Source organism: Phycicoccus sp. Soil802, from assembly GCF_001429605.1.
Lineage (GTDB): Bacteria > Actinomycetota > Actinomycetes > Actinomycetales > Dermatophilaceae > Pedococcus.
Window position 1 is genome coordinate 338,968 of record NZ_LMSS01000007.1, and the last position, 115,343, is coordinate 454,310.

Genomic DNA, 115,343 nt, shown 5'->3' on the forward strand with positions numbered 1-115,343 from the left:
GCAACGGCGTCGATACCGAACGATTCCCGGACGACCCTTCGAGCCCACGCCTCGTCGACGCGTGGCGCGGGAAGGGTGACGGCGTCGAAGTCCATCCCGGTCGTCATCTCACTGCCCCCGCCCGCTCGTTCCTTGGTTGCTGCTGGGTGATGCGGTCAGGTCCATGCAGCACCGACCAATGCCTCGTGGGTGATCGCACCCTCCGCCACCGTCAGGATGATCGGAGCGTCGACCAGCTCGTCCGGCGGCGCAAGCAGCGGGTCCACCGCGAACGCGGTCAGGTCCGCGCGCTTGCCGACCTCGAGGGTGCCCGCGACGTCGTCCTCGCCGACCGACCACGCCGCGTGCACGGTGTAGCCCTCGAGCGCCATCCGGGCAGTGATCGCCTGCTCCGGCCCGATCGGCGCACGGTCCGGGGCGCCGCCGCGCCGGCGCAGCTGCGCGGCGGCCAGGATGCCTCGAGGGTCGAAGTCCGCGATCGGCCAGTCCGAGCCGAGCGCGACGCGCACGCCCGCGTCTCGCAGGTCGCGGATCCGCCAGCCGCGGCTCGTCCGCGCCGGGCCCAGCCGCGTCGACCAGTTGTCGCTGTGATCTGGTGCGGTGTACTCCGTGCAGTGCGTGGGCTGCATGCTGGCGGTGATCGGCAGCCTCGCGAACACCTCGACCAGGTCGTCCGGGATGGTCTCGACGTGCTCGATCCGGTGCCGCACCCGGCCACCGGCTCGAGCCACCGCCTGGAGCGCATGCCGGACGCCCTGGTCACCGATCGCGTGCGTGGTGGTCGGCACGTCGTGGGCGTCGAACCAGCCGATGGCGCGGGAGAATTCCGCCGGATCGGGCCAGTACGGCGACGTCGACTCGCCCAGCGTGTCGGGCTCGGCGAGCCACGCCGTGCCGTTGTCCACGGTGCCGTCGATGAACAGCTTCGCGCCGCGCACGTACCAGCGACGACCGCCCGTGCCTTGCAGTTGCGCGACCCTCGCCCAGTCCGCTTCGTGCGTGCCTGGCTGCACCCAAGGGGAGCATCGCAACCGGACCGGCAGCTCGCCCTCGGCCTCGATCAGCCCGTAGACCGCAGGCGCCTCGGGCGCGTGCTCGAGCGCGTGGGCCGCGGTGATCCCGAGCGCAGCCATTCCCGACAGCGCCTCGTGGGCGCGTGCGGCGATCTCCTCGACGGATGCCTCGGGCGCCGCGGTGTCCACCAGGGCGATCGCGGCCGCCTCGAGCAGCAGCCCGGTCGGCCGCCCGTGGGCGTCGCACACGACCTCCGACCGCTGGTCGAAGGCGCGCGGGCCGTCGACGCCGGCGACCCGCAGCGCCTCGGTGGAGGCGAGCGCCGAGTGGCCGTCGAAGAGCCTGATCAGCGCCGGCCGTCTGCCGACCACGTCGTCGATGTCCGCTGCGGTCAGCCTCCTTCCGTGCACCACGTTCGGGTCCAGGCCCCAACCGAGCACCCAGGTGCCGGGCTCGAGGGTGGCGGCATGGTCGGTCAGCGCGCGGCGGACGCCGTCGAGGTCGAGGCCGAGCAACGCGACGCCGCGCGTGAGCTTGGCTCCCAGCACGGGGTGGACGTGCGCGTCGATGAGACCGGGCGTGACCGTCGCCCCGCCCAGGTCGACGACCCGGGTCGCCGCTCCCCGCCACGCGGTGACGTCCTCACGACTGCCGAGGGCGGCGATCCGGCCGTCGCGGATCGCCACAGCGGTCACGCCCAGTTCTGCGCCGGCCATGGTTCTGATCCGGTCGGCGGTGACGATGAGGTCGATCATTCCGGCAGCTCCACGCCGGCGTCGTCGCGGGCGAGCAGAGCGATTGTGTCGGGTCGGATGCTTCGCAGCACGAGGCCGCCGACGACACCGAGCAGGAGCACGGCTGGGACAACCGCGAGCAGCACGTCGTTGGTCGCCTTGGGCGCGCCGGTGAGCACGTCGAGGTGCTTGACCACCATGTAGATGACCCACGCCATCAGCCCAACCGCGACCACCGAGCTGGAGATGAGGAACATCCGTCGCGGCATGTCCCGACGGCGCAGGAAGAACGCGACCGCCGCGGCTGCCGCGAGCGCCTGCAACACGATGATGCCGATGACGCCGGGAGTGTTGACCTTGATGAGCAGGTCCTGGAACGGGTCGAGTCCCGCCAGCCCGAAGACGAGCACAACGGTGAGCGCCAGCAGGCTCTGCACCGCACCCGCGAACGCCGGGCTTCCAGCACGGTTGGTGCGGGCGAACAGGCGCGGCAGCGCACCGCTCTGCGCCATCCCGAAGGTGTAGCGGTTGATCGCGTTGTGGAAGGCGAGCTGCGAGGCGTAGACGCTGGTCACGATGAGGGCGTACATCGCGTGCTCGGCCCAGCCGCCGACGTACTGATGGATGGTGGCGAAGAACAGCGCCGGCCCCTGCTCGCCGGCCCGGGCCTGGACGTCGGCCTGTCCGATCGCCTGCACCACCGTCCAGGCGATGAAGCAGTAGAACAGCGCCATGAACCCGACCGCGGCGTACGTCGCCCGCGGGATCGTGCGGGCGGGGTCACGCGCCTCCGCACGGTACAACGCCGTCGACTCGAACCCCATGAACGCGGCGAAGCAGATCCCGAGGACCGCGAGCACCCCGCTGGTGAAGATGTTGTGGGGGTCGAACGAGGCGACCCCGAGTCCGTTCGCGCCACCCTGAACGACGATGGCGATGCCCATGATCGCCAGGATCGCCGACTCCAGGGTGATCAGCACCACGAGCACCTTTGCGCCGACATCGATCCCGAGCGCTCCGAGGATGAACACGGCCACCACAGCGATCGCCGAGATCACCCACCACGGAGCGGTCACGCCGAAGAGGTCGTCGAGCGCCGCGCGAGTCTGGATCCCGAGGAGACCGTAGACCCCGATCTGGAGGAAGTTGTAGGACACGATGGCCAGCACCGCGGCGGCGAAACCGGCAGTGCCGCCGAACGCGTGCCCGATGTAGACGAAGAAGCCGCCGGTTCGTCTGATCTCTGCCGCCATCGCGGTGAACCCGATCGCGAAGATCGCCAGCACCGCACCGGCCAGCAGATAGGCACCGGGCACGCCGACGCCGCCGATGGCCAGTGCCACCGGGGCGACGCCGGCCATGACTGTGAGGGGGGCGGCCGCAGAGATGACGGTCGCCATCACGCCGACGGTGCCGATGGAGTCCGGGCGGAGCTCCGTCGAGCCCGACCTGGGCGAAGATGGTGCCGAGACCGAGGAGGTGGAGCTGGCAGGGAGTGCAGACATGGCGACCTCGATGCTGTAAACGAATGATGTTCGTTTAGAGTGATGGCGACCTGTCTCACATGTCAAGGGATCCGTCGAGAATCTGTCTGGCTAGAGAGGAAACCGTGGGTAGGCCCCGTACGCCGTTGTTGTCCAAGGACGCCATCGCGATGGCAGCGCTCCGTCTGGTCGATGGCACGGGCGAGTTCACCATCGCCCAGGTCGCCGACGCCCTCAGAGTGCGACCCTCGTCGCTCTACAACCACGTCTCCAGCAAGGGCGAGATCGTCGAGGCGATGCGCTCCTTGGTGTTCCGCGAGGGCGGCGTGTCCCGCGAGGGCGGCCTCGCGGCCGGCGACTCCGGCCCGTGGGAGCAGACGGTGCGCGCGATGCTCCGCCGGTACCGCGAGTGTTTCGCCCGGCACCAGCGCCTCATTCCGCTGGTGACCGCGTACACCGTGTCGTCTCCGGAAGTCATGGGCATGTACGACGAGCTCGCCGAGACCCTGAGGGCCGCGGACGTGCCGGACGGGCAGCTGCTGGACGTGATCACGATGTGTGACAGCGTTGTCTTCGGCGCTGCCCTCGACCTCGCAGCGCCCGATGAGGTCTGGGCGGTGGACCAGGCCCGCAGCCCCGCGTTGATCGCGGCGATCCAGCAGGCCGGCTCCGGACGGCAACGATCTGATCGGGCCTTCGATCTCGCCCTGGACATCCTCATCGCGGGCATCGCCCGCTTGGCCGACGGGGGCCAGCCCTAATCGTGGCCCAGCGTTCGAAAGTCAAGTCCTATGACCCAGAATGCAGCCGCGCGGTCCAAACAAGCGCCGCGTTTCCGCAGGTCAGCAGGCTGAAGATGAGGCCGTGAATCTTCCTGCGTCGGCTACCCCTGCCGGATAATGACAGAGCACCTCTAGCCGGCGTTTCCGCTGGTCAGGGGCCCTCTGCTGCACTGGGCGACAGGTGAAGGATTCGAACCTTCGAAGCTTTCGCGATGGATTTCCAGACCGAGGGATGCCACCGCACTGCGGCGGACCCGGACCGGGCCATGCCTCCACGGTGAACGCCGAAGTCTCGTTCTGACCCGGCACACCGGTTATGGGCTGGACCTCACCGGTCGGAACCCGCCCTCCTCAAGCACGGTGCGGGACGCAACAACGACACATCGGCCCTTTGCCTTGGAACATGGCCGCTCATGCCTGAATGTCTACGGCCGCATCCGCGATCTTGTCGCGAATGGCGTCCGAGACATTGCGGGTGTCATCGGTCCCACCGATGTCGCGGGTCCGGGGACCGTCCCGCAGCACCGTGTCGATAGCCCGGTTGATGCCGCTGGCTGCGGTTGTCTCGCCGAGGAAGTCGAGCATGAGCGCGCCGGTGGCGATCTGCCCCACTGGATTGGCGATGCCGCGTCCGGCGATGTCCGGTGCTGAACCGTGCACTGGTTCGAACATGGAGGGATATCGCCGCTCTGGGTTGAGGTTTCCGCTGGCTGCGAGCCCGATCGATCCCACGCACGCGGCCGCCAGATCCGACAGGATGTCGCCGAAGAGGTTGGACGCGACCACGACATCGAACTGCTGAGGGCGCGTCACCATCGCAGCGGCGAACGCATCGATCAGCAGGCTCCGTAGTTCCACCCCGGGTTGCTCGGCCACGGTCTGGGCCACGACCTCGTCCCAGAACGGCATCGAGTGGATGATCCCGTTGGACTTCGTGGCCGAGGTCAGCTGCCCGCGCCGCGTCGCGGCCAGCTCGGCTGCATAGCGTGCTACCCGCGTCGTTCCCTGCCTGGTGAAGATCGCCTCCTGCACGGCGAGCTCTGCGTCGGTGCCGCGCCCGAACCGGCCACCCACTTCCGAGTACTCGCCCTCCACGTTCTCCCGGACGATCACCATGTCGGTGCCCTCGGGGTTGGCGAGCGGGCTGGACACGCCCGGCACATGCCGCACCGGTCGAAGGTTGACGCACTGCTGGAAACCGCGGCGAATCGGAATCAGCAGCCCCCACAGGGTGACGTGGTCGGGAATGTCCGGTGCCCCGACTGCCCCGAAGAACACGGCATCGTGCTGCGCCAGTTGGTCGAGGCCGTCGGAGGGCATCATCGTCCCGTGCTCGCGGTAGTACTCGGAGCCCCAGGGATAGGGAGTCCAGTCGACCGTGAACCCGTGACGTACGCCGGCGGCGTCGATGACCTCGGTGGCCAGTGGGACCACCTCGGTCCCGATCCCGTCGCCGGCGATGACGGCGATCGAGTGTCGCCTGGTGCTGGTGTCGTTGCTCATGACCACCCCATGGCGATGCCGATGTACTTCAGCTCGAGGAACTCGTCGATGCCGACGCTGCCACCCTCGCGGCCCAGCCCGGACTCCTTGACCCCGCCGAAGGGCGCGGCCGGGTTGGACACAACGCCCTGGTTGAGCCCGACCATGCCGGACTCCATCGCCTCGCCGACCCGCAACGCACGTCGCAGGTCGTTGGTGTAGACGTAGGCAACCAATCCGTACGGGGTGTCGTTGGCGACTGCCACGACCTCTGCCTCGGTGCTGAACGGGGTGAGCGGGGCCACCGGGCCGAAGATCTCCTCGCTCGCCATCCGCGCCTGCGGCGACACCCCGGTGAGCACGGTCGGTGCGTAGAAGTACCCGGCACGCTCACCCGCACCACCACCCGTCAGGACGGTCGCACCACGGTCCACCGCGTCAGCCACAAGCTCGGCGACCTTTCTCTGGGCCGCATCGTCGATCAGCGGTCCGACCGTGACACCCTCCTCAGTCCCGCGCCCGACCTTGAGGGCGGCCATCTTCTCGGAGAGCCGAGCACCGAACTCTTCGATCACGGACTCGTGGACGTAGATGCGGTTCGCGGCCGTGCATGCCTCCCCCATGTTGCGCATCTTGGCGGCCATGGCACCGGCCACCGCCTCGTCGAGGTCGGCGTCCTCGAACACGATGAACGGAGCGTTTCCGCCCAGCTCCATGGATGTGCGCAGGACCTTGTCGGCGCACTGCTCCAGCAGGATCTTGCCGACCTTGGTGGAGCCGGTGAAGGACAGCTTGCGCGCCAGACCCGAACGGATCAGCGGCTCCACCACCTCGTTCGCTCGCATGCAGGTCACGATGTTCACGACCCCGTCGGGCAGTCCAGCCTCGGCGAGGATGGCGCCGAGGGCCAGCATCGACAAGGGTGTCTGGGGCGCAGGCTTGATGACGCTGGTGCAGCCCGCGGCGATCGCCGGCCCGATCTTGCGCGTTCCCATCGCCATCGGGAAGTTCCACGGGGTGATCAGCAGACAGGGGCCGACCGGTTGCCTGGTCACCAGGAACCGCGCATCCCCGGCCGGCGATGTTTGGTAGCCGCCGTCGATCCGTAGTGCCTCACCGGCGAAGTGCCGAAGGAACTCCGCGGCATACGCGATCTCCCCCCTGGCTTCGGCCACCGGTTTGCCCATCTCCAGGGTCATCAGCAGCGCCAGGTCGTCGATCCGCTCGTGCAGCAGGTCGAAAGCCCGGTTCAGGATGTCTGCCCGTTCACGCGGGCTGGTCCGGGCGAACGACGACTGCGCAGCCACGGCGGCATCCAGTGCGCGGCGACCGTCCGCGGGGGTTGCGTCAGCGACGGCACACAACGGCTCGCCGGTCGAGGGGTCGATCACGTCGAAGGTCGCGCCATCCTCGGAGTCGACCCAGCGCCCGTCAATGAGCAGCTGCTTGGGGACTGCCTTGATGAGGCGCGACTCACGCTCGGTCAGCGCTGAGGTGGCCGGTGCTGCGGCGTGTGTGCTCATGAGAACCTCTCCAGGATCCAGGTGATGTGGGGCTGTTTCCGACTTTCGATGCCGCGCTGGCGAGGCGAGCCCCTTGGCGCTGTCCGTCGGTCGGGGAAGGGGCGCGGTGGTCGCGCCGGCTGTCAACGTGGCCCGTCGTAGGACGCCAGCGCACCGTCGATCGCGTCGACGATCTGCGCCACGTCATCGTCGGTGCAGACGAACGGCGGACAGATCTGGAGCGTGTTGTCGTGGATGGTCCTGATCAGGACGCCAGACTCCGCACAGGCGTCGATGATCGGGTCGGCGTCCACCTCGGCGCGGAGCTGGACACCGGCCATGAAGCCGGCGCCCGCACGCACGTCGACGACCAGCTCGCTGTTGCGCAGTGGCTTCACCATCAGCTCCAGGACAGCCTCCAGCCGGCCGGCCTCCTCGACGAGGGACTCCTCGGCCAGCACCTCGAGGTTCGCCATGGCGACGACACAGGCAGTGGCGTGCCCGGAGTAGGTGAGTCCATGGCGGAAGATGGGCGCGTCCGGCCCGGCAAAGAAGCGGTCCGCCACACGGGGGGCGACCAGGACACCTCCCAGCGGCGCGTAGCCCGAAGTGATGCCCTTCGCCACCGTCACGATGTCCGGCACGATGCCCCAGCGCTGGGAGGCGAACATGTGCCCCGTCCGGCCGAAGCCCGTGATGACCTCGTCGGCGATGAACAGGATGTCGTGCTGCCGGCACAATGCCTCGAGCCCCTCGAGGTAGCCCTCGGCAGGCCCGATCACTCCCCCCGTGCCGATGACCGGCTCGGCGATGATGGCTGCGATGTTCTCGGGCCCCAGCTCCAGGACCGAGCGGCCGACGTCCTGGAGGTCGTTCGTGGAGATCCGGGCGGTCTCGGGCACCAGGGAGTCGGCTCCGTAACCCTCCCGGTTGTAGCTGAGACCAGCGACGCTGGTCCCGAAGGCGTGCAGCCCGTGGTAGGCATTGTGGCGGCTAAGGATGAGCTTCTTGCCCGGCCGGCCTTCCAGCTGCCAGTGCCGCCGCGCCAGCTTGCAGGCGAGGTCGACCGAGTCAGAGCCGCCACTGGTGAGCATCACCTTGGCACCCGCCATCGGCGCCTCGGCCGCGAGCCAGTCCGCCAACTGAAGAGCGGGTTCGTTCACTGTCCGTCCGAAGGTGTGATAGGTCTCCAGCTTCGTCATCTGGTCGTATGCCGCGCGAGCGAGCCGTTCGCGGCCGTGCCCGATGTTGGCGTGCCAGAGACTCGAGGTCGCGTCGATGAGACGGTCACCGGTCGACGTCTCCAGCCAGACTCCCTTGCCGCCAGTGATGACCAGCCTCCGCTTCCGCGCTGTGGGCATGTGAGCCTGCGGGTTCCAGTACGCATCGCCGGGGGTGATTTCTCGTACGCCGATCATGAAGTAACTGTAGTACAGTTGAACTGAACTGCACAAGCCCACGATTTCGCTTATGATGGCCCCATGTCAGCACTGGATGGCCTTGTGATTCACCGACAGACCGCCGCCCAGCAGGTGGCCAATGGCCTGGCCTCCCGGATCCTCAGCGGCGCGTTCGCCGCCGGGGCACCACTGCGGGAGAGCGCAATCGCTGCAGAGCTCGGCGTCGCTCGGAACACCGTGCGCGAAGCCGTCCGGATCCTCGAGCTGAGCGGGCTCGTACGTCACGAGGTCAACCGCGGCGCGGTGGTGATCTCGCCCACCCCGGAAAGGGTGGAGGCGCTGTACGCCGCCCGCGAGCGACTCGAGACCGCGGCGGCGGCGCGCCCCGCGAGCCCGGACCACATCGCCAAGCTCAGGAGCGCCTACCAGCGACTGGAACAGGCGGCGTCAACGCATGAACCAGCGCAGATCGTCGAAGTGGACCTGGAGTTCCACTCCGCCATCGTCGGAATGCTCGACAGCAGCAGGCTAGACATCTTCTACACAGAGCTCATGGTCGAGCTGCGGTTCTACCTGATGGTGCTGTCGGTCGAAGATCGCGAGTTCGAGCGTCCCCAAGACTTGCTGGTCGAGCACAAGGACATCCTCGACGCCATCGAGTCCGGCGACAGCGGTAAGGCGGTGGAAGCGGTTCGCTCGCACATCGTCCGCAATGCGGCACGTGTGGCGCAGATTGTCGCCGCGCGGGGGGACGGCTCCGGAGACTCTGGGGCTGCCGCACGCTGATCGGCGTCCTCATGGCGCGCCGAGCCTCAGACGAGGCGCTCGGGCCGGACGAATTCGAGACCCTCGACCCCTGCGGGGCGGCCCAGCGCCTCGGAGGCGGCGATCGACCCGAATGCCGAGGCCATCTTGAATCCAGCACCGGAGAAGCCCGTTGCCAGATAGATCCGGTCGCTGCCCGGGACAAAACCCACGAGGGGCGTGGCATCACTCGTGTACAGATCCGGGTACGCATCGGAGCGCACGATGCAGGGAATCAGCCCAGGCAGGAACTGCGCAACCGTCTCCTCGGACTCAGCGATCTCCGCTGCGGTGAGCGCACGATCGACACTGTTTGCGTTGGGTGCCGGCTGCCCCCGGCCATCCAGCGTCGCCTTGACGCTCGCTCCATCGAGGGTGGGCGCCCCATAGAGGGAGCGTTGACCGGTGATCCGGATGAAGATTGGAAACCTTTCCGGCTCGAACTCCTTGGGGTCGCGCGCCGCGAACCAAGAGAGGTAGATCCGCCAGGTCTGCACTTGACCCTGCAGCGAAGATGGGAGCAGGTCGCGCGACCACGCGCCGGAGGACACGATGACCCGCTCGAACACCCAGGTGTCGGCGTCCGTGCTGATCCGGACGCCGCCCGGCACCTCGCGGATCTCGCGGATCGGCGTACCGGTCACCACGCTGGCCCCGTTGTTCTTCGCCGCGTCGATCGCTGACAGGACAGCGCGATCCGTGCGCAAGAAGCCTCCCTCGGGATCCAAGATCCCGCATTCGCCCGCAGCGAGGCGGTGTTGCGGATAGCGACGCTCCATCTCGGCGTGGTCGAGGATCTCGTGCGGCGCACCCGTCCGCTTGATCGACTCGAGCAGTGCGGGGATGTAGCTGCCGTCGATCTCCCCGATCGAGAGGCCACCGCACTGGGTCAGGATGGTCTGACCGGACTGCTGCTCGAGCTCCCGCCACAGATGCTGGGCGACCCGGAGCACCGGGTAGTAGCTCCCCTCCCCGCGATAGGTCATCCGAAACAGCCGGGTGTCGCCGCCGACGGCGCTACGCGGGTGGGCGGGAGACGCGGCTTCCAAACCGACGACGGATCGCGACGTCTGGGACGCCTGCCAGAGCGCCATGCTGCCGATGCTGCCGAGGCCGATGACGGCCAGCTGTCCGTCCGACATCTACACCAACACCTTCTCCAGGAACTTCTGGGTACGGGGCTCCTTGGGGTTGCAGATGACGTTCTTGGATGGTCCTTGTTCGACAACGAGGCCGCCGTCCATGAACATCACCGTGTCGGCGACCTCCTTGGCGAAGCCCATCTCGTGGGTGGCCACCATCATGGTCATGCCGCGTTCGGCGAGGTCCTTCATCACGGCGAGGACCTCCCCGACACGTTCGGGGTCCAGGGCGCTGGTCGGCTCGTCGAACAGCATCACCTGCGGGTCCATCGCCAACGCGCGGGCGATGGCCACGCGTTGCTGCTGACCTCCAGACATCTGCCAGGGGTAGTGCTCGCCGTGGCCCTCGAGCCCGACGCTGGCCAGCAGCGAGTCGGCCCGCTGCGACGCCTCGCGTTTCGGCGTCCCCTTCACCAGCACCGGCCCCGACATGACGTTCTCGCGGGCGGTCATGTTGGGGAAGAGGTTGAACTGCTGGAACACCATCCCGATCCGAGTGCGTTGGGCGGCAAGCTCCTTGCGGGGCAGCGCCTGGTAGGCGTTGTCGGTCTCGCGGAAGCCGAGGTCCTCGCCGTTGACGCGCAGGACCCCGCGGTCGACCTCCTCCAACCCGTTGACGCACCGCAGCAGGGTCGACTTGCCCGACCCGCTCGGGCCGATCAGGCAGACGATCTCACCGCACTTGACGTCCAGGTCGATCCGGTCCAGGACCACCCGGTCGCCGAAGGACTTGCGCAGGCCGCGCGCGTACACGGTGCCCACGCCGCCGGTCACGCCGCCGGTCACGCTGTTGGCCGGGTTGTTGGTCACGTCGTTGCTCACGTCGGTCATCTGGCTTCACCACCCACGGTTGCGTCCAGCGGGAGCTGGGGCTGTGCGGCGCCGGTGGCGACGCGGGACTTGGAGCGGGAGTACTTCTTCTCGATCAGGGACTGGGGGTAGCTCAGGGCGAGGGTCATGAGCAGGTACCACAGGCAGGCCACGATCAGCAGCGGGATGGTCTGGTAGGTGCGCGCATAGATCAGCTGGACGCTCTGCAGCAGCTCAGCCACCCCGAGGACGCTGACCAGCGACGTCTCCTTGAACATGCCGATCACCTGGTTGCCGACGGCGGGGATCACGGTCGGCATCGACTGCGGGATGATGATCCGCCACAGCTTCGTCCGACCGCTCATGCCGAGGGAGTCCGCGGCCTCGAGCTGCCCCTTGTCCACCGAGGCGAACCCGCCGCGGATGATCTCGGCCAAGTAAGCCGCCACGTTCATCGACAGCCCGACGATGGCCGCCGTGGTGGCACTCATCAACGCGTTCACGTCCACCGCCTGAGAGACATCGGTGAACGGGATCCCGATCCTGATGTTCGGGTAGAGCGCGGCGATGTTGAACCAGAAGATCAGCTGGACCAGCACCGGGGTGCCACGGAAGAACGTGATGTAGCCCGACGCGAGCAACATCAGGGGCCGCACCTTCGAGACCCGCAGGATCGCGATGAACATGGCCAGGATGGTGCCGAAGAACATCGTCAACGCGGTCAGCACCAGCGTCAGGACCAGGCCCTTGAGCACCGTGGGGGCGGTGAAGTACTGCGCCACCACGCCCCACTGGTAGTTCTCGTTCGTCGCCAGCGTGTGTGCCACGCCGATGACGATGAGCAGACACAGCGCCCACGCGGCGTACTCCAGGAGTCCTCGTTGGTGCACCCGCGGCTTCTCGGTGGTCTTCACCCGTCTCATCTCCTCGGTCGGGGCCCGCTGTCCAAGACTGATGCCCGACGCCACGGCGCTACTTCAACAGTTCCGACGTCGGGATGGCGCCACCGCCGAGGCCCCACTTGTCCAGTGTGGCCTTGTACGCCGGCCCGTCCATCAGCGACTGCATCGCGGCATGCAGCGCCGGCGCGAGCGGGGAGTTCTTCGCCACCCCGAGGGCCACGATGTCGTTCCCTTGCTTCTTCTTGTACTGCTGCGGGAACAGCTCGAACGCCTGCGGCTGCTGCTTGGCCGCCCACCCCAGCTGGGAGGTGTCGGAGAAGACCCCGTCTATCCGCTTCGAGGCGAGCTGGGTCAACGCTCCCTGCACGTTCGGCAGGACCACGGCGTCGACGGGATCCGCGCCGTTGCCCTGACACGCCTTGGAGATCTCGGGGACGTAGGTCTCCTGCTGCGTGCTACCGGTCATCACCGCGATCTTCCTGCCGCACAGGGACTGGTCGGTCAGGTCCAGGTCCAGCGGGTTGCCCTTCGCCACGATGAGGGACGACCCGGCGGACCAGTAGGTGACCATGTCCAGCACCTTGAGCCGCTCCGGCGTCGGAGTCATGTTGGTGGCGGTGAAGTCGTAGCGCTGAGCCGCGATCCCCGGGATCACTCCATCCCAGGCCACGTTCTTGACCTCGACCTTCAGCCCGAGCGTCTGGCCTAGCAGGTGAGCGATGTCGACGTTGTACCCGATCGGCGTCTTGTTGTCCTCGGCGAGGAACGAGGTGGGTGGGTAGTGCAGGTCCGCGGCCATCGTGATCGTCCCGCCCTTTCGCAGGTCCGCCGGCAGCAGCTTGACCGCCTCCGGGTCCGCCTTCACGTTCGGCAGCGAGTCGGCGGAGGCGTCGGCGGCGCTGGGGCCGCCGTTGGCCGCGGCGCCACCCCCTCCGCACGCACTGATCGTCAGCAGGAGTGCAGCCCCCGAAGCCAGGGCGGCGAACTTCGTTCCAACTCTCATGGTCTTTCCCTTCCAGCGATGGACTCTTGCCAGCCATCGAAGCATGTCTTCAGCCGATTGTCGACAATCTGCTAACAAAACTTTGACTTTTCGTTCGGGGACGCTTCAGGGACATGGGGCCACACGGCCCCTGCCAACGTCTCGAGTCCAGCGCAAGAGTCCGTTCAGGGACGCCCGGGAGACCTCAGACTGTGGCCCTGCCATCGCCCTCCGGCCGGCTCACTCTGGTCGCCGAGCGTTCGCGGAAACCCGGGGAGAGGGCGCAAGGTGGCTCGCCGCCACCGTCAGGTGCTCGGCGATGGCCTTGACCGTCGCCTCCTGCTCCCCACTGGCGAGCGCCTCGATCAGGGTCTCGTGATCATCGATGACCTCTTCGCCCGAGGGAATCGCGATCTCCAGCCTGTTGATGCACGCCAAGGTCTGTGCAGACAGGATGGAGTAGGCGTGGACGAGGCGCGAGTTGCCTGCCGAGGCCACCAACGTGGTGTGGAACTCCAGGTCAGCCGCCGAGATCTGACGGTGATCGCCTCGTTTCACCGCCGCCCTAAGGCCATCCAGCCTGGCGCGAAGGGCATCGATCGCCCGGGCGCGGCCTCCGGGACCGCTGTCGATGATGCGAACAGCCGCGTGGCTCTCGATGGCACACCTGGCGTCGTAGATCTCCCAGATGTCCGATGCCGAGAAGGTGACCACCGTGACGCCCTTGTTCCGCGTCGCAACCAGAAGTCGCTGCTGGACGAGCTGCTGCAACGCCTCGCGGACAGGGGCCCGCGACACGCCCAGCTGTTCTGCGATCCGCGCTTCGCCCAGCTGCTCGCCGGGCAACAGCGACCCCTCGATGATCATCTGCCGCAGCTCATCGCTGATGCGATCGGACGTCGACCGTCGTTCGAGCGCTTTCAACCTGTCCAAGCCAGACACAGCCACCGTCAGATCCCCTCACTCAAGCCCGGCGCCGGCCATGGAGCGGCAGGCACTCGGACCGCCTGCTCATCTTCACCACACACATGTAACTTGTCAACAAGTCGTTGCCGACGGTCGACAATCTGCATTCAATGGGCTACTTTTCTCCTGGCGACCGACGTCACGGACGCAGACCGCACTCACCTCACTCAGATGGGACAGAACATGGAGAACACCATCCGCCGCCCGCAGTACGTCTCATTCGACTGCCTCGGGACGCTCATCTACTTCGAGATCACCAGCACGACCCGTCGTCTGCTCGGCGACCGCCTCACCGAGCCTCAGGTCCAGGCCTTCCTCCGCCAGTTCAGCAAGTACCGCTACGACCAAGTGTGCGGTGAGTTCTACGCGTATGAGCAGGTACTCCACGACGCCTACGCACGGACGTGCGTCAAATGGGGTCTGGAGGTCAACGAGGACGCCGGCAAGCAGCTGGCCGCCGCCGTGCTCAGCTGGGGACCCCACGACGACGTGCCCGCGCCGCTGAAGAAGCTCGGCGACAACTTCCCGCTCGTGATCCTCTCCAACGCCGACACCAGCTACCTGGACGCATTGGTGCCGAAGCTGGGAGCGGACTTCCATGCGGTGTACACCGCGGAGCAAGCCGGCTTCTACAAGCCGCGCTACCAGGCGTTCGAGTACATGCTCGACCAGCTCAACGCCAAGCCCGAGGACGTCCTGCACGTCTCCTCGCACACCCGGTACGACCTGATGCCCGCGGACGACCTCGGCTTCACCAACAAGGTCTTCCTCGACCGGGGCTACGACCCCGAGAGCCCGGCCTACAACTACACCACCGTGCAGTCCCTCGACGAGCTCAACTCGCTCCTCGGGCTCTGACCGCCTGCGAACCAGGAGAAAAAGGTGAAGCTCACTCCCTATTGGCTCGACACCGCGACGCCATCCAGCGACTATCGCCGGAATCCCGTGCCCGAGCGCGCAGACATCGCCATCGTCGGCGCTGGCTTCACCGGTCTGTCCGCCGCCCTGGAAGCGGCTCAGCACGGCGCGAGTGTCGTCGTCCTCGACCAGCACACGGTGGGATGGGGTGCTTCCGGACGCAACGGCGGGATGGCCACCACCGGCCTCGCTGTGGGCCTCGGCAAGGCGATCAAGCGCTACGGGAGTCAGCGGGCGATCGAGATGTTCGCGGAGTACAACCGCGCCATCGACACCATCGAAGAGCTCGTGAAGGAGCATTCCATCGACTGCGACTTCCAGCGCTCGGGCAAGCTGACCCTGGCCATGAACGCCAAGCAGGTCGGGCAGATGCGCAAGACTCAGCAGACCCTCGCCGAGCTGGCCGACTACTCAGTGACCGTCGTCGACAAGCACGACATCCACAGCGAGATCGGCAGCGACTTCTACGCCGGCGGCATGGTGGATCCCCGGGGGGCAGGAGTGCACGTCGGCAAGTTCGCGCACGGCCTGGCCGAGGCCGCCGCCCGTGCCGGCGTCGCGCTGTGCGAGAACGCCCAGGTGACGCAGCTCGCCGCCCGCCCGGGCGGCGGCCACGCGGTGCACACGACCCGAGGCGTGGTCCACGCCGACCAGGTCCTGATCGCCACCAGTGGCTACACCGGATCGCTGACGCCCTGGCTCAGGCGCCGAACCATCCCCGTCGGAAGCTTCATCGTCGTGACAGAGCCCCTCCCGCTCGAGACGGCGCAACGGATCCTGCCCCGCCACCGGCAGGCCTCCGACAACAAGATGCTCACCTACTACTTCCGCCTCACCCCGGACAACCGGCTGCTCTTCGGAGGTCGGGCCAGGTTCGCTCTCTCGAGCCCCGACTCGGACCTCAAGAGCGCCGAGATCCTCAAGCACGCGATGAGCACGGTCTTTCCCTACCTGTCCTCCGCTCGGATCGACTACACGTGGGGCGGGTTGGTGGACCTAACCATGGACCAGATGGTGCATGCCGGACAGCGCAACGGCATTCACTACTCGCTCGGCTACAGCGGCCACGGTGTCCAGATGGCCACCTACATGGGCAAGCAGATGGCGCTGTCCATGGTGGGCAAGCCGTCCCGGAACCTCTGGGAACACCTGCCGTACCGAGCCGTGCCAGGGCACGTCGGGCCGCCGTGGTTCCTTCCGTTCATCGGCGGATACGCCAAGGTCGTCGACCGATTCAGCTGATGAGGAGTCCAGTCATGCACGCATCAGACCAGCGGGTGCACGCCCACGAGTGCGCCAGCGGCGCACCGCCCGTCAGCGCCCCTGTACCCGATCTGTCGGTGCCTGGAGGAGCGCTCGTCAACGGCAGCTGGCAGCGCCACGACCTCACGTTGCCGGTCACCGACCCCGAGGACGGCCGCGTCATCGGCTACGTCGCGGACTCGACCCCCGCCGACGTCGCCGCCGCGGTGTCGGGGGTCCTGGAGTCGGTCTCCACCGATGACTGGCCGTTGTGGGCCCGCAGCGAGTCCCTCCACAAGGCAGCGCGGCTGCTGCATGAGGAATCAGCCCGGTTCGCGCACCTCATCGCGTCCGAAGGTGTCAAGACGATCGCCGAAGCAGAGCGCGAGGTCGGCCGTGGTGTGGAGACGCTGCGCCTGTCTGCGGAGGCGGGGGCGTTCCTCAAGGGGGAGACCATCCCGTTCGCTGCGAGCAGGCGGGGAGGGAACCGTGTTGGGTGGTTCACCCGCGAGCCCGTCGGTGTGGTAGCCGCCCTCACGTCCTTCAACGACCCCCTCAACCTCGTTGCACACAAGCTCGGACCCGCCCTGATCGCGGGCAACGGTGTTGTGCTGAAGCCCTCTGACCACACTCCCCTCACCGCGCTGGCCTTCGTCGAGCTCCTGCTCTCGGCCGGTGTGCCGTCCAAGCGGATCGCCGTGGTCTGCGGCCGCGCCCAAGCCGGGCAGTCGCTGGTGGCGGACGCGCGCATCGCTCTGGTGTCGTTCACCGGTGGGCCGGCGACAGCCGCCAGGATCACCGCGGCCGCCGGCCCCCGGAAGATGCTGATGGAGCTCGGCGGCAACAACCCGACGATCGTGTGCGCCGACGCGGCGCTCGCCCACGCGGTCGACGCGGTCGTGGACGGCGCGTTCGGCGTGGCGGGTCAGAACTGCCTGTCGGTCCAGCGCGTCTACGTTGACGCCTCGATCTATCACGAGTTCCTCAGCGAGACCATCGCCGCTACCAGCCGGCTCCGGGTCGGCAGCAAGCGCGACGCCGGCACTGACATTGGCCCCTTGGTCAGCGAGGCGGAGGCACAGCGCGTCGAGGAGTGGGTCGGGAAGGCCGTCGGGGACGGAGCGACCGTTCACGCCGGCGGGTCCCGGCGCGGGGCCTTTCACGAGCCGACGATCCTGACCGATGTCCCCGAAGGCGCCCAGGTCCTCACCGACGAGATCTTCGGCCCGGTCGTGACGATCGTCCCCTTCGAGGACATCGCCAGTGCGATCGCGGCCGCCAACAGCAGTGACTACGCCCTCCAAGCAGGGGTTTTCACCCAGTCCATCGAGACCGCGTTCAGTGTCTCGTCACAGCTGCTCGCGGGAGCCGTCATCGTCAACGGCACGAGCGACCTGCGAGTGGACGCCATGCCCTTCGGCGGGTTCAAGAGCTCGGGCATCGGCCGAGAGGGCGTGCAGTTCGCTGTCGAAGCCATGACCGAACCGAAGAACACCATCATCAACCTGGTCTCTTGACTTCTCGGTGGGAGCCGGCCGTCAAGCACGCCGACCGCTGAACGCACTCCACGAGACACGCGACTAGAGGACAAACGTGACCCAGACCCCGCCTTACCAGGTCATCGACCCGGCCACCGCTGAGGTGGTGCAGACGTTCCCGTACGCCACCGACGCTGACATCGCAGCGGCGCTGGGTGCCGCCGCGGCGGCCTTCGAGAGCTGGCGGACGTTCCCTCTAGCGGAGCGGGCGGCAATCGTGAAGCGGGTCGGTGCGCTGTTCACCGAGCGTGCCTCCGAGCTGGGCGCCCTGGTCACCCGTGAGATGGGCAAGCGGCCTTCCTCAGCTCGCGACGAGGCCTCGTACTGCTCCACGATCTTCGACTACTACACCGACCACGGCCCAGCACTCCTTGCCGACCGCCCGCTGCCCGGCCGCGACGGCGCCCGGATCCAGCACCTCCCGATCGGCCCGCTGCTGGGCGTGATGCCGTGGAACTACCCGTACTCCCAGGTTGCGAGGTTCGCCGCCCCGAACCTCCTAGCCGGCAACACCATCGTGGTCAAGCACGCCGAGAACTGCCCCACCTCGGCGCTCGCCATCGCCGACCTGATGAGGGAGGCGGGCGTCCCCGACGGGGTCTACGTCAACCTGTTCGCGACCCACGAGCAAGTCGCCACGATGGTCGCCGACCCGCGTGTGCGGGGCATCTCGCTCACGGGCTCCGAACGCGCGGGCGCCACGGTTGCCGAGGCCGCCGGGCGCCACCTCAAGAAGGTCGTCCTCGAGCTCGGCGGCTCCGACGCCTACATCATCCTCGACACCGATGACGTGGCCACCGCCGCCGAGCAGGCGTGGGCGACCCGGATGGCCAACGTCGGCCAGGCGTGCAACTCCAACAAGCGGATCATCGTGATGGACGACATCTTCGAGGACTTCGTGGCCACCCTGGTCAAGCAGGCCTCGGCGATGACTCCGCGCATGCCGGGCGATGACTCCGACAAGTCGTACTCACCGATGGTGTCCCGCAAGGCCGCCGAGACCCTGCTGGCCCAGGTGCACGATGCGGTAGCCAAAGGTGCCACGCTGCACATCGGAGGCGAGCTCTGCTCCGAGCAGGGTGCCTACTTCGCCCCTGCGGTCCTGACCGGAGTCACGCCCCGGATGCGGGTCTACCACGAGGAGCTCTTCGGGCCGGTCGCCGTTGTCTACGAGGTCAGCAGCGACCACGAGGCGGTCGCCCTCGCCAACGCTGTCGAGTTCGGCCTCGGCGGCGCCGTCTTCAGCACCGACGAGGAGAGAGCAGCCAAGGTCGCCGCGCAGCTCGACGTCGGCATGGCCAGCGTCAACGCCCCCGCCTGCGAGGGACCCGACGTCCCCTTCGGCGGCACCAAACGCTCCGGCTTCGGCCGCGAGCTCGGCCCCATCGGCATCTACGAGTTCGTCAACAAACGCCTCTTCTACGTCCAGCGATGACACCCCTGTCGTCACTGCCCGAGTATCGGTCGACAACCGCAGCCCCCGAAAGGAACCCTCCATGTCCTACGTTCACCAACCCGCCGCCACCGTCACCGGCGCCCTCCAGCCGAAGGGTCAGCGCCCCGGGGCCGACAGCGGTGACCCGCAGATCGCGTCCCTGGCCTTCGACACACCGGACGACGTCCGGGTGGGAATCTGGGAATGCGAACCGGGTGGTTGGCCGATCGTGAACCGAGCCGATACCGAGACGTGCTACATCCTGAGCGGCCGGGCGACGGTCACCGACGCCGACACCGGACACCGCCACGAGATCTCCGCCGGCGACGTCATCGTGCAGCCGCGCGGCTGGTCGGGCCGGTGGGACGTCACCGAGACAATCCGGAAGGTCTACAGCATCGGCGTACCAGCCGCCGCCAACTAACCCGGTGGCGCCGCGGACCGGTCGCCGTCCTCCTCCAACGGGTGATCACCCGCTGGCACTCACGGCGTGGCGCAGGTCCCGGAGTACCTGTACCCCGACAGTGAGCATCGCGACGTCGACATCGTTGCTGTCGGCCAGTCCGGCGTAGGCAGAATGTGTGCGCGCCAAGGCATCTTGTTGTTGGCGCATCCACGCAGCCAGCCCGCCCGCTGCGAGGACCTCCGTGGCGAGCGCCACGGTGAGCGAAGCGAGCTCGTCCCTGAGTGCAGCTTTGCCAGCGCCTTAGGAGCGGCCGTTTGGCTCGCAGCCTCCCCGCCCATTGCGAAGCCTGACAGGAGGCAGCGGAAGGGGTAATGACGAGCTCAGGGCGCACCACCCAGTGCGTAGGGTCGAATAGTCGCAACCACCTGGCATACCCGCGACTGCGAAAGGCCCTCCCCATGCTGCGTCCACAGGACACCGCCACCCGCGAGCGGAAGAACCTCGACGGACTCTGGTCGTTCAAGCTCGACTCCGAGGCTGCCGGACGTGACAACCGTTGGTATGGCGCGCCGCTCACCGAAGCGCGCGACATGGCCGTGCCGGCCAGCTTCAACGACCTCGTCGCCGACGCCTCAGTCCGCGACTACTTCGGCGACATCTGGTACCAGCGCACCATCCGCGTCCCGCGCGGCTGGGATGGCCAGCGGATCGTCCTGCACTTCGAGTCGGCCACGCACCGGGCGACCGTGTGGCTTGACGACCACGAGGTGGTCAGCCACGAGGGCGGCTACACGCCGTTCGAGGCGGACATCACCCATCTCGTTGAGGCTGGCCAGGAGATGCGGATCACCGCACTGGTCAACAACACGCTGACCTTCCAGAGCATCCCACCGGGCGTGATCGAGAAGACCCCGAGCGGGGCCACGCAGCGCTACTGGCACGACTTCTTCAACTACGCCGGTCTGCATCGCTCCGTGTGGCTTTCGGCCACCCCGCAGGCGCGGATCGAAGACCTCACGGTGACCACTACCTTCTCGGGGACCACAGGTTCGATTGGCTGGGCCGCGGACGCGACCGACCAGGACGAACTCGACGTCGCGGTCGTCCTGCGGGATGCAGAGGGCGTCGAGGTGGCTACGGGCAGTGGTGTGTCCGGATCTCTGGAGGTGCAGGACGTGCACCTCTGGGCACCTGGCGACGGCTACCTCTACGACCTCGAGGTCCAGCTGGTCGACGACGCGGGCCAGGTGCTGGACTCGATCCACCAGAACATCGGTATCCGCACCGTCGAGGTACGCGGCACGCAGTTCCTCATTAACGGAAAACCCTTCTACTTCAAGGGATTCGGCATGCATGAAGACCACGCTGTGATCGGCAAAGCCCACAACAACGCCCACGTCATCAACGACTTCGAGCTCCTCAACTGGATCGGTGCGAACTCGCTCCGCACCTCGCACTACCCCTACAGCGAGGACGTCCTGGACTACGCCGACAAGCACGGCATGGTCGTCATCGACGAAACCGCTGCGGTCGGCCTGAACATGGGTCTCGGCGGCGGCATCGTCGGTAGTCAGGGCTACACGACATTCTCCCTCGACACCATCAACGACAGCACCCGCGAGGTGCACGCCCAGGCCATCCGCGAGCTCATTGCTCGCGACAAGAACCACCCCAGCGTGGTGCTGTGGTCGATCGCGAACGAGCCCGAGTCCCATACCGAGGGCGCGGAGACCTACTTCCGACCGCTGTTCGAGGTCACGCGCCAGGCCGACCCGACCAGGCCCGTGGGCTTCGTCAACGTCGGGCTCGCACCCCACGGCACGTGCCGGGTGTCGCAGTTCGCCGACGTGATCATGCTCAACCGCTACTACGGCTGGTACGAAAACACCGGCGACCTCGCCGGCGCCGAGATCGCCTGGACTGCGGAGCTGCAGGGCTGGTCCTCCGAGGGCAAGCCGATCGTCATCACCGAGTACGGCGCCGACACCCTCTCAGGCAACCACTCCCTTACGCCTCAGCCCTGGAGCGAGGAGTACCAGGTCGATTACCTCGACATGAACCACCGTGTATTCGACGCCTGCAACGCCGTGGTCGGTGAGCACGTCTGGAACTTCGCCGACTTCGCGACGACCTCCGGAATAATGCGCGTCGACGGCAACAAGAAGGGCATCTTCACCCGTGACCGCCGCCCCAAGTCCGCCGCCTTCGCGCTGCGCCGCCGTTGGAACAAGGAAGCCTGACCCTGGTTTCCCGACAGGTGCCCCCGGTCGCGTCACCGGCCCGGCACGCGCAACCTGGCCCGCTACAGCCGGTCGGGCTCCGGTCGCGCTCCCTGCACGCCGTGCCGACGACGCCTGCATCCTCCTGCGCACCATGCACCTACCACCAGGCCCTCAACAAAGCTCACCTAGCGGCATCCCTGCCTCCCGCCCATGACGGCCGAGTGTGCTCGAGGTGGTGGCCTCAGCGAGTTCCTGCTGCTGCGAGGTCGCCGAGCTCCTGTTCCTGCTGCAGCTGGAGGGCGATGTCGATGATCATGTCCTCTTGGCCCCCCCACATACCCGGCCTCCCCTACACGCTGGAGGATCTGCTGAGTCGGCACGCCGTAGCGCTCAGAGGCCCGCTCGGCGTGCAGGAGGAACGAGCTGTAGACGCCGGCATACCCCTGGGTGATCGACGCGCGGTCCATCCGCGGGAGCTGCGGGATTAACGGGCGCACCACGTCCTGTGCCGCGGACAGCACCTCGCCGAAATCGACACCCGTGCGGATTCCCATCCGCTCGAAGGTGGCGGCCAGCACCTCGGCCGGCGAGTTGCCTGCGCCCGCGCCGAGGGCTGCGCCTCTCCAGCGGCTCCGACGGGAATCCTGGTGACCCGCAGCTACGCCGTCGCGAACGCGCCCGCCGTCGGTCGGTGGCGAGCTGGTGGGCAAACGCGCTCGCCGTGTCCGACTCCCAGCCCCGAGCCGCCACCCCTCCGCGCCCGTGGACACAATCGCAGTGGTGGGAACTCCATCGCGAATGCCTACCCCCACCCGACGTTTCCGAGCAGGTCACGCGGCGCGTGAGTCCGACTGTCACGGCCATCCGAAGCCAGATTTCCCCGCCCATTCCCGGCGCGCCCAAACAGGCACCGCGCTTCCGCAGGTCAGAAGCCTGGCACTGTGACCGCATATCTTCCTGCGCCACATACCCCTACTGGGTACAGACAGAGGGCGCCGGACTCGCGTTTCCGCAGGTCAGACGCCCTCTTGAGCACTGGGCGGCAGGTGAAGGATTCGAACTTCGAAGCTTTCGCGATGGATATACAGACCGGGGTGTGCCGCCCGCTCACCTGTTGCTTCTCAGCTCCCTAGCGAACTTTGCCGTGAATTCGCACAAACGCTCGACGCCGGTCGGCGACTTTCGGGCACACCCGGACCCTCAGACGCCATGATCGGCTCGTGCGGCACCCTGCCCAGAGTGACGCAGGGCCCCGCTAGTCACGCCGGGAGTCGGACAGGTCTGACAGCGGTCACGGAGGCGCGGCGCACGAGAGGGCACTCCAGTCGGGCGACCTCACCGGTGCCGTTGGGCTGCCAGGAGGCGGACGAGGTGTCGTGGCCGAGCAACGTTTGGATTGCCAGCTTTCCCATCTCGGCATGAGGCAGCCGCATCGTCGTCAGGGGCGGGTCGAGTTCTGAGGCGATGAACTCTTGGTCGTCGAAGCCGATCACTGAGATGTCGTGGGGGACGGAAAGCCCTCGCTGTCGCGCGGCGCGGTAGAAGCCCATCGCGACCTGGTCGTTGAAGCAGAACACCCCGGTGGGACGCACGTCGTCGGGGAGGTCGAGCAGTTCGCCTCCATGCACGCCGCCGCTGACCCTCGGCAGGACACCGAGGCGTAGGCGCGGGTCGGGGCGGATTCCGGCCTCTGCGAGGGCTTGCCGGTAGCCGGCTAGGCGAAGGCTCGAGGCAACAAGACCGGTGTCGTCCCCGAGGTAGGCGATGCGCGTGTGTCCGTGCGCGAGAAGCTCACGGGTCGCGTCGTATGCCGCGGCCGTCTCGGAGGGAATGATCGAGCGAAATGATCCGCTCGTGGCGCGGCAGTTGAGGAAGATCGTCGTCTCGGGAAGTCCCGGGAGGGGTTCGACCTCCTGGTGGAACATGTGTGCGACCACCAGTGAGGACACCTGATGCTGCACCAAGGAGTCGAGTGCGCGTTCCATGTCCGCGTCGTTGGGCGAGCGACCGATGTTCACCGTGATGAGCAGAAATCCGTTGCGCGCGGCCTCGGTCTGCGCAGCCGCCAACATCGCCACAGCGAACGGGGTGGTGGTCACCTCATCGGACAGAAATCCGATCGCCTGGCTGCTTCGTCGTCGCAGCCCCCGGGCCATCTCGTTGGGCCGGTAGCCGAGCTCGGCGGCCGCCTTCTGCACACGCTGTCGGGTCGCTTCAGGAACTCGGACACCCTGTCGCTTTCCATTGAGCACGACCGAAACCGTCGTGATGGAGACGCCGGCACGCAGGGCAACGTCCTTCAAGGTGGGACGAGAGGGCGGCACAGGATTCTCCTCTGCATCGTCCGGAAACTGGGCTCCGGTGGGTATTGACAGTGAAGAAACGTTGTATCACTATTGCGGAAACGTTTCTTCAGTCCGCTCCACAGTACCTCAACCCCCAAGGAGAACCACCGTGAATCGAGACATGCGACGCAGGGTTGTGAGTGCTGGCGCGCTCTTGGCAACCACCGCTCTGATGATGACGGGCTGCGCGAAGGCCACCACCAACGCCAGCGGCGGAGACGGGGGCACCCTGACCCTGTGGACGCACGCGGGTGGCGCCCCCAAGGAGATCGCGCTCCTCAAGACGGCCATCGCGGACTACAACTCGAGCCAGCAGAAGTACAAGGTCGACCTCAAGTCGTTCCCGCAAGAGGCGTACAACGGCGCAGTCACGGCTGCCGCCACGTCGAAGAAGCTCCCGTGCATCCTCGACATCGACGCGCCGAACGTGCCGGCGTGGGCGAAGGCCGGTTTCCTGGCCCCGCTCGACCTGCCGGCGGACCTGGTAGCCAAGAACCTCGACAGCACCAAGGGCATCTACAACGACAAGCTCTACTCGATCGGCTACTTCGAGGCGGCACTGGCGATCTTCGCCCACAAGGACGCCCTGGTTCAGGCTGGCGTGCGCATCCCCACGGTGAAGCAGCCGTGGACCGCCGCCGAGTTCGATGACGCGCTGAAGAAGGTCAAGGCGACCGGGAAGTACAAGACCACGTTCGACCTCGGCACCGGCGACTCGGGCACCGAGTGGTGGACCTACGGCTACTCGCCCTTCCTGCAGAGCTTCGGCGGCGACCTCATCGACCGCTCCGGCTACAAGACCGCGGAGGGCGCGATCAACGGCGACGCGGCCAAGAAGTGGGCCGCGTGGTTCCGGGGTCTGGTGGACCAGGGCTACACCCCTGCCAAGTCCGGGGTCGACGCGTTCGCCGACTTCTCCAACGGCAAGTCGGCGATGGTCTGGACGGGTATCTGGAACTCCACGGGTCTCGACAAGGTCAAGGACGGCGTCGCCCTGCCGCCCCCGGACTTCGGCAAGGGTCCCAAGATCGGCGGCGGTTCCTGGCAGTGGGGCGTGAGCTCCAATTGCGCGAACAAGGCCGCTGCAATGGACTACCTCGCATACTCGCTCCAGCCGAAGTACCTCTCGAAGATCGTGACCGACTCCGGCAACGTCCCGGCAACGGACGAGGCGGCCCAGCTGTCGCCGGGGTGGCAGGAGGGAGGCCCGAAGCGCTTCTTCCTCGAGGAGTCTGCGGCCTTCGCCGAGCTTCGTCCCCCCACGCCGGGCTACCCGTTCCTGACCACGACCTTCGCCAAGGCAGCGCAGGACATCATCGCCGGTGGTGACGCCAACGCGATCCTCGACAAGGCGGCCGCCGACATCGACGCCGACCTCAAGGCGAACGACTACTACGGCAACTGAGCTCGCTGGGGCGGGCGGCAATGACAGCCGCCCGCCCTCATCGAGCCCCTCACTCTGGAGTCCTGATGACCACCACAGTCGCCCCGCGGACCACCACTTCACGCAGTAGGACCCGACCGCCATCCAAGGCGCACACGCGCTCCTGGGTCGGATTCAGCTTCACTGCTCCGGCCATCGTCATGCTGCTCGTGTTCTTCTTCGTGCCGCTGATCCTGTGCTTCCTGCTGGCCTTCACGAACGCTCGGCTCATCTCCGGTGAGCCCACCAGAATCACGGGGCTGGACAACTTCCAACGACTGTTCTCCGATCCGCTGTTCTGGAAGTCATTGCGCAACACGGCCTACTTCGCGGTGGTCGTCGTGCCGATGCAGTCCGCCTTGGCACTGCTGCTCGCGATCCTGGTGAACGGTCAGGGACGGGCGAAGAACTTCTTCCGCACCCTGTACTTCGTGCCCGTGGTGACATCGATCGTCGTCGTGTCGATCCTGTGGCGCTTCATGTACGCGAGCGACGGTCTCATCAACAGCATGCTGCAGCTGGTGACGTTCAACGCGGTGCAGGGCACCGACTGGTTGAGCAACACCTCGACCGCCATGCCGGCGGTCATCCTGATGTCGATCTGGCAGGCCGTCGGATTCCACATGGTGATCTGGCTTGCCGGCCTGCAGACCATCCCCATGGACCTGTACGAGGCGGCCTCCCTCGACGGTGCCGGCCGGTGGGACCAGTTCCGCTTCGTCACCTGGCCGGGCCTCAAAAACACCCGCACGTTCATTCTCGTCACCATCACCATTGCTGCGCTCAGCCTCTTCGCCCAGGTCCAGGTCATGACCAGCGGTGGCCCGCTCGACTCGACCTCGACCGTCGTCTACCAAGCTGTCCGCGCCGGCTACACGCAGCAGGCCACCGGCTACGCATCCGCGATCTCCCTGGTCTTCTTCGCACTGGTGTTGACCGTCTCGCTCATCCAACAGTTCCTCACCCGAGACAAGGACGCCTGATGACCACGCTCACACACAAGGCCGCCTCCCGCCGAGCCTCGAAGCCGCGCCGAAAGATCACCCGAGGCACGGTCGGCCTGAACGTCGCTCGCCTCGTTCTCGGACTGTTCTTCGCATTCCCGATCGTCTTCATGCTGGTGTCCTCGCTGAAGCCGGACGAGCAGATCTTCGGCGATCTCGGCTCCCTCAAGGCGTTCCTCCCCGTCGGACACCTGTCTCTCGACAACTACCGCACGACCTTGGACACCGTCCCGGCCTTGCGGTTCCTGCTCAACTCGATCGTGGTCTCGGGAGTGACCGTCGCCCTCGGGTTGTTCATCAACAGCCTGGCTGCCTTCGGCTTGTCCCGGCTGCAGTGGAAGGGTCGCAAGATCGTGCTCGCCCTGGTGCTCGCAACCCTGGTCGTGCCGTTCGAGACCTTCGCACTGCCCCTGCTTTGGTGGGTCAACCACCTGCCCTGGCTCACGCACGACGGCTTCACCCTGCTGTGGACGGAGGGCTGGCTGGATACCTACCGAGTGCAGATCCTGCCGTTCGTTGCCAACGCGTTCTCGATCTACCTCTTCTACTCCTACTTCCAGAGCATCCCCAAGGAGCTCGACGAGGCAGCCATCGTTGACGGGGCCGGATGGTTCCGCATCTACCGCAGCATCATCATGCCTCTCTCCGGACCCGCTATCGCCTCGGTCTCGATCCTGACGTTCCTCCCCGCCTGGAACTCCTACCTGTGGCCCCTCATGGTGGTGCAGACCGAGGAATTGCGGCCCGTCATGCTCGGTGTCAGCTACTTCTTCCAGCTCAACGTCGAGTGGGGCCCGATGATGGCCTACTCCAGCATGATCACGATCCCCGTCCTCGCGCTCTTCTTGGCCTTCCAGCGAAACTTCATCGGCAGCATTGCCGCGAGCGGCGTGAAGGGATGACCTCGACAGCGCCCCGGGCGACCGAAACCCGGCCGACCGTCCACTTCACCCCACCGGTGGGGTGGATGAACGACCCCCACGGGATCTACTGGCTCGACGGTGTCTACCACCTGTACTTCCAGCACGTGCCGGACGCGGTGGAGTGGCAGACCGGGATCTCCTGGGGCCATGCCACCAGTAAGGATCTCGTCCACTGGCGCCCAGCGGCCCCAGTCCTTGCACCCGGCGAGGGCGACGAGGGCATCTGGTCAGGCAGCGCGGTGATCGATGACGACGGCCGGCCGGTGCTCTTCTACACCTCGGCCGGCGGCGAGGACGTGGACCTCGGAAGGATCCGCTCCGCGCGGTTGTCACAGTCCGGCGATCAGTGGGTCAAGGGTCCAGTCGTGGTTGAGCCTGTGGACACAGCGACGCGCGTGTTTCGGGACCCGACAGTGTTCCGCGACGGCGACCACTGGACCATGGTCGTTGGCAGCGGCCGGTCCGACGGCACCGCGAACGCGGAGGTGTTCTCGTCCTCGGACCTCGCGAGCTGGACACCCGTCGGGATCCTGGCTTCGCGAAGCACCCGTTCACAGCACCCCTGGACGGGCGCTGCCTGGGAGTGCCCGCAAGTGATCATCGGCGACGGTGATGCACCAGACATGCTCGTGGTGTCGATCTGGGACGACCACAAGCCGCACGATGTGGCAGCGGCGACGGGGACCTACGCCGACGGCCGGTTCGTCGCGCGTCACTGGCGCTTGCTCTCAGCCGGCGCTGGCCACTTCGCCGCCTCGGCGTTCACCGACGTCGAGGGACGGTCCTGCCTGATCTTCTGGATACGAGGCATCACCGACCCCGGTCGGTGGGCCGGTGCCTTGAGCCTGCCGTACGTCATCACCGCAGACGGCGACGACGTCCGTCTGGAGCCTCACCCTGCGGTCGCGGCGGCGCGCCTCCCCCCTGACGCCGGCCACGTCGGCGCCGGCCGAGCCATCGACGTGGAATGGCGGCCCCACCAGGAGGACAGGCTGCAACTGGTCACGCCCGAAGGCGAGGTGCAGGCATCGGTCCACGTCGAAGGATGGACTGTTACGGTCGCCGTTCGCGACGCCGCGTCGGTCACGGTCAGCCACCACAGCGAGTGCCTGCGGATCATCGCCGACGCCCAGGTCCTCGAGGTCGTCGCCGACGGCGGCTTGGTCGGGTTGCCCCTTCCGGCATCCAAGACTGGACTACAGCCGCACACTGGCGATCCGAGCCGGGTCGCCTGCTGGCACCTCAGTTGACTTCCCCACGACGCCCGGCATGGAGCAGTCATGCTTGGCCCGAAACGCGGTGTATCTGACTCCGAAACCACCCTTCAAACTCGCTACTGACAACGTTGTCATACCGGAGGTTAGTCATGGCTTTCAGCACTCGTTCAGCTCCGCGCCGGCCGCTCGCCGTCGTCCTGCTGGTCCTCGCGGTCCTTGCCGCGCTCGGGGTGGCGCCCGCGGCGGCGGACACACCGCAACACCGACCCGCCTACCACTTCAGCCCCGCGAAGAACTGGATCAACGACCCCAATGGGCTCGTCTTCTCCAAGGGTGTCTACCACCTCTTCTTCCAGCACAACCCGCTCGGCAACGGCTGGGGCAACATGTCCTGGGGCCACGCGACGAGCACCGACCTCGTCCACTGGGAGGAGCAACCGGTCGCCATCCCGTTCGACGCCAACGAGGGAGTGTTCTCCGGCTCGGTCGTCATCGACAAGACCAACAGCTCCGGCTTCGGCACGGTGACGAACCCCCCACTCGTGGCGATGTACACCAGCGCCTACACGGCCGCCAGCGGCCGCGATGGCATTCAGGCACAGTCGCTGGCGTACTCGACCGACGACGGTCAGACGTGGACCAAGTACTCGGGCAACCCGGTCATCGACATCGGATCGCGCGAGTTCCGCGACCCCAAGGTCTTCTGGTACGAGCCCGCCCAGGAGTGGCGGATGGTGTCGGTGATCGCCAACGAGCACAAGGTCCTCATCTGGCGCTCCGCCAACCTCAAGCAGTGGACGCGCCTGTCCGAGTTCGGCCCTCGCGACGCCATCGGCGGTGCGTGGGAGTGCCCGGACCTCTTCCCCCTGGCGGTCGACGGCGACCCGGAGAACGTCAAGTGGGTCATGATCGTCAGCCTCAACCCGGGCGGGATCGCCGGCGGCTCGGGCACCCAGTACTTCGTCGGTGACTTCGACGGCACGACCTTCACGCCCGACGGGCCGGCGAGCTACCAGCCTCCCACCGGCACGCTCCTGCAGGGGTTCGAGAACGGGTATGCCGGGTGGACCCCGACCGGGACCGCCTTCGGGTCCGAGCCGGCATCCGGTTCCCTGCCGGGCCAGCAGCCCGTCACCGGTTACGTGGGCGAGCACCTGGTCAACAGCTTCATCGACTTCGACGGCGCCCAGGGCGAGCTGACCTCCCCGCAGTTCACGATCAACCAGAGGTACCTCAACTTCCTCATCGGCGGCGGCCACCACGAGGCAGTTGCCGGCGCGACGCAGGGTGACCCTGGCGGCGAGGTCTTCACCGACTTCGAGAACCTCGACCCCGCGACGCACCTGCCCGCCGGTTGGAGTGCGACAGGGGACTTCGTCGGCTACGGCGCGACCAGCTCGGGCCTGCCCTACCACCAGGGTGACAAGGTGCTCGACACGTGCGTCGTGCCCGACAAGTGTGACCTCGCCGTGGGCACCTTCGTGTCGCCCGAGTTCACCGTGACCAAGGGCTACGTCAACCTCCTCATCGCAGGAGGCACGCACCCGGCCGGGACGAGTGGCCCGACCGTCGTCGAGCTCGTCTCGGGTGGACAGGTCGTCGGGTCGGTGACCGGCAACAACTCCGGTGAGATGGACTGGCGCCACATCGACGCCCGGGCAGTGGTGGGCAAGCAGGCCCGGATCGTCGTCCGGGACGACCACAGCGGCGGCGACTGGGGACACCTCATGGTGGACGACATCCGGTTCTCCGACACGGCTGCCGGCCCGCGCGACACCCAGACGACCGTCAACCTCGTCGTCGGCGGCGAGGTCGTGCGGTCGAGCACGGGATCGGACAGCGAGGCCCTCGACTGGGCCGCGTGGGACCTCAATGACCTGCAGGGCAGGACCGCGCAGATCAGGGTGGTCGACCACAGCTCCGGCGGGTGGGGCCACATCCTCGCCGACCAGTTCATGCTCGCGCCGGCACCGGCCAAGAGCGGGACCGATCGTGCCAGCTGGGTCGACTTCGGACGCGACAACTACGCCGGCGTGACCTTCAACGGGCTGCCCGACAACCAGCGCACCACCATCAGCTGGATGAACAACTGGCAGTACGCCGGCGACGTGCCCACCGACCCGTGGCGCGGCCAGATGACGATGCCCCGCAGGCTGTCCCTGGTCACCACCGAGGCAGGACCGCGCCTCCGCCAGACGCCCGTCCCGGGAGTCGATGCAGTCACCGTGAACCGTGACAAGCAGCAGGCCAAGCAGCGTTCGGTCGCGGCCGGTGTGACGCCGACCGGGCTCGCGGCGAGCGTGGCACGGGTCGAGGTCCGGGTCGCCCTGGGCTCGGCGTCCGAGGCGGGCGTCGTGCTGCGACGCAGCGCCGACGGCGCCGTGGGCACCAGGATCGGAGTCCGTCGCGACGGCACTCTGGTCGTCGACCGGACCCGCAGCGGCAACGTCACGTTCAACCCCCTCTTCCCCAGCGTCGAGGAGGCGCCGGTGACGGTGCGCGACGGGGAGGTGACCTTCACGGCATACCTCGACCGCAGCTCGGTCGAGGTGCTGGCCGAGGACGGTCAGATCTCTGTCACCGACCTCATCTACCCGCCGACCGCGGCGACGGGTGTCGCTGCCTACGCGGTGGGCGGGACTGCCAACGCGGTCGACATCAAGGTGACACCCATCCGCCCCTGACCTGGTCGGGGCGGCCAGTGCAGTCCCAGCAGCTGCACTGGCCGCCCCACCCGTCCACGACTCATCGCCAGGCAGGTACTGACGAGGTCCGGTCTCCCCGTCGCCGTGGTTTGAGCGCAAGGAGCGGGCCGCAGCCAGGTAGTCCTGTACTCCGTGGAGCCCTTAGGCCAGTAACCAGATGCGCGGAGAAGTTGACGTTGAACGCGTCTCAATAGAGCTGACAGCCCTGCTGGACGGGCTGCAGGTCCAGTGGCTGTCCTCCCCCGACCTCGTCGACATGCCGTCTCAGTTTCGAGTCAGAGTCGATGAGCTGCTCAGGGAACCGTTGAACATGGCGCTTCCACATCCTGGCTAGGTGCTGACCGTGCGTCTTGGTTCGGTGGGCAATTCGCGCCCCCACGGGTTCGTGCAGGTCACCGGCGCAGGAGTCCGACCATCACGGCCTTCGGTTCCCGGCTTCCCCACCCATTCGCAGGAGCCACGATCGGCCAACGCGTTTGCGCACGTCAGAGCTTTGACGATGGGGCCCGCAAATCTCCCGGCCTCAAATACCCCTAGCGGGTACGGACGGAGGGCGCCGGACTCGCGTTTCCGCAGGTCAGGCGCCCTCCATTGCACTGGGTGGCAGGTGAAGGATTCGAACCTTCGAAGCTTTCGCGAGGGATTTACAGAACGGCGTATGCCGACCGCTCACCTGCGGTTTCCCGGCTTGCCAGCGAAGTTCGCCGCGAATTCGCCACAGACTCTCGACGACACCCGAAGCCGGAGGTCGTCAGTCGGACACCACTAGGCGGACACCCATCGGGATTCAATGCCGATCTTCGGGCACAAATGAGGTACACGTCGTCGCGGGGTGCAGTCGTCCGAACGTTGACGCACCGAGAAGCTCGGTTTCGTCGGCAGCCGCGCCGGCATCGCCACGTTCACCGCAGACCAGGTCGACGAGGCAACCACCTGCCGCGCCCCCGCCATCAGCAACGGAAGGAACAGCCACCATGACCAGCCATCATCGGCGTCCCCGTCCATGCCGGCCCAGATGCACCAAGCCGCTGCCGACCATCTGCTCGCCCTCGGGCGCAACCCTGCGCGCATGGACCCCCTGACCGCCCGCGGGCGCCGCGCCGCCAATCCGGACGCCATGAACGCTCGGCAGGCGCCTGGACGAGCGTTGGGCCCTACCTTCGCTATGACTTGCGTCCGCGACGAAGCGCGGCGGCCGCCTCGTTCCTCCTGTAGCTGAGGACCGCAGCTGCGCGCTCCACCCGCAGCCGTGTCTCCTCGCGGACATGGGGTTCGGCGTTCAACACCCTTGACACTGTTGCAAAGCTCACTCCAGCCATGCGAGCGACGTCCTTGATCGTCGGGGGGCTGGGGGCGTCTCTTCGATCCGCCGTCCCTTGGGCAGTCATCCCCTCAACCTCGCCATCCAACTGGGAGTCCCGGCACTCGGCCGAGGAGTTCGTCATGACTGGCGTCCTTTCATGAATGCCCAAGCGTCCGCCACGATGTCCAGAAGCCCAGCCTCTGGCGACCAGCCGAGCTGCGCTCCGATGCGGCCGTTGGACGCGACCAGCCGGGCGGGATCGCCTTGCCTTCGTGCCGCGGGAAGACTCGGAATGCGATGCCCGGTGACTGAGCGGCACGCTTCGATCACCTCGTTCACCGAGTAACCCGTTCCCGACCCCAGGTTGTAGATGCTGTGCGTCCCTGCCCGGGCCGCGTCGAGGGCGAGGAGATGGGCCGTCCCAAGGTCGACGACGTGCAGGTAGTCGCGCACGGCTGAACCGTCAGGCGTGGGGAAGTCGGTGCCGAACACCGAGACAGTGGCCCTGGAGCCCGTCGCCACGACCAGGACATTGGGGATGAGGTGCGTCTCGACCTTGTGCCGCTCCCCGAGGTCTCCCATGGCGCCGCCGACATTGAAGTAGCGCAACGACACGACCGCCAGGCCGTGGGCCCTCGCCGCTGCCCCCAGCATGAAGTCGACGGCCAGCTTCGACTGTCCGTAAGCGTTGATGGGCACCGCCGGGGTCTGCTCGTCGATCGTAGCGACGTCGGGCTCTCCGTACACGGCTGCAGTCGAGGAGAAGACGAAGCGAGGTACTCCGTGAGCACGAACCGCTTCAATCAGGGCGAGACTCTCGACGACGTTGTTGCGCCAGTAGAGCTCCGGGCGGGCGACGGACTCGGCCACCAAAGACTTCGCTGCGAAGTGCAGGACGCCGTCGTACGACTTCCCAGCGAGGGTGGGGCTCGCCTCCGAGACTCGCGCCCTCACGAACCGGGCGCCTGCGGGGACCGCGTCCTCGTGACCAGTGGACAGGTCGTCCAGAACTGTCACTTCGTGTCCTGCGGCGAGCAACTGCGACGCGACGACGGACCCGATGTAGCCGGCCCCTCCGGTGACCATGAGTCTCATCTGGCCTCACTACTGGTCATCATCGGTCTCGCCCGGCCTGGCCGGAGGGCGCGACCGCGAAGCACTCCGGCGCCGAGAAGCAGCGGCCCGAGAAGGCCGTGGTCACGGCGCCCACGACCGCATCCTCGGTGTCCGCTCGGACCAGCGCCACGACCGAGCCGCCGAAGCCGCCCCCAGACATGGCCGCGTCCACGGCCGTGTCGAGCTCCGTCGTCGAGACCTCAAAGTCGTCCCGCAAGGACGCGTGCGACGCAACGAAGATGTCGCCCATTGCCGTGAAGTCTCTCGCGCTGATGGCCGCGACAGCGGCGCGCACCCTCTGGATCTCGGTGAGGTTGCCCGGTGCGATGCCTTCGATCGGGACCTCGACGATCGACCCACTCTGCATCGAGACGGCCCGCAGAACGTCTACTTCGCCCAGTCTCGCCGCGACCACGGCTCTCTGGCGCAAGGCCACGGGCAGGCGCAGCCCCTTGTTGTAGTCGGTGTGCTCGCCCAGGAGGTTCACACGCCCCGGCGCTGACCAGGCGCCAGTGGGCGGCGCGCCGTACACCTCGGCGAAGAGCTGGGACGCACCGGTGCTCATGGCGTCGTCTCGCGGAGCCGGGCCGCGACCGCCTCGGGCGCGACGTGATTAACCCATCCACCGACGCCTGACTCCGACCCGGCGAGGAACTTCAGCTTCGCGGGCGACCGCCGGACGGACATAATCTGGAGGTGCAGTCTCGACACCTCGCGCCCCTCGCCGACAGGGGCCTGGTGCCATCCGGCGATGTAGGGCAGCCGGACGGACGATCCGTCAGGTGCCACGTAGAAGCGGTCGAGACGCCGGAGCAGGTCCAGGTAGACGGTCGCGAGGTCGTCTCGTTCGTCACCTGTCAGGGCAGGCAGATCCGGCGCATCGCGGCGCGGTGCGAGGTGGACCTCGACCGGCCAGCGTGCCGCGAAGGGGACGTACGCCACCCAGTGGGCCGACTCGGTCACGATGCGCGCCCCCTCGGCCAGTTCCTCGACCAGAAGGTCCGAGCCCAGGAGCCTCCCGGTCCGCTCGTGGTGCGCCTGGGCCTGCCGCAGGATCGTCGCGGTCCGTTGTGGCACATAGGGATACGCGTAGATCTGGCCGTGCGGGTGGTGGAGGGTGACACCGATCTCCTGGCCTCGGTTCTCGAAGCAGAACACGTGCCTGACCTCGTCCAGCGCGGCGAGCTCGAGCGTGCGGTCCGCCCAGGCGTCGATGACCGTTCGCACCCTACGAGGCGGCAGGTCGGCAAAGGTCGAGTCGTGGTCGCTGGTGAAGCACACCACCTCGCAGCGACCCACGGCTGGCCGCTTCAGGCCTCGCGCGCCGTCGGGCGTGGGCACGTCACCGGATAGGTCTGCCGTGCCGGCGTAAGAGGGAAAGCGGTTCTCGAACACCACGACGTCGTATGCCGCGTCGGGCACCTCGGAGGCCACGCTGCCCGTGCCTGTTGGGCACAGTGGGCACTCGTCCTTCGGGGGCAGGAAGGTTCGGTCGCCTCGATGCCCGGCCACGGCGACCCAGTCGTCGACGAGCGCGTCGTACCTGATCTCGCCACCTCCCGCCTTGGGTCCGAGGGGCCGGGCTTCGAGCACCGTCCGGGGAGGGGCTTCGGGGGTGTCGTCGAAGTAGATGATGGAGCGACCATCAGCGAGTTCACGCGCTGTGCGTCTGACCCCGCCCTGGAGCCCAGCTTCGTGGAGTAACGGTGACATCACGCGTCCTTCGCTGGCTGAAAGCATCGTGCGCTCCTCAGTGGTGGGTTGACGGGAATGATTCGAACGTCTCGTGCCCCGACCAGGGGCTCCCCGACTCCGACGGGGCGGACCTCTTCGTAGCGGCTCTGGCTCGTGACACGGACGCGGACCAGAGGCCGAGAAGGGCAAGGAAGAGCACCGTGTGCACCAGGGAGACCGTCGTCGCCACCGGAAGCGAGCGTGACCATGCACCGATCGAATGACTCAGCTCGACCAGCACATCGGAGGCGGCTCTGGTCGGCGGGCCGGGCTCACTGCCCGACGCAGGCACGTCGAAACCTGGGTTCACCGGCCCAGTGAGGACTGCTTGGAGGTTCACCGTCGCGGTCACTGACACGAGGAGGTAGGAGACTGCCCACCTCAGCCCGAGAGCCGCCAGGAGGGCCGCGGAGACGAAGACCGGGAAGAGGTACCTCTCATGCACTCGAGTAGGCAGTGCGAAGAAGGCCATGGCCAGGACGACATGGCCGAGGAGCAGCACCACCCGGCTCTCGCTCACTCCCCGCCACACCAGGATCGGCAACGCCACCGCCAAGGCGGCGACTGCCAACAACCCGGCGCCGATGCTGAAGGCTGAGTGGGTTCCCAGCAGCGGCACCGTGATCGCCAGGGAGTCGGGCGTCCACACAGCCCGGCCCCCAGCGGGACTCTCCACCAGCGGGCGGGGCCCGACGAGTGCCCACCCGTTGTAGGCGTTGGCGGACAGCACGTCGAAGGTCTGCCCGACCGAGCGGTACAGCTCCCAGAGGCCGGTCAGATCGCCCAGCACGGCGATATCTCGGAAGCGACCCCGGCTGAAGTGCTCGAGGTCGAACGGCAGACTTGCCACAAGGAGAACACAAGTAGCCGCGAAGCCACTTCGTAGCAGCGTGACGAAGTCGCGTCGGTCGATGAGGTGGCGGCGCACCAGGACAGGGACCAGGACCCCCAGCACCACGGCCGACTGTGGCTTGACCAGGACTGCGAGCGTGGCGCAGGCCATGGCCCAGCCAGGGCGTCGGTCGGCGAGCAGGACGAGGGCTCCGAGGACCGGCAGCGCGGCGACCGAGTCGACCTGCCCCCACACCGCGGAGTCGAACCAGACCACGGGTGCCACGAGGAACAGCGCGGCGGCCCCCAGGCCGACCCTTGGGCTCCACCACCGACGACCAGAGGTGAAGAGCAGCAGGGCGATCCCGATGTCGGCGCACACGGCTGGTAGCTTGGCGAGGACAAGTGCCACGGCCACCGGGTCTCTGCCGACCATGTCTGCGACGAGGGGGGTGACCAGACCGATGGGCCAGAGCACCAACAGGTAGATGGGTGGGTAGTTGGCCGTCGCTTCGTTCGCGTAGAACGCGCCCGGCCCGAAGCTCGCCATGGCCGCGGACCAGTCAGCGAAGAGCTCCAGGTCCCCGCGGAACCCGCGGCCAGGAAACGCCAAGAACGCAAGGAAGACCCGAAGTGACAGCCCTGCGCCCAGGACTGCCCAGACCTGCTCTGGCTCAGACGGCTTGCGCATGAAGCAGGACCATCTGGTCAACCGCCAGGAGTGGGCTTTGCAGACCCACCTCGCCCAGCAGGGCTCCGCTCAGCTCCACCCCGGTCTCGGCCCAGCCAGGCATGGCGATCCCGCGGTAGGCGCCTTCCGGACCCACGACCGTCACCCGGTAGCGACGCTGCGGATCCAGACCAGGCAGCTGCACGCGGCCGAGGGGCCAGGCAAGGCTGTGCTCCAACAGTGACAACCGGTAGACGGCTCGGTCCTCGTTGGCTGCAACGACGCCCTCGAGGGCGACGGCAGGGTTGCTGACATCGGCGTGGACGACGTCGCCTGAGTGCAGCAGCGGACGCAGTTCCTTGTGGAGCTGGATCCACCGCCGCAGGTCGGACAGCTCGGCGTCCGTGGCGCGGGTCAGGTCCCACTCGATGCCCAGGTGACCCCACAGGGCGGTGCCCGCGCGGAACTGGAGGTCGTGTGTCCTCCCTGTGGTGTGGTCGGCGCCTGAGCCCACATGGGTTCCCATGAGCTCCGGGGGGAGGATCAGGCCCGTCCAGCGCACGATCCTGTGGCGTTCGTGGGCGTCGATGCAGTCGGAGGGCCAGACGCGGTCAGTGACCTCCGCCATGCCGAGGTCGATACGTGCGCCACCGCCAGCGCACGACTCGATCTCCAGCCCTGGGTGCCGCTCCTTGAGCTCCGCCATGAGGCGGTAGACGGCCAAGGTCTGCAGGCGGACAGCGGGCTCGCCGCCCGGTTGGTGGCCGGCGTCGATGAGCGGCCGGTTGTGGTCCCACTTGATGTACGCCACGCCATACTCGGCAATGAGCGAGGACATCTGCGCCAGGACGTGGTCATAGGCACCGGTGTGCGTCAGGTCGAGGACGTGTTGGTGACGAGATGCGATGCCCGGACCGTGGTTGGTGGCGAGGAGCCACTCGGGGTGCTCGCGTGCGAGGTTCGAGTCGAGGTTGACCATCTCCGGCTCGAACCACAGGCCGAAGTCCATGCCGAGCCGGTGCACGTGGTCGACGAGAGGCCGGAGCCCGTCCGGCCAGACCGCCGGGTCGATGACCCAGTCACCCAGTCCTGCTGTGTCGTCGCGGCGTCCGAGAAACCAGCCGTCGTCGAGGACGAAGCGCTCGACGCCGCACTCTGCGGCCCTGTCGGCAAGCTCCAGCAACCGACCGAGGTCGTGGTCGAAGTACACCGCTTCCCAGGTATTGAGCAGGACTGGGCGCGTCGTGCGCGGATGCGAGTGGCGTTGCCGGAGGTGGCGGTGGAACCGGGCAGACAGCTCGTCGAGGCCGTCGCCCCAGGACCCACAGAGCCAGGGCGACACGTACTCCTCGCCGCGACGAAGCGCGACCTCGCCGGGAAGGATGACCTCTCCTCCCCGAAGGAAGCGCCAGTCCGTGATGGAGCGCTCGGCACGGACGGACTGGTTGCCGCTCCACGCGAGGTGGACGCCCCACACCCGCCCGCTCCGGAAGCTGAAGCCCTTCACCCCTGCGCACAGCACGGTCGCCGAGTCGTGGCCCGGTCTGCCGCCCCACGACTCGCGCAGCCACACACCGATGTCGAAGGTGCGTCGCTGGGGGTGTCTCTCATGCGCGTGCCTGCCCGTCAGGTCCAACAGCTCGGACGCCTGGGAAGGGACCGGGAGGGCTGGATCCAGGTGGGTGAGGTCAAAGGGGTCGTCACCGTTGTTGCGCACCGACGCCCTCAGCCGAACCAAACCTGCGGCATCGAGTTCGATCTCTGTGTGAATCTCCAGCTCGCTCGCCTCGTCAGTCCCGACACTCAGGACCCGGACCGCACCCACCGGCCCCTCGGGCCAGTCGATAGTGCCCGCCGAGTCCACACGGTGCTCGACGTGTGAGGGCAGGACCGACCATGCGCGGCCGGAACGGCTGCCGAGGATGCCAGGGCGTCCCAGCCAGCCGGTGGAGTGCTGTGGCAGGACGGACACCGCTTCCTGCGTGCTCACAACGCTGTCCGTGGGTGGCATGGCCCAGGCCGAGAGGACATCAGAGGACGTCAGGTGCGCGGAGTGCGCCCCCGTGGCCGTCTCGGTCTCAGCCAGGGTCGGCCCCCAGTGGAGGACGGAGGGGAATGATGTCGGGTGAAGCCGAAGCAGAAGGCTCGTGCCACCGCCGAACAGGTGGACCACGTCCTCCCGCGCCGCCTCGGCGATGGCGGTGGGCCCTACATGAGCGGCGTCACCGTGGCGTTCGGCTGCGATGTCCATGCTCACCCTCCTCCGGATAGTGGCGTGCCGGTCCGAACTGACCGGGTCGGGCAGGCGTGGGGTGAAGGCCCTCGGTGCACTCGTCTCCACCCCACGCCTGGGTCCCTACTTGAACAGGGCGTTCACCTGTTCGTTCGCCTTCGTCAGTGACGAGACGTCGGACTTGCCCTGAAGCACGGCATCCATCGCGGGCTGCATGATCGCGTTCACGTCGGCCGCGTTGTCGGTGATGGGGAACAAGAACGTCGTCTTCTCGTCCACCTGAATGGTGAACGGGGTGACGTCGACGCCCTTCGCCTTGAAGGCGGCCTTGGCAGCCTCGACACCGGAGTCGATGGCCGGGAAGACGACGCCTTCCTGACCCACGATGTTCTGGCAGTCAGCCGAGGCCAGGAACTTGACCCACTTTCCTGCGCCTTCCTTCTTCTTGGTGCCCGCGAAGATCGAGTCGGCCAAGCCGTTGAACATGCTCGCCCGCTTGCCGCTCGGGCCGACGGGGGTCGGTGCGATGCCCAGCTTGAGGCCCTTGTATGCCGCGTAGCTCCCGATCATCCAGGAGCCGTTCGCGTTGATCGCGGACTTCTTGGCACCGAAGTTGTCGTTCATGCTGGCGCCCACCGTCGCCTTCAACGGGGGCATGTACCCCTTGTCGATCAAGCCCTTCCACCACGCGATGCTCTGCTGGAAGCGGGGGTCGTCGTACTTATACTGCGTGCCCCACGGGTTCTTGTTCGTGTACTGCCATCCTGTCGTGGCGGCGAAGTAGCCCCATTCCGTCTGGCCGTTGCCGGCTCCCGACCCCGGCAGGCCCAGGCCGTAGACGGCGATGTTGTTCTTGTCGAAGCCCGCCTCGTCCCCGTGCTTGCCGTTCTTGTCCACGGTCAGCTTCGCGATGGCCTTCTCGTAGGTCCCTCCGTCAGTGGGGTTCCACGTGAGGTTGGCCATCTCGTCGTCGGAGATCTTGGCCGCTGCCGTCATCTCCTTGTTGTAGAAGAGGGCCACGGTGTCCCAGTCCTTGGGGAGGCCGTAGCGCTTGCCGTCCTGGCCGACCCACAGGTCCGCGAGGCCCGGCGCGTAGATCGAGGTGTCGACCTTGCCCACGGCGTCATCCAACGACATGAGCACCTTGTTCTTAGCGAACTCCGGATACTTGGAGAGGTGGTCCGTGAAGACGTCCGGAGCGGTACCTGACTGGAACCCCGTCGTCAGCGTGGACCAGTAGTCGTCCCAGCCTCTCTGGGTGATCTTCACCTTCCACGCGGGGTTTGCCGCGGTGAAGGCGTCCGCGCACTTCTGGTAGGCGGGTTGCTGGTTGGAGTCCCACAGCCAGTAGTCGATCGTCCCACCAGCACTGCCGCCTCCCCCACCGGCGTCGTCGCCTGCGCAGGCAGACAGCGTCAGTCCGAGGGGGATGGTGACGGCCAGCGCCATAGCGCGCACTGTCTTGCTCTTCATGGTCTTTCCTTTCGACGAGCTGCCGTCCACGCAGGGACCCAGACTCTGGTTGGATTACTTGATTCCGCTGAAGCCGATCGAGTTGACGATCCGGCGGCCGAAGATGCCGTAGATGATGAGAATGGGGACGGCCGCGACGAGAGTCGCCGCCATGAGCCCTGCCCAGTCCGGCGTGCCCTGAGGGGTCTGGCTGCGGAAGACACCGAGGGCCACCGTGAGGACACGAGAGCTCTCCGTCTGTCCGATCAGCAGTGGCCAGAAATAGTCGTTCCAGGACGCGATGAACTGCAGGATCCCGAGGGTGACCACAGGCGCCGTCGACATCGGCAGGATGATCCTGCGGAAAGTCAGGAAGTGCGACGCCCCGTCGAGACGGGCCGCCTCGTCGATCTCCTTCGGGATGCCCAGGAAGAACTGGCGCAGGAAGTAGACGGCGAACGGCGTCATGAAGAACGACGGCAGGATGATCCCCGGAAGGGTGTTGAGCAGACCCAGCGACTTGATCGTGAGGAAGTTGGGCAGGGCGGTGAAGATCGGCGGCACCAACAGGGCTGTCAAGAAGAGGGCGAACATCTTGTCCCTCCCGCGCCACTCGAGACGGCTAAACGCGTACGCCGCCATCGCGCTGAAGAAGACCTGGCCCGCTGTCGCAACCGTCGACACGATGAACGAGTTGCGCAGGTAGAGCCAGAAGTTGATCGAGGCGCCGGACCCTCCTTCGGCCTGGGCCTCGGCCACCGTCCCGAACCCGAGAACGCGTTTGAAGGCTCCCCAGGTGAAGTCGGCCGGCAGGAACGACCCAGAGTTGGCCGCCAGCGACCTGCCGTTGGACAGACCGGTCCGTATCATCCAGAAGAACGGGAAGACCGTGAGCAGGATGAAGGCCCACAGCACGATCCAGGCCACGACACGACCCGCCGACAGGGGCTTGCGGGGTTTGGTCTCGGCGACCGCACGCTTCGAGTCGCGGCGCCGCTTGACAGTGATGGTCGTCATGATCGTCTCCTCAGGCCAGGTCCGACTCGCCGCCGCGCAGCCACTTATTCTGGGCATACGCGACCACGGCCAAGATGATGAACAAGATGACGGAAAGCGCTGCGGCGTAACCGAAGTCGCTTCGTCCGAAGGCTCGCTCGACGATGTAGACCTGGATCACCCTCGTCGCGTTGATCGGGCCGCCCTTGGTGGTGACCGCAACGGTGTCGAACACCTGGAACGAACCCGTGACCGTGATGATCAGGACCAGGACAAGGACGGGTCGCAGCAGGGGCAGCGTGATCTTCCGGAAGGTCTGGACCTCGGTGGCGCCATCAACCGCGGCAGCCTCGTAGACCGTCGTGGGAATCGTCTGCAGGCCGGCAAAGATCAACAGTGCCGTGTAGCCCATGTGGCGCCAGACATTGACGAAGGCGATGGTAGGGATCGCCCAGTTCTCACTGCCGAAGAAGGCGACCGGATCGATGCCGACCCACCCGAGCATCGTGTTCACGATGCCGATCTGGTAGTCCAGCATCCAGAACCACACCAGCGCCACGATGACGTTGGCCACGAGGAACGGCAGCAGGATGGAGCCACGGATGATCCCCGACTTGGTGAGGCGATGCATGAGCACCGCAAGTCCCAGGGCGATCGTGGTCTGGAATCCGATGTTGAGGACGACGTACCACAGCGTCACCTTCATGGAGTTCCAGAACAGGGCGTCATCGGCGATGGCCGCGAAGTTGTCGAGACCGACGAACTGCGGGGCGCCGAAGAGGCTGTACTCGGTGAAGCTGAGGTAGATGCCTCGGAGCGTGGGGTAGAGGAAGAAGACGGCGAATCCAAGCGCGGCCGGCGCGATGAACAGCCAGGCCGTAAAGGTGTCACTTCTACTCTGCTTGCCCAGCGCGATGCGAGGGACTCGGCGCCCTGTCCGCGGCGGAACCGGCGCAATGGTGGTTGCCATGCACTTACCTCCTTGTGAGTGCTGCGACCTCGTGGGCGCCGGGGCATCGGACATCGCGTCCGTGCGGCGACCATGAGCTGCCCAATCGATGAGGGCGATCGACGAGCAACGTGCGCCTCGGTGGGCGACGGCTCGTGCGGTGGAGTCACCCGGGGCGGCATGGCGCCGTCGTGCGGGGGACGAATCCGAGAACGACCCGGAAATGATGTCTGCGCGTTAGCGATGTGAGGGTGGGATCGCTTGAACGAAACACTTATCGCGGTTGAACGAAACACCGATTTGGTTGAACGAAACAGTGGACCCACTTTCGTGGTCGGTCAAGAGAATCGTGTTACAGTTTTATAACGGCAGCGGTTTTACAGCATCTGCGAGGCAGCCCTCTCCTCGCCGGTATGCTCCAGCACGGCGGGAGTCCGCTCCGGCGGTGGCTACTCTGAGAGGACAATCGTGTTTGAGTCCGCGTTACCCGCGGAGAGGGTCCGCATCGTCGATGTGGCCCATCACGCTGGCGTGTCGCGACAGACGGTGTCCAACGTCATCAACCTTCGCGGCGGATTCACCGATGAGACGCGCGAACGGGTCGAGTCCGCCATCGAGGAGCTCGGCTTCCAGCCCAACCGGTACGCGCAAAGCCTGCGGTCGCGCCGGACCATGTTGTTGGGCTTTGACATGTCCGGCGAGCAGCTCGACGTCACCAACCCGTTCACGATCTCGTTCCTGCGGGCCGTCGTGCACGGCGCTGCGGCACGCCAGTACCGTGTCGTCGTGTTTGCCCACGAAGGCTTGGGCGCCAAGGACTTTCGCACGAGTGTGCAGTCCGGGGCCGTCGATGGTTTCATCCTCTCGGACTCGACGCCTGACGACCCCAGACCACGCATTCTGCGAGAGGCGCGAGTTCCATTCGTGGTGTTCGGGCGGGGCGCATCGGACCAGGCCTATCCCTGGGTGGACATCGACAACCGGGCGGCGATGATCCCCGTCGTCGAACACCTCGTCGCAGCGGGACACAGGACCTTCGGTTACGTCAGCTACCCCTTCGACAAGTACTGGAACCTCGAACGATTCGAAGGGGCGAGGGATGCCCTCCGTGCCCACGGGCTCGACATCGCCGACGACGCAGTCATCACTGGCGAGCCGCCAACCGTGACGAAGCAGCTCCAGGCGCTGCTGAACCGCAACGACCGTCCCGCCGCGATCGTGACGTCCAGCGACGCCATGGCTCTGGCGGTCGTGAACGTCGCTACGTCGAACGGCATCCGCGTGGGGGTCGACCTTGCGGTCACAGGTTTCGACGCCGGTCCGCTTCGGACAATGGTCGAACCCCCTCTGACGAGCGTGAGCATCCCTGTCAAGGACATCGCCGCTACCCTCGTCAGTCATTTGCTGATCCAGGTTGGCGGAGTGCACATTGCTGACGAAGGACACCTTGTGCCAACGGAGTTGGTGCTGGGCGGCAGCGCCTAGATGTAGCCGGTCATCGGGCTGGCGTCAGCCGGCCGCGCTGGATTCTTGAGTCGCTCCGCGGCGCCCTTCCGGCCCCGCCTCGACGTCTTGTCATTCCCATCCGCGTCCAAGGAGCCATCGTCGGCGTTCTTGCCGTCTCCGGGCTGTCTGACGGCGAGGGCCACCAACTAGCCGTCGGCGCCCTGCGATGGCGCTTGGAGTCGTTGGCCGCGACGCGAGGAACCGACCGGGAGGGGATCCCCGATGACCCTGAGGCTCCCCGAACCGGAGGGCTCAACTCGCGGGCGCGTCCCCGAAGTCCGGGATCGCGAGGCGGGCTCCGCCCAGCCGGGATGACTCATGAGCCACGATCCCGGGCAGTGTGTATCGGGCCGCCACCCATGCGTTCACCGGCGGCAAGCTCCCCGCGTTGACGGCGCTGACGAAGTCGTCGACGAGGAAGTGGTGGCTGCCCTCGTGCCCGTTGTGGATCTCGTCGAACTCGCGCGGAAGTCGCTCCCGGTCGTGGACTGGCGCCGAACCCGAGGTGAAGGCGGCCCGCAGGTCGGGAGCGATGCGCTGCAGCGAGGGGTCGTCCGGGGACATGGTCGGCTTGGGCTCCAGCAGCTCACTGATCTCTTCGATACCGCGCTTGTCCTGCCAGAAGGCAACGGTGGCCAGCTGCTCCATGCTCGCCTCGGTGCCGAAGAATCGGAAGCGTGACTCCCGGATCTGCGAGGGGTAGCCGACACGGCGGAACTCGTTGGTGCGGAACGATCCTCCGCCGGCCACCTCGAACAGCGCGGTCGCGTTGGACACGTCGTTGTCGAACTGGCTCACGTCCTTGTCGAACACGCCGTCGCCGCGCTCGTCGGTGACCCCGATGGCGGACACGCTGACCGCGTGCGTCTCCCATGCCCCGAGGACGCCGCCGATCGAATGCGTCGGATACAGCAGGGGCGGGTAGCTCGCCGTCTCCTTCCACTGCTCGCCGCCGCTGTACTGGTAGGCCTCGTAGAACCCGAGGTCCATGTCGTGCACGTAGTCGCCCTCGGCGTAGAACAGCCGACCGAACGCGCCCGCGGCGATCTGGTTCCGCGCGTACACGGTCGCCGGGTTGTAGTGACTGGTCTCGCCCATCATGTAGGTCAGGCCGGTGGCCTTGACAGCGTCGATGATCGCCGCGATCTCCTGCTCGGTGATGGCCATAGGCACGGCCGAGTACACGTGCTTTCCGGCCTTGAGCCCCTGGACGACAAGGGGGCCGTGCGTCCACCGCTGGGTGAAGATCGCGACGGCGTCAACCGCATCGGAGGCGAGCATCGCCTCGTAGGACGGGAACGTGCCCGCCAGACCTTCGTCCGCGTAGAGGTGCTCAGCCCGATCCGCTATCACGTCGGTGACGTACACATCACTGACGCCGGGGTGAGCCAGGAACAGCTTGGCGAACTGGCCGGCGAACTGGCCGGCGCCGACGATACCGAGGGAAAACACGGATACTCCTTTGGACGGTGGATGGGGACTGCGATCGGCCGCAGGCTTGTGGCACCACAGGCGCGCACAGTCCCGGCTTCTCGCGGACCCCTCCACGCTAGGTACTACAATACGCAAAAGGCTTCCCGCCCGAGAGCAGAAACTTCTTGAATCCTCAGACGCTTGCGCAAATCGCTCCGTCGAGCCTCACCAGCTGGACCGGAGCGCCGACCCTGATGGGCAGCGCCCACCAGCACGACGACCTCGAGGTCAACCTCGTCGCCGAGGGAGGGTCGATGCTCTACCTGTTCGGCGGTTCGCACCTCGAGGTGGCACCGGGGAGCACCGTGGCGTTCTGGGCCGCCGTGCCCCACCAGCTCGTCGCGAACTCCGCCACCCGCGCACACTGGGTCTACGTCCCCTTCTCGACGTTCCTCGGTTGGGGATTGCCGGAGGACGTGGTCAGTCGGATCCTGTCCGGCACCCCCTTGGTCTCCCCACCGTCGACGACCTTGGCGTCCGACGAGGCGGGCTTCGAGCACTGGGCAGCAGACCTCGCGACCGACGATCCCGAGAGACACCGCATCGCGATGCTCGAGGTCGAGGCGCGGATCCGGAGGCTGGCGCTAGGCGAGCACGAGCGTGACGCCGGACAGTACACCGGAGGCGACCCGGCCGTCCGCCTCGTCCTCGCCATGGTGCGGCACATCGCCGAGCACTTCCGCGAAGCGGTCACCGTCTCCGACGTCGCCGACGCCGCCCGGCTGCACCCGAACTACGCCATGACGCAGTTCCGCAAAGTCGTCCGCATGACCATCGGCGAGTACCTGGCACACTTCCGGCTCGCCGAGGCGCGCCGGCTGTTAGTGACCACCGACCTGCGCACGAACGAGGTCGCCGCGGCCGCTGGCTTCGGGTCAGTCAGCCGCTTCTACGCCGCCTTCGTCGCCGCGTGCGGCACACCGCCAGCAGCGTTCAGACGCGAGCACCGCAGGGCCGCTCCCGGGCCGCCGGGACGCACATCCCGGACGCCGGACCACCTACCTCAGCAGCCAGAGTCACGAGTGCGGCGGTAGGAGCCGGCCCGCGTCAGCCCTGCAGCCGCCCAAGCCAGTGACCCCCCGAACCCGGCGCAAGGGCTGAGCGGCCGATTCCCTACCCGTTCCCCAGACACCCGTACAACGCCGCTCAGAGCCGCTCTCAGCCGGACTCGCGACGGGACGACAAGGAAGGGCCCCGACCTGCGTTTCCGCTGGTCGAGGGCCCTTCGTGCACTGGGTGGCAGGTGAAGGATTCGAACCTTCGAAGCTTTCGCGATGGATTTGCAGACCGACGAATGCCGTCCGCTCACCTGCCACCTCGCGGCTCGCGGGCGACATTCGCCGCGATTTCCCCCGGGGGCACGGCGTGCATCAGCGGGGACGTCCTGCCGCTCTTTGCTGCGTCTCGCGCGGAACGGTGTCCCGAAGTGACCAGGTCAGAAAATTCCGTGCGCGGCGAAGGCTTTCAATGCCAACCCTCCGACATCTGCTTGGGCTTTGAGCACGCGGCCATCGTGGTCCAGCGGCTTGGGCAAGCCGTGGGTCGCCGTCGTGATCACAATGGAGAAGGGGTGCGTGACGCTGAGGGCGACGCTCGTCGGCTGGCTGGCGGGAAGGCCAATGGATCGGTTGAGTGTGCCATCGGGCGCGTATCTGTTCACTCGACTCCCTCCCCACATGGCGCACCACAGGTATCCCTCGGCGTCCACGGTCATACCGTCCGGGCTTGCGTCCTCGATCCGCGCGAAGGTGTTTCGTTCAGTCACCTCTCCAGAGTCGACATGGACGTCGCAGCGGTAAATCGTCCCAAGCGCCGTGTCGGCGACGTACATCACGTCCCCGGCAGCATTGAACGCTGGCCCATTGGGGATAGTCAGGCCGTCCATGACCTCCGTGAGCGACAGGTCGGCGTCGAGCCTGTACAGGGACCCGGCCCCAACCGTGGCGTCATAAGCCATTGAGCCCGCCCAGAACCTGCCACTCGGGTCTGTCACCCCGTCGTTCATCCGCACCGGCGTCGAGGCACCGTCCCCCGGACGGTGGAGCCATGTCACACCGTTTCGCAACAGGGCGAAGCCGGTGCCTGCGGCGGCAACCCATCCGCCTCCAGCAAGCGGGGCCACCGCCCCTAGTGGGACGTCGAGATGAGCCAGCTGTCTGGGAGGGCGTTCGGTCCCCAGGTGGAACAAACGACCCTCGAGCAGGTCGACGAACACGAAGCCATCGCCGAGCGCGCGTGCGCCCTCCCCTAGCGCGTGCCTTCGCGACTCCACCGGCGTGAAGTCGTATCCCGCGGTCATCGCAGTGCAAACCCTGCTGGAGCATCGACCAGCATCAGTTCCGATCGAACCGGTAGCCCCTCCCAGTCACCGCGGGTGGCGACGGCGAAGGCAGCCACTGTGTTCGCCCGTCGCAGCCGCTCGACCAGATCGATACCGTCGAGCCAGCCCGAGAGATAGCCAGCACAGAAGGCGTCGCCAGCGCCCACGGAGTCCACAACGTGTACCCGCGACGCGGAGCTGGTGATCGGTTCTTGCTGGTCCTTCGAATAGGCCAGCGCTCCCTCTGGACCCAACTTGACGATCACCTCCCGAGGACCAAGCTCGAGGAGCCCCTGGGGACTACCGATCAGCGAGAGCTCGTCTTCCGAAGCGATCACGATGTCAGCTTGTTCGGCCAGGGGTCGTAGCACCGCACCGGCGGCGTGCGCGTCCCACAATGCCCGCCTGTAGTTAACGTCGAGACTGACCGTAACTCCCGCACCGCGAGCGGCGTCGATCGCCATGCGAACAGTCTCGAGTGCGGTCTCGCTCAAGGCAGCGGTCACCCCGGTGACGTGGAGGAGTCGGGGCCTCCCCTCGAGGAGCACCGGGATCACGTCATCAGGCTGCAAGCGCGAGCCTGCGGAGTTCGCCCTGTGATACTCCACCCTCGTCACGTCTGGAAGCCGTTGCTCGAAAATGACCAGCCCGGTAGCCGCCGTTGAGTCGTCGACCACACCGTCCACCTCGACCTGTTCTGCGCTCAGTACGCGGCGGACCAACCGGCCGCTCTCGTCGTGGCCGACCCTGCCAAGCCAACGGGTCGTATGGCCCAAGCGGCTCAACCCAATGGCGACGTTGGACTCCGCACCGGCGATTGAGGTGTGCATGGGGGCGCCGAGGTGGATCAGCCCCTGGCAGCGAAGCGCCATCATCCCCTCTCCCAATGTCACGACGTCGACGCCGGTCATCGCACGGCCGCCATGAAGAGGCGCGCACGCTGCCGCAGGGCCTCAAGATCACCACCATGGGGTGCGTCACCGCAGAGGGGACTGCCGATGCCCACCCCAGTGGCGCCTGCCGAAAGGTAGGCGGCCACGTGCTGGAGCTCGACGCCGCCCACGGGCAGCAAGGGGACGTCTGGGAACGGATCGCGCAAGGCCTTGACGTATGCCGGCCCAAACACCGAGGCCGGGAAGAGCTTCACCGCGGCGGCACCGTGGTTCGCGGCCTGCACGACCTCACTGGGGGTGAGAGCGCCCGCGAGAACCGGTAGGTCATGACTGTGGGCTGCCTCGATTGACGGCGCCAAGGCCGGCGTCACGATGTACCTCGCACCGCAGTCACGGACCCTTCTCACGTCGTCGGCTGTGAGCACCGTGCCCGCACCCAGAGCAGTCTCACCATCAAGCCGGCTTGCCACCGACTCGATGACACGAAAGGCGTCTCTCGTCGTCAACGAGACCTCAATCAGCCGGATCCCTTCGTCGGCGAGGGTTAGGCACGTCGAGACAGATGCCTCTGCGTCGCGACCTCGGACGATCGCGACCAGCTTCTGCTCTCGGACTCGGTCCAACAGGTTCATCGAATCTCCTTGATGCGTCTTACCATTCGGCGAATGAGCCGTCGGTGTGCTGCCAGACAGGGTTGTGCCAGTCGTGGCTTTTCGCGTCCGCATGTCGCACGGCTGATTCGTCGATGTCAACGCCTAGTCCTGGGGCACTCCACAACGCGATGTTTCCGCCCATGAAATCGAAAGGGGACCGGTCCAGCACGTAGTCGAGGAGCTCTGCGGAGCCCTCGTTGTAGTGGATGCCGATCGACTGCTCCTGCAACAGGAAGTTGGGCGTGCTGAAGGCGACTTGCAGACTTGCGGCGAGGGCGAGCGGCCCCAACGGACAATGGGGCGCGAGGAGGGCTCCGAAGGTGTCAGCCAGCGAAGCGATCCGACGCACCTCAGAAATTCCTCCTGCGTGCGATAGGTCGGGTTGGGCCACCGCGATACCAGCACGGAGTGCGGGCATGAAGTCCTGACGCGAGTACAGGCGCTCCCCTGTGGCGATCGGCACGGTGGTGGACTCAACGATGGTGCGTAGTTGGGCGGTGAGCTCCGGGACCACTGGCTCCTCCACGAACAGGGGGCGGGCCGGCTCAATGAGGTGCAGGAGTCGTCGGGCATCCGCGGGCCCGACCCGTCCGTGGAAATCGACGGCGATGTCGACGTCGTTCCCGACTGCCTCCCTGACGCGGAAGACGCGCCCGGCGGCCTCGTCGAGGTCGCGGGGGCTTGCGGCACGGGGAAATGCGGCGGTGCCGTTCATCTTGACGGCAGTCAGCCCACTTTCGACAGCCGCCAGTGCCGCGTCGGCCACCTGCGCTGGCTCATCACCCCCGACCCAGCCGTAGACCCTCACCCGGTCGCGGACAGCGCCACCCAGCAGTTGATGCACAGGTGTATCGAGGCTTTTCCCCAAGATGTCCCACAGGGCTTGGTCCAGTCCCGCGACGGCGCTCGAAAGGATGGGCCCACCACGGTAGAAGCCACCCTTGGTGAGACGTTGCCAGTGCGCCTCGATGGTGCGTGGATCTCGTCCGATCAGGAGGTCCGCCATCTCGTGGACAGCAGACCGGACTGTGGATGCCCGACCCTCGACGACCGGTTCACCCCACCCGACCAGTCCCACATCGGTGGTCACCTTGCAGAACAACCAGCGCGGGGGCACTTGGAAGGTCTCGACTGACACGACCTTCACGACGACTTCTTCCCAACGCTCCAACCCCCATCGACGGCCAATGATGCGCCGGTGATGAAGGAGGCGTCTTCGCTGATCAGGAACGAAATGGCTGCTGCCACTTCGGCGGGTCGCCCCATCCGCCCGACCAACGTGGCGGAGGCGCTCTGCTTGCGATCCTCCGGAGAGATCTGGTCCCACTGAGCCGTCAGCACTGGTCCCGGCACCACACAGTTGAACCGGACCGCACCCCCGTACTCAACGGCTAGTTGACGGGTGAGACCGGTAAGCCCCGCTTTGGTGGTGGCGTATCCCGGCACCCCGGGAAGCCCGAACCATGCGTGGACCGAGGCGACCATGACGACCGATCCGGTGCCGCTGCGTGCCAGGTCCGGCAGACATGCGCGCACGCCGTGAAAGGCGCCGGTGAGGTTGACGGCCAACTGGCGATTCCAGGATTCCACCGACAACTCGTGCAGGGGCAGCCCATCAGTGACCAGGGCGTTGGAAACCAAGGCGTCGACGGGTCCGAGCTCGCGGTGGACCAGGGCCATGGCTTCGGCCCAGGACGATTCGTCAGCCACATCGCAAAGAGCGAAGGTAGCCCGCCCTCCAGCAAGACGGATCTCGTCGGCAACCTTCGTGCCGCGCGGGTCGATGTCGAGGACTGCCACGCGGTACCCGTCGGCCGCCAAGCGGTGTGCGGCTGCCGCTCCGATTCCCTGAGCCGCGCCGGTGATGACAGCGGTCCGGTTCACTACGCGGCTCACCGCTGGGCCTCGTGGGCAGGCCGTGACATCGACTCGTTGCCCAAGCAGTGTCCCGAGCCGTACGACGTCCATCCCTGCGAGGACATGTGACCATCAGCGTGAACCGACTCGATGTCGGGAGGCTGCCCCACCGTCGCTGCGCAGCGAAGGCGCATGGTCATCGACTCCCGCGGACTGAGACGGCGCAACGGCCCGAGCACCTCGAGTTCGACGATGTCAGCCGCCGGACGGAGGCCACCGAGGTTTGCGAGAGGCCTCGGTAGCGGGGTCTCCATCCACACTTCGGCCCGTGATCCACGATCGGGGTAGCTGGCGTCCACCTCGGGGCTGAACTGGATGGTCGACGTGGTCCCCCCGGCGAGGTGGGCGATCCAGCCCGACGCGTAGGGAAAGCCGAGCTTGCCGACGACGCGCTGATGACGGATGAGGACCCGCCCGCCTTGGAGGACTTCGTGCTCGGGTGCCACGGTTCCAACTACAAGCGGGACAGCGTCCTCCCCGCCGGGTTCGATGGACAGGATCACACCACCGTCGTCCGGGCTTCCGGCTCGGCGCTGCGTCACATTCCACAAGGCCCAAGTCACCATACGGCTGCTTGAGTTGTGCGCTTCGAGCAGCAAGTCATAGGCCGACGAACTCGGCGCCACAGTGAACGTGCGCACGAGTCGCAAGCCCGTCCTGGGATCCGGCTCACTGGTCATCTCCAGGCTGACCGCACCGGAGTCATGCCGATCTACCCGCCACGCGTATGGGCCCGAATCGAGGATAGGGTCGGGTGGTCCCGGCCACTCGTCAGGACCGGACCAGCCCTGCGGCGCGGGCCAGGTCTTGTCTCCGCCGTAGTTGTTCCAGTCCCTCAGTTTCCCAGTCGTAGGAGCGGGGTTGTGCCCCTCAACAGGGTGGAGCTGGTCATCGAGCAGGGCGGCGTTGCGCCACAACGTTTCTTCGCCAGCGACGGTCACGGACAGGAGTCGCCCTCCGAGTGCCGGCACGAATCCGAGGCGTACCTGCCCGTTGTTCAGCCACACCACGTCTGGACGTGCTGAGGGCGTCCCGTCGTCGATGACTACGGAAACCTGTGACGCCGAGGTCACGGCGCCTCATCTGCGACGAAAACCACTTTGCCCTTGCTCGCGCCCGCGGCGAGGCCGAATGCTTCCTGCGCTTGGCTGAGCGGAAAGAGATCGCTGACGATCCGCTCGGGACGTAGGTCCCAACGGACCAGGTTGACGGCAAGCTCACTCATGGCTTGAAGGGAAGTCACCCACGAGGCATGCAACGTGAGCTGCTTGTGCAGCAAGGTGTCTGACACTTCGGTCTCAAGGCGGCCTCCTTCTCCGACGAGGGAGACGTGTCCCCATTCGCCGGCGGCTTCGATGGCCGTCGACCTCCCCAGGACAGAACCAGATGCGTCGATCGTGAACGCGAACCCATGGCCTGCTGAGGCCTCTTCCAGGGCGGCTACGACATGGTCGTCGGCAGGGAGAGTCCGGTCGAAGAGGCCGAGAGTGTCGGCCCACGCTCGACGTTCTGCCGATGGTTCGACACCTACGACCCGCCGAGCCCCCATCCCCTTGCCGATCATGCAAGCGGCCAGTCCAACCGGGCCCAGCCCAACGACCAAGAGGTCGCCGTCGCCGTTGACGCGGATACGCCGCAGGCCTTCGTATGCCGTGCCGAAGCCGCATGCGATGAGTGCGCCATCGACGTAGGAGAGTTCATCGGGCAGTGGGACGAGGGTCCGCTCCTCGGCGAGTAGGTATGGCGCGTTGCCACCGTCGCGCTGCCAGCCGTAGGCCTCGCGAGAGGGCGAGGAACAACTGATGTAGAAGCCGCGGCGACAGTTGTCGCAGAGCCCGCAGCCCGCGATGTGGTACACGATGACGCGGTCTCCGACGCGGAACCGCCGACAGTCGGGTCCGACTGCGAGGACCCGGCCAGACGGTTCGTGGCCTGAGACGACTCCGTGGTACGCCGGGCCATCCAGTCCTTTGTGGGACTTGTAGCCGCGGTAGATGTAGCCGATGTCGCTACCGCAGATGCCGGAGGCGCCGACCTCGACCAGAACCTGACCGGGGCCCGGGGTCGGCACGGGGATGGTGCGGGTCTCGGTGGTCGAGTCGCCCGGCAGAAAGATCCCCGGCATGCTCGCCGGTAGTGGCTTGGATGGGGTGTCATTCATGGAGCGTTCAAACCTTCTCTTCATGTGACGGCTGGCGCCGCACGCTGTGGACAGTCGGGTGCACCGAGCTGATGAACAGGCGGTCAGTCCCCACGCCGGCCGGTACGGTTCCCCAGGACGGTGTTGACCAGGACGGCGGCCACGATGAGCAAGCCGCGAACGACGTCCTGGAAGAACGAGTTCACGCCGAGCAGGACGAGGCCATTGCCAATCACAGCGATGAACAGGACGCCCAGCAGCGTGCCCAGCATGGAGCCTCGGCCGCCCTGTAGAGCCGTTCCACCGACGACGACGGCGGCGATGACCGAGAACTCCAGGCCGGAGGCCGCGCCGCTGTTGCCTGACGCAAGACGGCCGGCGACGACGATGCCCAGCAGGGCCGCCATGAGCCCGCTCGTGGCAAACAGAATCACGCGAATCTTGAGGACGTTGATCCCAGAGAGGTTGGCGGCGCGAGCGTTCCCGCCGACCGCGTACACCGAACGACCGTAGGTGGTTGCTCGAGCCACGAAAACGAAAACGGCAAAGAGCAAGAACATCACCAGTGCAGCCGTCGGTATGGGACCGATCTTGCCTCCAAGCACGTCAAGCAGGCCGTTCGGCTTGATGGGCACCGGCAACGCGTCTGTCATGAACTGTGCCAAGCCGCGCAGGCTGCTCCACAGGCCGAGGGTGACGATGAAGGACGGAACGCCAAAGCGTCCACGCAACCAGCCTGCCGCGGCTCCGACGAGCAGACCCCCGATGAGGGTGAGCAGTACCGCCAAGGGCAGCGGGAACCCCCACGGGCCGGCCATCTTGGCGAGCATGACCCCCCAGAAGGCCACTGCCGGTCCCACACTGATGTCAATCTCTCCGGCAACGATGACCAGCGTGCCCGCCCAGGCCACGATCCCGACGAGGGCGGCGTCTCCGAGGATGTTCCACATGTTCGAGACCGTGGCGAAACTGTCCGTCGTGACCGCGAGGACGATGACGAGCAGGACGAGAGCGATGGTCAGTCCGCCCTCGTTGAGCTGTTGGGCCGTCAGGGTGCGGCCGCGCTCGGTCGTCTGTGCCTCTCGGCGGAATGTCAGAGTGGGCATTGGTCCTTCTCTCCTGGTCATGCGGGTTCGGCGATCGCCGCGAGCAGTAGCTGGTCGGTCTCGATGGCAGGCGCGGTGTGCTCCGCGGTAATGAGCCCGCCGTTGAGCACGACGACCCGGTCGCAGACCAGGTTGAGCTCCTCCATCTCGCTCGAGACGAAGACCACCGCCTTGCCCGAGCGCGCGAGCGACCGCAGAAGCTCGTAGATCTGCTGCTTGGCCATCACGTCCACGCCACGCGTTGGCTCGTCGAGCAGCAGAATGCTGCTTCCCGCGTGCAGCCACCGACCGATGACCACCTTCTGCTGATTGCCGCCGCTGAGGGCACCGATGGGTGTCGAGGACGAAGCGCTCTTGATCGACATCGCCTCCATGGCCTGGACGGCGGCGCGCTTGACACGGTCTGAGGACAAGACCCCAGCGGTGGCGACCTTGGTGAAGTCCGACATGACGAGGTTCTCGTCGAGGCCGAGCTCGGGCACGATGCCATCGGTCTTGCGGTCTTCCGGCGTCAAACCAACTCCGAGACGTTGAGCGAATCTGTGGCCTCGGCCGTGCGATGCGGTCCCATTTACTGTGACCGTGCCAGAGTCGGGGTTTCGGACACCGGCGATGACCTGCAGCAGCTCGGTTCGGCCCGACCCGAGGACTCCGGCGATGCCGAGTACCTCGCCGGGCCGCACGTCCAGGTCGATCCCGTGAAGTTTGGGTTCGACGACCAGACCACGTACCTCAACAACGGGAGGGCCAGCCGCGAGCGGGACTTGGACCCGTTCTGCGTCCTCACCCGCGACCCCCAGCATCATGTCGACCATCTCCCGGGTCGTGCGTTCAGCGATAGGGAACGTGGCGACAACCTCTCCGTTGCGCATGACCGTTGCGCTATCGGCGATGCGCCTGATCTCCGAGACGCGGTGGCTGACGTAGACCACGGCAACGCCGGACTGTTTGATTGTCGCTACCGCCTCCAGGACACGGTCCACCTCGGCGGCGGCTAGAGAACTGGTGGGCTCGTCGAGGATCAGAACCCTTGGACTGCGGCTCATCGACCGGGCAATCTCCACCATCTGCTGGTCGGCGATCGAGATGTCGCCGACCCACGCCCTGGGATCCACGCGGACCCCAAGGCGGGACAGGGCCTCGTCTGCCTTCTCGAGCATCAACCGTCGGTCGATGCGTCCTCCACGCATCGGCCACTCGCCCATGAACATGTTCTCGGCCACGGTCAGCTCGGGAATGAGACTAAGTTCCTGGTACACCGTGCGCACCCCGAGGCGCTGGGCGTCGGACACGTTGGGGCGCTCGAGCCGCTTTCCGCCGATGACGACCTGACCGCCCTCTGGAGACTCTGCACCCGCAAGGAGGCGGATCAGTGTCGACTTCCCTGCTCCGTTCTTGCCCAAGAGTGCGCGGACCTCACCGACGCCGATGCTGAAGTCGACACCTCGCAGCGCGTGGATCCCTCCGTAGGTCTTCGAGACTCCTGTTACTTCGGCGGCGTTCGGGGACACAGTGCTCATCTCTTTCACCTAGATCGGTCAGGCCGAGCGGCTTGGTTCGATCACGGGATGCCGTCGGCGTGGGCGGTCAACCACGAGGAGGCATCCTCCGGACTGGTGTAGATGTCCACCGGAACTGGCACGACGACCTTGGAGGGCTTCTTGCCGTCGATGATCTCCAACGCCGCCTTGATGGCCGCCTTGCCCATGACCTGCCCGCCGATGTCCACCTGTGCCTTCAGAACGGTGTTGTCCTTGAGCGCATTGGCGATGTCGGTCGTCATGTCGCCACCGAAGACCACTGTCTTCCCCACGCGGTTGGCGTTGCGCACCGCCTTGACCGAACCAATGGTGGCGTCGCCGTACTCACCCATGATGGCGTCCAGGCTGCTGTTGGCAGTCAGGATGTTCTGAGCGGCGGTCAACGAGGCGGAGGCGTCCCCGCCCTTCTGGTTTGCCACGATCCGGTAGTTCACGCCATCGGCCTTGAGGGCCTGTTCAAAGCCCTTGCGACGTTCGATGCACACCTCGACGAACTCACAGTTGACCACGCCGATCGTCGGGTTGGCGATGCCCTTGCTCTTGAAGTAGTCGGCAGCGGCCTTACCGAGCTTGGCGCCGAACTCGATCGGGTCGCCCAACGTGTAGGCGGAGACATACTTCGACATCTCCGGCTCTTGGATGCATGTGTTGTAGCAGATGACCGGGATGTTGGCGTCGTGTGCCTGCTTGATCGCTGGCACCGACGCGGTCGCGGAGGATGCGGAGAGCAGAATGGCCTTCACCTGCTGCCCGACAAGGGTCTGCATGAAGCTCGATTCCTTGCTGGCGTCATCCTGTGCGTTGGTCTCCACGATCTTCACCTTGGTTCCCGCCGCATTGGCGCCCGCGTCGATACCCTTGCGGACACCTCCATAGAAGCCTTGGGTGTCCAAGTAGATGACACCCACCTTGACTTCCTTTGGGGCAGAACCGCCGCCTGAGTCCGATCCACACGCAGCCAGTGCTGCGGTGCCGACGATCAGGGTGGTTGCCACGGTGATCATCCTGGAGAGTGCTCGTGCCACTGGATACTCCTCTTTGAGTTCGAAGTGGTCCGCGTCCTCACGGCCGGCGCTGGTCAAGGGACAGTCGGTATCCCTGAGACTCCGGTGAAGCGGATCGCTTTCACGCTATGACGGAATGAGGAGCGTCGATGAGGGTCAAACCGACTGCGTAACTGGACGTTTGGACGATCGAATCGTCGAACCGTCCAGTTCAGCCCTTGGCGCCCGAGCGATATTCGGAGGGAGTGCTGCCGTGTGTTGCGCGGAACTTCCGAGAGAAGTAGAAGGCATCTGCATACCCGACGCGGCGGGCGATGGTCGACACGGGCAGGTCCGTCGTGTCGAGCAGCTCGCGAGCAGCAGACATGCGCAAACGGGTCTGATACTCGGCTGGTCCGCAACCCACCGTCTTTCGGAACAGCGCCGAGAGATGAGATGCGGACAGCCCGACCGCGGCAGCGAGATCTCCAACACTGATGGCGGTGGTCAGCTCCTGCTGAAGCTTCGTTGTCGCGAGCGCCACCGGGTCTGGACGGCCAGCTGGGGCTCGGTGTCGTCCGCTGGTCAACGAAGCGAAGAGGTGCCAGGCCGCGCCCGATGCGATCGCTAACGAGCTAGGTGATTCGTCAGTCTCGAAAGCCCTGATGGCCTCATCGACCAGTGCCACCGCTTGCGAAAGTCGTGGTACCGCGACGACCGGCCGGCTGGAACTGACCTCCAACGCCGCCAGGAGTTCTGGCACCGCCGAACCCGTGGCGTGCAACCACCAGGCGGACCAGGGCGCCGCCTCGTCGGCCCCGTACACATGCGCCTCCCCGGGCGCGATGACCAACGCGGTCCCGGGAGTCACCCGGTGTTGGCCACCGCCGATGCGGCACCAGCCTTCACCCTCTGCGCAGATGATGACTATTGCCTGGCGCGCACCGTGAGGTCGACTGCGCTCGTGACCTGTCGCGTGAGGAAAATACCCACAATCCGTCACCAGTAGCGATCGGGTCAATGGGCGCTCGACAGCCGAGGCTGCAACGCGGGGAGGCAACACTCTCAGCCGCTCACCGAGAAATCCGGATCTCCGTTCCACGATCGAAGCGTAGCTATCTCTGTTGCCACGCCTAACCGGTCAGGACGTTGGCACGGCGCCGATTCGAGTCGGGCCCTGCAGCCGTCCGCGAGTCAGTGAGCGCCGCGACCCAGCATCGGGCATTTCCCCGCGGACACCCGTAGAACGCCGCTCAGAGCCACTATCACCCCGCACGTGATGGGGCGACGAGGAAGGCCCCAGACCTGCGTTCCCGCTGGTCAGGGGCCATCTTGTACACGTGGTGGCAGGTGAAGGATTCGAACCTTCGAAGCTTTCGCGATGGATTTAGAGACCGGCGTATGCCGCCCGCTCGCCCGGACCTTCTCGGCTCGCCAGCGAATTTCGCCGCGATTTCCCCACAGACACTCGACATCAGACGTCGACTTTCGACCACACCCGGACCCTTAGGTCATGCCCTGAGCATGAGGCGCTCCGCCCACGATTGGTGTCGCACACGGCCGCCATCGACGCGGGTTCGTTGCCTGGTTCCAAGTCTGTTGCCAGCCCTATGACCCGGCGCCGCGACGAAGTTGGGCAGCTGCCTCGTTCCTCTCGTAGCCGAGCAGCGCGACGGCGCGCTTCACCCGCAGCCGGGTCTCCTCGCGGACATGCGGTTCGGCATTCAAGACCCGGGACACCGTCGCGAAACTCACCCCCGCCATGCGAGCGACGCCTTGATGGTCGGGGGCCTGGGAGCGTCACTTCGGTCCGCAGTCCCGTTGGCATGGGTGCCCTCAACCTCGACATTCGACACACGGGAGTTTCGGCGCGCGGCTGAGGCGTCCGTCATGAGGGTTGCCCTCCATTCACGAAGGCCGAGGAATCCGCCACGATGTGGTGGAGGCGGGCGACCCGACACGCAGTCCTATGAGCAGTCGCGCCGCCGGGGTCTGGTCGGCCGGGGTCACCGATCTCGGCCCAGGCGGTGGTCGGCGGGTTCCAGCCCGCATTCAAAGACCTCCCGCTCATGACGGGAATGGTTCTGCTGGGGGTTGGATGGCGCGCCCGGCGCGGTGTTGGATCAGCTGCGTGGCGTCGGCGCGGTGCTGCATCCAGGCGGCGTCGGCTGCACCGATGATGCCGGCGTTGTTGGTCGACTGAGCGAGCCGGACCGGGGTTCGCGGGTTGAGGTGGTGAAGCCACTTTTCGGGGTTCTTGGAGATGCCGCCGCCCAGGATGATCAGGTTGGGCCAGACGAGGTTTTCCAGGGCCTTCAGGTAGGTGTCGGCGCGAGCGCCCCACTCGGCCCAGGTCAGCTGGTCGCGTTCGCGGGCTGACGCGGCCGCGCGGCGTTCGGCCTCAACGTTGTCGATCTCGATGTGGCCGAGTTCGGAGTTGGCGACCAGCTCGCCGTTGTTGATCACGGCGACACCGATGCCGGTGCCGAAGGTGACCACAACGACGACGCCTTGCTGGCCCCGGGCTGCGCCGTAGTGAGCTTCGGCGAGGCCGGCGGCGTCGGCGTCGTTCAGAAAGGTCGATGGCCCATCTAGCCGGGGACCGATGAGCTGGTGCAAGGAGGAACCGATCCAGCTGTCGTCCAGGTTGGCGGCGGTGTGAGCTACGCCGTTGAGGACGACGCCGGGGAACGCGACGCCTACAGGGCCGGCGAAGTCGAAGCGGGCGGCAACGGCGGCAACGACGTCGGACACGTCGGTCGGCGTTGCTGGTTGTGGGGTATCAAGCCGGTACCGCTGACTGACCAGGGAGCCTGATGAGATGTCCACCAAACCGCCTTTGGTTCCGGTGCCCCCGATGTCGATGCCAAGGGCGACATCTGGCTGGTCGCTCATTGGGGTGCCACCAGACGCTCGCGGAGGAACTGAACCTTGCTTTCGTCGTGCTGCCTGCTGTGAGAGTGCACGCCGAATGGATTGACCTCTATGCGCTTTCGCGCGGTGATGGCGTTATAGGCAGCGAAGACGGTTGATGGCGGGCACACTCGATCCATCAGGCCCACAACCATCGAGGTGTCTGCCGTGATGCGGCGTGCGAGTAGAGCGTTGTCTATGTAACGCAGCGTGTCGCGGGCGGCCTGGACCAGGTCGAAGTGCATGGCGAGGAAGTCGGAAATCTCGGCGTACGGGTACTCGTCGGAGAGTGTGATCGCGCGCTGGATGTCGCACAGGAAAGGTACGTCTGCCGCGCAGACCCGTACTGCTGGTGGCAGAAGTGCTGCCGCTGCGAGGGCGAGCGCGCCGCCCTGACTGCTGCCGGTGACGCCGATGCGATCAGGGTCTACGCCGGGTAGCTGAGCGGCGACCTCGACTGCACGAACGGCGTCGACATAGAGCCGGGTGTAGTAGTAGTCCTCGGGGTGGGTGATGCCTCTCGTCATGACCTCGGCTCGTTCCGCGAAGGTCCCTGTGCCGTCCGGCGTGGCTCCGGTTGACCAGCGACCGCCTTGCCCACGGGTGTCCATGACGAGGTTGGCGAAGCCGACGGCCGCGAGCGCGAGGTGGTCGCTCGGGACGCTGCGCCCGCCTCCGTAGCCGATGTAGGTGATGACCAGCGGCAGCTGGGTGTCGCCCGACCCTGCTGGGCGCAGGTACCAGCCGCGTACGCGGTCACCGCGAGCGCCGGAGAACTCGACGTCCCAGACTGGCAGGTCTCCGTAGACCTCTGGGCGGTGGCGCGTCATCGTGGTCGGCCGGGCCGCTGCTCGCGCTTCGTCGATCCGGGCGACCCAAAACTCGTCGAGGCCCTCAGGCTCGACCGTGGTCGTGCGGTACGTGCGCAGTTGGTCCTCGGGTAGGTCGAACCAAGGCATGGCGTGGGCCTTTCGGTGCTGGCGAGGATGGAGGATGCACGCTGGATTAGAAGCGTCGGTGGACGGTGGCGTACGTGACGAGGACGCAGGGTCACGGCCTGACCCTCCGTCCTCACTTGGTGCACGAGCGTTAGGTCTGCGCTGTCACTGGCGGCGGGCCGATGCGTACGTGTCCCAGGCGGCTAGGGCTCGCACGTAGTAGGCCGCTCGGTAGGTGGTGGGGTCGTAGCCGTTCCACGCCTCGGGGGTGTTGAAGGCGAAAGCACCACCTGCGGCTGCGCTCGGGCTGTAGATCTGGTGCACCAGACCTTCCGCGAGCTCGTTGCCGTCGGCGACCAGGTCGGGTCGTCCGAGCCGTCGGCCTTCCCGAATGAGCGTCCCGGCGAGCTCGAAGTTCGTCCCGGTCCACACCTCTGCGGCCTGGAAACCGAGTTCCAGGGGTCGGTTGAGCAGGAACGGGTAGGGCTTGCCACCGTAGGGGACGAGATTCGGCGCTCCGAGCATGTGCCCTGTGGAGTCCTTCAGCTGCGTCATGAGGTCGAAGGTGTTGGTCAGGTGGGCGGCCACGTGTGCAGGCGGATTGATGTCCGGCAGCCCGAGCTGCTCGGCCACGTGCTGAGGCCACAGGACGTCGACGAAGGCATCCGTGGACCGGGCTCCTGCGTCAGTGAACTTGTAGTAGCTCCCGGTCCAGAAGGCCGCCTCATACGCAGAACGGGAAGTGGCCCGCGTGTGGTCGAGGGCGGCGAGATCCACCGCCGAGGCTGCGGGGATCCCGAGCCGTTTGGCGTCCTTTGTAGCGGCTGCCATGATGTCTGCGGCCAAGACGTACAGGCCGGAGTTGTAGACACCATGCACTCCACCGGACTGCCCCATGATGTCGTAGGTGCTGGCGAAGGCGGCCGGCTCCGTGGGCAGCGTGTCGCCCTGCGGTATCCGAGATTGCACGTCGTGCGTCCAGGCGCGGAGCATCGCAGGGTAGATGTCGCGCAACAGTGCGTCGTTGCCGGAGCTGTGATAGGCGCCGTACGAACGGATCAAGTACTTGGCCGGACGGTCGAAGAAGGTGGTCTCGGGTACGGCTGGGCTGGTGGAGTTCTCCCATAGCAGCCACGGTGCGGTCAGGTGCCACCAGATATAGCTGCCGACCGGGCCGTTGAAGCCCGGGCTACCGGGCACTCGGCCGTTCGGGTCTTGGGTGACCATCTCGGAGGTCGCGCGTACCCAGGCGGCTTCGGTGGAGGGGAACAACTCGCGCAGAGCGATCGCCATCTGGCCTTGGACGTCGGTCTCCCCGGCGTCGGCCCAACCACCACCCGAAACCGTGTGGAACAGGTGGGTGCCAGGAACCGCCGAGCCTATCCGGGGTGCACCGGTCAGGTGTGGACTGGAGACGAGGCCGGATTCCCAGAAGGAGCCGTTGAACGGGAGCTGTCCGAGTTCGTTCAGAGCGGCTATGCGGATTGCGGGCGACACCGTGTTGTCGAATGCCACCGGCTTCCACCAGCGTGCCAGGGCTTTCGCTGCCTTGTCTTCGCGTGCGAGGTTCCGCGCCGCGATGGCGAAGCCCTGGTTGCCGGCATAGCTGCCCGGGATGTAGTTGTTTCGTGCGTCTTCCCGGGCTCCGTAATAGGAGGTGTAGCGCCGCATCCAGACTGTGTCGCCCGCGGTACCGAAAGTGATTTGCGGGAAGTCCCAGGCCAGGACGAAGTGAACGGTTTGCGTGTGATGGGCAGGCAGGTTCATCGAGACTGCTAGGGCGCTGGCGGAGCTGCTGTCGTCGAGGGCAGCGTTGGGCAGGGCACCGGTTGCCTTGAAGGGGGTGTAGATGTCGGAGCCGTCGCCGTCGGCGTCCCAGGAGGTTGCGTAGGTGACTCGCTGTCCGGGTTCACTGCGAACGGCAGTGGTCCACTCGCTGTTCTGCGAGTCTGCGGTGTTGGCGGGGCTGGACGCCCCCAGCGTGATGCCGGTGATCTTGTTGCGGTGATCGACCGTCTTGTGGCTGGTGTAGCCCGTGCGGACACTGGACACCGGGCTGGGGGTGTTCTGGACAGTGCTGGCCACGTGGGTTGGCGCGTTCGGGAAGGTGAACATCGTCGACACCTTCGTCGCCTTGCTCGTCTTGTTCGTGAGTTGCACGTCGAAGTAGGCCACCGGTTGGGACGAGGACTCGTCGTTGCCGGCCACGATGGGAGACCAGAATGTGGTCGACACAGAGGTGGAGGGCACGGGGTCGGTGTAGTCGATCCGGCCGAAGGGGTAGAGCGCGCTGTACGTCCCCTTGCCAGCATCTAGGGTCGACCAGGCAGGAAGGACGGAACCGAACTCGGAGCTGTTGACGGCGAGCGTCCTCGTCGAGGCACTTCGGCCTTGCTGCTGTTCGCGGATGTGGATGGCAGCCTGAGGAAGGATGCGCTTCTCGTAGTTGGAGTTTGTGGCTCCGCCCATGTTCCACGGACCGAAGGTCCCAGCTTGGTTGATCATGAAGGAACCCGCTCCAAGGCCACCGAGCGGGATGCCGAGGCCGGGCTGCGCCATCGGGTTGCCGAGCGCGAAGGGAACGGTGTCGGGTGCGGAGGCATCCCCCGCGCACCGCTGCCAGTCGTGAACGCTGCATGGGACACTTCCAATGACTCCGAGGGGTCGTTGGTATGCAGCGTCACCAAGGTCCGAGTGCCGCCCCGGTTGCGCGGCTGGCGCCAGCGGCACCGACGCTAGTGCCGGTGCGATGCCCGTAGCGGCGATGCCGACTGCGACAGCAACGGCTGCTCGGCGCCTGCGGGCGCTCCGGCTTCTGGAGAAGGTTGGATCTTTCATGACTTGACTCGCTTCCGGTCGGCACTGACGGATGGGACATTCCGAAGGCGCCCGAGGACGGCCTTTGGGCTCGATGGGGGCTGAAGATCAACGCCGGGCCGCGGCACTGACGACCCCCTGCCGGGGCGTCGTCGGCTCGACCCACGCGCCGGTGCGCGCTGACTCCAGAACGGCGTCGGTCAGTGCGGCTGCGCGAAGCCCGTCCGCGAAGGTGGGTAGGCCATCCGGTCGCTCGCCGCGCACCGCCCGATGGACGTCTCTGACGAAGTTGGTGAAGCAGTCTTGGTATCCCTGGGGGTGCCCTGCAGGGACCAGGTCGTAATGGGGGCCGATGACTTGGTCCTCCGCGGCACGCGGCAGTTCCACGTTGTGGCCCCGACCGCCGATCCAGAGGGAGTCCGGGTCTTCCTGGTCGAACTGGTACGAGGCGTCGGCGGTGTCGATGGAGAACCACAGCCGGTTCTTGCGACCGGGTGAGATCTGGCTGATGACGCTCGAACCGATCGCCCCGTGGTCGGTGACGAACTGTATGACTGCGGCGTCTTCAGTGCCCGATCCCCCGGCTCCTGTTCGCGGTAACGCCAACAGTTGCGCACTGACCCGCGCGATGCGGTGGCCGGTCACGAACTCGACCAGGTCACACCAGTGGACGCCAATGTCGCCGAAGGCTCGCGAGTGTCCTCCGAGGGCGGGGTCGACCCGCCAGTTCGTGTCGTCGGGACGTGACAACCAGTCTTGAAGGTAGCTGCCGTGGATGATCCGGACGCTGCTCTTCGGGGAGGCGAGGACACGTGCCCGGGCTTCGCGAACCGAGCCGTAGAAGCGGTACGCGAATGGGATCGCGTGGACCACTCCAGCCGCGGTTGCTGCCGCCTCGAGGTCCTCGGCATCCGAAGTGCTCGTGGCCAGCGGCTTCTCACAGATCACGTGCACGCCTGCGGCGATCGCTTCGTGCGCGAGCTCTAGGTGGGTGTGGTTGGGGGTGCAGATGTGGACAACATCGACCTGGCCCCCGTTCAGTGCCTGCTCCAGGGCGGTGTATGCCGACTCCGCGCCGAAGCGTGTCGCAGCGGCGGCCGCTTGGTCGGCGCTGCGCGAGACGACGGCCGCCACGGTGCCCCCAGAGGCGCGTACCGCCCGAGCATGAACGTCGCCCATGAATCCCGTCCCCACGATTACAGACCGAATGGCTGACGGGATGGCGGTAGGGCTCATGACGTCAGACCCGGGGCGGTGGCGAACGCGGAGTCGAACGACATTTCAGGCGGTTCAAACAGCTGGCTGCGCAGGTACCTCACAGCCTCGGCTGCGCCCTGCAGACGGTCCATGCCGGCGTCTTCCCACTCGACGGAGATGGGTCCGTCGTATCCGATGGTCGTGAGCATGCGGAAGCACTCGGCCCAGTCCACGTCGCCGCGCCCGGTCGACACGAAATCCCAACGGCGTCGCGGGTCGGCCCAAGGCAGGTGGGATCCGAGGATGCCGCGGCGACCGTCGGGGGTCCGCATCTTGGTGTCTTTGCAGTCGACGTGGTAGATCCGGTCGCGGAAGTCCCAGATGAAGTTCACCGGGTCGATGCCCTGCCACACCATGTGCGAGGGGTCCCAGTTGAGGCCGAAGGCGGGCCGGTGACCGACTGCCTCGAGTGCGAGCTGGGTGGAGTAGTAGTCGTAGGCGATCTCGGAAGGGTGAACCTCGTGCGCGAACCGGACGCCGACCTCGTCGAAAACGTCGAGAATCGGGTTCCACCTCGCGGCGAAGTCTCGGTAACCCGCCTCGACCATGGCGGCGGAAGCCGGCGGGAACATCGCGACGTACTTCCAGATCGACGACCCGGTGAACCCGACGACGGTGGTCACGCCCAGCCGGGCGGCTGTGCGCGCCGCGTTCTTGACCGCCTCAGCCGCCCGATGACGAACTCCCTGCGGGTCGCCGTCACCCCAGACGGAGGGAGCCAGGATGCCTTGATGGCGTTGGTCTATCGGGTCGTCGCAGACGGCCTGACCTTGGAGGTGCGCGGAGATCGCATACACGCGCAGGCCAAAGCTGTCGAGGATCTTCCGCCGCTCGGCGATGTAGGCGTCGTCGACGGCGCCGCGTTCGGCGTCGAGGTGGTCGCCGGAACAGGCGATCTCCAGTCCGTCGTACCCCCATGAGGAGGCCAGCCGGCATACTTCCTCGAATGGCAGGTCCGCCCATTGGCCGGTGAACAGAGTCAGGGGTCGCCGCATGGCGTTCTCCTATTCGTAACGCTTCGGTGCTGGTGAGCGGTGGGCGAACTACTGGCCGGCGAGCGAGCCGCCGATTCCACCCACGCTGAAGTACTTGTTGAGCAGCACGAAGATGAGGACAGGCGGGATCATCATCACGACGGCGATGGCCATGACTCCGCCCCAGTCGGTCGTGTTCTGCTGGAAGAAGGACTGCACGCCCAGAGGCAGCGTGAACGCGACGGCTGAGCGTAGAAAGACGATGGCGACGAGGTAGTCGTTCCAAGCGACGAGGAACGTGAAGATGGCGGTGGACAGGACGCCGGGCAGGGAGTTGCGCAGCACGACCTGGGCGAAGCCTCGGAAGAGTGACGCGCCGTCGATCCAGGCGGCTTCCTCGAGGGAGATGGGGATGGAGTCCATGTAGGCGGCCATCATCCAGGTGGCGACCGACATGGCGGAGGCGACGTAGACGATCGTGACGCCGAACAGGTTGTCGATCAGGCCGAGTTTGGCAAACAGGATGAACAGGGGGATGACCGAGGTGACCACGGGCAGGCTCTGGAAGACGAACAGCAGAAGTGAATAGCCGGACACGGCCCTACTGCGGCCCCTGGAGAGGACGTAGCCGGCTGGCGCCGCGACCGCGACCGACACCACGACGGTGCCGAGGGTGACGAGCAGGCTGTTCTGAAGCCAGAGAATGACATCGCTATTGGCAAAGACGTTGCTGAAGTTCTCGAGGGTGAACCCGCTGGTACTCGAGGTCACCGTGGGGGTGAACGCCAGAAACATCACGACGGCAATGGGTATCAACGTGACGACCACGATGAACAGGACGAGGACGAAGCGCCACCACTGCCCGCGGGTGCCCTTCTCCTGTGATGTCAGCAGTTGCTTGCCGGCGACCTGGCCGACCTTGGCCGTTTGGTGGACGATAGCCATCAGATCGCTGCCTTTCGGATCTGCCGGTAGAGGAGGGTGGCGATGACCACCAGCACGACGGTCATCATGAACGCGACCGCGACTCCGAGGCCGACTTGCTGGTTCTGGAAGACGGTTCTGTAGGCGAGGACGACCAGGGAGTTGGTGGCGTCGATCGGACCACCGCCGGTGAGCAAGAAGATGGTCGGGAAGTCGTTGACGCAGAAGATCGTCATGAGGATCCATGAGATGTACGTGGACCGGGCGATGATCGGCAGGGTGATCCAGCGCAGCTGCTGTGGGCTGCTCGCGCCGTCCATTCTGGCCGCCTCGTAGACGGTCTCGTCGACGCTGGCCAGGGCTGCGCTGGACATCAGCATCATGAACGGGAAGCTGACCCACACCTTGAACACGCAGACCAGAATCCGGGCCCAGGTCGGATCGGCGAGGAACAGCGGCGGGGCGAGGCCGAGGTTCTCGAACAGCATGGGAATTGGGCTGGAGCTGGTAGCGACCAGCCAGTTGATCGCGGTCGAGGAGACGACGATGGGCACGACCCAGGGCAGCAGCAGCAGCACCTTGAAGATGCCACCGGCAGGTATGCGGGTGCGCAGAAGCAGCGCCAGCCCAAGCCCGATGATCCAGCTGCCGAAGACCCCGACCACCGTGAAGACCACGGTGAACCCGGCGGCCTTCCAGAACGTGGGGCTGTTCAGGTTGTCGATGTAGTTCTGCAGCCCCACGAACTGCCCGGGGTTGATCAGGGTGCCATCGTGTAGCGACTGCCGGAACGCCTGGATGAGCGGCCACCCATGGATCAGCAGCAGCAGCACGATGGACGGCAGAGCCAGGAAGAACATGGTCCACGTACCGGGCTTGAACCGTCGCCCGCCCGGCGTCCCGGGGGCACGCCTCTCCCGGGTCGACGTGGCCGTGGTCGTGGACGTCATGTCACGACTTCACGATGCTGGACAGGCCCTGCTGCAGGGTCGTCAGCGCCGACTTGGCGTCGGTCCGCCCGCCGAGGACCGCTTGGGCGAACTGGTTCAGCGGCTGGCTGCCGTCGACCTGGCCGATCGCGCCGAACAGCTTGTCCGAACGTGCGCCAAAGGTCTTGGCAACCGGCTGGTACTCCTTGACCACCTTCGCCTTGGCCTCGTCCTTCTGGAACTCGGGCAGGTCGACGATGGACTGCAACACGGGGAGAGCGCTGATGACGCCCTGCTGCCAGTACGACTTCATGTTCTTGATGTAGTAGGACACGAACGCCTCAGTCGCCTGCTGGGACGGGGTGTTGGTGTACATCATGATGCTGTTGACGTACGCCAGGATTGCCTTGTCGCCGTGCGGACCTGTCAACGGGCTGGCAACCACCAAGTCTCCGGTGGTGTCTCCGATCGAGTCGTTGAGGCCCGCAGTGTGAATGCCGAACGCGTTCTTCTTGTTCTTCCATTGGGCAAGGAGATTGTCCGCGGAGTAGCTGACTGAGGCACGGTCGCTGATGCCGGCCTTGACCAGCTCGATGACGAAGTCGATGGCCTCGACGTTGCGCTCGTTGAGCAGGTCGAGCTTGCCGTCGGGCGAGAAGATGCCGCCGCCGTTGTTGATCATCATCATGACGATCCCCTGGACACCGAAGCTGTTGCCTGCTCCCGCCCCCAAACCGAAGCCGAAGTAGCCCTTCTTCTTCAGTGCGGCCCCGGCGGTCATCAGCTCATCCCATGTTGTGGGGATCGTCGCGCCGGCGTCGTCGAACAGGGACTTGCGGTACCACCAGACCCGGTAGTCGGACTGCCAGGGGACGCCGACGTATCCCTTGTCGGTCTTCATCGCCTCGATCGTGCCGGGGAGGAAGTCCTTCTTGAAGCCTTCCTTCTCCCACGTCGAGATGAGGTTGTCGGCCATGGCGATGTAGCCCTGGTCGGCGAACTGGAAGGCCTGGAACCCGCCGCCGGAGCTCGCCGCGGGACCGGTCTTGGATGCCAGTGCCGAGGAGAACGTGGTCGTGAAGTTGTTCCACTGGATTCGTTGCAACGCCGCCCCTGGCAGCCCCTTCGCCGGCTTGTATGCAGCGACCAGAGCCTGCGAGGCCTTGTCGTACGTGCCTGTGGACCATGGCATGTCCCAGAACTTCAACGTCCCGGCGGCGCCACCGGAGCCGGTCTGGGTTTTCGACTCGGCGCAGGCCGCCAACCCTGGGATGAGGGCCAGGCCCGCAGCCGCGCCTGTGACCTTGAGAAAGCCGCGTCGGGAGAAGTCGGGGATGCTCAGGTTGCTCATGATGGTTCCTCTCGTGGATGTGCATGGATGTCGAGCCAGTTGGGTCGGGGTAGAGGGGCTATTGCGGTGGAAGGACGTTGTTGACCAAGGTCAGCTCCGCTCTCAGCTCGACTAAGTCCGTGGTCAGCGTGGCCCCGGTAACGGCGGCATGTAGTCGGCGCCAACCCGCACGGTGTGAGGTCTCCCAGAGGGTCGGCATCGTGGTGGCTCCGCTCGGCGTGGTGCGGACCAGCACAGCAGGGCGGGCGGTGGCGGGGTCCGGCAGGACAAGCTCCACCGAGGCGTTGGCGGCCAGTCCCCGAACTCGAAGCGAGGGCGGAGCGCCGGAGGTGACGTGGGCACTGAGAAGTACGAACGATCCTGCAGTCGTCGAAGCGCGGAGGTAGTAGCCGCTGCCGTTCCAGCTCAGTCGGTGGAGGTCGACCACGGGCTGACCGACGCGGCGCAGCGTGGCCAGCTGGTCGAGGAGGGTGGCGCCCAGATTCGACTCTTGTTGATCCGTGGCCGCGATCTCGATCATCCCTTCGGCGGGCCAGCCGACGAACGCCTCAGCCGCCGCGGCCAGGGCAGGGTTACCCGCGAACCGGTAGTCGACGACCACCGGAACCGAGAGGTCGTCGGGTACCTGGTTCGCCGGGACGGGAGTCGGTTCGACAATCAGCAGGCCACGGAGGTCGTGGAGAAGGCATTCGGCGGTTCGCTGCGGCCAGTCGGGCCCCCCGTGGACGACGAACAGATCGGCCGCGTTCTCGGATGCTTTGGCCACCAACGAGATCGGTAGGGATGCGATCACGGGAAGGACGTCGCCGGCGACGGCTTCGTCAGGTCCGGCGCTGACCCTCAGGGCGGTCATCGGACACCAGCTGGCTCGGGGCTGCTCGCTAGGGCGCTAGATGCCTTTGCGGAGAGGTCAAGGGCGAACGTCAGATCTGCAATCAGATCCGTCGGGGAAAAGTGGGCCGGCTCGCCGTGAGCGATGTCGTACAGGTGCTGCCACTGCTCGACGTACCCGTTCCGCCCGCTCGGCGCGAAATGCACCTGCTTGCCGGCTGAGCTGATGGCTGCCTCGGCGGAGCCGGCTTGAACATAGGAGGGCGTGAACTTGATTGAGCCGACGCGGTCGTCTGCGTATACCTCCAACAACCAGTTTGGGCTCCAGTTGTCAGACATGTGTGCGTGCAGCTCAACGACCTGGTCGCCACAGGAGAACACGACCAGATATCCGAACGGGTTCAGCGCCTGCGCCGTGTGCACGACGATGCCGTCTGTTGTGCTCAGGAAGGCACGGATCAAAGGAAGGTCGTGGATGGCGAGGCCCAAGATCCCGCCACGAAGCCGGTTTGCGCGGTCGTCGACCGAGTTCGGGGGGGAGGGCTCCTGTGGCGGTTGGCGGTTGGCCACTTCCGTGGCGAAGTCCTCAAAGCGAGTGTTGGGCGGCAGAACCACAGAGCAGCGGATGTGAGATGCGCTCCCTCGAGCTGGCCCCCAGGCCTTGGTGAACGAGACCCAACCGGGGTCGTAGGTGTGCATGGCGCCGACGATGATGGGCACACCGGTCTCCTGTGAGACTTGCGCGATCCGTGACGCTTCATCGGAGGTGGTCGCAAACGGCTTTTCGCACAACACCGCTCGCTTACCTGCCCGGCAGGCGGCGATGACCTGCTCGGCGTGGAACTGGTGGGGGCTGCATACCGCGACGACGTCCACCTCGGTGTCTTCCAACACTTCGTCGACCGACGTGGTTCCTCGAGCGCCGACTCGGGCGGCGACCCCGTCGGCGGTTGCCTCACTGACGTCCATCACCGCGCGCACGGTGAAGAGGTCGGTCAGTCGCGCCAACGCAGGTAGGTGGATGGCCTGCGTCACCGGGCCGCTTCCCAGAAAGCCGACACCGAGCGTGGAGGAGGCCGTCATGACGCGATCACGTCGAAAGCTGGGTTGGCCTCGAAGTAGCTCAGGCCCGCACGGGCGCTCTCAACCCGCGACGGCAGGTTCGGTACATCTACCTCAAGGACCGCCCACCCGTCGAAGCCTTCCAGGGCAGCGATCACCGCGTCGAGGTCGACGTCGCCACGTCCGGGCTCGGTCCACACGTGGCGCACAGAGGTCGCATCTTGGTAGTTGTCCCTTCGTTCGCGGGCGGTTGCGGCTGCGGCTGCGTCGACATCCTTGATGTGAACGCAGGCCACGCGAGTCGCGTAGGCCTTGATCAGGCGCCCCGGATCGGCGCCGCCCCAGAACAGATGCCCCGTGTCGGGACCGAACGCCAAGGCCGAACCCTCGGACCAGTCCAGTACGGCCCGGATCTCTTCCTCGGTCTCCACCCACGAGCCGACGTGCGAGTGCAACGCGGCGGTGACTCCTTCCGACTGCATGACCTCAGCGGCCGCCACAATGCCGTCAGTGAGCCGCCTCAGTCGTTCGTGGTCTGGGAGGTGCCCGACAGCCGGACGAGCCATTCGCTCGGTCGCCATCTCGGACGCGATGAACATCTCAGAGAGGCCGAGCTCGAGGTGTACTTCGGCGGCGCGGCGGGCCCGCTCGAGGACCTCGGCCCCGGAACCCACGTCGGCAAAGTGCTCGGAGAAGTACCCGGGGGCCGGCACGAACCCGTAGTCCGCGAGCGTCTGGCGGTAACCGACGACCGTCATGTCGTCAGGGACCTGGGCGTGTAGCGCGCGGAACCCCACCTCACGCAGGTCAGCCAAAGCGTCGACCAGGACCGTGCGGCTCAGCTGGAACCGGCCGTCGCTGAGCACCCACGGCAGCGGGTTGACGGCGACCTTCATCGTCTGACCAGACATCGGTGTCCTTGTCCTTGCGCCAGCGGGGGTGCGAGTCGGCGAGGCGGGGTTGGCCTCGGCACTTCCATCGCGCGATCCGGTGTGGGTAGCGGTTCTGCGGTGTGACGCCGAACATATGGACCTGAGAGCCAAAAGTCAAGGTTTTGCCCGCAAGGGATGTAACCCCGAGGGATGTAACCTTGGCTGCGCCCGACCACCCTTCGGAGGAAACGTGTCAAAACGGCTCGCCAGTACCCCACCTGTCGCGTCCAGCGATACCCACCTCGAGCAGGTGCTACGGCTGATCCTCGAGGGCAGCGCGAATACCCGACCCGACCTCGTCCGGGTGACCGGCCTCAGCCGAAAGATCGTCATTCAGCGGGTTGATCAGCTCATCGCGATGAGCCTCGTCCGCGAGGGTCCGACGGTCGCTTCCACTGGGGGACGACCACCTGGTCGGCTTGACTTCGTCGCGGACGCCGGCAGCGTGCTCGCGGTCTCGCTAGGAGCCACCGGCCTGACGGCCGCTATCACCGACCTTTCCGGCCATGTCCTGGCGACGCGTCATCGCCGGTTGCCGTTGGGAGCACGTCCCGACGTGGCACTGGCAGCCGCAGAGGCGGTCTTCACGCGGTTGCTTGAGGACCGCCCGACAAAGGCTCGTGGCCCTCTGCGCGGAATCGGTGTCGGCGTGCTCGGCCCGGTCGGACCCGACGGTCTGACCATGGATACGACGCGCGACGGGGGATGGGCTGGCTTCTCTGTGGCCGACTGGTTCAGCTCTAAGTACAACGTGCCCGTGTGGGTCGACAACGAGGTCAACATGATGGCCGCAGGCGAGGCGCGCGAGCGTTCTACCGATGGGTGTCGGAACATGCTGTATGTGAAGATGGGTACCGGAATTGGTGCGGGACTGATCAGCGACGGAGTCCTCTACCGCGGCGCCTCAGGTGTGGCCGGCGAGATCGGCCACATGACGATTTCCAACGATCGGTCCTTGGTCTGCTGGTGCGGCAACTCCGGGTGCCTGGGCACCTTGGCAAGCGGGCGAGCGATCACCAAGTTCGGTATCGCCGCGATGCGCAAAGGAGACAGCCCATTCCTTGAGGGGATGCCGCCGCGTCAGATCCGGGACGAGCACATCGTTGCCGGCGCGCTCGCCGGTGATGAAGCATGCGCCCAGATCATGGCGCGGGCAGGTGAAGCCCTTGGCCTTGCTGTCGCCGGGGCAACGAACTTGATCAACCCGGCCTTGATCGTCATCGGGGGCCGCGTAGGAGGCAAGGCGGGACACCTCCTGACAGAACCGGTCCGTCAATCTGTCGACAAGCGCTCATTTCCGCTCGCGACGGAGAGTCTGCAGATCGAGAGTTCACAGAACGCAAACATCGCTGGCGTCGCTGGTAGCGCCGACACGGTGATCCGCGGGCTACTTTCCGGCGAACAGCTCGAGGCGTGGCAGACGGCCGTTGATGATCCCTCTATGGAGCCGGCTGCTGGATAGTGCGTACTGCGCCTGAGCGAGTGGCTTGGCGTTCCCGGCAACCGGTCGTCAACAGGTCGCTGGTGGCATCCTGGGCTGGCGGCTCGAGGGTCTTTGGGGTCGTGCCGGGATGCGTTCTCAGTGGGATCTGCCCGGGCCCGCTGCGGGCGGCTGCTCTGGGCCTTCTCCCGCACGGTGATGGAAGGGTGCCGCTTCAGTGGCCAGTGCGGTCAGCGCGTCGAGCTGCGCCGGTTCGAGCTCGACTTCGGCTGCCGTGGCGTTGGCCTGCAGCTCTTCAATGGTTTCGGCGCCGACGATGGCAGAGGCGACCGCCGGGCGGGACAGCAACCAAGCCAACGACACCTGGTACGGCCGCAGCTCCCAGTTGCGGCTGAGCCGGTCGACTTCGCGGCCGATAGCGATTTCGGCGGCGGTGAAGCCTGCTCCGGAAAAGCGTCGGTCGCCTGCCACCTCGCGGTCCAGAACTCCAAGGTCAGCTAGCAGCCCGCCATGCAGCGGAGCGTAGGGGACGAGGGACAGACCGAACTGCTCGCAGGCCGGTGCGAGTTCGCGTTCGGCTGCCCGGTCGATGAGGTTGTACTTCACCTGAGCGGCAACGGGCGCCTGATGACGCCGGTCGTCAGCGATCCACAGAGCTTGGATGATCTGCCAGGCGGGATGGTTGGACAAGCCGACATAGCGGATCTTACCTTGCCTGATGAGATCGTCGTACGCCCCAAGGGTCTGCTCCAGCGGTGTGTCCGGATCGGGGTCGTGGGCGTAATACAGGTCGATGTAGTCCGTTTCCAGGCGACGCAGGCTGGTCTCGACCTGGCGGAAGATGTGGCGCCGCGACAGGCCTCGGTCGTTGATGTTCAGTCCGACGATGCCGTTGCACTTGGTAGCAATCACGATTTCGTCGCGGCGGCCGCGGAGGGCCTGGCCGAGGATCTGTTCGGCCGGTTCACGATCGGCGGCGGCTGGGGCGCCGGGCCGGTCGAAAACCGGCATGTTGCCGTACACGTCGGCGGTGTCGACGAAGTTGATGCCAACGTCGATCGCAGCGCGAACGAGCCGATCGGCGTCTTTCGCGGCGGGAGCCACCCCGAAAGTGGCAGTTCCCAGACAGATCCGGGACACCTTCAAACCTGTCGTACCGAGGACGGAGTACTTCATCAGCATTTCCTTCTCTTATGCGGCGGGCAGGCCAGGCGGGAGTAGCCGCAACCTCAAGAGAAGCAGAATTGCCTAGGTGATGCGGTGCCGACGTCGAGTCTTGTGGCGACCATGCAGGGGCTAGGCGACGGCGCGGGCCCGAGGCTCGACCGCCACTAGCGCCTCCACTGCCGCGATCAGGCGGCTGACGACCTGCTCATCGCCCAGCACATCGACGTCCGTGGTGGTTTGCGAGAACTCGATGTGCTCCGGCACAACCGCACCCGCGATGGCTGCCGACCGACGAGCGTGGTCGTGCGCCCACCTACCGCCGTACTGGCTGGACGTCGTGCCTACCGCCGCGAACGGTTTGCCGGTGATTGCGCCGCGCCCGTAGGGCCGAGACAGCCAGTCGATTGCGTTGTTCAATACCGCTGGCATGGTGCCGTTGTACTCCGGCGTTACGGCCAACACCCCGTCGGCACCAGCCACCAGCTCCCGCAGCCGCTGGGCAGAAGGCGGGACGGACGCGGCGTCGAGGTCCTGGTTGTAGAACGGGATCTCGCCCAGCCCGTCAGCGATCACGACCTCGACGCCTTGCGGTGCGCGCTCGACGACCGCCTCGGCGACACGGCGATTGAACGAGTCTTTCCGCAGGCTTCCGACAAGCACAACAAGGCGGGTGGCGGCGCTAGTGGTCATGGTGGGCTCCTGAAGGCTGTGTGAGGGTTTGGCTTTACTGACCTAAACGGACCATGGTCCGCTTATGTTCCCACCCCTACACTGCGGCCATGAGTGGCCACCCGCTCCCGCTGCTCGAGGGCCCCCGACCCGAGCGCTCTGATGCGGCACGCAACCGCGAGGCATTGCTCGCGGCCGCCCGCCGGATGGTCGAGGACAACGGCGTCGAGTCGGTGACCATGGATGCGCTTGCCCGGGAGGCGGGCGTCGGCAAGGGAACCGTCTTCCGTCGGTTCACCAGCAGGGCTGGCCTCATGGCGGCACTTCTCAACCATGGAGAGGCACAGTTTCAGGCCCTGGTGATGAGCGGTCCGCCGCCCCTGGGCCCCGGCGTTGAGCCCTGGGAGCGACTGGTCGCATTCGGCCGCACTCGCCTGGAGTACAACCTCCAGGCGGCCCGCCTCATTGAGGCGGCGGGGCAGCCTGGCCGCCGCTCCGTCGCCGCCAAATCGTTCACCACGCTTCACGTCATACATCTGTTGCGCGAGCTGGACGTGCGCGGAGACGTGCAGTTCCTCGCGAAGGCCCTTCTGGCACCCCTGGAGTCCGTGATCGTCGAGGAGGCCGTGCAGTTGGAAGGGTTCGCCGTGGACCGATTCGTCGCCGGCTGGCAGGACCTCGCCCGCCGCGTCATCGAGGGCTGAGAACATAACCGGCGATGCCACACCCAGCCAGCCTCTCTGGACGGCTGATGAGGGGCCAATGGCGCCGGCAGGAGCGCGGGGAGTCCATGTGATCCTCCGTTGGCGAGCTATAGCACGTGAAGCCGCACTCACCTCCAAAAGAGGTCCCGACCTGCGCGTCCGCCCACTTCTGAGAATGAGTTGTCGGAGGGCTCGCGGCCGACCCCAGCCAGACGTCTACTCGTGGACGCGCTCGACTTTGACGAGGCGTTGGCACACGGATCCGTCCTCACTTCGCCGCTGCGGGTACTGCAGGACGCGGCGCGCGCCAAGCGCCTCATCGGCGCGGAATAGGGAGGGTGCGCAACTCCATCGCGATTACATACCCCCACCCCGCGTGTCCGCGCAGGTCACGCGGCGCGTGAGTCCGACTGTCACGGCCTCCGGACCCCACATTTCCCCGCCCATTCCCCGCGCGCCCAAACAGGCGCCGCGTTTCTGCAGGTCAGAGGCCTGGCGCTCCGGCCGCAAATTTTCTTGCTCCACATACCCCACCCGGGTAACGACAGAGGGCTCTGTTCGCGTTGGCAGCCGGCGTCGAGCGTAAGGGGACGAGTGACCGCAGGGCTGCCATTCTCTGACGAGCACGGCTCCCGTGGTGCGGCAATCGCCCGAATCGACGCTGCACCGCCGGTGGGTCGTAGCCAATGGTGTCACCTCAGACTGCGGGCGGCTGCCAGTGGTTGGTCCCGACTTAGGCACGCAGATCTATTTGGGCGAGCCAGAATCGATCCGCTTCAGGGCGTGGAAGTCGTGTCGGCTCTTCGGGCCGCGATTCCGTGAAGGAGGAGATCGATCCATCGGTCGAGGGTGTCGGTGGGCTGGCCGGCGGGGATGTTGCTGACGAGGAGATAGAAGTCCTCGATTGACAGGTCCGAGCGGACGGTGCGGTCTTCGCGAGCTTGATTGATGATCGTCTGCAGGGCGGCGCCGCCTCGTCGCAGGTCGGAGGCATCGCCCTCGTCGGCGTCGACAGCGGCCGCGGCGGCTTTCGCGGCTTGGTTGGTCGCGGTTGCGATGACGATGTCCCGTAGGAGCGCGGTGAGCTCGGTGTATGCGGGACTGCCATCGCGCACGGCCGCCGCTGCGGTCTCGCTACGATCCGCCATCTGCGCGACGAACTCGCTCACAACCGACGCGACGAGATGCACCTTCGTCGGGAAGTGACTGTAAAGAGTGCCGACAGCAACGCCCGCAGCAGCAGCGATCTCATCCATGCCAACGTCGGAACCGTGGAGGGTGATCTGCGCTCGGGCAGCCTCGAGGATTTTCCCGCGGTTGCGCCGTGCGTCAGCGCGCACCGGCTTTCCTGCTGGCTGAGTCATGGAGTTGATCCTGTCATGGGTGATCGCACGGTTTGCAATTACTCGAACGATGGTTCAAGATGTAAGTCGAACCAGTGTTCAACTTAGCCGAAGGATCGAACCATGACCACCACCACCACCACCACCACCACCACCAAGAAGGTCGCACTCGTCACCGGGGCATCCTCGGGAATGGGCAAAGCATTCGCCATCCAGCTGCAGGAAGCCGGCTTCCTGGTCTACGGCGTCGCCCGACGCACCGACCGCATGAACGACCTCAGCGCTCGTGGCATCAATACCTTCGCCATGGACATCACCGACGACGCTTCGACCAGCGACGGTGTCCGCCGGATCCTTGCTGAAACTGGCCGGATCGACGTTCTCGTCAACAACGCTGGCTACGGGTCCTTCGGCGCCGTGGAGGATGTTCCTCTAGAGGAAGTGCGCCGTCAGTTCGAGGTGAATGTGTTCGGCGCCGCTCGACTAGTCCAGCTGGTACTTCCGTCGATGCGATCCCGCAAGAGCGGCACCATCATCAACATCACCTCCATGGGTGGAAAGATCTACACGCCGTTCGGCGCCTGGTACCACGCCACCAAGTTCGCGTTCGAATCTTTCAGCGACTGCCTCCGCCTGGAAACAAAGCCTTTCGGCATCAACGTCGTGATCATCGAGCCTGGCGCGATCCGGACCGAATTCAACGGCATCGCCGCCGATAACCTCATCGAAACATCCGGCAAAGGCGCGTACGCAGACAAGGCCGCGAAGGTGGCGAAGGCAGCTCGGGCTGAGAACACCAGGCTGTCGTCGCCCCCGGAGCTCGTGGCCAGAACCGTCGTCAAAGCGGCCACCGCACGCCGCCCCAAGACGCGCTATGCCGTCGGGTTCGGCGCCAAGCCCCTCATCTTCACCCGCAGCATCCTCCCCGACCGGGCATATGACGCAATGATCCTTCGCGTCAGCGGAGCCCACTGACCACGCACGGCCGAGAAACGCACCAGGTACGCCTGCTGTGGTGGGTCCGGTCCGCCGAGGACGCCTACTACAGCCGGGCGCTCAAGGAGCAACGGCGGGCGTCCGGCGGGACGCTGGACGCGCTCGTCCAGGTCGGACGGTTTCGCCCTGAGCAGCTGAAGGCCGAGATCGGCCGCGAGGAGCCCGAGCGGGTCGCGTTCGTTGTCGTCGGCCCGAACTCGGCCTTGCTGGCCACCCTGCGGACGCTGCGACGCCTCGGGTGCCCCGTGGCCACGTTCACCACGAACGCCTGACCATGTGAGCCGGCCCATGAAAGCGGCGAGGCTGGGAGGCACCGAGAAGGCCTCCCGGTCTGATGCGGACCCGGCCTAGGGTCGAAGGCGAAGTCCCAGATCCCCAACACAGAGGACGTGCGAGCAGGCACATGGTTCGCACCCCTCCACCCCGGCGGGCCTACGCCATGGGCGGGCCAGGAGCCTTCGACGACCTCGTCGCGGGCCGGCGCACCCCGGTCCCGTTCAGCGTCGACGAGCAGGGGCGGATTGCACCGCACTCCGGCGGCTACTGGTACCACCACCCGCTGCAGGACCCGCACTCCGCAGTCCGCGACGCCCTGTCGACCACGACCTGCTGCAGCGACTTGAGCAGCGCACCGGCATCGCGCTCGCCTGACTCATTGCCACCGAAGGGACATGAAGATGAAGCACCGCAGACTTGGCCAACAGGGACTCTCAGTCGCTGAGCTCGGCCTCGGAACCATGGGCATGACCGCCTTCTACGGCCCCGGCCCGAGCCGCGAGGACGGCATCGCCGTCCTCCGCCGCGCCCACGAGCTCGGGGTCACCCTGTTCGACACCGCCGAGCTGTACAACCAAGGCACCGATGCGAACGAGGCGCTCGTCGGCGAGGCGCTGGCACCGTTCCGCGACCAGGTCCAAATCGCTACGAAGTTCGGTAACGTCTACGACGCCAATCTCGGAGCCAACCGCTACGACAGCCGTCCAGCGAACATCCGTCGGGTCGCGGAAAACAGCCTGCGGCACTTGCGGACCGACGTGATCGACGTGTTCTACCAGCACCGGCCGGACCCGGACGTCCCGGTCGAGGAAGTTGCCGGGGCGGTGGGCGAGCTCGTTGCTGAGGGAAAGGTCCGCTTCTTCGGGCTGAGCGAGTCCGGTCCTCAGACGATCCGCCGCGCCCACGCGACCTTCCCGGTCTCGGTGGTGCAGACCGAGTACTCGCTGTTCGAGCGCGGCGTCGAGTCCGACGTGCTGCCGACGGTGCACGAGCTCGGGATCGGGTTCGTGGCGTACTCGCCGCTCGGCCGCGGCTTCCTCACCTCTGAAGTCAAACCCGCCGACGAGTACGACGAGAACGACATGCGGCGCGTCGATCCCCGCTGGCAGGGCGAAGACTTCGCGAACAACAAGCAGGCGATCGACCAGCTCGCCGCGTTCGCCGGAGCCAAAGGCATCACGCCGGCGCAGCTGGCGCTGGGCTGGCTGCTCGCTCAGGGCGAGGACATCGTGCCGATCCCCGGCACCCGCAGCCGGACCCGGCTGGAGGAGAACCTCGCCGCCGCCGAGGTCAGCCTGACCGCCGAGGATCTGGCCCGAATTCACGACATCGTCCCCCACGGGGCTCACGGCTCACGCTACGTCTCCGAACACCTCCCCGTTTGGGAGTGACGGCGTGACGGCGCCGTCCCGACAGCAAGCAGCAGAACAAGCGAGAGCGAGAAGCACCATGAAGGCATTCATCGTCGGAGCGGCCGGTGGCGTGGGCACCCGCCTGGCCACCCGCCTCGTCGAGGCGGGTGATGCCGCCACCGGCATGTTCCGCAACCCCGACCACCGATCCCGCGTCGAGTCCGCCGGGGCTACTCCGGTGATCGGCGACCTCATCGCCGACGACGTCAACCAGCTCGCCGCGAAGATGGCCGGCCACGACGCGGTGGTGTTTACCGCCGGCGCCCACGGCACCGGCATGGAGCAGACCACCCTCATCGACGGACGGGGCATGGAGAAGGCCTCGGCGGCCGCCGCGCAGGCGGGCATCGCGCGGTTCGTGCTGGTCTCGGCCTACCCGGAGGCCGCCGCCGCCCCACAGGGCATCAGCGAGGGGTACGCGCACTACCTGCGCACGAAGAAGGCCGCCGAGGTCTTCCTCACCAGAACCGAGCTGGACTGGATCATCGTCCGCCCCGGGCACCTCGTCGACAAGCCCGGCGACGGCCTCGTGACCGCCGGACCGGCCCTGGTCGAGCAGGACGTGCCTCGCGACGACGTCGCCGCGTTCATCGTCGCCGCCCTGCACGAGCCCACCCTGAGCCGCACCATCGTTGAGCTTGCAGACGGCGCCACCCCGGTGACCGACGCCGCCCGGCAGGTAGCGAATTCCGTCGGTCCCCGACGCTGACAACCCGTCCCGGAACCAACTGCCTGAGGCTGCCGACGCGAGCTGAGGACCCGACCGTGAGTCCGACGACCACCGTCGCCGCAGAACGAATCAAAGGGGAGGTCCCATGACTGGTCACGGCACCCAGCAGAGCCGCAAGCAGAACCGCGATAAACGCAGCCACCGGCGCGACGTTCTCAGAGCCATTCCTGGTTGGCAGGTCGCACGTCGTCGAGCTCTTGGCGGATCCGCTTGCCGATGGCGACCAGCCGCTTCCTCGGGAGGCGCATCGTGGGCCCGGCTACCGCGATCGCGGCGCGAGGGGTGATCGCGACGGCGACGCAGGAGATCCCGGCCTGCTGGCTGTCCAGGTCCAGGGCGAAGCCGTTCCGTTCGGCCTCGGCGACCTCCCGCGCGTGGCCCTCAAACGCCTGCGGGTCCTCGCCGCGTACCGAGGCAGCAAGATCATGGTCGGCGGCGAGCAGGGCGTGGCCGAGCGCCTCGCCCAGCAGCGACTTGCGCTCCCCGGGCCTCACCGCCAGGTGCAGCGGCTTGACCGACTGCACCGCGTCCACGCAGAGGTAGTCGTGCCCGGTGACCAGGGCGAGAAACGCCGACTCGCCCGATGCCTCGCTGACCCTCTGCAGCACCGGGCGGATCCGGGCGCGCAGGGCCTGCTCGGCCGCGGCGTCCAAGCGCTGCAGCTGGTTCACCTTCCCGGTCAGCCGGTACGAGCCTCCCTTGCGGTCTTGGGCGATGTAGCCCAGGGCCTCAAGCGTGGCGAGCAGGTTGTGCGCGGTGCTGCGGTGCAGCCCAGCGCCGTCGGCGAGTTCGCTCAACCGAGCTCCTTCGGGCTGCCGGGCGATGCGCTCGAGAAGGGCGAACGCTCGCCCGACCGACTGGACCACTGGGCGGCCATTGATGCCAGATTCCATGATGTTGAATCCTAGCAGTCATGAGTTTGCCATCGTGGAGCGTTGAGTTCAGGATCAATCAGGAAGGCAGGCCGAAAGCCTGACAACACCCGCCGGAGCCGGCCGCCTCCCACAATTACAAGGACCACTAGGAGAAGACCCATGGCACGCATCGTCCTCATCACTGGCGCGAACCGCGGCATCGGCCGCGAGCTCGGCGCCCAGCTCGCCGCCGGCGGCGACACCGTCCTGCTCACCGCCCGCGACGAGCAGAAGGCCATCCGGGCCGCCTCCGAGATCGGTGGCGACGTCCACCCGATCCAGCTCGACGCCTCCGACCAGGCGTCCGTCGACGCCGCGGCGGCGAAGGTCGCCGCGCAATACGGCCGCGTCGACGTGCTCGTCAACAATGTCGGCGGCCTGTTCGGCTATGACCAGCAGCCCTCCACCGTGAAGCTCGACAAGTTGCAGGAGGTGCTGGACCTGAACCTGATCGCCAAGTGGCGCACCACCCAGGCGTTCCTGCCGCTGGTGCGCAGATCCGCGCACGGCCGGATCGTCAACGTCTCCAGCGAGGCGGGCTCGATCGCTCGGATGGGCGCACACACCGCCGCCTACAGCGCCTCCAAGGCCGCGCTCAACGCCTTCACCGCCGCACTGGCCGCCGAACTGGAAGACGAGGGGATCACCGTGCACGCCGCATCGCCGGGGTGGACCGCCACCGACCTCGGCGGCGAGGGCGGCCGCCCCGTCCCCGAGGGCGCGGCCTCCATCAAGCACGTGGTGAATCTTCCCGCCGACGCCGGCACCGGTGGCTTCTACCAGGATGAGGGAATCGTTCCCTGGTAAGACTCCAGGCACAGGTCGAGGCCGCGCTTCCGCGGCCTCGACCTACCGCTTTTCACCAGCGGGCCCGAAGTTTCTGCGTCCGCGCACCAGCCCTGACGAGTCGGAACGGGGGCCAGGCTGTAGAACCCCACCGCAGTTCCGCTCCGAGCCCGGCGGTTAGGCAGATGAACGAACGCCTTCGTCGTGGGGTCACCAAAGAGTTCTCTGGCCGTGGCTTGAATGTCGAGACCGGGTCAGTGGGCGAACCGGTTGATCTTGCGTATCTGCTTATCGAACACGCGGGCCGGAACGAAGCGGCGCAGGGCGCTGACTCGAGTGGCGGTGCCGCCGGCCGGGTATCGAAGTCTCGGCTTCGCGTCGGTTGCCGCGTTGACGACCACCTTCGCCACGGTGGCCGCGTCGTCAGCGCCACCGCTCGAGTCCGCTATCACTTCGGCGAACGTCTCCCGCTGGTGTGCGTATGCCGGGATGAGGACTTCGGGACGCACCACGGCCGTACCAAATGCCGTCGAGGTGGGTCCGGGCTCGACGAGCACCACGCGAACGCCGTACTCGCGCACCTCGTGGTCCACCGACTCCGAGTAGCCTTCGAGCGCGTGCTTGGATGCGACGTAGACCGCCATGTGAGGCTGTGGGACGAGCCCGACGATCGACGAGATGTTGACGATGCGGCCCCGTCCCTGCGCGCGCATGTGGGGCAACACCGCCTTCATCATGCGCATCACGCCAACGACGTTGACGTCGATGACGTTGCGGTCCTGGGCGACCGAGAGCTCCTCGGCGGCGCCTAGGGAGCCAATGCCTGCATTGTTTACCAAGACGTCCAGACGGCCGTAACGCCCTATGACGTGCTCGACAGCCGCGATCACGGATGCATCATTTGAGACGTCGAGGTCAACGTAGGTCAGGCCATCGCGACCGGTGAGCCCTGACGCGTGGCGGCTGGTCCCCACCACTTGGAATCCGGCCTCGACCAGGCGATGGGCGACCTCCTTGCCGATGCCCGAGGAGGCGCCCGTCACGAGTGCCACTTGCTGCTGCGTTGTCATGGTGAGTTTCCTTGAGTTGTGGACTGCCGATCATAATATTACGTTCATACTACAATAGGCTATGGTGACCCGCAGGGCAAGCGACCCCGCCACCAACCTGGAGAAAGGCATGGCACGCGGCACGTCTTTAGTATGTCGATCGCCATACAATTATCCCCGGCAGGCGCTGGGACTGTCGCTAACCGGGAGGTGCACGTGGCTAGGTACGGCAAGGAGCACAAGGAGGCGACCCGGCAGCGGATCGTCGATGCCGCCGGCCGGCGCTTTAAGAAGGACGGGATCGACGGGTCCGGGGTCTCGACCCTGATGACTGACGCCGGGCTCACCAACGGAGCCTTCTACGCCCACTTCGCGTCCAAGGACGACCTCGTCGCGACGGTCCTAGGGGACCAACTTGATCGACAGGCGTCGGAGTTCAGCAAGCTTCCGGCCGGCCGCGCCGGACTCGAGGTGCTTGTGCGCGAATACCTGTCGCGCGCCCACCGGGACCACCCTGACGCGGGCTGTCCCTCGGCAGCACTCCTTGACGAGGTCGCACGGTCCGCGCCAACGACGAAGAAGGCGTACACCAGCGGCGCGAAGGCGATCCTAGCCGAGATCTGCACGCGCCTCTCTCCGGCGGATCCGGCGTCGGAACGTCAAACCGCGCTCCTGCTCTTCACCATGCTCGTGGGGTCCATGCAGCTGGCTCGGGCGTTGTCCGACAAGAAGCTGTCGAATGCCGTCCTCGAGGACGGCATCCAGAGCGCATTGGCGCTTTTGGACACCGGGAACTCGTAGAAGGCGGCGGGACGGGAGCGCCTGTGACCCGGGGCACGCCCTCTTAGGCAAGCTTGGTCTTTTCGCAGCGTGACCGGCACGTGAGGCAAGGCCATTCGTGCCGATCCCCCAAGTCGCGCGACGAGACGCATGCTGGGCAGGTTCATGCTGGGCAGGTTAGGGGCCCTCTGTAGCCGTTCGGCTCGAACGTGGACTAGCTATCCCCAGATTTTTCTCCGTCAGAGCGGCCGCACGGGAAGACTGCCGGTCGATCTCTCTTGGCTGGCAGCCCAAGAGGCGAGTAGTTGGAGCTTCTCCTCTGTTTCGGAACCCGCTTCGGCGGTGTAGGTGACGATGGTTAGCCCAGTCTCCCCGGGAATCTCGAAGGCGTCGAAGGTGAGGTGGAGTAGTCCGATCTCGGGGTGGCGGAAGCTCTTTTGGCCGGTGAGGTGGGCGTGGACGTCCTGGCGGGCCCAGTCCTTGCGGAACTGAGGGCTCCGGGTGGACAGTTCGCCGATCAGGGCGGTGATCTCGGCGTTGAGGGGGTCGGCACCGGCTTGGAGGCGGAGCATGGCAGCGGTGAGGCGGCGGGCCAGAGGCCAGTCAACGTAGAAGTCCTGGGCGCGCCGGTCGAGGAAGATGAATCGGGCCATGCTGGGCCGGTCGGTGTCGAAGTGCATGGTGTAGAGGGCGCGGCCGAGCAGGTTCGCTCCGATGAGGTCTTGCTGCATGTTGTTCACGACGGCGGGGACGGTGAGGTTGTCGAGAACGCGCTGCACGGATGCGCGTACCTGGCCCCTTATTGGTTTGCGCGGCCGGGCCGAGGGGGCCGGGGCGTGGCGGGCGAGGTCGAACAGGTGGGCCCGTTCGACGTCGTCGAGCTGGAGGGCTCGGGCGAGGGATTCGAGGATGCTTTCGGAGGCTCCGCGGATGTTGCCGCGTTCGAGGCGGATGTAGTAGTCGAGACTGATGTCGGCTAGCAGTGCGACCTCTTCGCGGCGAAGCCCGGGAACGCGTCGTTCGGTGCCGTAGTCAGGGAGTCCTGCCTGAGCGGGGGTGACCTTCGCGCGTCGAGAGACCAGGAAGTCTCGAACCTCGTTGTTGTTCTCCATCTGCCTGCTCCTAGCCTTCGTGCCCTATTCCTTCGACCCTGCGTTCGGCCGCTCGCCCGCGTCGAAGAGGAAGGAGGCATCCCCTTCGGCGCGGGCGTGGCTTACGTCCTAAAGGGTGAGGAGCACCTTGGTGGCGGTGCGCTGATCCATGGCCTTGTAGCCGTCGGCGGCCTGCTCAATCGGCAAGGTGAGGTCGAAGACCTTGCCAGGCTCGATCTTGCGGTCCCAGATCAACTGGATCAGGTCGGGTAGAAAGCGGCGAACCGGGGCAGGGCCACCGTGCAGGGTGATTTCGGCGAAGAACAGCTGGTCCGCCGGGATGCTCACGCCCTCGTGGGCGACGCCGACGAAGCCGACATGACCGCCGCCCCGGGCGGAGCCGATGGCCTGCAGGAACGACTCCTCCGTTCCGACCGCCTCGACGACGCCATGCGCGCCGAGCCCGCCGGTGAGCGCTTTGAGCTTGGCGATGCCTTGGTCGCCGCGCTCCTCAATGACGTCCGTCGCTCCGAACTCGCGTGCCAGGGCCTGTCGCTCGGGGTGGCGGGAGAAGATGACGATCCGCTCGGCGCCGAGCTGCTTGGCGGCGAGCACACCCATCAGGCCGACAGCCCCGTCGCCGACGACCGCGATCGTCTTGCCAGGGCCGGCCTGGGCGGCCCAGGCGGCGAACCAACCGGTGCCGAGCACGTCGGAGGCTGCAAGCAGATGCGGAATCAGGTCGGCATCGGGCTGTCCGGGCGTAGCGACCAGGGTGCCGTCGGCGTAGGGGATGCGGGCCTTGTCGGACTGGGTCCCGATAGTGGCAGAGACGAATTCGGCGTTGACGCACTTAGACGGGTAGCCGGAACGACAGATCTCACAGGTACCGTCCGAGATGACGAACGAGCCGACGACGAAGTCGCCTGGCTTGACGGTCGTTACATCTGTGCCAACCTCCTCGACGATGCCGACATATTCGTGCCCCATGGGGGCGTGGTCAACGTCTTCAACGCCGCGGTAAGGCCAAAGATCCGACCCGCAAATGCAGGTCGCGGTCAGCCGAATTACCGCATCGGTCGGGTCGATGATCTTCGGGTCTTCGCGGTCCGCGACTCGAACCTGACCCGGGGCGTCCATGTACACCTGACGCATGTGCTGCTTCTCCTCGTTAGAATTGGAGACGGTCCCGGATCGCTCGCCGGGAGCCCGCCGTCCGGTAGTTGCTGGCATCCCATGTTGCTATGGAACTCCGCTGGGTGGGAGGCACGGCCAGTGCCCCTCAGCCGATCAGTCGGGCAGGAACACGCCCTTGCCGCTGTCCTGCTTATCGAGCAACGAGTACGCCGCGGCCGCTTCATGCAACGTCCAGCGGTCTGTGAACAGCGCGTCGATGTCGATGTCCCGACTGACCACGAAGTCAGACAGCCGCTCCATCGATGGGACTGACAGGGTCCACGATGTCCTCGCCGTGATCTGCTTCGATAACTGGTCTGTGATATCCACCTGGATCGCGTTCCCACGTCCCACCCAGCAGGTCGTGCCCCAGAGGTCCAACACTTGCAGCGCTTGGTTCGCGGCCGATGGAGCACCGGAGGTTTCCAAACTCTTGCTGACGCCGCGACCGCCCGTAAGCTCCAAGACCGCTTCTCGGACGGACGGCACGTCATTTGGGTTGATGAGATGCGTCGCCCCGAACTCGCGGGCACGTGCCAATCGACGCGGCTCGATGTCAAGAGCGATGACTCGGGCTCCCAGGGCCGCTGCCAGTCGCGTGGCCGAAAGGCCCACCGGGCCCTGACCAAAGACAGCGACGGTGTCGTCCCCTCGAGCGTTGATCATCTCGAGCGCTCCCCAGGCGGTCCCCGTGCCGCAACTGATAGCCGCCGCGCTGAGAAATGACATCCCTTCAGGCATCGGCAAGATGGAACTGAAGGGCACCCGGACCAGTTCGGCGTGGGACCCATCAACGGTGTATCCCATGGCCTTGAGTCCCGATCGGCAAAGGTGGGGCCAGCCAGCCCGGCACTGGTCGCAACGACCACATCCGAAGTAGTGATGAACGAGCACTGGGCGACCGATCCATGCCGTAGGGACGCCCGCTCCCACGGCAGCGACGACACCGGCCGGCTCGTGACCAACGATCACCTTCGGGGCCATCCCTCGGGGAGCGCGATACTCATGCAGATCCGAGCCGCACATACCAGACGCTCGCATCTCAAGAACCACTTCCCCCGCTCCTGGAGTTGGGTCGGGAAAGTCCTTTACTTCAAGTTCGCGGTCGCCGTGAAAGACGATACCTTTCATCGCTCTGCTCCTTGGGTTCGCTGGTTCGGGATTCGTGTCCACCGCTGCACGCACACAGGTATCGCACGGTGGTTGGACCTATCAGGAGGACGGAAGCGACTGGCCACTCCCAGCGGTTTTGTAAGTATCAGGGAAGCTCGGCGGCCGGCAGGATCGAAGAGATGCGCCACTGGCCCTCTCTTCTCACGACGACATAGAGGTGACTGCTCGTGTTGATCGCCGAGTCGTCCTCTCTGAGCCGACTTACGTGTCCGATGACAATTGCCGACACTTCACTGAGGACCCACAGATTGATGACCTGCGCGGTGTGGTGGGAGAACCCAAGTTTCCGGTACGCCAGCCCCATATCCCGCCGCCAGGCCCGTATGGCAGCGCGAACCATTGTGAGTAGTCGTTTCCGTCGAGAGTGGCGGTGCCGGCGTAGTACTTCTTGAAAAACTCAAGCACTGCGTGAATGCGTGGGGCGACATTCCAGTCATTCCCTCGTTGAGTCACCTTGAAACTCCGTCTACTTGGTCCGAATTCATTTGTCAACGACCCGCTGGACCCGCCCACCCGGAGAGTGGGGGAACGATCGGGAAGCCGTGCTCCTGGAATTCGTCAATGTTTGGGTCATGGCTCATGAACACGCGGTCGCAGTAGCGGCGGATTTTATGTATCGACTGGATGGCTTCGCTAGACGAAGAGTTGATACCAGGCGGCGACGGTGCCATCAGGTTCTCCATGCTGCCCGCCGCGTCCCCGACGACGCAGAGCACGCCCTCGGCGGTATTGACCAAGACGGATTGATGGCCCGGAGTGTGGCCCGGCGTCTGGATCAGCCGGACACCGGGTAGAACGTCATAGTGGTCCACATCGATGAGGGTGTAGTTCAGAAAGCTGAGTTCTGTTCCTGTCCAATCGAAGTCGTACAGGGCCGCTTGCGCCGTATCCGGGGCAAGCGCGTACTCCCATTCGGTGCGGGAAACGAAAAATTGGGCACCTGGAACATCACGGTTGTTCTCTGCATGGTCACAATGGAGGTGCGTGTTGACGACCACGTCGACATCACTTGGCTTCCAACCCAGCGTCGCCATGCGACCTTTTAGGGTCTCTTCGGGGTCAAGAGTCGTAGGAGCGAGCCTTGAATGCCTGACCGCATCCTTGATGCCTGTGTCGACCAGAATCAACGAGCCGTTCCCCTCCACCACCGCCGCCCAAACCGGGATTGACTGGATGTTGGGTTCCCTGCCAGGCACAGAGGGGCCCATGTCGAAGTCCACCTTCCCGAGACGAATTGCATGGACTTTGTACTCTGGCAGCATTTCCACTTGCCTCCGTTCATGCCTTGATTACCTAAATGACAGTGTGGCTAACTATCCGAGTGCACGTGCACGGACAACTTGGCGGGCAAGCGTCAGGCATCTGGTCGCCACCTGATGAACGTGACCGTGCCCGTCGACCACTTGCAGCAGCCCATGGTCTTTTAGCGTGGCCATCAATAGCGGCAAGGAATCGGAGAAGCGCTGATATGAGTTTCGCACCCAAGCTTCAAGGTGTTCCGACTCGCATGGGCGGGTCCCGGGGAGAAGCCGTCGCAAGACTTCTCGCTCACCGACACCAAGCACAAGAGCTACGTCAATGGTTTGGCCACAGTCTCGTGTCCAGTTGAGCAAGAGTGACAGTTGTTGGGCCGTTCTCGGGTAGCCGGCAAGGACCCATCCAAGCGATGTGTCTGTTCGGGCAAGGCCGTCACGGGCGACCGCATGAAGGATGTTCTCGGAAACCGGCCCACCATGGCCCATCGAGCGCTTGGCCAGGTCCCCTAATGGCGTGCCTCGGCTGATGTGTAGCCGCAAGAAGTCGTCAACAGAGACGGCTGATAGGCCCAAGGCCCCGGCAAGTAGACGCGTCTGAGTCATCACGCCTGCGCCCGGCGGTCCCAGAACGATGGCCCTCACCTCTGTTCGTCCCGAGCTTGAGTGGGCAACAACGGCCCGCCATCCGGGGTGTCCCCTTCGCTCTGCCGGCTCTTGAACCTCGAGTGCGTCCGATCGGCATCCACGCGCGGGAGCGGGGGGGCGTAGGTGTCCCCGAGCAGCCACGGCGTCATACCCTCTGCCAGGCCGCCCAGGAATGTAGTCATCCCATCGAGGGAAGCCGCCTCGCCCTGCTCCCGCGAAGCGAGCGGCCACGGCGCCTTGGCGTGCGCGTGGTCGCTGATCATCGTGAACCAGTGCGCGACCACGACGACCGGCAGCCGCGACATCCGGGTGTGCCCCAGGAACTCGCGCAGCAGCGTCACCGTGCGGGCGCCCTTGTCACCGGTGCGGGTGGCGTCGGGCTGGCCGAGGCGGAAGACGGCGAGGAACTGCCGGATCACCCTGGCGAACAGCGCGATGGCGGTCAGGGCGACCGCGAGGCACACGACGAGCGCGACCACCTGAAGTGCAGTCACCCTTCCGCCCTTCTACGACTGTAGCTACGAAAATGTCGTTTCAGACCACTGCTTCTCGCGCGTCGCGAGCGAGAGGATGTCGCTGCTCTCGACGCCTGAGCGCGTCCGCGTGTCGGCGACGCTGGACTGCCGTCAGGGGCGACCATCGGGGAACTCCCGTGGGACGGCCGTCGTCATCGGTGGCCACCATGGTGAAGTAGCAACTGTTGGTGTGGCGGACGATGCGAAGGACCAAGTCCTCGGTGGTCACGCGAATGCCAATCTCCATAGAAGTTCGGCCCGTGTAGTTGACGCTGGCCTCGAAGGTCACCAGCTCACCGACATGGATGGGCTCACGGAACACCACGCGGTCGACCGAGAGAGTGACTGCATAGTGGCCGGCGTAGCGGCTTGCGCAGGTGTACGCCACCTGGTCCAAGAGCTTGAGCAAGGTGCCGCCGTGGACATTGCCCCTGAAGTTGGACATGTCGGGTGTCATCAAGACGGTCATCGAGAGCCGTTGGTTGTCCTGGTCGACTGATGGCTCGGGGGTGGCGGCGCTCATGACTCCCTTTCGATCCGTAATCCCGGATGCGTATACGCTATAGTGAACTGCGCCAGTGAATCAATAGCGGTCGGTCCGGTGCGGTCGGGAATCAGCTCGTTGTTGCGGGCGACCGATACGTCGCAACAGGCATGGAGGGATAGTCGTGCTGTTTACTGAGTCAGGACTTCCCTTTCGGACGGTCTACGACCACACGGACCTGGGAGGGATGCCAGCACACCAGAATCTGGGTGAGCCGGGTCAGTTCCCCTACACGCGTGGTGTCTACCCGAACATGTACACGGGGCGGCCGTGGACGATGCGGCAGTACGCCGGGTTCGGGACGGCCAAGGAGTCCAACGAGCGCTACCACGAGCTGGTCGCGAACGGCACCGGTGGGCTGTCCGTGGCCTTCGACCTGCCGACCCAGATGGGGTATGACTCCGACGAGGCGATCGCGCACGGCGAGGTCGGCAAGGTCGGGGTGGCGATCGACTCGATCGACGACATGCGGACGCTCTTCGGCGGCCTGCCGCTCGGTGACCTGTCGACGTCGATGACCATCAACGCTCCCGCCGCGACGTTGCTGCTGATGTACCAGCTGGTCGCGGAGGAGAACGGCGCGGACGCGTCCCGGCTGGCCGGGACGATCCAGAACGACGTGCTCAAGGAGTACATCGCGCGTGGCACCTACATCTACCCGCCGAAGGAGTCGCTGCGGCTGATCAGCGACATCTTCGCCTACTGCCACAAGGAGCTGCCGCGCTGGAACACCATCTCCATCAGCGGCTACCACATGGCCGAGGCCGGGGCGACTCCCGCGCAGGAGATCGCCTTCACCCTCGCCAACGCCAAGGAGTACGTGCGCGCGGCCCAGGCTGCCGGCCTCGACGTCGACGACTTCGCCCCCCGGCTGTCGTTCTTCTTCGTGGCGCGGACGACGTTGCTGGAGGAGGTCGCGAAGTTCCGGGCGGCCCGCCGGATCTGGGCGCGGGTCATGCGGGACGAGTTCGGGGCGAAGAACCCCAAGAGCCAGATGCTGCGGTTCCACACCCAGACCGCCGGGGTGCAGCTGACCGCGCAGCAGCCCGAGGTCAACCTGGTCCGGGTGGCGCTCCAGGGCCTGGGCGCGGTCCTCGGCGGCACCCAGTCGCTGCACACCAACTCCTTCGACGAGGCGATCGCGCTCCCCACGCAGAAGGCCGCCCGGCTCGCCCTGCGCACCCAGCAGGTGATCGCCTACGAGACCGACGTGACCAAGACCGTCGACCCGTTCGCCGGCTCCTACGTCGTGGAGTCGATGACCGACGACGTCGAGGCCGCCGCGCTCGACCTCATCCAGGCCGTCGAGGACCGCGGGGGAGCGGTCGCCGCGATCGAGCAGGGCTTCCAGAAGTCCGAGATCGAGCGCTCGGCCTACCGGACCGCGGGGGAGCGGTCGCCGCGATCGAGCAGGGCTTCCAGAAGTCCGAGATCGAGCGCTCGGCCTACCGCATCGCCCTCGAGATCGACAGCAAGGAACGCACCGTCGTCGGCCTCAACCGGTTCGCCCTCGACGAGGAGGAGCCCTACGAGCCCCTGCGGGTCGACCCCCAGATCGAGCACGACCAGCGCGAACGGCTCGCCGCCCTGCGCGCCGAACGCGACAACGCCGCCGTCGAGGCGGCCCTCGAAGCCGTCCGAGAGGCAGCGAGGGGCACCGACAACCTGCTCTACCCGATGCGCGAGGCCCTGCGGCTGCGGGCCACCGGCGGCGAGGTCAGCCACGCGCTGCGCGACGTCTGGGGCCTCTACGTCCCGCGCGAGACGTTCTGAGGGCGTCTAACTGATGACTGTCGTCGCCGATTCCGTCGCTGATCCGCTCTCCGTGGGTGGCACCGACGTCCCCGACCCCGAGTCGGGCATCGACATCCACTCCACCGCGGGCAAGCTGGCCGACCTCAAGCGTCGGGTCGCCGAGGTCGCGCACGCAGGGTCCGAGCGCGCCATCGAGAAGCAGCACGCCCGCGGCAAGAAGACCGCCCGCGAGCGGCTCGAGCTGCTGCTCGACGAGGGTTCGTTCATCGAGATGGACAAGTACGCCCGGCACCGGTCGGTCGCGTTCGGCCAGGAGGCCAACCGCCCCTACGGCGACGGGGGCTCGACGAGGGTTCGTTCATCGAGATGGACAAGTACGCCCGGCACCGGTCGGTCGCGTTCGGCCAGGAGGCCAACCGCCCCTACGGCGACGGGGTCGTCACCGGCTACGGCACGGTGGACGGTCGCACCGTGGCGGTGTTCGCGCAGGACTTCACCGTCTTCGGCGGGTCCCTGGGCGAGGTCTTCGGCGAGAAGATCTGCAAGGTGATGGACTTCGCGATGAAGGTCGGCTGCCCGGTGGTGGGGCTCAACGACTCCGGTGGCGCCCGCATCCAGGAAGGTGTGGTCTCCCTCGGCCTCTACGGCGAGATCTTCCGCCGCAACGTGCACGCGTCCGGGGTCATCCCGCAGATCTCCCTGATCATGGGACCCTGCGCCGGCGGGGCGGTCTACTCCCCCGCCGTCACCGACTTCACCGTGATGGTCGACCAGACCTCCCACATGTTCATCACCGGCCCCGAGGTCATCAAGACCGTGACCGGTGAGGACGTCTCGTTCGAGGACCTCGGCGGCGCGCGGGCGCACAACACCAAGTCCGGGGTGGCGCACTACATGGGCTCCGACGAGCAGGACGCGATCGACTACGTCAAGGAGCTGCTGTCCTACCTGCCCTCGAACAACCTCGAGGAGCCGCCCTCGTTCGCCGACGACGGTGAGCTGCCGTCGCTGGAGGTGACCGAGCAGGACCGCGAGCTCGACACGCTGATCCCCGACAGCGCGAACCAGCCCTACGACATGCACACGGTGATCAGGACCGTCGTCGACGACGGCGAGTTCCTCGAGGTGCAGCCGCTGTTCGCCCCGAACATCCTGGTCGGCTACGGCCGCATCGAGGGCCGGTCCGTCGGGGTCGTGGCCAACCAGCCGATGCAGTTCGCGGGCACGCTCGACATCGACGCCTCGGAGAAGGCGGCCCGGTTCGTGCGGACCTGCGACGCGTTCAACATCCCGGTCCTCACCTTCGTCGACGTGCCCGGCTTCCTGCCCGGCACCGACCAGGAGTGGGACGGCATCATCCGCCGCGGCGCCAAGCTGATCTACGCCTACGCCGAGGCGACCGTGCCGCTCGTCACGGTGATCACCCGCAAGGCCTACGGCGGCGCCTACGACGTGATGGGGTCCAAGCACCTCGGAGCCGACATCAACCTCGCGTGGCCCACCGCCCAGATCGCCGTGATGGGCGCCCAGGGAGCGGTCAACATCCTCTACCGCAAACAGCTCGCCGCGGCCGCCGAGGCCGGGGAGAACGTCGACGAGGCCCGGGCCCGGTTCATCGCCGAGTACGAGGACACCCTCGCCAACCCCTACATCGCGGCCGAACGCGGCTACATCGACACCGTCATCACGCCCTCGAACACCCGGATGAACGTCACCAAGGCCCTGCGGGCCCTGCGCACCAAGCGCGAGACCCTCCCGCCCAAGAAGCACGGCAACATCCCCCTATGAGCGCCCACCACCACTCATCCATCAGGCTCGCCACTGGCCAGCCCACCCCTGAGGAGCTGGCGGCCGTTCTGATGCTGCTCCTTGGCCCCCAAGCCCCGGCCGCTCCGACGTTCTCGCGTGCGTCGGAGTGGCCGGGTTCCACGCGCCGCCACCGCCGCACTATCCGCCCGGGCCCGGGAGCCTGGCGCGGTTCGACGCTCCCCCATCCCTAAAGGAGATTCCGTTGGCCGCAACGCTGACCAAGCTGTCCCACCACGAGCCGGTGATGCCGCGTGCGCGGGTCGTCATGGCCAAGCCCGGCCTCGATGGACACGACCGTGGCGCCAAGGTGATCGCTCGGGCTCTGCGGGACGCCGGGTATGAGGTGATCTATACGGGACTTCACCAGACACCGGAGCAGATTGTCGCGACCGTCATCGCCGAGGACGCCTCGATCCTCGGGCTTTCCATCCTCTCCGGCGCCCACATGACACTGGTGGCCAGAGTCATCGAGCTTCTCGCCCAGAACGGCGCATCGGACACGGCGGTCCTCGTCGGCGGCATCATCCCCCGCGACGACGTCTTCGCCCTCGAGATCCTCGGGGCACGGGGCGTCTTCACCCCAGGTGCATCAACACAAGACGTGGTCGACGCCGTTCACCACCTTTCGGCTGTGTACGGCTCAGTTGTGGAGAGATCCTGATGAAGAAGGTCCTCATTGCCAACCGGGGCGAGATCGCCGTGCGCATCGCCCGCGCGTGCGCCGACAGCGGCATCGGCTCCGTTGCCGTGTATGCCGATCCGGACCGCGACGCCCTGCACGTCAAGGTGGCTGACGAGGCCTACGCGCTCGGTGGCAACACCCCGGGCGACTCCTACCTGGTGCAGGAGAAGCTGCTCGAGGTGGCCCGCAAGTCCGGGGCCGACGCGGTCCATCCCGGCTACGGCTTCCTCGCCGAGAACGCCTCGTTCGCCCAGGCCGTGATGGACGCCGGGCTGAGGTGGATCGGTCCCTCCCCCGAGGCCATCGACTCCCTCGGCGACAAGGTCAAGGCCCGGCACATCGCCGCCCGCGCCAACGCGCCCCTGGTGCCCGGCACCGCCGACCCGGTCGCCGACGCCGACGAGGTCGTCGCGTTCGCGAAGGAGCACGGCCTGCCGGTCGCGATCAAGGCGGCCTTCGGCGGCGGCGGTCGCGGCCTCAAGGTGGCGCGCACCATCGAGGAGATCCCCGAGCTGTTCGACTCGGCCACCCGTGAGGCGGTTGCGGCCTTCGGTCGCGGCGAGTGCTTCGTCGAGCGCTACCTCGACCAGCCCCGCCACGTCGAGACCCAGTGCCTGGCCGACACGCACGGCACCGTCGTCGTGGTCTCCACCCGCGACTGCTCGCTGCAGCGGCGGCACCAGAAGCTCGTCGAGGAGGCCCCGGCGCCGTTCCTGTCCGACGAGCAGAACGCCGAGCTGCGCCGCGCCTCCAAGGCCATCCTCACCGAGGCCGGNCACCAGAAGCTCGTCGAGGAGGCCCCGGCGCCGTTCCTGTCCGACGAGCAGAACGCCGAGCTGCGCCGCGCCTCCAAGGCCATCCTCACCGAGGCCGGCTACACCGGTGCCGGCACCTGCGAGTTCCTCGTCGGCCAGGACGGCACCATCTCCTTCCTCGAGGTCAACACCCGCCTGCAGGTCGAGCACCCGGTGACCGAGGAGGTCACCGGCATCGACCTGGTGCGCGAGCAGTTCCGGATCGCGAACGGTGAGGCCCTCGGCTACGACGACCCCGCCCCGGTCGGCCACTCCTTCGAGTTCCGGATCAACGGCGAGGACGCCGGCCGCGGCTTCCTGCCCGCCCCCGGCGTCGTCGCCGTGTTCGAGCCACCGTCGGGCCCGGGGGTCCGCCTCGACTCCGGCGTCGTCGCCGGCGACGTCATCGGTGGCGCGTTCGACTCGATGCTGGCCAAGCTGATCGTGACCGGCCGCGACCGGCACCAGGCGCTCGAGCGGTCCCGACGCGCGCTGGCGGAGTTCGTCGTCGACGGCATGCCGACCGTCCTGCCGTTCCACCGCGTCATCGTGTCCGACCCCGCGTTCGCCCCCGAGGGTGACAAGCCGTTCACGATCCACACCCGCTGGATCGAGACCGAGTTCGACAACCAGATCCCGCCCTACTCCGGCGTCGTGGCGCAGGCGCCCGAGGAGACCGGCGAGCGCCAGAGCGTGGTCGTCGAGGTCGGCGGCAAGCGCCTCGAGGTCGTGCTCCCCGGCGGGCTCGCACTCGGCGGTGGCTCCAGCGCTGCGAAGAAGAAGGCGCCCCGACGCTCCGGCGGGTCGAAGGCCGGTGCACCCGCCTCGGGCGACTCCCTCACCGCCCCCATGCAGGGCACCATCGTCAAGATCGCCGTCGAGGAGGGCCAGCAGGTCGCCGCGGGTGAGCTGGTGGTCGTCCTCGAGGCGATGAAGATGGAGCAGCCGATCAACGCCCACAAGGCCGGCACCATCAGCCGCCTCGTGGCCGAGGTCGGCCAGACCGTCACCAACGGCGCAGTCATCGCCGAGATCAAGGACTGAGGACCAGTCCCTCGTCGCACGCTCTATTCGTAGATGTGCACTCCGATCAACATGTTCGTACAGTCGAAACGCTTTCAGGAAGAAGGAGGTCACGTGGCTGTGAGTGGCAACGAGGTCCAGACGGCTCGACCGCTACCCCACGTCGCCATGGTGGTCATCGCGCGACCCCTGCGACGCAACGCGCTCAACCTCGAGATCAAGAGCCGAATCGCGGACTTGGTTGAGGAGCTGGACCGGGATCCCAGCGTCCGAGCGATCATCATCACCGGAGGTTCTGAGGTCTTCGCGGCCGGGACCGACGTCGACGAGATGGTGAGCATGTCTCCGACAGACCACACCCTCCGGGCCTCGGACCGCATGTTCACCACCATCCGTCAGTGCCAGACCGCGGTCATCGCGGCCGTGGAGGGCTTCGCGCTTGGCGGCGGTTGTGAGCTGGCGATGAGCTGTGACCTCATCGTGGCAGGCGCTGGGTCCCGGTTCGGTCAGCCTGAGATCAGGGTGGGGGTCATGCCGGGTGCCGGCGCGACGCAGCGGATGGTGCGGGTCCTAGGCAAGTACCGCGCCCTTCGCCTGCTGCTGTTGGGGGACACGATCACCGGCGAGGAAGCACTGGCCATGGGGTTGGTGTCCGAAGTTGTCCCCGACGGGGACGCCGTACAGCGGGCACAAGAGCTAGCCAGTGCCATCGCGGAGCTGCCTCCCCTCGCCATCCGAGCCATCCTTGAAGTGGTCGATGCGGGCGCTGACGTGCCGCTCGAGACGGCTCTGCTCCTGGAGCGGAAGGCCTTTCAGCTCCTGTTCGACTCTGAGGACCAGGTCGAGGGCATGCGTGCGTTCCTGGAGAAGCGACCCCCGGACTTCCTCGGTCGGTAGCCGATAGGGGTGAGTGGCTGCTGCTTCTGCCGATGTCCGGCGTTGCCGCGCCGAGGACAGTTCATTCGAGGTCGATGTACACGCACTTCTCGTAGAGGAAGGCGTCGATGTGAGCCGGACTTCCTTTGGTGCCATAGCCGCTCAACTTGGCGCCCGACATGCCGACCGCCGGATCCATCAACCCGTAGTTGTTGACCCACACCGTTCCCGCCCTGATGCCGTGAACCATGCGCATGGCGGTGGAGAGTTTCGTGGTCCATACGCCCCCAGCCAGGCCGTACTCTGTGTCGTTCGCCAAGCGGAGCGCCTCGTCCTCGTCATCGAAGGGGAGCACAGCGATGACCGGTCCGAAGACCTCCTCTCGAGCGATCGTCATGTCGGACGTCACGGCGGAGACGACGGTGGGTTCGACGAAGAAGCCGCGGGCGAGGTCGCCGAGGAGCCGCCGCCCTCCTGCCGCCACCGTCGCACCCTGCGGCACAGCGCCGTTGACATAGCCCATCACCCGGTCCAGCTGCTGCTGGGATACGACCGGTCCCAGGTCGACCTCTGGATCCATGCCGTTGCCGACCCGAAGCCCGCTCGCAAATGTCGACAGGCGGTCCACCACCTCGTCATGGATGCTCCGTTGCACCAACAGCCGCGAGCCTGCGACGCACAACTGCCCGCTGTTGGAGAACACGGACATGGCCGCGCTGGGCACTGCGCGGTCCAGGTCGGCATCGGCAAACACGACATCCGGAGACTTGCCGCCGAGCTCCACCTGCACTCGCTTCATGTTGCTCGCGGACGCCGCCACGATCCGCCTACCCGTTGCGGCCGAACCGGTGAACATGATTCGGTCGACGTCGGGGTGGGCCGCCAAGGCGGCACCGGCAGTCGGACCAAAACCCGTGACGACGTTGACCACTCCGTCAGGGAGTCCTGCGTCACGCAGCAGCTCGACCATGTAGAGGACCGACAGTGAAGCGACCTCTCCGGGCTTCAGGACTGCCGTACAGCCGGACGCGATGACACCGCAGACGGTCCACCACTCCCCGATCAGGGGGTTGTTCCAGGCCAGTACGGCACCGACGACGCCCAAGGGCGCCTTGAGCGTCATGGTCATGACCGCGCCCGGCAGGCTGTTGGGCAGGGTCTCGCCCGCGACGTTCGTTGTCTGGCCCGCGTAGTAGGCGATGATCTGCAGCACCGTCGACTTCAGCCCCAGCGTTCGGGTGATGGGCGCGCCGAGGTCGAGCGTTTCGAGGGTCGCCATCTCCTCGAAGCGCTGGTCCACGAGCTCGTGAACTCGCATCAGCAGCGTCTGCCTGTCGTAGGGCGTCCAGCGCGACCACGTCCCCTCGAACGCCACGCGTGCCGCGCGTACAGCCCGGTCGACGTCAGCTGTCTCGCCCTGGGCCAGCTGGCCGAGGACCAGGCCGGAAGCAGGGTCCAGTGTGTCGAAAACCTTCTCCGCCTGCGCCTCGACCGACCGCCCGTCGATCCAGAGGCCCATGGGCCCCTTGATGAACGGGTGAACGGGGGTGACGGCGAGATCGGTCATGCCGTGGCCCTTCGGTGCTTGTGCCGACGAGGCGGCCACACGTCCTCAGCTGCCATGAGCCAGCGGTGGTGGGTCATCGAAGATCATGGTTTTGGTCTCGAGGAAGGGCAGGAGGCCCTCGACACCACCCTCGCGACCGACACCGGACTGCTTGAAACCACCGAAGGCGATCCCGAAGTCGGTCCGAAAGGCGTTGTGTCCGACGGTTCCCGAACGCAGCTGGCGGCCAACGTCGTATGCCCGACCCACGTCTGTCGTGAAGACAGAGGCGTTGAGGCCGTATGGGGTGTCGTTCGCGATCGCGACCGCGTCCCTGTCGTCCGTCGCCGGTATGACGCTGACGACAGGACCGAAGATCTCTTCCCGCGCGATGCGCATGGAGTTGTCGACGTCAGCGAAGACGGTGGGTTCGATGTAGGCCCCCGCCCGGACATGGGCTGGCCGACCGCCGCCCGTGGCCAGTCTCGCGCCTTGCTCGCGGCCCGACGCGATGAATGACTCCACTCGCTCGCGCTGGTGGGGTCCGGCCAATGGCCCCATCTGGGACTGAGGATCGAACGGATCGCCCAGCCGGATGCTGGAGTAGGCGTCGGCCAGGGCGTCGACGAGCGCGTCGTGGCGGCGCCGGCTGACCACGATCCGGGTCAAGGAGGAGCAGACCTGACCGGTGTTGAAACAACCGCCCGCCGTGAGCGCACGGGCAGTGGTTGTCAGGTCGGCGTCGTCCAGGACCACGGCAGCAGACTTCCCCCCGAGCTCCAAGGTGAATCGCGCGATCCGATCGCCGCAGATGGTCGCAATACGTCTGCCGACAGCAGTCGACCCGGTGAACGTGATCTTGTCCACTCGTGGGTCGCTGACCAGGAGCTCAGACACCTCGCGGTCGGCTGGCACGATGTTCACGACGCCGGGGGGAAGCCCGACGCCCTCGAGGATCTGCCCGAAGACGTGCGCTTCTCCCGACGCCTGAGGTGCCGGTTTGAGGACGACGGTACAACCTGCGAGCAACGCCGGTGCCACCTTGTAGGTGATCTGGGCCAACGGCCCGTTCCACGCCGCGATGGCGCCGACGACACCGACCGGTTCCCTCACCAGGAGGCCGAAGCTTCCCCCGGCAGTCGGGGACCGCGGCTCTTCGAAGGCAAACGTCTCAGCAAGGTCGGCGTAGTAGGTCCAGGCATCGGCGTACTCGGCGGTCGCGCTCTTCGCGTCCGAGTACAGCACTCCGGACTCACGCGGCCACAGCTGGCTCAGGTCCTCGGCTCGTTCGCGGATCCCCAGAGCAATCCTTCGCAGGACACCGGCGCGCTCCAGGGCGGTCATGCGAGGCCACGGTCCGGCGTCGAACGCGACGCGGGCCGCGGAGATGGCCCGCGACATGTCCTCGGCATTGGCGAGGGCGACGGAGAACAGCTCCTCACCCGTGGTGGCGTCGACCACGGGCTCCCGCGCGGAGGAGGACGGCCGTACCCACTTCCCGTCGATGAACAATGAGCCGACGGTCGTCAGGACGTCGATGACGGGGCTTGCCGTGTCAGCCGCCATGGTGAGCTCCCATCTCCTCGCGCCGCGCAGCGCCCTGGCTGGTCGCCTGCCAGCCGGTGGCGTCTGGTGGGGTAGGCCCAGTCTTGCTGGGTGATCCCGGCGACGATGCTCGCGCCGCGAGCACCACGAGCCCGTCCACAGCCACCACCCCCCGTCCCTCTTCCCGGACCAGAAGTGGGTTCACTTCAGCCTCCACGATGTCGAGGTCCTGCACGGAGGCGAGCTGTGACATGGCGGCCACCGCGTCAGCCAGGGCTCGCTTGTCCCCTCGGGGCAAGCCGCGGAACCCCGACAGCACGGCGAGTCCCTGCACCTCGTCGATCATCGCCATGGCATCGTCCGGCCCCACGGGAGCCATGCGTACCGCGAAGTCCTGGTAGATCTCTGCGAGCACCCCTCCCACCCCCAGCACGACCACCGGGCCGAGCTGCGGGTCACGCCGATAGCCCAGGATCACCTCGGCGACGCCAGCTTCCTGCTGTTGCACGAGGATGCCGTCGATGCGTGCGCCCGGATGGCGTGCCAGGACCCGATCGAGGATGTCGGTCGCCGCCGATTGGAGGGCCTTGGCGTCGTCGATGCCCAGCACGACGCCACCGGCGTCAGTCTTGTGGGGCACATCTGCCGAGAGGACCTTGGCCACCACCGGAAAGGCCAGAGGGGCCTCCTCATCGGGTCGCGTGATCACCACGGAGGGTGCGGTGGCGATACCGAGCGCCGAGAAGACTGCGCTCGAGTCGCGCTCGTTCAGGCTGCCGGCGTGGGCTGAGGCGAGGCTTGCGCGCACCGACTCCAGGTCGCCACTGCGCGCTACGTCGGACGGGGGCGACCAACTGGCCCACGCGCGGATCGAGTCGACACATGACTCGGGCGTCCGGTACCCGGCGACACCGCTGCCGTTCAGCCGACGCAGTGACTCGTCGGCGTGCGGGGCGATGAACATCGCCAAAGGCTTGCCGTGGCGGTCGGCGTTGACCACGGGCTCGACCGTGATCTCGGGTTGGAACTGGGCAGAGCTGCCGGCTATCGCCAGCACCAGGTCGCAGTGGTCAGAGGCAAGGAGCTCCTGGAGAACGGGGCCATAGACCTCCGCACGCGTTCCAGCGTGCGTGAGGTCAGTGACACGCGCGTCGCTGATCGAGATGCCCTGGGCATGGAGGTTCGCGATCACCGACTCCGATGGCGGAACCACGTCCACGCCCACGGATCCGAGCCGGTCGACCACGATGCCAGCCCCGCCGCCGGTCGTTGACATGACAGCCACCCGGTGGCGGGTTGCCGGTCGCTGGCCCACGAGCAGCGGAGGAAGCTCGAAGAGAGCTTCCAGGTTGTCCACCCGGAGAATGCCGTTCGCGTGGAAGTAGGCGTCCATCACCTCGTCCGAGCCAACCATGGCGCCCGTGTGTGACGCGGCCATGTCCCGGCCCAGCTCGGAGCGGCCCAGCTTGTATGCGATGACCGGCTTGCCGGCCGACGCCGCTCGCTTGGCAGCACTCGCCAGCCGTGAGGCGTCGCGGACGCTCTCGATGAACAGCAACACGGCGCCTGTGCTGTCGTCGTCCACGAGCAGGTCGACGAGCTCTCCGACCCCGAGGTCCGCCTCGTTCCCGATGGAGACGATGCGAGAAAAGCCCACTCCCCGACCCAGCCCCCGCGACACCAGGCCACCGGTCATGCTGCCCGACTGCGAGATGATCGCCAAGGGACCAGCTGTGATCTCCAGTCGCTCGATGGCCGAGTTGACCGAGAGCGCGCACGACGGCTGAGTGCTGTAGATCCCACTGCAGTTCGGGCCGAGAAGACGGACGCCGCCAGCGCGGGCGATGTCAACCAGCTCGTCCTGGCGCCGACGTCCTTCCGGACCGACCTCCGCGAACCCATCCGTGTAGACGGTGGCAACCGATACGTTGCGTGCGACGCAATCCTCGACGGCGCGCGCCACAGCGTCGACCGGCACCATGATGAAGGCGTGGTCGATCTGACCAGGCGCCTCGAGGAGCGAGGGGTACGCGCGATCGCCGAAGACGTGGTCCCGCCGCGGGTTGATCGGGAGGATCGTCCCGGTGAAGCCGTGTGACCGGAGCATGCGCTGGGGTCGGGAGGTATTCTTCGCCGCGTCACTGGAGGCGCCCACGAGGGCGATCGTCTTCGGCGCGAACAGGGCGTCGAACAGCAAATTGTCCTGGGCCGTCACTGTGTCGGAACCTTCCACTCTGACCGGGCAGGTGGTAGTTGGGTGTGCACCGTCACCGCCCGGGACGCTGGGAGAACCGGCGATTGAAGATGGACTCCGCGATCCGGTTGAGAAGCATCTCGATCGTGCCGCCCGCGATCATCCAGCCGCGGGTGCGCCGGAGGCAGTACTCCACGAGGGTCTCGTCGCTGTACCCCGTGCCTCCCATCACCTGGAGGGACTCGTTAGCGACATCGAAGCCCACCCGATTGCACATGACCTTGGCGATGGCGGTCTCTTCCGGCGAAGGAAAACCGTTGTCCGCATTGACCGCCGCCCGGTACAGCAGCAGCTGGGCCGCGTCGAGCTTGATCTTCATGTCAGCGAACTTCCACTGCAGCCCTTGGAACTCTGCCAGCGGACGCCCGAACTGATGGCGGGTCAACGCGTGCTCTCGGGCCAGGTCGTAGGCGTACCGACCGAGCGCCAGAGACCGGGCGCTGTTGCCGATCCGCTCCACGTTGAATCCGCCCATCTGGTCCTTGAATCCGCCCGGACCGAGCAGCACGTTCTCGGCTGGCACGTAGACATCATCGAAGAACAAGGGATTCCACTCCTCGCCCCCGAGGAAGCGGGCCGGGGCACCGAAACTGAAGCCGTCGGTGCCACGCTCGACAAGCACGGACCCGATGCCGTCCACGCCGGGGCCGAACCGGACGTAGACGAGGAAGACGGAGGCATGGAGCCCGTGGGTCGTGAAGATCTTGGAACCATTGATACGGAAGCCATTCCCGTCCGGCTTCGCCGTCGTTGTCAGATCTGTCATCGCGGACCCGGCGTCCGGCTCCGTCATCGCCACGCAGATCAGCCCTTCCCCACGGAGCAAAGGGGCCAGATAGCGCTCCTTCTGGTCGTCCGTCCCGAACTGGGCCAAAACACGCAAGGCGCCGAAGTTGCCGGCTTGGACCACGTCCGCACTCCGCGGGCATTCAGCGGCGATCTGCTCGATGGCGATCACCGCGTCCATGAGGGACCCGCCAGAGCCACCGTCGGCCTCGTCCACGGTGATGCCGATGAGCCCCAGCTTCGCCATCCGGGTCGCCACGTCAAGGGGATAGTCCCCCGAGTGCGCACGCTCGAGCGCGCCGTCCGCGAGCTCGCGTCGGGCAAAGTCGCGCACCGACGCACGGAACGCCTTCTGTTCGGGCGTGAAGTCAAACTCCATGGCAATCGCTCTCTCTGATGGTTGGCTCGTTGGCGGTCAGTGGGACGAAGAGTCGGCGGGGCGGACCCGGGCAAAGTCGTCGGACGCCAGGAAATCCGCCCGTGTGGCGTACCTGCGCAGGTGTCGTGTTCCGTCCCAGTCGCGGGCGAGCTCCTCGATCACCGACATGTAGGAGTGCCGGAAGGGCGTCATAGGCACTACGGCGACCACCACGCCGACAGAGGCGGGGCTCTCGTAGTAGCTCGCGTTCTTGGTGCCGTCGGGGAGGTGGATCGTGCTGAGCTCGACGAATCCCGCGGACTCGAGGGCCCGGCAGGAGGCGGCGTAGTCCTCCGGCCAGAACTCGAGGTGCTGCACGCCTTCACGCCCCGCGTCGAGGAACTCTCGATACGGGGAAGGCGCATCGTTCGACTGGCTGATGAGCTCGAACTGCGTCTCCCCGGAGTAAGTGAGGGCCAGGGACATCTGCACGTCACTGCGACGTCCACGGTGAATGAAGGTGCGATCCTCGAGGGCATCCTCGATCAAGATCCAGGGACCCACCCCCAGATGCTCGGACCACAGCCGCGCCGCGGCCTCGAGGTCGTGGACGACCATGCTGACCTGGATGCGGCGTCCGAGCAGATCGGGAAGTCCGTTTCCGGTGGTGTTCGTGGTCATGGTTGGTTCTCTTCCTGGGAGGTGAGCCGAATGGCGTGCATCACTGGGTCGACCACTGCGGTGGACGCTTCTCCACGAATGCCGCCACACCCTCACGCATCTCGGCGCTCGACAAGGCGGCGCTCATGGCTTCTTCCGAGAGGCGCCATCCACTGGGAGAGTCCAAACCCAGGGCAGCTCTCATCACCCGTCGGCTTGCGCGCACAGCGCTCGGGGCGTTGGCGGCGATCTCCTCGGCGAGGAGCATCGCGGCGTCGAGAGCCGTGCCCGGCTCTGTGACCCGGTTGACCAGCCCGAGATGGTGCGCCCGGTCGGCATCGACGGGCTCACCGGTCAGGACCATCTCCATGGCGATGTTGAGCGGCAGGCGACTAGGTAGCCTGAACAGCCCGCCGGCGGCCGCCACCAGCCCTCGCTTGACCTCCGGAATACTGAAGGTAGCTGCGGTGGAGGCAACCACCAGGTCACAGGCGAGGCAGATCTCGGCTCCACCGGCCATGGCCGGACCGTCCACGGCAGCAATGACTGGCTTCGTCCTGTCGCGGGCAACGAAGCCGGCAAACCCGCCTCGGGCTGTCCGCAACTGGTCCCGGCGTCCTGCACCGATCTCCTTGAGGTCGGCGCCGGCGCAGAACACAGGGGGCGTGGCGGTCAGGACTCCGACCCAGACCCCGTCGTCGGCCTCAAGCCGGTCGACAGCGGCCTCGAGGCCCTTGGCGACGGCCGCATTGATGGCGTTCCGGGCCTGAGGCCGGTTGATCGTGATGACGGCGACGCGGCCGCGCACCTCGAACTCGACCTCGGCTCCGGACTCACCGGTCGTCAGCCGCGCCGTTTGGCGTAGGGGCGCGGTCATCGCGGTGGCATCCTGATGGCGCCGTCGAGGCGGACCGTCTCACCGTTGACATACGGGTTCTCGAGCAGCGCGACGGCCATGTGCGCATAGTCGTCGGGCGAGCCCAACCGTCGTGGATGCGGGACGGCCGCGGCCAGCGCCTCTCGCAGGTCTGTACGCAGACGGGCCAGCATGGCCGTGTCAAAGGTGCCCGGGGCGATGGTGTTCACACGGATCTGGCGGCTGGCCAGGTCTCGTGCCGCCACCAGCGTGATGCCGTGGACTGCGGCCTTCGAGGCGGTGTAGGCCGTCTGACCCATCTGGCCGTCGAAGGCGGCGATGGATGACGTCAGCACGATTGCGCCTCGGTCCCCGTCCAGCGGCTCATTACCAGCGATACGGGCAGCGGAAAGGCGAAGGACGTTGTAGGTGCCGAACAGGTTGACCCGAACCACCTCCGTGAAGCTCTCGAAGTCGCCGGGATTACCCTCCTTGTCGATGATTCGGAGCCGGTCGCCGCCCCGACCCGCACAATGCACGACCGCGCGGAGAGCGCCGCGAGCCTGCGCGGCGTCCAACGCCTTGCCGAACGCCGCCTCATCGAGGATGTCCGCGGGTGCGAAAGCGGCGTTGCCGCCCAGCCCTCCTGCCGCCTCGGCTCCCCCGGAGCCAGGAAGGTCCACGAGGACGACCTGCGCTCCCCGAGCCACGAGGGCGCTGGCAGTGGCGAGGCCCAGCCCGGACGCCCCTCCGGTGACGAGTGCCGACTGCCCACTGAGATTCACTGTCCCACTTCCTTCTTCGCCCGGATCAGCCTCTGCTGCTCTCGCCGTGCCATCCCTCACGCAACCAGTTCAAGAAGAGTTGCGTTGGCAGTGCCACCTGCCTCACACATGGACTGGAGCCCGTAGCGAAGGCCGTTGTCTTGCATGTGATGCACCAGCCGGGTCATGAGGATGGCGCCGGACGCCCCCAGTGGGTGACCCACGGCGATGGCACCGCCCAAGGGGTTGAGCCGCTTCTCGTCGGCACCGATCTCCGCCAACCAGGCCAGCGGCACCGTGGCGAACGCCTCGTTGATCTCAAAGGCGCCAATGTCCTCGAGGGCCACTCCACTACGTGAGAGCAGCTTGGCCGTGGCGGGGATCGGGCCGCTCAGGACGCTGACCGGGTCGGCCCCCACGGCGACCCCCGAATGAAGTCGAACGAGGGGCGTCAGTCCCAACGTGCGGGCGTGCTCGGGGGTGGTGACGACGACGGCCGCCGCACCGTCGGAGATCTGTGATGAGTTGCCTGCCGTCACCACGCCGTCCTCGTCGAAGACCGGCCGGAGTCCCGCCAGCTTTTCCAGAGTGCTGTCACGCCTGATTCCCTCATCAGTCTGCAGCGCATCGTCGAACGGGACGAGCTGACGGTCGAACGCACCAGCGTCCGTGGCCCCGGCGGCCCTCGAGTGCGACTCAAGGGCGTACTCGTCAACTCGCTGACGTGACAGGCCCCAGGTCCTGGCGAGCATCTCAGCCCCGGGCCCCTGTTCGAACGTTGCATCTGGGTAGCGCCCAGACATCAGCGGACCGTAGGGGTACCCCACAGCGCGGGTGGCGCCGAGAGGCACACGACTCATCGTCTCCACACCACCGGCGACTACGAGGTCGTACCGTCCGGAGATCACACCCATGGCAGCGAACTCGACTGCCTGCTGGCTGGATCCACAGGCCCGGTTGATGGTCACCCCAGGGATGTCCTCAGGCCAGCCTGCGGCCAGCGCCGCGAAGCGTCCCACGTTGCCCGACTGGTCGCCGAGCTGGGTGACGCATCCCCAGATGACGTCATCCACAGCCTCGGGCTGCAACTCCGTCCGTTCGAGGATCCGCCGGAGGACGTGCGCTGAGAGGTCGACGGGGTGAACGTCAGACAGGGCGCCGCCGCGCCGACCCAAGGGGGTTCTGATCGCCTCGACGATCACCGCTTCACGCATGGGATTCCTTTCACCTGTCTCGTAACCAGCTCATCACCGGTTTGTACTCGCGTTCCGTTTTGCCTACAGCCCACCCATGCACAGGTACTTGACTTCCAGGTAGTCGTCGAGGCCGTAGTGCGACCCTTCACGGCCGACGCCCGATTCCTTGATCCCACCGAAGGGAACCGCCTCGTTGGCCATCAGGCCGACGTTGATGCCCACCATCCCGACCTCCAGTGCCTCCGCGACCCGCCAGATCCGACCGATGTCACGGCTGTACACGTAGGCGGCGAGACCGAACTCGGTGTCGTTGGCCGCGAGGACCAGCTCGTCCTCGTCGGTGAACCGGAACAACGGGGCGAGCGGTCCGAAGGTCTCGTCACGGGCTACCTGCGCATCGCTGGTGACGTCGGCCAGGACGGTCGGTTCGAAGAAGGCGCCTCCGGCAGGGTGGCGTGATCCGCCGGTCAGCAGGCGGGCCCCCTTGGATATGGCGTCCTTGATGTGTGACTCGACCTTCTCCACCGCTTGGGAGTTGATGAGGGGTCCCATCGTCACGGCCGGGTCGGTGCCGTTGCCCACGGTGAGCTGCTCGACCGCCTTCACCAGTCGGGTCGCGAACGCGTCGTAGACGGTGTCGTGGACGTAGAAACGATTGGCTCCCACGCAGGCTTGCCCCGTGTTGCGGAACTTCGATGCAACCGCGCCTTCGACCGCCGCGTCGATGTCCGCGTCCTCGAAGACGATGAACGGAGCATTACCTCCCAGCTCCAAGGCGAGCTTCTTGATCGTGCTGGAGCTTTGCTCCATGAGGATCTTGCCCACCCCGGTGGACCCAGTGAACGACAGCTTGCGAACCAGGGGGTTGGTGGTCAGCTCGCGTCCCATGTCCTGCGGATGGCCTGTCACGACGTTCAGGACCCCCGCAGGGATCCCTGCTCGAGCAGCCAGATCGGACAGCGCCAACGCCGAAAAGGGCGTCTCTGTCGCAGGTCGGACGACCATGGTGCACCCTGCCGCCAGCGCCGCTGCCGCCTTGCGGGTCACGATCGTGTTGGGAAAGTTCCAAGGCGTGATGGCGGCACACACCCCGATGGGCTGCTTGATCACGACGACTCTCCGGTCGTGGGCCGGGGCGGGGATCGTCTCCCCATAGGCACGGCGCGCCTCCTCAGCGAACCATTCGATGAACTGGGCGCCGCTGACGACCTCGGAGAGCGCCTCTTTGTACGGCTTGCCCTGCTCCGCGGTCAGGATCCGGGCCAGGTCCTGTTGGTTCTCCATGACCAGGTCGTACCAGCGGCGCAGCAGCCGACCACGCTCCTTGGCGAGCAGGCCTCGCCACGCCGGCAGGGCTGCCTCGGCAGCCTCGACGGCGCGGCGCGTCTCCGCGGCGCCGAAGTAAGGGATGGTGCCCACTTGCCCACCATCCGCCGGGTTCGCGACCGGAACCGTGTCGCCTGAGTCGGCGGGGACCCACTGGCCCCCGACATGACACAGCTCGCGCAGCAGCGTCGGGTCCTCGAGGCCCAGTTGGGCGGTCATGGTGACTCTCCCGGCAGGGCCGGCATGTCCTCAGCGCTCAGCGGGCCTGGCTTCCACGTGTCGTGGAAGTTGGACGGGTATGGGTACCAGATCGCCCGGTACTGCGGAGTCTCCAGCTCGGTCTCCACGCAGATCAGCGTGGGCCGTCGGGAGTCGATCGCCGCCTCCAACGCCGGGGCGTACTCCGACGCCTTCGTGACGTTGACGCCCTCGGCGCCCATTGCTCGGGCCATGGCGGCATAGTCGGGCCCCCACAGCTCTTCCTCACCGATCTTGCGGTAGTCGCACATGGACTCGCGGCCGTAGACACGGAGCATCGTCTCGCGCTCGATCTGCAGCGAGCGGTTGTCCATCACCACCCACACGATCGGAAGGTTCAACTCAACCGCCGTGGGGACGACGGTCGCCCGCATCAGGAATGCGCCGTCACCGAGGAGGGCTATGGCGGGCTGGTCGCCGCTGGCGATGCTCGCGCCCAGGACGGACGCCGCACTCCAACCCATGCGATGCATGAACCCTGAGTGCACCACGTGTCGTGAGGAGGCGGGGAGGAAGGAAGGTCCGAAGCTCAACAGGTGGCCGGTGTCGAAGTGGACCGACGCCTCTGGACACTTCTCAGCGACCACCCTGGCCGTGTCATTGGTGACGCGACCGTAGTGCAGGGGCGCGATGTCAGAGGTGCGGATGGGCTCCGTCTCGGCGATCCATTGGGACCGCTTGGCATCGAGCAGCGAGGTCCACGACGTCTGCTCCTCGACCCCCGCCTCGCGGGCGGCGGCGGTGAGGGCATTGAGCCCCAACCTGGCATCCGAGGTCATGGCCACGGCAGTCGGGTAGGCACGCCCCAGCTCGCTCGTGTCGATGTCGATGTGGATGAGCTTGGTCTTGGTCGGAATGTCGAACAACGTCCAAGCCCCGGTGTCGATGTCGGTGAAGTGCGTACCCACTCCGATCACGACATCCGCGTTCTGGGCGCCGTAGTTCCCCTGCCCTGTGCCGGCCCTTCCAATACAGCCGAGGGACAGCCGATGGTCCTCGGGGAAGGCCGCCTTGCCGGACGGCGTCGTGGCAACGGGGACGCCCGTCGCCTCAGCGAACTCCAGAAGGGCGTCCCAAGCACCGGAGTTCGCGATGCCGCTGCCCACGACAACTGCGGGACGCTCGGCCGCCTTGATGATCTCGATGGCGTCGCGCACGCCTTGGGGATCGGGGGCTGGCGGCCGGTGCATGAGGTATGGCGTCGGATCCGGAAGATCGTCTGGGATCATGGTGTTCTGGATGTCGAACGGAATAGCCATGACGACCGGTCCGGGCCGGCCCGAGTGTGCCGTCTGGTAAGCCCTCAGGAACATGTCGATCGCGGTGTCCGGGCGGGTGACCATGAGGGACTTCTTCGTGATGGGCTTCATCACACCGACCCAGTCCTCGGGCCCGTCGCGGTAGAACTCCTCGATGCCACCACGATCGAACCAGTGCGTTGCACCGACACCAACCAGGATCAGCATGCCGATCGACTCGTAGTAGGCCGTTGCGATGGGGGGAACGGTGTTCATGTTCCCGGGGCCTACACTGGTGGTCACGATGGGAAGTGGCGGCTTCCGCGTGCGACGCCAGTAGCCGTCCGCCAGCTCGATCGCGTGATCCTCACTGCGCACCGCAACGCTTCTGATCTCCGTCTCGTGCACGAGTGCGTCGAGGAGTGCCCAATTGCCGTGGCCATTGAGGCCAAACACCACCTCGGTGCCCATCTGCTCCAGGAGCCGTGCGATGGCCTGGGCGACAGTGATCTGTCCCATGGTTCCGTTCCCTTGTCTCTAGTGTCCAGCGGCGGCGAGCAGCGGTGCCACGGTGGGCCCCGAGGCCCGGCTCAAGCGGTGAAGATGGTGGTGCAGGTCGGAAGTGCTTTGGTCGACGGCAAGGCGTCGACCTTCTGCAGGAGGTCGAACAGCTCTCGAGCCTCGGCCTCGCTGTGCGTCTTGAGCGTGCACTCCCGGAACTTTCCCCAGAGTTGTTCTGTGCTCAGGGGGTCGTTCGCGTGTCCCGGGATCGTGGAGATGGGCCCACTTTCGATGACCTCACCACTACGGAGCGTCATGGTCACCGACTCGGTCGGAGAGAACACGGGGTCACGCTCGTCGTACTCGTCGACCGCAATGAGCTTGACCTTGGGGAAGAACGCCTGGATGTCGGACCGCTGCACCACCTCGTCCGCGAGCTCAGGCACACCCATCTTCCCCAGGATGACTGCGGCTGCGATGCCGTACTGGCCACTGAACTCGGCCTCCCAGCGGGTCTGCGGACGCTCGTAGACCAGGCAGGTCACCTGACCACGACCCATACGAACCTCGACCGACTCGACGTCATCCGGACTGATCGTGCGGTCGGCCAGCATCTTGACCGTGCCGTTGAAGGACCGGTGGAGGAAGTAGCAGGTCGGGTGCAGCTTGATGAGCAGCTTGTGCTTGGGCAGGTACCAGTCCTTGCCGAGCTTGGACTCGGAGGTCAGGTCAGGAGTGCGGTCGGTGGAGTAGGCCATCAGGAAACCCTGCGGATTCTCGATGGCGTCATGACCCGCCGACATCCCGGCGGCCGCCAATCGTGCGGCCTCGAGGCCACCTCGAGCCGCTAGCCCCGCGTGGTAGCCCTTCATCATGGAACCAAAGTTCGAGAACAGGCCGCCGGCATAACTTCCTGCGATCGACACTGCCGCAGAAGCCCGTTCGGCCGAGAGCCCGTGGAGCACTGCGCCCGCTGCGGCTGAGGCCATCGCCCCGAACACCGAAGTCGGGTGCCACCCCTTGGCGTGGTAGCTGCGATCCCGCCGCCAGAGCTCACACCACACCTCATAGCCGGCCACGTATGCCGTGACCATCTGCTGACCGTCCGACCCGAGGACCTCAGCCTCCGCGAGGATGGCCGGGACCAGGACGGCGCTGGGGTGTCCGGACATCGACTGGTCGTCGTAGTCCAGCGAGTGCGCGATGGCTCCTGCCACCAGGGCCGCCTCGGGGGCTCCCACCAACAGCCCAGAGAGGCATGCGCGGGCCTCCGCTGGGCTGTCAGCGGGAATGAGCGCCTTGCGGACGATGGCCGCCACCGGCTCGTCGATTCCAACCATGATCACGCCAATGGTGTCCGTGAAGGCATCACGCACCATGGGAAGGACCTCGGGAGGCAGGTCGGCGTAGGTGATGTCTGCCAGGAACGTGCCGATGTCGGCTGTGAGAGAGCCCACCGATTCTCCTCGTTGCTCAGGGGCCACCCGCCGGCGATGACGTTCTGTTCCACAGCGGATCTCGCTTCTGCTGCTTCTTCTTCGCGGTGCCGGGCGACCAGTCCATACGTATATACGTATGCGTATTCGTAATAACAAGCAGACTATGGCGCCGACGAGGCTTCGTCAAGGTGATGCTGCGGGCTGAGCAGGGCTCCGCTTAGCGGCGACGTCGCGCCGGCTCACCGGGCGGGCGCGGCAACTGACCGCTGGAGGCGTCAGGGGCCCTGTCGGCCCGGTTCAGCCAACGGGCCGGGCGCCCAGCCAGCTGCTGGCAGCGTTCGACGGCGATGGAAGTCCCCACCCGCGAGGCCGAGTAGATGGAGTCGAGGATCACGGCGGGGTGGCTGCTGCAGCCCCCTCAACATCTCCGGGAACGTAGTCACCGCGCTGCCGATCTCGAACGCCCTGCAGTTGGACAGCCGCCCCTGGGCGATGACACCGAAAGCGGGCGGCGCCGCAGTCAGCCCGGCACCGCGACAGGCAACGTTTCCTCCATACCGCTCACCTGAGAACGGCCGGCGATACGGTACGCGAGCGGCGAACTCAGGTGCGCTTGGGAGAGCTCAGGCTTGCGGCTACGGCCCGGACATCCTCAGATATCTCAGCGATGCGATCTTCCATGCGCGGTCGGGGTCCAGCGATGGCGACTGCCATCGTGACCGGTGCAAATCCCGCAATGATTGGACTGGCGATTCCGACGTGTCCGGCGATGGTGTCGCCGATGTTCATCCCGATCTTCGTCTCACGGATGGACGCCAGCTCTTCCTCCATGGCGGCCTGGTTAACCTCGCCCGGCGTGGCGCGGCGCACATAGCCGCTCAGTCGCTTGGGCTCCATGAAGGCGAGGAAACACTTGCCCGAGCTCCGTGGCCAGAGCGGCAGTCGCTGGTTCCGTCGCGGCGCGGCGCGAATCAAGGAGTCTGGCTCGACACTGTCGAGGTAGACCAAGGAGTCGCCCACGAGGGTGGCAAGCATGGTGGTCTCGTTCCATCTTCCGGACAACTGCTCCAGCGCGCGGTGATAGAAAGACGGTACGGAGGTCGGCCCCACCGCCATCAAGGTTGAGATCGCCGGTCCGGCGAGGTAATGCGCACGCTCCTCGCGTAGATAGCCGGTTGCGACCAAGCCTTTGGTCAGGCCGTGGATCGAAGACTTCGGCGCGTCCAGCGCTGTTGCGATCTCGCCCAGTCTCAAGCCCTGCGGGTCACTTGCCAGGACGAGCTCAAGGATGGACATGACGCGGGCGACCGTTCGATGCTCGGCCGCCGGCAGCGAAGCTGCGCTGGACATCTTGGGTACCTTCCTGGTGTCGTACCGTGGACCGTCGATTGTCACAGCGCTCGCCTAGGACGATGTGCGAGACACGTTGATTGTGGCGATTCTCCGGTGCCGGCCCTTGCGCCCGTGGCTTGCGAGGTCTACTGGCCGACAGTTGATGGGCAGGTGTGAGGTTCTTCGACCAGCCGGGAAGCTGGCAATCTTCAGCATAGCGGACGACCGTGTCCAAAACCGAACACCAAAGGCGGACCGCCTCGGCGTGGCCGACCTTCAGGACCCCCCGCGGTGGCGCGACTCTGGAGGCGCCCGCTGGTCGGGTGCCGTCCGCTAGACGTGCCCCTTGCCACCGATCCGCCCGACCAGGAGCGCGAGCAGGATGACGACTCCGTAGATGGCGTCGATCCAGAAGGATGAGACCTGGGCCAGCGTCAGGACGTTGGTGATGGCGCCCAGGAGGAGAACGCCGCTGAGGACACCGAGCACCGTCCCCTTTCCACCCTGCAGGCTGACCCCACCGATGACCACCGCGGCGAAGGCGCTGAAGATCATGTTGTTGCCCTGGTTGGCGGTCACGGCGCTCGTGATGCCCGAGATGACGATGCCCCCCAGGGCCGCCAGTGCGCCGCCGACGACGAACACGCCGACACGTATGCGGTCGACAGAGATGCCGGATGCCCGTGCCGCTTCCAGGTTTCCGCCGATCGCATAGATGGAACGGCCGATCCGGTGATAGCGGAGGAAGCCGCCGATGACCAAGGAGATCGCCCCCACCAGCCAGACCGACACAGGGACCCCCAACCAGTGGGTGTTTCCCAAGTAGGTGAAGGAGTCCGGCAGTGGTGAGACGGTCCGGCCATTGCTGAAGCCCAGTGTGAGCCCACTCACGACGATCAGCATGGACAACGTCACCATGAAGCCGTTCAGGCCCACCTTGACGATGAGCATCGCGTTGAAAGCCCCGATTCCAGCCCCGAGTACCAGGGCGATGACGAAGCCGAGGAAGGGGTTCAGGTTGGCGCCGACTCCGCCGAACTCCGACGGAACCATGAGAAGACCAGCCAGCATCGGGGCGAATCCCACGGTCGACTGCAGGGACAGGTCGAAGTTGTCGGTCAACAGGATCAGCGTCAGTCCCAGGGACAGGAGCGCGAGTGGCGCCGAACTGCCGGCAATGTTGTCAACGATGTTCGACGGGTTCAGGAAGACTGGGCTCACGAAGGCGCCTGCGACGAATGTGGCCACCAGGGCGGGGAGCAGGAGCAGATTGGCAGGGAGCTTGAAGCGCAGTCGCGCTCGCATCGGCGCGTGGCCGTCCTTCGCGTCCGACGGCGTTTCCTTCGTGATCACGCTGTGCATCGTCAGTTCCCTTCACTCATGGCGGCCATGATGGTGGAGTCTGAGGACCCACCGGCCAGTTCTGTAGACAGGCGCCCGCCCACCATGACGAGGATGCGGCCGCAACGCTTCAGCTCCTCCTCGTCGTCGGAGATGATCAGGGCCGCGGTTCCTGCGTTGCAGGCGGCGGCGACCGCGCCGAACAGGGACT

At 66.4% G+C, this 115,343-nt stretch carries 99 protein-coding genes, 1 tRNA gene and 6 pseudogenes (2 of these 106 only partly in view); 30 read left to right on the forward strand and 76 right to left on the reverse strand.

Annotation, left to right across the window (positions count from 1 at the left end; translation table 11 throughout):
* The 3 genes in view from ASG91_RS18530 to ASG91_RS18540 are tightly spaced (at most 48 nt apart) and all read right to left on the reverse strand, a layout consistent with a single transcriptional unit that may run on beyond the window.
* Window positions 1–107 carry the start of an aminotransferase gene (locus ASG91_RS18530; RefSeq protein ID WP_056924101.1) on the reverse strand. It extends 2,806 nt beyond the left edge of the window, so 107 of the gene's 2,913 nt are visible here — the first part of the coding sequence; it begins with the start codon at window positions 105–107; the stop codon falls past the left edge of the window.
* A 48-nt stretch (window positions 108–155) separates the two neighbouring features.
* Window positions 156–1,769: an amidohydrolase gene (locus tag ASG91_RS18535; protein WP_056924102.1), complete on the reverse strand. Its 1,614-nt coding sequence runs from the start codon at window positions 1,767–1,769 to the stop codon at window positions 156–158.
* On the reverse strand, window positions 1,766–3,253 hold the full coding sequence (locus ASG91_RS18540; protein ID WP_056924103.1) for an APC family permease: 1,488 nt from the start codon (window positions 3,251–3,253) through the stop codon (window positions 1,766–1,768). The genes ASG91_RS18535 and ASG91_RS18540 overlap by 4 nt, the downstream gene beginning before the upstream one ends.
* Before the next feature lie 104 nt (window positions 3,254–3,357).
* On the opposite strand from ASG91_RS18540, the gene ASG91_RS18545 reads away from it, so the two are divergent.
* Window positions 3,358–3,993: a TetR/AcrR family transcriptional regulator gene (locus ASG91_RS18545; protein WP_162257553.1), complete on the forward strand. Its 636-nt coding sequence runs from the start codon at window positions 3,358–3,360 to the stop codon at window positions 3,991–3,993.
* A gap of 432 nt (window positions 3,994–4,425) precedes the next feature.
* Here the strand turns inward: ASG91_RS18545 and ASG91_RS18550 are convergent, their stop codons facing one another.
* The 3 genes from ASG91_RS18550 to ASG91_RS18560 form a co-directional block, all read right to left on the reverse strand.
* On the reverse strand, window positions 4,426–5,517 hold the full coding sequence (locus ASG91_RS18550) for a tartrate dehydrogenase (protein WP_056924273.1): 1,092 nt from the start codon (window positions 5,515–5,517) through the stop codon (window positions 4,426–4,428).
* The gene (locus tag ASG91_RS18555) at window positions 5,514–7,019 is read right to left on the reverse strand and encodes an NAD-dependent succinate-semialdehyde dehydrogenase (RefSeq protein WP_056924105.1); all 1,506 of its coding nucleotides are present in this window, start codon (window positions 7,017–7,019) and stop codon (window positions 5,514–5,516) included. The genes ASG91_RS18550 and ASG91_RS18555 overlap by 4 nt, the downstream gene beginning before the upstream one ends.
* Window positions 7,020–7,141: 122 nt before the next feature.
* Complete coding sequence (locus ASG91_RS18560) at window positions 7,142–8,416, reverse strand: aspartate aminotransferase family protein (RefSeq protein WP_056924106.1); 1,275 nt, start codon at window positions 8,414–8,416, stop codon at window positions 7,142–7,144.
* Window positions 8,417–8,479: 63 nt separating this feature from the next.
* Between ASG91_RS18560 and ASG91_RS18565 the strand changes: the two genes are divergently transcribed.
* Window positions 8,480–9,184: a GntR family transcriptional regulator gene (locus ASG91_RS18565; RefSeq protein ID WP_082594312.1), complete on the forward strand. Its 705-nt coding sequence runs from the start codon at window positions 8,480–8,482 to the stop codon at window positions 9,182–9,184.
* A gap of 26 nt (window positions 9,185–9,210) precedes the next feature.
* On the opposite strand, the gene solA is transcribed toward ASG91_RS18565, so the two are convergent.
* The 5 genes from solA to ASG91_RS18590 form a co-directional block, all read right to left on the reverse strand.
* The gene (solA, locus tag ASG91_RS18570) at window positions 9,211–10,344 is read right to left on the reverse strand and encodes an N-methyl-L-tryptophan oxidase (protein WP_056924108.1); all 1,134 of its coding nucleotides are present in this window, start codon (window positions 10,342–10,344) and stop codon (window positions 9,211–9,213) included.
* On the reverse strand, window positions 10,345–11,175 hold the full coding sequence (locus tag ASG91_RS18575) for an amino acid ABC transporter ATP-binding protein (RefSeq protein ID WP_082594313.1): 831 nt from the start codon (window positions 11,173–11,175) through the stop codon (window positions 10,345–10,347).
* Window positions 11,172–12,077, reverse strand: a complete 906-nt coding sequence (locus ASG91_RS18580; RefSeq protein ID WP_056924109.1) for an amino acid ABC transporter permease — start codon at window positions 12,075–12,077, stop codon at window positions 11,172–11,174. Before ASG91_RS18580 ends, ASG91_RS18575 begins: the two co-directional genes overlap by 4 nt.
* Window positions 12,078–12,126: 49 nt before the next feature.
* Window positions 12,127–13,059: an ABC transporter substrate-binding protein gene (locus tag ASG91_RS18585; protein ID WP_056924110.1), complete on the reverse strand. Its 933-nt coding sequence runs from the start codon at window positions 13,057–13,059 to the stop codon at window positions 12,127–12,129.
* A 219-nt stretch (window positions 13,060–13,278) separates the two neighbouring features.
* On the reverse strand, window positions 13,279–13,986 hold the full coding sequence (locus ASG91_RS18590) for a GntR family transcriptional regulator (RefSeq protein ID WP_056924111.1): 708 nt from the start codon (window positions 13,984–13,986) through the stop codon (window positions 13,279–13,281).
* A 201-nt stretch (window positions 13,987–14,187) separates the two neighbouring features.
* Here ASG91_RS18590 and ASG91_RS18595 point away from each other — a divergent pair, with 201 nt between their 5' ends.
* From ASG91_RS18595 to ASG91_RS18615, 5 genes are all read left to right on the forward strand, one after another.
* Window positions 14,188–14,862: a haloacid dehalogenase type II gene (locus ASG91_RS18595; RefSeq protein WP_056924275.1), complete on the forward strand. Its 675-nt coding sequence runs from the start codon at window positions 14,188–14,190 to the stop codon at window positions 14,860–14,862.
* Window positions 14,863–14,886: 24 nt separating this feature from the next.
* Window positions 14,887–16,164, forward strand: a complete 1,278-nt coding sequence (locus tag ASG91_RS18600; RefSeq protein ID WP_056924112.1) for an FAD-binding oxidoreductase — start codon at window positions 14,887–14,889, stop codon at window positions 16,162–16,164.
* A gap of 14 nt (window positions 16,165–16,178) precedes the next feature.
* Window positions 16,179–17,681 (forward strand): aldehyde dehydrogenase family protein, encoded by a 1,503-nt coding sequence (locus tag ASG91_RS18605; RefSeq protein ID WP_056924113.1) that lies wholly within the window; start codon window positions 16,179–16,181, stop codon window positions 17,679–17,681.
* Between the two features lie 76 nt (window positions 17,682–17,757).
* On the forward strand, window positions 17,758–19,137 hold the full coding sequence (locus tag ASG91_RS18610; protein WP_056924114.1) for an NAD-dependent succinate-semialdehyde dehydrogenase: 1,380 nt from the start codon (window positions 17,758–17,760) through the stop codon (window positions 19,135–19,137).
* Window positions 19,138–19,198: 61 nt separating this feature from the next.
* On the forward strand, window positions 19,199–19,561 hold the full coding sequence (locus ASG91_RS18615; protein WP_056924115.1) for a cupin domain-containing protein: 363 nt from the start codon (window positions 19,199–19,201) through the stop codon (window positions 19,559–19,561).
* A 45-nt stretch (window positions 19,562–19,606) separates the two neighbouring features.
* Here ASG91_RS18615 and ASG91_RS21480 read toward each other — a convergent pair.
* Window positions 19,607–19,822, reverse strand: a pseudogene (locus ASG91_RS21480) (hypothetical protein); the annotation flags it as partial.
* 179 nt (window positions 19,823–20,001) lie between these two features.
* On the opposite strand from ASG91_RS21480, the gene uidA reads away from it, so the two are divergent.
* On the forward strand, window positions 20,002–21,783 hold the full coding sequence (gene uidA, locus ASG91_RS18625) for a beta-glucuronidase (RefSeq protein WP_056924117.1): 1,782 nt from the start codon (window positions 20,002–20,004) through the stop codon (window positions 21,781–21,783).
* A 223-nt stretch (window positions 21,784–22,006) separates the two neighbouring features.
* On the opposite strand, the gene ASG91_RS21320 is transcribed toward uidA, so the two are convergent.
* The 3 genes and pseudogenes from ASG91_RS21320 to ASG91_RS18630 all read right to left on the reverse strand — a co-directional run bounded on the left by ASG91_RS21320 (window position 22,007) and on the right by ASG91_RS18630 (window position 24,068).
* A complete protein-coding gene (locus ASG91_RS21320) occupies window positions 22,007–22,102 on the reverse strand; it encodes a hypothetical protein (protein ID WP_235545778.1) in 96 nt (31 codons plus the stop codon).
* A gap of 49 nt (window positions 22,103–22,151) precedes the next feature.
* A pseudogene (locus ASG91_RS21485) lies at window positions 22,152–22,319 on the reverse strand (4-hydroxy-2-oxovalerate aldolase); the annotation flags it as partial.
* A 705-nt stretch (window positions 22,320–23,024) separates the two neighbouring features.
* Window positions 23,025–24,068 carry a LacI family DNA-binding transcriptional regulator gene (locus tag ASG91_RS18630; RefSeq protein ID WP_157606423.1) on the reverse strand — a complete coding sequence of 348 codons (1,044 nt, stop codon included), beginning with the start codon at window positions 24,066–24,068 and terminating at the stop codon, window positions 23,025–23,027.
* A 196-nt stretch (window positions 24,069–24,264) separates the two neighbouring features.
* Here ASG91_RS18630 and ASG91_RS18635 point away from each other — a divergent pair, with 196 nt between their 5' ends.
* The 5 genes from ASG91_RS18635 (at window position 24,265) to ASG91_RS18655 (ending at window position 31,361) form a co-directional block, all read left to right on the forward strand.
* Window positions 24,265–25,515, forward strand: coding sequence for an extracellular solute-binding protein (locus ASG91_RS18635; RefSeq protein ID WP_200961355.1), 1,251 nt, complete (start codon window positions 24,265–24,267; stop codon window positions 25,513–25,515).
* Window positions 25,516–25,694: 179 nt separating this feature from the next.
* Window positions 25,695–26,516 carry a carbohydrate ABC transporter permease gene (locus ASG91_RS18640; RefSeq protein ID WP_235545780.1) on the forward strand — a complete coding sequence of 274 codons (822 nt, stop codon included), beginning with the start codon at window positions 25,695–25,697 and terminating at the stop codon, window positions 26,514–26,516.
* Window positions 26,516–27,439, forward strand: a complete 924-nt coding sequence (locus ASG91_RS18645) for a carbohydrate ABC transporter permease (RefSeq protein ID WP_082594315.1) — start codon at window positions 26,516–26,518, stop codon at window positions 27,437–27,439. Before ASG91_RS18640 ends, ASG91_RS18645 begins: the two co-directional genes overlap by 1 nt.
* Window positions 27,436–28,710 carry a glycoside hydrolase family 32 protein gene (locus ASG91_RS18650; protein ID WP_082594316.1) on the forward strand — a complete coding sequence of 425 codons (1,275 nt, stop codon included), beginning with the start codon at window positions 27,436–27,438 and terminating at the stop codon, window positions 28,708–28,710. Before ASG91_RS18645 ends, ASG91_RS18650 begins: the two co-directional genes overlap by 4 nt.
* Window positions 28,711–28,826: 116 nt before the next feature.
* On the forward strand, window positions 28,827–31,361 hold the full coding sequence (locus ASG91_RS18655; protein WP_082594317.1) for a glycoside hydrolase family 32 protein: 2,535 nt from the start codon (window positions 28,827–28,829) through the stop codon (window positions 31,359–31,361).
* 622 nt (window positions 31,362–31,983) lie between these two features.
* On the opposite strand, the pseudogene ASG91_RS20820 reads toward ASG91_RS18655, so the two are convergent.
* The 10 genes and pseudogenes from ASG91_RS20820 to ASG91_RS18695 form a co-directional block, all read right to left on the reverse strand.
* Window positions 31,984–32,059 (reverse strand): annotated as a pseudogene (locus ASG91_RS20820).
* Window positions 32,060–32,545: 486 nt separating this feature from the next.
* Window positions 32,546–32,827 carry a LacI family DNA-binding transcriptional regulator gene (locus tag ASG91_RS20825; protein WP_371262063.1) on the reverse strand — a complete coding sequence of 94 codons (282 nt, stop codon included), beginning with the start codon at window positions 32,825–32,827 and terminating at the stop codon, window positions 32,546–32,548.
* On the reverse strand, window positions 32,824–33,771 hold the full coding sequence (gene galE / locus ASG91_RS18660; protein ID WP_235545781.1) for a UDP-glucose 4-epimerase GalE: 948 nt from the start codon (window positions 33,769–33,771) through the stop codon (window positions 32,824–32,826). The genes ASG91_RS20825 and galE overlap by 4 nt, the downstream gene beginning before the upstream one ends.
* Before the next feature lie 28 nt (window positions 33,772–33,799).
* The gene (locus ASG91_RS18665) at window positions 33,800–34,366 is read right to left on the reverse strand and encodes a galactokinase family protein (protein WP_056924123.1); all 567 of its coding nucleotides are present in this window, start codon (window positions 34,364–34,366) and stop codon (window positions 33,800–33,802) included.
* The gene (galT, locus tag ASG91_RS18670) at window positions 34,363–35,541 is read right to left on the reverse strand and encodes a galactose-1-phosphate uridylyltransferase (protein ID WP_371262064.1); all 1,179 of its coding nucleotides are present in this window, start codon (window positions 35,539–35,541) and stop codon (window positions 34,363–34,365) included. Before galT ends, ASG91_RS18665 begins: the two co-directional genes overlap by 4 nt.
* Window positions 35,542–35,551: 10 nt before the next feature.
* On the reverse strand, window positions 35,552–37,057 hold the full coding sequence (locus ASG91_RS18675; RefSeq protein ID WP_056924125.1) for a glycosyltransferase 87 family protein: 1,506 nt from the start codon (window positions 37,055–37,057) through the stop codon (window positions 35,552–35,554).
* Window positions 37,041–39,287 (reverse strand): alpha-galactosidase, encoded by a 2,247-nt coding sequence (locus ASG91_RS18680; RefSeq protein WP_082594318.1) that lies wholly within the window; start codon window positions 39,285–39,287, stop codon window positions 37,041–37,043. The genes ASG91_RS18675 and ASG91_RS18680 overlap by 17 nt, the downstream gene beginning before the upstream one ends.
* Before the next feature lie 105 nt (window positions 39,288–39,392).
* The gene (locus ASG91_RS18685) at window positions 39,393–40,742 is read right to left on the reverse strand and encodes a sugar ABC transporter substrate-binding protein (RefSeq protein ID WP_056924126.1); all 1,350 of its coding nucleotides are present in this window, start codon (window positions 40,740–40,742) and stop codon (window positions 39,393–39,395) included.
* A gap of 54 nt (window positions 40,743–40,796) precedes the next feature.
* Window positions 40,797–41,738 carry a carbohydrate ABC transporter permease gene (locus tag ASG91_RS18690; RefSeq protein WP_056924127.1) on the reverse strand — a complete coding sequence of 314 codons (942 nt, stop codon included), beginning with the start codon at window positions 41,736–41,738 and terminating at the stop codon, window positions 40,797–40,799.
* Between the two features lie 10 nt (window positions 41,739–41,748).
* Window positions 41,749–42,687 (reverse strand): carbohydrate ABC transporter permease, encoded by a 939-nt coding sequence (locus ASG91_RS18695; RefSeq protein ID WP_082594319.1) that lies wholly within the window; start codon window positions 42,685–42,687, stop codon window positions 41,749–41,751.
* A 447-nt stretch (window positions 42,688–43,134) separates the two neighbouring features.
* Here ASG91_RS18695 and ASG91_RS18700 point away from each other — a divergent pair, with 447 nt between their 5' ends.
* Window positions 43,135–44,151 (forward strand): LacI family DNA-binding transcriptional regulator, encoded by a 1,017-nt coding sequence (locus ASG91_RS18700; RefSeq protein WP_056924128.1) that lies wholly within the window; start codon window positions 43,135–43,137, stop codon window positions 44,149–44,151.
* Window positions 44,152–44,424: 273 nt separating this feature from the next.
* Here ASG91_RS18700 and ASG91_RS18705 read toward each other — a convergent pair whose 3' ends face one another.
* Window positions 44,425–45,624: a Gfo/Idh/MocA family protein gene (locus ASG91_RS18705; RefSeq protein ID WP_056924129.1), complete on the reverse strand. Its 1,200-nt coding sequence runs from the start codon at window positions 45,622–45,624 to the stop codon at window positions 44,425–44,427.
* A 215-nt stretch (window positions 45,625–45,839) separates the two neighbouring features.
* Between ASG91_RS18705 and ASG91_RS18710 the strand changes: the two genes are divergently transcribed.
* On the forward strand, window positions 45,840–46,679 hold the full coding sequence (locus ASG91_RS18710) for a helix-turn-helix domain-containing protein (protein ID WP_056924130.1): 840 nt from the start codon (window positions 45,840–45,842) through the stop codon (window positions 46,677–46,679).
* Window positions 46,680–46,882: 203 nt separating this feature from the next.
* Here the strand turns inward: ASG91_RS18710 and ASG91_RS20835 are convergent.
* From ASG91_RS20835 to ASG91_RS18815, 24 genes are all read right to left on the reverse strand, one after another.
* A tRNA-OTHER gene (locus ASG91_RS20835) sits at window positions 46,883–46,959 on the reverse strand.
* Window positions 46,960–47,080: 121 nt separating this feature from the next.
* Complete coding sequence (locus tag ASG91_RS18715; protein ID WP_056924131.1) at window positions 47,081–47,944, reverse strand: SMP-30/gluconolactonase/LRE family protein; 864 nt, start codon at window positions 47,942–47,944, stop codon at window positions 47,081–47,083.
* Window positions 47,941–48,876 (reverse strand): sugar kinase, encoded by a 936-nt coding sequence (locus ASG91_RS18720; RefSeq protein WP_056924132.1) that lies wholly within the window; start codon window positions 48,874–48,876, stop codon window positions 47,941–47,943. Before ASG91_RS18720 ends, ASG91_RS18715 begins: the two co-directional genes overlap by 4 nt.
* Window positions 48,873–49,490 (reverse strand): bifunctional 4-hydroxy-2-oxoglutarate aldolase/2-dehydro-3-deoxy-phosphogluconate aldolase, encoded by a 618-nt coding sequence (locus ASG91_RS18725; protein ID WP_056924133.1) that lies wholly within the window; start codon window positions 49,488–49,490, stop codon window positions 48,873–48,875. The genes ASG91_RS18720 and ASG91_RS18725 overlap by 4 nt, the downstream gene beginning before the upstream one ends.
* Window positions 49,491–49,509: 19 nt before the next feature.
* On the reverse strand, window positions 49,510–50,658 hold the full coding sequence (dgoD, locus tag ASG91_RS18730) for a galactonate dehydratase (RefSeq protein ID WP_056924134.1): 1,149 nt from the start codon (window positions 50,656–50,658) through the stop codon (window positions 49,510–49,512).
* Complete coding sequence (locus ASG91_RS18735) at window positions 50,655–51,407, reverse strand: SDR family NAD(P)-dependent oxidoreductase (RefSeq protein ID WP_056924135.1); 753 nt, start codon at window positions 51,405–51,407, stop codon at window positions 50,655–50,657. The genes dgoD and ASG91_RS18735 overlap by 4 nt, the downstream gene beginning before the upstream one ends.
* A complete protein-coding gene (locus ASG91_RS18740) occupies window positions 51,404–52,501 on the reverse strand; it encodes a DUF4380 domain-containing protein (RefSeq protein WP_157606425.1) in 1,098 nt (365 codons plus the stop codon). The genes ASG91_RS18735 and ASG91_RS18740 overlap by 4 nt, the downstream gene beginning before the upstream one ends.
* Complete coding sequence (locus tag ASG91_RS18745; RefSeq protein WP_056924136.1) at window positions 52,498–53,589, reverse strand: zinc-binding dehydrogenase; 1,092 nt, start codon at window positions 53,587–53,589, stop codon at window positions 52,498–52,500. Before ASG91_RS18745 ends, ASG91_RS18740 begins: the two co-directional genes overlap by 4 nt.
* A gap of 83 nt (window positions 53,590–53,672) precedes the next feature.
* Window positions 53,673–54,674 carry an ABC transporter permease gene (locus tag ASG91_RS18750; RefSeq protein WP_056924137.1) on the reverse strand — a complete coding sequence of 334 codons (1,002 nt, stop codon included), beginning with the start codon at window positions 54,672–54,674 and terminating at the stop codon, window positions 53,673–53,675.
* Window positions 54,675–54,691: 17 nt separating this feature from the next.
* Complete coding sequence (locus ASG91_RS18755; protein WP_056924138.1) at window positions 54,692–56,194, reverse strand: sugar ABC transporter ATP-binding protein; 1,503 nt, start codon at window positions 56,192–56,194, stop codon at window positions 54,692–54,694.
* 41 nt (window positions 56,195–56,235) lie between these two features.
* Window positions 56,236–57,210, reverse strand: coding sequence for a substrate-binding domain-containing protein (locus ASG91_RS18760; protein ID WP_200961357.1), 975 nt, complete (start codon window positions 57,208–57,210; stop codon window positions 56,236–56,238).
* 220 nt (window positions 57,211–57,430) lie between these two features.
* Window positions 57,431–58,300 (reverse strand): helix-turn-helix domain-containing protein, encoded by an 870-nt coding sequence (locus ASG91_RS20935; protein WP_082594321.1) that lies wholly within the window; start codon window positions 58,298–58,300, stop codon window positions 57,431–57,433.
* A gap of 506 nt (window positions 58,301–58,806) precedes the next feature.
* Complete coding sequence (locus ASG91_RS21120; RefSeq protein WP_200961358.1) at window positions 58,807–58,962, reverse strand: LacI family DNA-binding transcriptional regulator; 156 nt, start codon at window positions 58,960–58,962, stop codon at window positions 58,807–58,809.
* A 303-nt stretch (window positions 58,963–59,265) separates the two neighbouring features.
* The gene (gene ppgK, locus ASG91_RS18765) at window positions 59,266–60,093 is read right to left on the reverse strand and encodes a polyphosphate--glucose phosphotransferase (protein ID WP_056924139.1); all 828 of its coding nucleotides are present in this window, start codon (window positions 60,091–60,093) and stop codon (window positions 59,266–59,268) included.
* Window positions 60,090–61,070, reverse strand: a complete 981-nt coding sequence (locus ASG91_RS18770) for an acetylxylan esterase (protein ID WP_056924140.1) — start codon at window positions 61,068–61,070, stop codon at window positions 60,090–60,092. The genes ppgK and ASG91_RS18770 overlap by 4 nt, the downstream gene beginning before the upstream one ends.
* 144 nt (window positions 61,071–61,214) lie before the next feature.
* Window positions 61,215–63,608, reverse strand: a complete 2,394-nt coding sequence (locus ASG91_RS18775) for a GH116 family glycosyl-hydrolase (RefSeq protein WP_056924141.1) — start codon at window positions 63,606–63,608, stop codon at window positions 61,215–61,217.
* Between the two features lie 366 nt (window positions 63,609–63,974).
* On the reverse strand, window positions 63,975–65,102 hold the full coding sequence (locus tag ASG91_RS18780; RefSeq protein ID WP_056924142.1) for a Gfo/Idh/MocA family protein: 1,128 nt from the start codon (window positions 65,100–65,102) through the stop codon (window positions 63,975–63,977).
* Window positions 65,099–66,118 carry a sugar phosphate isomerase/epimerase gene (locus ASG91_RS18785; RefSeq protein WP_056924143.1) on the reverse strand — a complete coding sequence of 340 codons (1,020 nt, stop codon included), beginning with the start codon at window positions 66,116–66,118 and terminating at the stop codon, window positions 65,099–65,101. Before ASG91_RS18785 ends, ASG91_RS18780 begins: the two co-directional genes overlap by 4 nt.
* A 48-nt stretch (window positions 66,119–66,166) precedes the next feature.
* The gene (locus ASG91_RS18790) at window positions 66,167–67,042 is read right to left on the reverse strand and encodes a carbohydrate ABC transporter permease (protein ID WP_082594323.1); all 876 of its coding nucleotides are present in this window, start codon (window positions 67,040–67,042) and stop codon (window positions 66,167–66,169) included.
* Complete coding sequence (locus ASG91_RS18795) at window positions 67,042–67,971, reverse strand: carbohydrate ABC transporter permease (protein WP_056924144.1); 930 nt, start codon at window positions 67,969–67,971, stop codon at window positions 67,042–67,044. Before ASG91_RS18795 ends, ASG91_RS18790 begins: the two co-directional genes overlap by 1 nt.
* Window position 67,972: 1 nt before the next feature.
* Window positions 67,973–69,301: an ABC transporter substrate-binding protein gene (locus ASG91_RS18800; RefSeq protein ID WP_056924145.1), complete on the reverse strand. Its 1,329-nt coding sequence runs from the start codon at window positions 69,299–69,301 to the stop codon at window positions 67,973–67,975.
* Between the two features lie 58 nt (window positions 69,302–69,359).
* Entirely contained in the window at window positions 69,360–70,154 is a 795-nt protein-coding gene (locus ASG91_RS18805) for a hypothetical protein (RefSeq protein ID WP_056924146.1), read from the reverse strand.
* A complete protein-coding gene (locus ASG91_RS18810) occupies window positions 70,151–71,215 on the reverse strand; it encodes a Gfo/Idh/MocA family protein (protein ID WP_056924147.1) in 1,065 nt (354 codons plus the stop codon). Before ASG91_RS18810 ends, ASG91_RS18805 begins: the two co-directional genes overlap by 4 nt.
* The gene (locus ASG91_RS18815; RefSeq protein ID WP_056924148.1) at window positions 71,212–72,105 is read right to left on the reverse strand and encodes a sugar phosphate isomerase/epimerase; all 894 of its coding nucleotides are present in this window, start codon (window positions 72,103–72,105) and stop codon (window positions 71,212–71,214) included. The genes ASG91_RS18810 and ASG91_RS18815 overlap by 4 nt, the downstream gene beginning before the upstream one ends.
* Before the next feature lie 211 nt (window positions 72,106–72,316).
* Here ASG91_RS18815 and ASG91_RS18820 point away from each other — a divergent pair, with 211 nt between their 5' ends.
* Window positions 72,317–73,588, forward strand: a complete 1,272-nt coding sequence (locus ASG91_RS18820) for an ROK family protein (protein WP_162257554.1) — start codon at window positions 72,317–72,319, stop codon at window positions 73,586–73,588.
* A 117-nt stretch (window positions 73,589–73,705) separates the two neighbouring features.
* Here the strand turns inward: ASG91_RS18820 and ASG91_RS18825 are convergent, their stop codons facing one another.
* Window positions 73,706–74,743, reverse strand: a complete 1,038-nt coding sequence (locus ASG91_RS18825) for an aldo/keto reductase (RefSeq protein ID WP_082594363.1) — start codon at window positions 74,741–74,743, stop codon at window positions 73,706–73,708.
* Between the two features lie 120 nt (window positions 74,744–74,863).
* Entirely contained in the window at window positions 74,864–75,424 is a 561-nt protein-coding gene (locus ASG91_RS18830) for an NADPH-dependent FMN reductase (protein ID WP_056924150.1), read from the reverse strand.
* Between the two features lie 89 nt (window positions 75,425–75,513).
* Here ASG91_RS18830 and ASG91_RS18835 point away from each other — a divergent pair, with 89 nt between their 5' ends.
* Window positions 75,514–76,107, forward strand: coding sequence for a TetR/AcrR family transcriptional regulator (locus ASG91_RS18835; RefSeq protein ID WP_056924151.1), 594 nt, complete (start codon window positions 75,514–75,516; stop codon window positions 76,105–76,107).
* Between the two features lie 776 nt (window positions 76,108–76,883).
* On the opposite strand, the gene ASG91_RS18840 is transcribed toward ASG91_RS18835, so the two are convergent.
* Window positions 76,884–77,471, reverse strand: coding sequence for a TetR/AcrR family transcriptional regulator (locus ASG91_RS18840; RefSeq protein WP_056924152.1), 588 nt, complete (start codon window positions 77,469–77,471; stop codon window positions 76,884–76,886).
* A gap of 102 nt (window positions 77,472–77,573) precedes the next feature.
* Here ASG91_RS18840 and ASG91_RS18845 point away from each other — a divergent pair, with 102 nt between their 5' ends.
* The 3 genes from ASG91_RS18845 to ASG91_RS18855 all read left to right on the forward strand — a co-directional run bounded on the left by ASG91_RS18845 (window position 77,574) and on the right by ASG91_RS18855 (window position 80,843).
* Complete coding sequence (locus ASG91_RS18845; RefSeq protein ID WP_056924153.1) at window positions 77,574–78,425, forward strand: oxidoreductase; 852 nt, start codon at window positions 77,574–77,576, stop codon at window positions 78,423–78,425.
* Window positions 78,426–79,117: 692 nt separating this feature from the next.
* Window positions 79,118–80,113 carry an aldo/keto reductase gene (locus ASG91_RS18850; protein ID WP_235545782.1) on the forward strand — a complete coding sequence of 332 codons (996 nt, stop codon included), beginning with the start codon at window positions 79,118–79,120 and terminating at the stop codon, window positions 80,111–80,113.
* Between the two features lie 58 nt (window positions 80,114–80,171).
* The gene (locus tag ASG91_RS18855; protein ID WP_056924154.1) at window positions 80,172–80,843 is read left to right on the forward strand and encodes an NAD(P)-binding oxidoreductase; all 672 of its coding nucleotides are present in this window, start codon (window positions 80,172–80,174) and stop codon (window positions 80,841–80,843) included.
* Between the two features lie 176 nt (window positions 80,844–81,019).
* Here the strand turns inward: ASG91_RS18855 and ASG91_RS18860 are convergent, their stop codons facing one another.
* On the reverse strand, window positions 81,020–81,757 hold the full coding sequence (locus tag ASG91_RS18860; RefSeq protein ID WP_082594325.1) for an IclR family transcriptional regulator: 738 nt from the start codon (window positions 81,755–81,757) through the stop codon (window positions 81,020–81,022).
* A 141-nt stretch (window positions 81,758–81,898) separates the two neighbouring features.
* On the opposite strand from ASG91_RS18860, the gene ASG91_RS18865 reads away from it, so the two are divergent.
* Window positions 81,899–82,585, forward strand: a complete 687-nt coding sequence (locus ASG91_RS18865) for an SDR family NAD(P)-dependent oxidoreductase (RefSeq protein WP_056924156.1) — start codon at window positions 81,899–81,901, stop codon at window positions 82,583–82,585.
* A 233-nt stretch (window positions 82,586–82,818) separates the two neighbouring features.
* On the opposite strand, the gene ASG91_RS18870 is transcribed toward ASG91_RS18865, so the two are convergent.
* Window positions 82,819–83,634 (reverse strand): oxidoreductase, encoded by an 816-nt coding sequence (locus ASG91_RS18870; RefSeq protein ID WP_056924157.1) that lies wholly within the window; start codon window positions 83,632–83,634, stop codon window positions 82,819–82,821.
* A gap of 132 nt (window positions 83,635–83,766) precedes the next feature.
* Here ASG91_RS18870 and ASG91_RS18875 point away from each other — a divergent pair, with 132 nt between their 5' ends.
* Entirely contained in the window at window positions 83,767–84,414 is a 648-nt protein-coding gene (locus ASG91_RS18875) for a TetR/AcrR family transcriptional regulator (RefSeq protein ID WP_200961359.1), read from the forward strand.
* A gap of 218 nt (window positions 84,415–84,632) precedes the next feature.
* On the opposite strand, the gene ASG91_RS18880 is transcribed toward ASG91_RS18875, so the two are convergent.
* The 7 genes from ASG91_RS18880 to ASG91_RS18910 form a co-directional block, all read right to left on the reverse strand.
* Window positions 84,633–85,505, reverse strand: a complete 873-nt coding sequence (locus ASG91_RS18880) for a helix-turn-helix transcriptional regulator (RefSeq protein WP_056924159.1) — start codon at window positions 85,503–85,505, stop codon at window positions 84,633–84,635.
* 108 nt (window positions 85,506–85,613) lie between these two features.
* On the reverse strand, window positions 85,614–86,639 hold the full coding sequence (locus ASG91_RS18885) for a zinc-dependent alcohol dehydrogenase family protein (RefSeq protein WP_056924160.1): 1,026 nt from the start codon (window positions 86,637–86,639) through the stop codon (window positions 85,614–85,616).
* A 135-nt stretch (window positions 86,640–86,774) separates the two neighbouring features.
* Window positions 86,775–87,791 carry a zinc-binding dehydrogenase gene (locus tag ASG91_RS18890; RefSeq protein WP_056924161.1) on the reverse strand — a complete coding sequence of 339 codons (1,017 nt, stop codon included), beginning with the start codon at window positions 87,789–87,791 and terminating at the stop codon, window positions 86,775–86,777.
* 530 nt (window positions 87,792–88,321) lie between these two features.
* The gene (locus ASG91_RS18900; RefSeq protein ID WP_162257555.1) at window positions 88,322–89,053 is read right to left on the reverse strand and encodes an N-acyl homoserine lactonase family protein; all 732 of its coding nucleotides are present in this window, start codon (window positions 89,051–89,053) and stop codon (window positions 88,322–88,324) included.
* 93 nt (window positions 89,054–89,146) lie between these two features.
* On the reverse strand, window positions 89,147–89,731 hold the full coding sequence (locus tag ASG91_RS21490) for a nucleoside monophosphate kinase (protein ID WP_157606428.1): 585 nt from the start codon (window positions 89,729–89,731) through the stop codon (window positions 89,147–89,149).
* The gene (locus tag ASG91_RS18905; RefSeq protein WP_056924164.1) at window positions 89,728–90,228 is read right to left on the reverse strand and encodes a hypothetical protein; all 501 of its coding nucleotides are present in this window, start codon (window positions 90,226–90,228) and stop codon (window positions 89,728–89,730) included. The genes ASG91_RS21490 and ASG91_RS18905 overlap by 4 nt, the downstream gene beginning before the upstream one ends.
* 40 nt (window positions 90,229–90,268) lie before the next feature.
* Window positions 90,269–90,772, reverse strand: coding sequence for an acyl-CoA thioesterase (locus tag ASG91_RS18910; protein ID WP_056924165.1), 504 nt, complete (start codon window positions 90,770–90,772; stop codon window positions 90,269–90,271).
* A 208-nt stretch (window positions 90,773–90,980) separates the two neighbouring features.
* Here ASG91_RS18910 and ASG91_RS18915 point away from each other — a divergent pair.
* The 8 genes and pseudogenes from ASG91_RS18915 to ASG91_RS18935 form a co-directional block, all read left to right on the forward strand.
* A pseudogene (locus ASG91_RS18915) lies at window positions 90,981–92,117 on the forward strand (methylmalonyl-CoA mutase); the annotation flags it as partial.
* A 107-nt stretch (window positions 92,118–92,224) separates the two neighbouring features.
* Window positions 92,225–92,566, forward strand: a complete 342-nt coding sequence (locus ASG91_RS21390; RefSeq protein WP_256363738.1) for a methylmalonyl-CoA mutase family protein — start codon at window positions 92,225–92,227, stop codon at window positions 92,564–92,566.
* A gap of 13 nt (window positions 92,567–92,579) precedes the next feature.
* Window positions 92,580–94,336: pseudogene (locus ASG91_RS18920) on the forward strand (acyl-CoA carboxylase subunit beta).
* Window positions 94,333–94,548 (forward strand): acyl-CoA carboxylase subunit epsilon, encoded by a 216-nt coding sequence (locus ASG91_RS21495; protein ID WP_082594327.1) that lies wholly within the window; start codon window positions 94,333–94,335, stop codon window positions 94,546–94,548. The pseudogene ASG91_RS18920 and the gene ASG91_RS21495 overlap by 4 nt, the downstream one beginning before the upstream one ends.
* Window positions 94,549–94,559: 11 nt before the next feature.
* Window positions 94,560–95,018, forward strand: coding sequence for a cobalamin B12-binding domain-containing protein (locus tag ASG91_RS18925; protein WP_371262065.1), 459 nt, complete (start codon window positions 94,560–94,562; stop codon window positions 95,016–95,018).
* Window positions 95,012–95,814 (forward strand): biotin carboxylase N-terminal domain-containing protein (locus ASG91_RS21330; protein WP_305728753.1); only part of this gene is annotated, 803 nt, incomplete at its 3' end. The genes ASG91_RS18925 and ASG91_RS21330, both read left to right, overlap by 7 nt.
* Window position 95,815: 1 nt before the next feature.
* Window positions 95,816–96,877: pseudogene (locus ASG91_RS21335) on the forward strand (biotin/lipoyl-containing protein); the annotation flags it as partial.
* A gap of 33 nt (window positions 96,878–96,910) precedes the next feature.
* A complete protein-coding gene (locus ASG91_RS18935) occupies window positions 96,911–97,753 on the forward strand; it encodes an enoyl-CoA hydratase-related protein (RefSeq protein ID WP_200961360.1) in 843 nt (280 codons plus the stop codon).
* 61 nt (window positions 97,754–97,814) lie between these two features.
* Here ASG91_RS18935 and ASG91_RS18940 read toward each other — a convergent pair whose 3' ends face one another.
* The 14 genes from ASG91_RS18940 to ASG91_RS19005 all read right to left on the reverse strand — a co-directional run.
* Entirely contained in the window at window positions 97,815–99,338 is a 1,524-nt protein-coding gene (locus tag ASG91_RS18940) for an aldehyde dehydrogenase (RefSeq protein ID WP_200961361.1), read from the reverse strand.
* Window positions 99,339–99,344: 6 nt separating this feature from the next.
* A complete protein-coding gene (locus ASG91_RS18945) occupies window positions 99,345–100,844 on the reverse strand; it encodes an aldehyde dehydrogenase (RefSeq protein WP_056924169.1) in 1,500 nt (499 codons plus the stop codon).
* Entirely contained in the window at window positions 100,834–103,056 is a 2,223-nt protein-coding gene (locus ASG91_RS18950) for an acetate--CoA ligase family protein (RefSeq protein ID WP_371262066.1), read from the reverse strand. Before ASG91_RS18950 ends, ASG91_RS18945 begins: the two co-directional genes overlap by 11 nt.
* Window positions 103,057–103,090: 34 nt before the next feature.
* Window positions 103,091–104,242: an acyl-CoA dehydrogenase family protein gene (locus ASG91_RS18955; RefSeq protein WP_056924171.1), complete on the reverse strand. Its 1,152-nt coding sequence runs from the start codon at window positions 104,240–104,242 to the stop codon at window positions 103,091–103,093.
* Between the two features lie 36 nt (window positions 104,243–104,278).
* On the reverse strand, window positions 104,279–104,902 hold the full coding sequence (locus tag ASG91_RS18960) for a VOC family protein (RefSeq protein ID WP_056924172.1): 624 nt from the start codon (window positions 104,900–104,902) through the stop codon (window positions 104,279–104,281).
* A 40-nt stretch (window positions 104,903–104,942) separates the two neighbouring features.
* Window positions 104,943–105,758 carry a crotonase/enoyl-CoA hydratase family protein gene (locus tag ASG91_RS18965; RefSeq protein ID WP_056924173.1) on the reverse strand — a complete coding sequence of 272 codons (816 nt, stop codon included), beginning with the start codon at window positions 105,756–105,758 and terminating at the stop codon, window positions 104,943–104,945.
* Window positions 105,755–106,582, reverse strand: a complete 828-nt coding sequence (locus ASG91_RS18970) for an SDR family NAD(P)-dependent oxidoreductase (protein ID WP_371262067.1) — start codon at window positions 106,580–106,582, stop codon at window positions 105,755–105,757. The genes ASG91_RS18965 and ASG91_RS18970 overlap by 4 nt, the downstream gene beginning before the upstream one ends.
* A complete protein-coding gene (locus ASG91_RS18975) occupies window positions 106,579–107,715 on the reverse strand; it encodes a thiolase family protein (RefSeq protein WP_056924175.1) in 1,137 nt (378 codons plus the stop codon). Before ASG91_RS18975 ends, ASG91_RS18970 begins: the two co-directional genes overlap by 4 nt.
* A gap of 63 nt (window positions 107,716–107,778) precedes the next feature.
* A complete protein-coding gene (locus ASG91_RS18980) occupies window positions 107,779–109,242 on the reverse strand; it encodes an NAD-dependent succinate-semialdehyde dehydrogenase (protein WP_056924176.1) in 1,464 nt (487 codons plus the stop codon).
* The gene (locus ASG91_RS18985) at window positions 109,239–111,038 is read right to left on the reverse strand and encodes a thiamine pyrophosphate-binding protein (RefSeq protein WP_056924177.1); all 1,800 of its coding nucleotides are present in this window, start codon (window positions 111,036–111,038) and stop codon (window positions 109,239–109,241) included. Before ASG91_RS18985 ends, ASG91_RS18980 begins: the two co-directional genes overlap by 4 nt.
* A 71-nt stretch (window positions 111,039–111,109) precedes the next feature.
* Window positions 111,110–112,477: an MmgE/PrpD family protein gene (locus tag ASG91_RS18990; RefSeq protein ID WP_056924178.1), complete on the reverse strand. Its 1,368-nt coding sequence runs from the start codon at window positions 112,475–112,477 to the stop codon at window positions 111,110–111,112.
* Between the two features lie 585 nt (window positions 112,478–113,062).
* Complete coding sequence (locus ASG91_RS18995) at window positions 113,063–113,809, reverse strand: IclR family transcriptional regulator (RefSeq protein ID WP_056924179.1); 747 nt, start codon at window positions 113,807–113,809, stop codon at window positions 113,063–113,065.
* 315 nt (window positions 113,810–114,124) lie between these two features.
* Window positions 114,125–115,144, reverse strand: a complete 1,020-nt coding sequence (locus ASG91_RS19000; RefSeq protein ID WP_200961362.1) for an ABC transporter permease — start codon at window positions 115,142–115,144, stop codon at window positions 114,125–114,127.
* 11 nt (window positions 115,145–115,155) lie between these two features.
* Window positions 115,156–115,343, reverse strand: partial view of a sugar ABC transporter ATP-binding protein gene (locus ASG91_RS19005; protein WP_082594330.1) — the 3' end only. Its footprint extends 1,327 nt past the window's final position; the window shows 188 of its 1,515 coding nt (coding positions 1,328–1,515); the start codon falls outside the window, past its right edge; its stop codon occupies window positions 115,156–115,158.

Bases quoted from the DNA above. Each gene is read 5' to 3' on its own strand.
- ASG91_RS18805 (WP_056924146.1), bottom strand. From the start codon at position 70,154: ATGACCGCCCTGAGGGTCAGCGCCGGACCTGACGAAGCCGTCGCCGGC.
- ASG91_RS18565 (WP_082594312.1), top strand. From the start codon at position 8,480: ATGTCAGCACTGGATGGCCTTGTGATTCACCGACAGACCGCCGCCCAG.
- ASG91_RS18960 (WP_056924172.1), bottom strand. From the start codon at position 104,902: ATGACCACGAACACCACCGGAAACGGACTTCCCGATCTGCTCGGACGC.
- ASG91_RS18585 (WP_056924110.1), bottom strand. From the start codon at position 13,059: ATGAGAGTTGGAACGAAGTTCGCCGCCCTGGCTTCGGGGGCTGCACTC.
- ASG91_RS18815 (WP_056924148.1), bottom strand. From the start codon at position 72,105: ATGTCTGGTCAGACGATGAAGGTCGCCGTCAACCCGCTGCCGTGGGTG.
- ASG91_RS18770 (WP_056924140.1), bottom strand. From the start codon at position 61,070: ATGCCTTGGTTCGACCTACCCGAGGACCAACTGCGCACGTACCGCACG.
- ASG91_RS20825 (WP_371262063.1), bottom strand. From the start codon at position 32,827: ATGACGAACTCCTCGGCCGAGTGCCGGGACTCCCAGTTGGATGGCGAG.
- ASG91_RS18875 (WP_200961359.1), top strand. From the start codon at position 83,767: ATGTCGATCGCCATACAATTATCCCCGGCAGGCGCTGGGACTGTCGCT.
- ASG91_RS18785 (WP_056924143.1), bottom strand. From the start codon at position 66,118: ATGCGGCGACCCCTGACTCTGTTCACCGGCCAATGGGCGGACCTGCCA.
- ASG91_RS18640 (WP_235545780.1), top strand. From the start codon at position 25,695: ATGCTGCTCGTGTTCTTCTTCGTGCCGCTGATCCTGTGCTTCCTGCTG.
- ASG91_RS18955 (WP_056924171.1), bottom strand. From the start codon at position 104,242: ATGGAGTTTGACTTCACGCCCGAACAGAAGGCGTTCCGTGCGTCGGTG.
- ASG91_RS18800 (WP_056924145.1), bottom strand. From the start codon at position 69,301: ATGAGCAACCTGAGCATCCCCGACTTCTCCCGACGCGGCTTTCTCAAG.
- ASG91_RS18885 (WP_056924160.1), bottom strand. From the start codon at position 86,639: ATGCGTCAGGTGTACATGGACGCCCCGGGTCAGGTTCGAGTCGCGGAC.
- ASG91_RS18680 (WP_082594318.1), bottom strand. From the start codon at position 39,287: ATGGACATCGCAGCCGAACGCCACGGTGACGCCGCTCATGTAGGGCCC.
- ASG91_RS18890 (WP_056924161.1), bottom strand. From the start codon at position 87,791: ATGAAAGGTATCGTCTTTCACGGCGACCGCGAACTTGAAGTAAAGGAC.
- solA (WP_056924108.1), bottom strand. From the start codon at position 10,344: ATGTCGGACGGACAGCTGGCCGTCATCGGCCTCGGCAGCATCGGCAGC.
- ASG91_RS18910 (WP_056924165.1), bottom strand. From the start codon at position 90,772: ATGAGCGCCGCCACCCCCGAGCCATCAGTCGACCAGGACAACCAACGG.
- ASG91_RS18795 (WP_056924144.1), bottom strand. From the start codon at position 67,971: ATGACGTCCACGACCACGGCCACGTCGACCCGGGAGAGGCGTGCCCCC.
- ASG91_RS18825 (WP_082594363.1), bottom strand. From the start codon at position 74,743: ATGAAGTACTCCGTCCTCGGTACGACAGGTTTGAAGGTGTCCCGGATC.
- ASG91_RS18755 (WP_056924138.1), bottom strand. From the start codon at position 56,194: ATGAGCACTGTGTCCCCGAACGCCGCCGAAGTAACAGGAGTCTCGAAG.
- ASG91_RS18595 (WP_056924275.1), top strand. From the start codon at position 14,188: ATGGAGAACACCATCCGCCGCCCGCAGTACGTCTCATTCGACTGCCTC.
- ASG91_RS18715 (WP_056924131.1), bottom strand. From the start codon at position 47,944: ATGACCGCGGGATACGACTTCACGCCGGTGGAGTCGCGAAGGCACGCG.
- ASG91_RS18810 (WP_056924147.1), bottom strand. From the start codon at position 71,215: ATGACGGCCTCCTCCACGCTCGGTGTCGGCTTTCTGGGAAGCGGCCCG.
- ASG91_RS18605 (WP_056924113.1), top strand. From the start codon at position 16,179: ATGCACGCATCAGACCAGCGGGTGCACGCCCACGAGTGCGCCAGCGGC.
- ASG91_RS18720 (WP_056924132.1), bottom strand. From the start codon at position 48,876: ATGACCGGCGTCGACGTCGTGACATTGGGAGAGGGGATGATGGCGCTT.
- ASG91_RS18675 (WP_056924125.1), bottom strand. From the start codon at position 37,057: ATGCGCAAGCCGTCTGAGCCAGAGCAGGTCTGGGCAGTCCTGGGCGCA.
- ASG91_RS18945 (WP_056924169.1), bottom strand. From the start codon at position 100,844: ATGGCGGCTGACACGGCAAGCCCCGTCATCGACGTCCTGACGACCGTC.
- ASG91_RS18880 (WP_056924159.1), bottom strand. From the start codon at position 85,505: ATGGAGAACAACAACGAGGTTCGAGACTTCCTGGTCTCTCGACGCGCG.
- ASG91_RS18550 (WP_056924273.1), bottom strand. From the start codon at position 5,517: ATGAGCAACGACACCAGCACCAGGCGACACTCGATCGCCGTCATCGCC.
- ppgK (WP_056924139.1), bottom strand. From the start codon at position 60,093: ATGAGCGACCAGCCAGATGTCGCCCTTGGCATCGACATCGGGGGCACC.
- ASG91_RS21120 (WP_200961358.1), bottom strand. From the start codon at position 58,962: ATGGCGGGGGTGAGTTTCGCGACGGTGTCCCGGGTCTTGAATGCCGAA.
- ASG91_RS18980 (WP_056924176.1), bottom strand. From the start codon at position 109,242: ATGACCGCCCAACTGGGCCTCGAGGACCCGACGCTGCTGCGCGAGCTG.
- ASG91_RS18650 (WP_082594316.1), top strand. From the start codon at position 27,436: ATGACCTCGACAGCGCCCCGGGCGACCGAAACCCGGCCGACCGTCCAC.
- ASG91_RS18850 (WP_235545782.1), top strand. From the start codon at position 79,118: ATGAAGATGAAGCACCGCAGACTTGGCCAACAGGGACTCTCAGTCGCT.
- ASG91_RS18555 (WP_056924105.1), bottom strand. From the start codon at position 7,019: ATGAGCACACACGCCGCAGCACCGGCCACCTCAGCGCTGACCGAGCGT.
- ASG91_RS18580 (WP_056924109.1), bottom strand. From the start codon at position 12,077: ATGAGACGGGTGAAGACCACCGAGAAGCCGCGGGTGCACCAACGAGGA.
- ASG91_RS18710 (WP_056924130.1), top strand. From the start codon at position 45,840: ATGGGCAGCGCCCACCAGCACGACGACCTCGAGGTCAACCTCGTCGCC.
- ASG91_RS18865 (WP_056924156.1), top strand. From the start codon at position 81,899: ATGGCACGCATCGTCCTCATCACTGGCGCGAACCGCGGCATCGGCCGC.
- ASG91_RS18725 (WP_056924133.1), bottom strand. From the start codon at position 49,490: ATGAACCTGTTGGACCGAGTCCGAGAGCAGAAGCTGGTCGCGATCGTC.
- ASG91_RS18835 (WP_056924151.1), top strand. From the start codon at position 75,514: ATGAGTGGCCACCCGCTCCCGCTGCTCGAGGGCCCCCGACCCGAGCGC.
- ASG91_RS18780 (WP_056924142.1), bottom strand. From the start codon at position 65,102: ATGAGCCCTACCGCCATCCCGTCAGCCATTCGGTCTGTAATCGTGGGG.
- ASG91_RS18995 (WP_056924179.1), bottom strand. From the start codon at position 113,809: ATGTCCAGCGCAGCTTCGCTGCCGGCGGCCGAGCATCGAACGGTCGCC.
- ASG91_RS18790 (WP_082594323.1), bottom strand. From the start codon at position 67,042: ATGGCTATCGTCCACCAAACGGCCAAGGTCGGCCAGGTCGCCGGCAAG.
- ASG91_RS18935 (WP_200961360.1), top strand. From the start codon at position 96,911: ATGTGCACTCCGATCAACATGTTCGTACAGTCGAAACGCTTTCAGGAA.
- galT (WP_371262064.1), bottom strand. From the start codon at position 35,541: ATGCTTTCAGCCAGCGAAGGACGCGTGATGTCACCGTTACTCCACGAA.
- ASG91_RS18860 (WP_082594325.1), bottom strand. From the start codon at position 81,757: ATGGAATCTGGCATCAATGGCCGCCCAGTGGTCCAGTCGGTCGGGCGA.
- ASG91_RS21495 (WP_082594327.1), top strand. From the start codon at position 94,333: ATGAGCGCCCACCACCACTCATCCATCAGGCTCGCCACTGGCCAGCCC.
- ASG91_RS21320 (WP_235545778.1), bottom strand. From the start codon at position 22,102: ATGTGGGGGGGCCAAGAGGACATGATCATCGACATCGCCCTCCAGCTG.
- galE (WP_235545781.1), bottom strand. From the start codon at position 33,771: ATGGTCACCGGAGGGGCCGGCTACATCGGGTCCGTCGTCGCGTCGCAG.
- ASG91_RS18985 (WP_056924177.1), bottom strand. From the start codon at position 111,038: ATGGGACAGATCACTGTCGCCCAGGCCATCGCACGGCTCCTGGAGCAG.
- ASG91_RS18690 (WP_056924127.1), bottom strand. From the start codon at position 41,738: ATGACGACCATCACTGTCAAGCGGCGCCGCGACTCGAAGCGTGCGGTC.
- ASG91_RS18615 (WP_056924115.1), top strand. From the start codon at position 19,199: ATGTCCTACGTTCACCAACCCGCCGCCACCGTCACCGGCGCCCTCCAG.
- ASG91_RS18535 (WP_056924102.1), bottom strand. From the start codon at position 1,769: ATGATCGACCTCATCGTCACCGCCGACCGGATCAGAACCATGGCCGGC.
- ASG91_RS18775 (WP_056924141.1), bottom strand. From the start codon at position 63,608: ATGGCGCAGCCCGGCCTCGGCATCCCGCTCGGTGGCCTTGGAGCGGGT.
- ASG91_RS18845 (WP_056924153.1), top strand. From the start codon at position 77,574: ATGACCACCACCACCACCACCACCACCACCACCAAGAAGGTCGCACTC.
- ASG91_RS18975 (WP_056924175.1), bottom strand. From the start codon at position 107,715: ATGCGTGAAGCGGTGATCGTCGAGGCGATCAGAACCCCCTTGGGTCGG.
- ASG91_RS18830 (WP_056924150.1), bottom strand. From the start codon at position 75,424: ATGACCACTAGCGCCGCCACCCGCCTTGTTGTGCTTGTCGGAAGCCTG.
- ASG91_RS18575 (WP_082594313.1), bottom strand. From the start codon at position 11,175: ATGACCGACGTGAGCAACGACGTGACCAACAACCCGGCCAACAGCGTG.
- ASG91_RS18855 (WP_056924154.1), top strand. From the start codon at position 80,172: ATGAAGGCATTCATCGTCGGAGCGGCCGGTGGCGTGGGCACCCGCCTG.
- ASG91_RS18870 (WP_056924157.1), bottom strand. From the start codon at position 83,634: ATGACAACGCAGCAGCAAGTGGCACTCGTGACGGGCGCCTCCTCGGGC.
- ASG91_RS18645 (WP_082594315.1), top strand. From the start codon at position 26,516: ATGACCACGCTCACACACAAGGCCGCCTCCCGCCGAGCCTCGAAGCCG.
- ASG91_RS18560 (WP_056924106.1), bottom strand. From the start codon at position 8,416: ATGATCGGCGTACGAGAAATCACCCCCGGCGATGCGTACTGGAACCCG.
- ASG91_RS18750 (WP_056924137.1), bottom strand. From the start codon at position 54,674: ATGCCCACTCTGACATTCCGCCGAGAGGCACAGACGACCGAGCGCGGC.
- ASG91_RS18965 (WP_056924173.1), bottom strand. From the start codon at position 105,758: ATGACCGCGCCCCTACGCCAAACGGCGCGGCTGACGACCGGTGAGTCC.
- ASG91_RS18695 (WP_082594319.1), bottom strand. From the start codon at position 42,687: ATGGCAACCACCATTGCGCCGGTTCCGCCGCGGACAGGGCGCCGAGTC.
- ASG91_RS18540 (WP_056924103.1), bottom strand. From the start codon at position 3,253: ATGTCTGCACTCCCTGCCAGCTCCACCTCCTCGGTCTCGGCACCATCT.
- uidA (WP_056924117.1), top strand. From the start codon at position 20,002: ATGCTGCGTCCACAGGACACCGCCACCCGCGAGCGGAAGAACCTCGAC.
- ASG91_RS18840 (WP_056924152.1), bottom strand. From the start codon at position 77,471: ATGACTCAGCCAGCAGGAAAGCCGGTGCGCGCTGACGCACGGCGCAAC.
- ASG91_RS18685 (WP_056924126.1), bottom strand. From the start codon at position 40,742: ATGAAGAGCAAGACAGTGCGCGCTATGGCGCTGGCCGTCACCATCCCC.
- ASG91_RS18655 (WP_082594317.1), top strand. From the start codon at position 28,827: ATGGCTTTCAGCACTCGTTCAGCTCCGCGCCGGCCGCTCGCCGTCGTC.
- ASG91_RS18665 (WP_056924123.1), bottom strand. From the start codon at position 34,366: ATGAGCACCGGTGCGTCCCAGCTCTTCGCCGAGGTGTACGGCGCGCCG.
- ASG91_RS18745 (WP_056924136.1), bottom strand. From the start codon at position 53,589: ATGAATGACACCCCATCCAAGCCACTACCGGCGAGCATGCCGGGGATC.